Source organism: Corynebacterium sp. c25Ua_89 (assembly GCF_047459735.1).
Lineage (GTDB): Bacteria > Actinomycetota > Actinomycetes > Mycobacteriales > Mycobacteriaceae > Corynebacterium > Corynebacterium simulans.
In genome coordinates, this window is record NZ_JASBOD010000007.1 from 56342 (window position 1) to 170206 (window position 113865).

The 113865-nt window shown below is 59.2% G+C and carries 103 protein-coding genes, 4 tRNA genes and 1 pseudogene (2 of these 108 only partly in view); 65 read left to right on the forward strand and 43 right to left on the reverse strand.

Annotated elements, in window-relative coordinates:
* The 4 genes from crtI to orn form a co-directional block, all read right to left on the reverse strand.
* Positions 1 to 1409: the 5' portion of a phytoene desaturase family protein gene (gene crtI / locus QKB66_RS10555; RefSeq protein WP_414253254.1), read on the reverse strand. Its footprint begins 223 nt before the window's first position; 1409 of the gene's 1632 nt are visible here — the first part of the coding sequence; it begins with the start codon at positions 1407 to 1409; its stop codon lies off the left edge, out of view.
* Positions 1409 to 2305 (reverse strand): phytoene/squalene synthase family protein, encoded by an 897-nt coding sequence (locus tag QKB66_RS10560; RefSeq protein WP_311518570.1) that lies wholly within the window; start codon positions 2303 to 2305, stop codon positions 1409 to 1411. The genes crtI and QKB66_RS10560 overlap by 1 nt, the downstream gene beginning before the upstream one ends.
* A 92-nt stretch (positions 2306 to 2397) precedes the next feature.
* Positions 2398 to 2470: transfer RNA gene (locus QKB66_RS10565), tRNA-His, on the reverse strand.
* 50 nt (positions 2471 to 2520) lie between these two features.
* Entirely contained in the window at positions 2521 to 3153 is a 633-nt protein-coding gene (gene orn, locus QKB66_RS10570; RefSeq protein WP_248092946.1) for an oligoribonuclease, read from the reverse strand.
* A gap of 332 nt (positions 3154 to 3485) precedes the next feature.
* Here orn and QKB66_RS10575 point away from each other — a divergent pair, with 332 nt between their 5' ends.
* The gene (locus QKB66_RS10575) at positions 3486 to 4997 is read left to right on the forward strand and encodes an alanine/glycine:cation symporter family protein (protein ID WP_414253255.1); all 1512 of its coding nucleotides are present in this window, start codon (positions 3486 to 3488) and stop codon (positions 4995 to 4997) included.
* Between the two features lie 40 nt (positions 4998 to 5037).
* Here QKB66_RS10575 and cmrA read toward each other — a convergent pair whose 3' ends face one another.
* Entirely contained in the window at positions 5038 to 5850 is an 813-nt protein-coding gene (gene cmrA / locus QKB66_RS10580) for a mycolate reductase (protein ID WP_414253256.1), read from the reverse strand.
* A gap of 146 nt (positions 5851 to 5996) precedes the next feature.
* On the opposite strand from cmrA, the gene QKB66_RS10585 reads away from it, so the two are divergent.
* Positions 5997 to 6182, forward strand: a complete 186-nt coding sequence (locus tag QKB66_RS10585; protein ID WP_414253257.1) for a PspC domain-containing protein — start codon at positions 5997 to 5999, stop codon at positions 6180 to 6182.
* 3 nt (positions 6183 to 6185) lie between these two features.
* Here the strand turns inward: QKB66_RS10585 and QKB66_RS10590 are convergent, their stop codons facing one another.
* The 3 genes from QKB66_RS10590 to QKB66_RS10600 form a co-directional block, all read right to left on the reverse strand.
* Positions 6186 to 6848: a hypothetical protein gene (locus QKB66_RS10590; protein WP_414253258.1), complete on the reverse strand. Its 663-nt coding sequence runs from the start codon at positions 6846 to 6848 to the stop codon at positions 6186 to 6188.
* Positions 6849 to 6950: 102 nt separating this feature from the next.
* A tRNA-Arg gene (locus tag QKB66_RS10595) sits at positions 6951 to 7024 on the reverse strand.
* 56 nt (positions 7025 to 7080) lie between these two features.
* Positions 7081 to 8046 carry a LysR family transcriptional regulator gene (locus tag QKB66_RS10600; RefSeq protein WP_248092950.1) on the reverse strand — a complete coding sequence of 322 codons (966 nt, stop codon included), beginning with the start codon at positions 8044 to 8046 and terminating at the stop codon, positions 7081 to 7083.
* A 75-nt stretch (positions 8047 to 8121) separates the two neighbouring features.
* Here QKB66_RS10600 and QKB66_RS10605 point away from each other — a divergent pair, with 75 nt between their 5' ends.
* The 6 genes from QKB66_RS10605 to ald all read left to right on the forward strand — a co-directional run bounded on the left by QKB66_RS10605 (position 8122) and on the right by ald (position 15415).
* Positions 8122 to 10242 (forward strand): cytochrome c oxidase assembly protein, encoded by a 2121-nt coding sequence (locus tag QKB66_RS10605; protein ID WP_414253259.1) that lies wholly within the window; start codon positions 8122 to 8124, stop codon positions 10240 to 10242.
* Positions 10243 to 10503: 261 nt separating this feature from the next.
* Positions 10504 to 11103: a single-stranded DNA-binding protein gene (locus QKB66_RS10610; RefSeq protein WP_311518604.1), complete on the forward strand. Its 600-nt coding sequence runs from the start codon at positions 10504 to 10506 to the stop codon at positions 11101 to 11103.
* A gap of 160 nt (positions 11104 to 11263) precedes the next feature.
* A complete protein-coding gene (gene ettA, locus QKB66_RS10615; RefSeq protein WP_061924239.1) occupies positions 11264 to 12934 on the forward strand; it encodes an energy-dependent translational throttle protein EttA in 1671 nt (556 codons plus the stop codon).
* A gap of 29 nt (positions 12935 to 12963) precedes the next feature.
* Complete coding sequence (locus QKB66_RS10620) at positions 12964 to 13392, forward strand: acyl-CoA thioesterase (RefSeq protein WP_061924236.1); 429 nt, start codon at positions 12964 to 12966, stop codon at positions 13390 to 13392.
* A 56-nt stretch (positions 13393 to 13448) separates the two neighbouring features.
* Positions 13449 to 14093, forward strand: a complete 645-nt coding sequence (locus tag QKB66_RS10625) for a hypothetical protein (protein WP_414253260.1) — start codon at positions 13449 to 13451, stop codon at positions 14091 to 14093.
* A 230-nt stretch (positions 14094 to 14323) separates the two neighbouring features.
* Positions 14324 to 15415, forward strand: a complete 1092-nt coding sequence (ald, locus tag QKB66_RS10630; protein ID WP_414253261.1) for an alanine dehydrogenase — start codon at positions 14324 to 14326, stop codon at positions 15413 to 15415.
* A gap of 3 nt (positions 15416 to 15418) precedes the next feature.
* Here ald and QKB66_RS10635 read toward each other — a convergent pair whose 3' ends face one another.
* Positions 15419 to 15814 (reverse strand): globin, encoded by a 396-nt coding sequence (locus QKB66_RS10635; protein WP_062037523.1) that lies wholly within the window; start codon positions 15812 to 15814, stop codon positions 15419 to 15421.
* 3 nt (positions 15815 to 15817) lie between these two features.
* Positions 15818 to 16858, reverse strand: a complete 1041-nt coding sequence (locus QKB66_RS10640; RefSeq protein WP_414253262.1) for a mechanosensitive ion channel family protein — start codon at positions 16856 to 16858, stop codon at positions 15818 to 15820.
* A 237-nt stretch (positions 16859 to 17095) separates the two neighbouring features.
* Between QKB66_RS10640 and QKB66_RS10645 the strand changes: the two genes are divergently transcribed.
* Positions 17096 to 18247: a cystathionine gamma-synthase gene (locus QKB66_RS10645; protein WP_414253263.1), complete on the forward strand. Its 1152-nt coding sequence runs from the start codon at positions 17096 to 17098 to the stop codon at positions 18245 to 18247.
* A 163-nt stretch (positions 18248 to 18410) separates the two neighbouring features.
* Here the strand turns inward: QKB66_RS10645 and QKB66_RS10650 are convergent, their stop codons facing one another.
* Positions 18411 to 20318, reverse strand: coding sequence for an FAD/NAD(P)-binding protein (locus QKB66_RS10650; RefSeq protein WP_414253264.1), 1908 nt, complete (start codon positions 20316 to 20318; stop codon positions 18411 to 18413).
* A 149-nt stretch (positions 20319 to 20467) separates the two neighbouring features.
* Between QKB66_RS10650 and QKB66_RS10655 the strand changes: the two genes are divergently transcribed.
* From QKB66_RS10655 to QKB66_RS10685, 7 genes are all read left to right on the forward strand, one after another.
* A complete protein-coding gene (locus QKB66_RS10655; protein WP_414253265.1) occupies positions 20468 to 22099 on the forward strand; it encodes a TIGR04028 family ABC transporter substrate-binding protein in 1632 nt (543 codons plus the stop codon).
* A complete protein-coding gene (locus QKB66_RS10660; RefSeq protein WP_062043516.1) occupies positions 22100 to 23080 on the forward strand; it encodes an ABC transporter permease in 981 nt (326 codons plus the stop codon).
* The gene (locus tag QKB66_RS10665; RefSeq protein ID WP_062043519.1) at positions 23077 to 23952 is read left to right on the forward strand and encodes an ABC transporter permease; all 876 of its coding nucleotides are present in this window, start codon (positions 23077 to 23079) and stop codon (positions 23950 to 23952) included. The genes QKB66_RS10660 and QKB66_RS10665 overlap by 4 nt, the downstream gene beginning before the upstream one ends.
* 7 nt (positions 23953 to 23959) lie before the next feature.
* A complete protein-coding gene (locus QKB66_RS10670) occupies positions 23960 to 25630 on the forward strand; it encodes a dipeptide ABC transporter ATP-binding protein (RefSeq protein ID WP_414253266.1) in 1671 nt (556 codons plus the stop codon).
* Positions 25631 to 25711: 81 nt separating this feature from the next.
* Positions 25712 to 26938: an alkylhydroperoxidase domain protein gene (locus QKB66_RS10675; protein WP_414253267.1), complete on the forward strand. Its 1227-nt coding sequence runs from the start codon at positions 25712 to 25714 to the stop codon at positions 26936 to 26938.
* Positions 26939 to 26988: 50 nt separating this feature from the next.
* Positions 26989 to 27690 (forward strand): SDR family oxidoreductase, encoded by a 702-nt coding sequence (locus tag QKB66_RS10680; RefSeq protein ID WP_239239640.1) that lies wholly within the window; start codon positions 26989 to 26991, stop codon positions 27688 to 27690.
* Positions 27691 to 27844: 154 nt separating this feature from the next.
* Complete coding sequence (locus QKB66_RS10685; RefSeq protein WP_239239637.1) at positions 27845 to 28603, forward strand: GntR family transcriptional regulator; 759 nt, start codon at positions 27845 to 27847, stop codon at positions 28601 to 28603.
* Between the two features lie 12 nt (positions 28604 to 28615).
* Here QKB66_RS10685 and pepN read toward each other — a convergent pair whose 3' ends face one another.
* Positions 28616 to 31171 (reverse strand): aminopeptidase N, encoded by a 2556-nt coding sequence (gene pepN, locus QKB66_RS10690; RefSeq protein WP_414253268.1) that lies wholly within the window; start codon positions 31169 to 31171, stop codon positions 28616 to 28618.
* Positions 31172 to 31278: 107 nt separating this feature from the next.
* On the opposite strand from pepN, the gene QKB66_RS10695 reads away from it, so the two are divergent.
* Complete coding sequence (locus tag QKB66_RS10695; protein ID WP_414253269.1) at positions 31279 to 31902, forward strand: DsbA family protein; 624 nt, start codon at positions 31279 to 31281, stop codon at positions 31900 to 31902.
* A 20-nt stretch (positions 31903 to 31922) separates the two neighbouring features.
* Here QKB66_RS10695 and QKB66_RS10700 read toward each other — a convergent pair whose 3' ends face one another.
* On the reverse strand, positions 31923 to 32624 hold the full coding sequence (locus tag QKB66_RS10700; RefSeq protein ID WP_414253270.1) for a hypothetical protein: 702 nt from the start codon (positions 32622 to 32624) through the stop codon (positions 31923 to 31925).
* A 125-nt stretch (positions 32625 to 32749) separates the two neighbouring features.
* Here QKB66_RS10700 and QKB66_RS10705 point away from each other — a divergent pair, with 125 nt between their 5' ends.
* Positions 32750 to 33223, forward strand: a complete 474-nt coding sequence (locus QKB66_RS10705; RefSeq protein WP_061924185.1) for a ribose-5-phosphate isomerase — start codon at positions 32750 to 32752, stop codon at positions 33221 to 33223.
* Between the two features lie 158 nt (positions 33224 to 33381).
* Here QKB66_RS10705 and QKB66_RS10710 read toward each other — a convergent pair whose 3' ends face one another.
* Together QKB66_RS10710 and QKB66_RS10715 are read right to left on the reverse strand one after the other, a co-directional pair.
* On the reverse strand, positions 33382 to 34215 hold the full coding sequence (locus tag QKB66_RS10710) for an aldo/keto reductase (protein ID WP_414253271.1): 834 nt from the start codon (positions 34213 to 34215) through the stop codon (positions 33382 to 33384).
* Positions 34216 to 34345: 130 nt separating this feature from the next.
* Entirely contained in the window at positions 34346 to 35143 is a 798-nt protein-coding gene (locus QKB66_RS10715) for a DUF1542 domain-containing protein (RefSeq protein ID WP_414253272.1), read from the reverse strand.
* Positions 35144 to 35293: 150 nt separating this feature from the next.
* Here QKB66_RS10715 and QKB66_RS10720 point away from each other — a divergent pair.
* The 3 genes from QKB66_RS10720 (at position 35294) to tig (ending at position 37453) form a co-directional block, all read left to right on the forward strand.
* A tRNA-Gly gene (locus QKB66_RS10720) sits at positions 35294 to 35368 on the forward strand.
* 567 nt (positions 35369 to 35935) lie between these two features.
* Positions 35936 to 36009, forward strand: a tRNA-Pro gene (locus QKB66_RS10725).
* 85 nt (positions 36010 to 36094) lie between these two features.
* Positions 36095 to 37453, forward strand: coding sequence for a trigger factor (gene tig, locus QKB66_RS10730; protein WP_070455893.1), 1359 nt, complete (start codon positions 36095 to 36097; stop codon positions 37451 to 37453).
* Between the two features lie 106 nt (positions 37454 to 37559).
* Here the strand turns inward: tig and QKB66_RS10735 are convergent, their stop codons facing one another.
* The 6 genes from QKB66_RS10735 to QKB66_RS10760 all read right to left on the reverse strand — a co-directional run bounded on the left by QKB66_RS10735 (position 37560) and on the right by QKB66_RS10760 (position 42992).
* A complete protein-coding gene (locus QKB66_RS10735; RefSeq protein ID WP_061924173.1) occupies positions 37560 to 38135 on the reverse strand; it encodes an NADPH-dependent FMN reductase in 576 nt (191 codons plus the stop codon).
* Positions 38136 to 38165: 30 nt separating this feature from the next.
* Entirely contained in the window at positions 38166 to 38471 is a 306-nt protein-coding gene (locus QKB66_RS10740) for a hypothetical protein (protein ID WP_141761282.1), read from the reverse strand.
* Positions 38422 to 39447, reverse strand: a complete 1026-nt coding sequence (nrdF, locus tag QKB66_RS10745) for a class 1b ribonucleoside-diphosphate reductase subunit beta (RefSeq protein ID WP_082787678.1) — start codon at positions 39445 to 39447, stop codon at positions 38422 to 38424. The genes QKB66_RS10740 and nrdF overlap by 50 nt, the downstream gene beginning before the upstream one ends.
* Before the next feature lie 53 nt (positions 39448 to 39500).
* The gene (gene nrdE, locus QKB66_RS10750) at positions 39501 to 41699 is read right to left on the reverse strand and encodes a class 1b ribonucleoside-diphosphate reductase subunit alpha (protein ID WP_061924170.1); all 2199 of its coding nucleotides are present in this window, start codon (positions 41697 to 41699) and stop codon (positions 39501 to 39503) included.
* Positions 41700 to 41734: 35 nt separating this feature from the next.
* Positions 41735 to 42163 (reverse strand): class Ib ribonucleoside-diphosphate reductase assembly flavoprotein NrdI, encoded by a 429-nt coding sequence (gene nrdI / locus QKB66_RS10755; protein ID WP_239239504.1) that lies wholly within the window; start codon positions 42161 to 42163, stop codon positions 41735 to 41737.
* 148 nt (positions 42164 to 42311) lie between these two features.
* Positions 42312 to 42992 (reverse strand): metal-dependent transcriptional regulator, encoded by a 681-nt coding sequence (locus QKB66_RS10760; RefSeq protein WP_070732394.1) that lies wholly within the window; start codon positions 42990 to 42992, stop codon positions 42312 to 42314.
* Between the two features lie 137 nt (positions 42993 to 43129).
* Here QKB66_RS10760 and QKB66_RS10765 point away from each other — a divergent pair, with 137 nt between their 5' ends.
* Entirely contained in the window at positions 43130 to 43729 is a 600-nt protein-coding gene (locus QKB66_RS10765) for an ATP-dependent Clp protease proteolytic subunit (protein ID WP_070455896.1), read from the forward strand.
* Positions 43730 to 43750: 21 nt separating this feature from the next.
* The gene (locus QKB66_RS10770) at positions 43751 to 44374 is read left to right on the forward strand and encodes an ATP-dependent Clp protease proteolytic subunit (RefSeq protein WP_070455897.1); all 624 of its coding nucleotides are present in this window, start codon (positions 43751 to 43753) and stop codon (positions 44372 to 44374) included.
* A gap of 106 nt (positions 44375 to 44480) precedes the next feature.
* Here QKB66_RS10770 and QKB66_RS10775 read toward each other — a convergent pair whose 3' ends face one another.
* From QKB66_RS10775 to QKB66_RS10785, 3 genes are read right to left on the reverse strand one after another with little or no spacing between them, the layout of a single operon-like run.
* Positions 44481 to 45158 (reverse strand): hypothetical protein, encoded by a 678-nt coding sequence (locus QKB66_RS10775; protein ID WP_284841783.1) that lies wholly within the window; start codon positions 45156 to 45158, stop codon positions 44481 to 44483.
* Between the two features lie 12 nt (positions 45159 to 45170).
* Complete coding sequence (locus QKB66_RS10780; protein WP_414253273.1) at positions 45171 to 45989, reverse strand: ATP-binding cassette domain-containing protein; 819 nt, start codon at positions 45987 to 45989, stop codon at positions 45171 to 45173.
* Positions 45990 to 45991: 2 nt separating this feature from the next.
* Positions 45992 to 46345: a GntR family transcriptional regulator gene (locus tag QKB66_RS10785; RefSeq protein WP_061924149.1), complete on the reverse strand. Its 354-nt coding sequence runs from the start codon at positions 46343 to 46345 to the stop codon at positions 45992 to 45994.
* Between the two features lie 285 nt (positions 46346 to 46630).
* On the opposite strand from QKB66_RS10785, the gene QKB66_RS10790 reads away from it, so the two are divergent.
* Positions 46631 to 48130 carry a peptide MFS transporter gene (locus QKB66_RS10790; protein WP_414253274.1) on the forward strand — a complete coding sequence of 500 codons (1500 nt, stop codon included), beginning with the start codon at positions 46631 to 46633 and terminating at the stop codon, positions 48128 to 48130.
* A 303-nt stretch (positions 48131 to 48433) separates the two neighbouring features.
* Positions 48434 to 49729 carry an ATP-dependent Clp protease ATP-binding subunit ClpX gene (clpX, locus tag QKB66_RS10795; RefSeq protein WP_061924143.1) on the forward strand — a complete coding sequence of 432 codons (1296 nt, stop codon included), beginning with the start codon at positions 48434 to 48436 and terminating at the stop codon, positions 49727 to 49729.
* A gap of 66 nt (positions 49730 to 49795) precedes the next feature.
* Here the strand turns inward: clpX and QKB66_RS10800 are convergent, their stop codons facing one another.
* Positions 49796 to 50566: a TetR/AcrR family transcriptional regulator gene (locus tag QKB66_RS10800; RefSeq protein ID WP_061924139.1), complete on the reverse strand. Its 771-nt coding sequence runs from the start codon at positions 50564 to 50566 to the stop codon at positions 49796 to 49798.
* 272 nt (positions 50567 to 50838) lie between these two features.
* On the opposite strand from QKB66_RS10800, the gene QKB66_RS10805 reads away from it, so the two are divergent.
* Positions 50839 to 51801 (forward strand): malate dehydrogenase, encoded by a 963-nt coding sequence (locus tag QKB66_RS10805; protein WP_061924137.1) that lies wholly within the window; start codon positions 50839 to 50841, stop codon positions 51799 to 51801.
* Here QKB66_RS10805 and panC read toward each other — a convergent pair.
* Both panC and QKB66_RS10815 read right to left on the reverse strand, forming a co-directional pair.
* Entirely contained in the window at positions 51798 to 52631 is an 834-nt protein-coding gene (gene panC, locus QKB66_RS10810; RefSeq protein WP_414253275.1) for a pantoate--beta-alanine ligase, read from the reverse strand. The genes QKB66_RS10805 and panC overlap by 4 nt on opposite strands.
* Before the next feature lie 39 nt (positions 52632 to 52670).
* Positions 52671 to 52838: a hypothetical protein gene (locus QKB66_RS10815; protein ID WP_311518586.1), complete on the reverse strand. Its 168-nt coding sequence runs from the start codon at positions 52836 to 52838 to the stop codon at positions 52671 to 52673.
* Between the two features lie 93 nt (positions 52839 to 52931).
* Between QKB66_RS10815 and QKB66_RS10820 the strand changes: the two genes are divergently transcribed.
* Genes QKB66_RS10820 through ndk form a run of 5 tightly spaced genes read left to right on the forward strand, consistent with a single transcriptional unit; the run spans position 52932 to position 58513 of the window.
* A complete protein-coding gene (locus QKB66_RS10820; RefSeq protein ID WP_414253276.1) occupies positions 52932 to 55712 on the forward strand; it encodes a valine--tRNA ligase in 2781 nt (926 codons plus the stop codon).
* Positions 55712 to 57247 carry a bifunctional tetrahydrofolate synthase/dihydrofolate synthase gene (folC, locus tag QKB66_RS10825; RefSeq protein WP_414253277.1) on the forward strand — a complete coding sequence of 512 codons (1536 nt, stop codon included), beginning with the start codon at positions 55712 to 55714 and terminating at the stop codon, positions 57245 to 57247. Before QKB66_RS10820 ends, folC begins: the two co-directional genes overlap by 1 nt.
* Entirely contained in the window at positions 57244 to 57717 is a 474-nt protein-coding gene (locus QKB66_RS10830; RefSeq protein ID WP_248092973.1) for a DUF4233 domain-containing protein, read from the forward strand. Before folC ends, QKB66_RS10830 begins: the two co-directional genes overlap by 4 nt.
* A 19-nt stretch (positions 57718 to 57736) precedes the next feature.
* Positions 57737 to 58063 (forward strand): hypothetical protein, encoded by a 327-nt coding sequence (locus tag QKB66_RS10835; protein WP_248092974.1) that lies wholly within the window; start codon positions 57737 to 57739, stop codon positions 58061 to 58063.
* 39 nt (positions 58064 to 58102) lie between these two features.
* Positions 58103 to 58513: a nucleoside-diphosphate kinase gene (gene ndk / locus QKB66_RS10840; RefSeq protein ID WP_070455949.1), complete on the forward strand. Its 411-nt coding sequence runs from the start codon at positions 58103 to 58105 to the stop codon at positions 58511 to 58513.
* A 232-nt stretch (positions 58514 to 58745) separates the two neighbouring features.
* On the opposite strand, the gene QKB66_RS10845 is transcribed toward ndk, so the two are convergent.
* A complete protein-coding gene (locus tag QKB66_RS10845) occupies positions 58746 to 59543 on the reverse strand; it encodes a hypothetical protein (protein ID WP_248092975.1) in 798 nt (265 codons plus the stop codon).
* Positions 59544 to 59769: 226 nt separating this feature from the next.
* Here QKB66_RS10845 and QKB66_RS10850 point away from each other — a divergent pair, with 226 nt between their 5' ends.
* From QKB66_RS10850 to QKB66_RS10975, 26 genes are all read left to right on the forward strand, one after another.
* Positions 59770 to 62943, forward strand: a complete 3174-nt coding sequence (locus QKB66_RS10850) for a translation initiation factor IF-2 N-terminal domain-containing protein (RefSeq protein ID WP_414253278.1) — start codon at positions 59770 to 59772, stop codon at positions 62941 to 62943.
* Between the two features lie 225 nt (positions 62944 to 63168).
* Positions 63169 to 63474, forward strand: coding sequence for a 50S ribosomal protein L21 (gene rplU, locus QKB66_RS10855; protein WP_061924117.1), 306 nt, complete (start codon positions 63169 to 63171; stop codon positions 63472 to 63474).
* Positions 63475 to 63516: 42 nt separating this feature from the next.
* Positions 63517 to 63795: a 50S ribosomal protein L27 gene (gene rpmA, locus QKB66_RS10860; protein ID WP_005531747.1), complete on the forward strand. Its 279-nt coding sequence runs from the start codon at positions 63517 to 63519 to the stop codon at positions 63793 to 63795.
* A gap of 376 nt (positions 63796 to 64171) precedes the next feature.
* Entirely contained in the window at positions 64172 to 65686 is a 1515-nt protein-coding gene (locus QKB66_RS10865; protein WP_248092977.1) for a SpaH/EbpB family LPXTG-anchored major pilin, read from the forward strand.
* A 9-nt stretch (positions 65687 to 65695) separates the two neighbouring features.
* Entirely contained in the window at positions 65696 to 66544 is an 849-nt protein-coding gene (locus tag QKB66_RS10870) for a class C sortase (protein ID WP_414253279.1), read from the forward strand.
* Position 66545: 1 nt separating this feature from the next.
* On the forward strand, positions 66546 to 67886 hold the full coding sequence (locus QKB66_RS10875; RefSeq protein ID WP_414253280.1) for an isopeptide-forming domain-containing fimbrial protein: 1341 nt from the start codon (positions 66546 to 66548) through the stop codon (positions 67884 to 67886).
* Between the two features lie 59 nt (positions 67887 to 67945).
* The gene (locus QKB66_RS10880; RefSeq protein WP_414253281.1) at positions 67946 to 73909 is read left to right on the forward strand and encodes a DUF5979 domain-containing protein; all 5964 of its coding nucleotides are present in this window, start codon (positions 67946 to 67948) and stop codon (positions 73907 to 73909) included.
* The gene (locus QKB66_RS10885; protein WP_414253282.1) at positions 73896 to 74807 is read left to right on the forward strand and encodes a class C sortase; all 912 of its coding nucleotides are present in this window, start codon (positions 73896 to 73898) and stop codon (positions 74805 to 74807) included. The genes QKB66_RS10880 and QKB66_RS10885 overlap by 14 nt, the downstream gene beginning before the upstream one ends.
* A 41-nt stretch (positions 74808 to 74848) precedes the next feature.
* Positions 74849 to 76372: a GTPase ObgE gene (gene obgE / locus QKB66_RS10890; protein WP_311518446.1), complete on the forward strand. Its 1524-nt coding sequence runs from the start codon at positions 74849 to 74851 to the stop codon at positions 76370 to 76372.
* Positions 76373 to 76386: 14 nt separating this feature from the next.
* Entirely contained in the window at positions 76387 to 77607 is a 1221-nt protein-coding gene (gene proB / locus QKB66_RS10895) for a glutamate 5-kinase (RefSeq protein ID WP_248092983.1), read from the forward strand.
* 34 nt (positions 77608 to 77641) lie between these two features.
* Positions 77642 to 78547, forward strand: coding sequence for a D-isomer specific 2-hydroxyacid dehydrogenase family protein (locus QKB66_RS10900; RefSeq protein WP_248092984.1), 906 nt, complete (start codon positions 77642 to 77644; stop codon positions 78545 to 78547).
* A gap of 11 nt (positions 78548 to 78558) precedes the next feature.
* Complete coding sequence (locus tag QKB66_RS10905) at positions 78559 to 79065, forward strand: DUF1707 SHOCT-like domain-containing protein (RefSeq protein ID WP_414253283.1); 507 nt, start codon at positions 78559 to 78561, stop codon at positions 79063 to 79065.
* A 247-nt stretch (positions 79066 to 79312) separates the two neighbouring features.
* Positions 79313 to 80524 carry an ABC transporter substrate-binding protein gene (locus QKB66_RS10910; RefSeq protein ID WP_414253284.1) on the forward strand — a complete coding sequence of 404 codons (1212 nt, stop codon included), beginning with the start codon at positions 79313 to 79315 and terminating at the stop codon, positions 80522 to 80524.
* Between the two features lie 3 nt (positions 80525 to 80527).
* Positions 80528 to 81628, forward strand: a complete 1101-nt coding sequence (locus QKB66_RS10915; RefSeq protein ID WP_248092987.1) for a FecCD family ABC transporter permease — start codon at positions 80528 to 80530, stop codon at positions 81626 to 81628.
* On the forward strand, positions 81622 to 82374 hold the full coding sequence (locus tag QKB66_RS10920) for an ABC transporter ATP-binding protein (RefSeq protein WP_414253285.1): 753 nt from the start codon (positions 81622 to 81624) through the stop codon (positions 82372 to 82374). Before QKB66_RS10915 ends, QKB66_RS10920 begins: the two co-directional genes overlap by 7 nt.
* Entirely contained in the window at positions 82352 to 83632 is a 1281-nt protein-coding gene (locus QKB66_RS10925) for a glutamate-5-semialdehyde dehydrogenase (RefSeq protein ID WP_070433011.1), read from the forward strand. The genes QKB66_RS10920 and QKB66_RS10925 overlap by 23 nt, the downstream gene beginning before the upstream one ends.
* A 3-nt stretch (positions 83633 to 83635) precedes the next feature.
* The gene (locus QKB66_RS10930) at positions 83636 to 84598 is read left to right on the forward strand and encodes a hypothetical protein (RefSeq protein WP_311518443.1); all 963 of its coding nucleotides are present in this window, start codon (positions 83636 to 83638) and stop codon (positions 84596 to 84598) included.
* The gene (nadD, locus tag QKB66_RS10935; protein ID WP_070732377.1) at positions 84591 to 85208 is read left to right on the forward strand and encodes a nicotinate-nucleotide adenylyltransferase; all 618 of its coding nucleotides are present in this window, start codon (positions 84591 to 84593) and stop codon (positions 85206 to 85208) included. Before QKB66_RS10930 ends, nadD begins: the two co-directional genes overlap by 8 nt.
* A 108-nt stretch (positions 85209 to 85316) precedes the next feature.
* Complete coding sequence (gene rsfS / locus QKB66_RS10940; protein WP_061924072.1) at positions 85317 to 85787, forward strand: ribosome silencing factor; 471 nt, start codon at positions 85317 to 85319, stop codon at positions 85785 to 85787.
* Positions 85788 to 85790: 3 nt separating this feature from the next.
* Positions 85791 to 86465, forward strand: a complete 675-nt coding sequence (locus QKB66_RS10945; RefSeq protein ID WP_248092990.1) for a histidine phosphatase family protein — start codon at positions 85791 to 85793, stop codon at positions 86463 to 86465.
* On the forward strand, positions 86465 to 87316 hold the full coding sequence (locus tag QKB66_RS10950) for a DegV family protein (protein WP_248092991.1): 852 nt from the start codon (positions 86465 to 86467) through the stop codon (positions 87314 to 87316). The genes QKB66_RS10945 and QKB66_RS10950 overlap by 1 nt, the downstream gene beginning before the upstream one ends.
* Positions 87317 to 87342: 26 nt before the next feature.
* Positions 87343 to 87975, forward strand: coding sequence for a helix-hairpin-helix domain-containing protein (locus tag QKB66_RS10955; RefSeq protein ID WP_414253286.1), 633 nt, complete (start codon positions 87343 to 87345; stop codon positions 87973 to 87975).
* Complete coding sequence (locus QKB66_RS10960) at positions 87972 to 89423, forward strand: ComEC/Rec2 family competence protein (protein ID WP_414253287.1); 1452 nt, start codon at positions 87972 to 87974, stop codon at positions 89421 to 89423. The genes QKB66_RS10955 and QKB66_RS10960 overlap by 4 nt, the downstream gene beginning before the upstream one ends.
* Positions 89424 to 89433: 10 nt before the next feature.
* The gene (gene holA, locus QKB66_RS10965) at positions 89434 to 90381 is read left to right on the forward strand and encodes a DNA polymerase III subunit delta (RefSeq protein ID WP_179294328.1); all 948 of its coding nucleotides are present in this window, start codon (positions 89434 to 89436) and stop codon (positions 90379 to 90381) included.
* A gap of 10 nt (positions 90382 to 90391) precedes the next feature.
* A complete protein-coding gene (locus tag QKB66_RS10970) occupies positions 90392 to 90760 on the forward strand; it encodes an ankyrin repeat domain-containing protein (RefSeq protein ID WP_414253288.1) in 369 nt (122 codons plus the stop codon).
* Entirely contained in the window at positions 90757 to 91395 is a 639-nt protein-coding gene (locus QKB66_RS10975) for a LysE family translocator (RefSeq protein WP_061924054.1), read from the forward strand. Before QKB66_RS10970 ends, QKB66_RS10975 begins: the two co-directional genes overlap by 4 nt.
* Here the strand turns inward: QKB66_RS10975 and QKB66_RS10980 are convergent.
* The 4 genes from QKB66_RS10980 to QKB66_RS10995 all read right to left on the reverse strand — a co-directional run bounded on the left by QKB66_RS10980 (position 91382) and on the right by QKB66_RS10995 (position 94560).
* The gene (locus QKB66_RS10980) at positions 91382 to 92620 is read right to left on the reverse strand and encodes a type II restriction enzyme (protein WP_414253289.1); all 1239 of its coding nucleotides are present in this window, start codon (positions 92618 to 92620) and stop codon (positions 91382 to 91384) included. The genes QKB66_RS10975 and QKB66_RS10980 overlap by 14 nt on opposite strands.
* Positions 92607 to 93449, reverse strand: a complete 843-nt coding sequence (locus QKB66_RS10985) for a DNA adenine methylase (protein ID WP_201040739.1) — start codon at positions 93447 to 93449, stop codon at positions 92607 to 92609. The genes QKB66_RS10980 and QKB66_RS10985 overlap by 14 nt, the downstream gene beginning before the upstream one ends.
* 122 nt (positions 93450 to 93571) lie before the next feature.
* Positions 93572 to 93835 carry a 30S ribosomal protein S20 gene (gene rpsT / locus QKB66_RS10990; protein WP_062037875.1) on the reverse strand — a complete coding sequence of 88 codons (264 nt, stop codon included), beginning with the start codon at positions 93833 to 93835 and terminating at the stop codon, positions 93572 to 93574.
* A 185-nt stretch (positions 93836 to 94020) separates the two neighbouring features.
* On the reverse strand, positions 94021 to 94560 hold the full coding sequence (locus QKB66_RS10995; RefSeq protein WP_062037877.1) for a type II toxin-antitoxin system PemK/MazF family toxin: 540 nt from the start codon (positions 94558 to 94560) through the stop codon (positions 94021 to 94023).
* An 18-nt stretch (positions 94561 to 94578) separates the two neighbouring features.
* On the opposite strand from QKB66_RS10995, the gene lepA reads away from it, so the two are divergent.
* The 3 genes from lepA to QKB66_RS11010 all read left to right on the forward strand — a co-directional run bounded on the left by lepA (position 94579) and on the right by QKB66_RS11010 (position 99101).
* Entirely contained in the window at positions 94579 to 96429 is a 1851-nt protein-coding gene (lepA, locus tag QKB66_RS11000; protein ID WP_414253290.1) for a translation elongation factor 4, read from the forward strand.
* A 156-nt stretch (positions 96430 to 96585) separates the two neighbouring features.
* Positions 96586 to 97701: an HNH endonuclease signature motif containing protein gene (locus QKB66_RS11005; protein WP_311518437.1), complete on the forward strand. Its 1116-nt coding sequence runs from the start codon at positions 96586 to 96588 to the stop codon at positions 97699 to 97701.
* A 53-nt stretch (positions 97702 to 97754) separates the two neighbouring features.
* Positions 97755 to 99101, forward strand: coding sequence for a M20 metallopeptidase family protein (locus tag QKB66_RS11010; RefSeq protein WP_414253291.1), 1347 nt, complete (start codon positions 97755 to 97757; stop codon positions 99099 to 99101).
* A 122-nt stretch (positions 99102 to 99223) separates the two neighbouring features.
* Here the strand turns inward: QKB66_RS11010 and QKB66_RS11015 are convergent.
* A pseudogene (locus QKB66_RS11015) lies at positions 99224 to 99829 on the reverse strand (type II CAAX prenyl endopeptidase Rce1 family protein); the annotation flags it as partial.
* Positions 99830 to 99894: 65 nt separating this feature from the next.
* On the opposite strand from QKB66_RS11015, the gene QKB66_RS11020 reads away from it, so the two are divergent.
* Together QKB66_RS11020 and QKB66_RS11025 are read left to right on the forward strand one after the other, a co-directional pair.
* A complete protein-coding gene (locus QKB66_RS11020) occupies positions 99895 to 100998 on the forward strand; it encodes a sensor histidine kinase (RefSeq protein WP_414253292.1) in 1104 nt (367 codons plus the stop codon).
* A complete protein-coding gene (locus QKB66_RS11025; protein ID WP_083291062.1) occupies positions 100968 to 101600 on the forward strand; it encodes a response regulator in 633 nt (210 codons plus the stop codon). The genes QKB66_RS11020 and QKB66_RS11025 overlap by 31 nt, the downstream gene beginning before the upstream one ends.
* On the opposite strand, the gene QKB66_RS11030 is transcribed toward QKB66_RS11025, so the two are convergent.
* Together QKB66_RS11030 and QKB66_RS11035 are read right to left on the reverse strand one after the other, a co-directional pair.
* Positions 101497 to 102303: a PrsW family glutamic-type intramembrane protease gene (locus tag QKB66_RS11030; RefSeq protein WP_070498077.1), complete on the reverse strand. Its 807-nt coding sequence runs from the start codon at positions 102301 to 102303 to the stop codon at positions 101497 to 101499. The genes QKB66_RS11025 and QKB66_RS11030 overlap by 104 nt on opposite strands.
* Positions 102303 to 102746: a hypothetical protein gene (locus QKB66_RS11035; RefSeq protein ID WP_070498080.1), complete on the reverse strand. Its 444-nt coding sequence runs from the start codon at positions 102744 to 102746 to the stop codon at positions 102303 to 102305. The genes QKB66_RS11030 and QKB66_RS11035 overlap by 1 nt, the downstream gene beginning before the upstream one ends.
* 87 nt (positions 102747 to 102833) lie before the next feature.
* On the opposite strand from QKB66_RS11035, the gene QKB66_RS11040 reads away from it, so the two are divergent.
* The 3 genes from QKB66_RS11040 to QKB66_RS11050 are packed head-to-tail and all read left to right on the forward strand — an operon-like array spanning position 102834 to position 104898.
* Entirely contained in the window at positions 102834 to 104087 is a 1254-nt protein-coding gene (locus tag QKB66_RS11040) for a sensor histidine kinase (RefSeq protein WP_414253293.1), read from the forward strand.
* Entirely contained in the window at positions 104084 to 104710 is a 627-nt protein-coding gene (locus QKB66_RS11045) for a response regulator (RefSeq protein ID WP_061924020.1), read from the forward strand. Before QKB66_RS11040 ends, QKB66_RS11045 begins: the two co-directional genes overlap by 4 nt.
* 53 nt (positions 104711 to 104763) lie before the next feature.
* The gene (locus tag QKB66_RS11050; protein ID WP_256365590.1) at positions 104764 to 104898 is read left to right on the forward strand and encodes a hypothetical protein; all 135 of its coding nucleotides are present in this window, start codon (positions 104764 to 104766) and stop codon (positions 104896 to 104898) included.
* On the opposite strand, the gene QKB66_RS11055 is transcribed toward QKB66_RS11050, so the two are convergent.
* From QKB66_RS11055 to brnQ, 8 genes are all read right to left on the reverse strand, one after another.
* Entirely contained in the window at positions 104872 to 106554 is a 1683-nt protein-coding gene (locus QKB66_RS11055) for an FUSC family protein (RefSeq protein WP_096336925.1), read from the reverse strand. The two genes, QKB66_RS11050 and QKB66_RS11055, sit on opposite strands and share 27 nt — an antisense overlap.
* A gap of 13 nt (positions 106555 to 106567) precedes the next feature.
* Complete coding sequence (locus tag QKB66_RS11060) at positions 106568 to 107980, reverse strand: ATP-binding cassette domain-containing protein (RefSeq protein WP_083286077.1); 1413 nt, start codon at positions 107978 to 107980, stop codon at positions 106568 to 106570.
* Positions 107977 to 108780, reverse strand: coding sequence for an ABC transporter permease (locus QKB66_RS11065; RefSeq protein WP_414253294.1), 804 nt, complete (start codon positions 108778 to 108780; stop codon positions 107977 to 107979). Before QKB66_RS11065 ends, QKB66_RS11060 begins: the two co-directional genes overlap by 4 nt.
* Positions 108777 to 109706 carry an ABC transporter permease gene (locus QKB66_RS11070; RefSeq protein ID WP_414253295.1) on the reverse strand — a complete coding sequence of 310 codons (930 nt, stop codon included), beginning with the start codon at positions 109704 to 109706 and terminating at the stop codon, positions 108777 to 108779. The genes QKB66_RS11065 and QKB66_RS11070 overlap by 4 nt, the downstream gene beginning before the upstream one ends.
* Entirely contained in the window at positions 109703 to 111187 is a 1485-nt protein-coding gene (locus QKB66_RS11075; RefSeq protein WP_414253296.1) for an ABC transporter substrate-binding protein, read from the reverse strand. The genes QKB66_RS11070 and QKB66_RS11075 overlap by 4 nt, the downstream gene beginning before the upstream one ends.
* 54 nt (positions 111188 to 111241) lie before the next feature.
* Complete coding sequence (locus QKB66_RS11080) at positions 111242 to 111994, reverse strand: GntR family transcriptional regulator (protein ID WP_414253297.1); 753 nt, start codon at positions 111992 to 111994, stop codon at positions 111242 to 111244.
* A gap of 130 nt (positions 111995 to 112124) precedes the next feature.
* A complete protein-coding gene (locus QKB66_RS11085; protein ID WP_414253298.1) occupies positions 112125 to 113117 on the reverse strand; it encodes an LLM class flavin-dependent oxidoreductase in 993 nt (330 codons plus the stop codon).
* A 57-nt stretch (positions 113118 to 113174) separates the two neighbouring features.
* On the reverse strand, positions 113175 to 113865 hold the 3' portion of the coding sequence (gene brnQ, locus QKB66_RS11090) for a branched-chain amino acid transport system II carrier protein (protein WP_414253299.1). The gene runs 659 nt beyond the window's last position; the window shows 691 of its 1350 coding nt (coding positions 660-1350); the start codon falls outside the window, past its right edge; it ends in the stop codon at positions 113175 to 113177.

A 113865-nucleotide genomic window follows, 5' to 3' on the forward strand; every position in this document is an offset into this window, starting at 1 on the left:
TGATAGCGTTCTGCAAAATCCGCTGGGCCCAGCGTGCGGCGGATTACGATGCGTTCTTCCAAGTCTGCGATACCGGCCCAATCCCCAATCTGCTTTACGGCAGCGTCAGCAATGGCCTCCACGTGGGCAGAAGGACTATCGCGGTAGGCGTTGCCGTGTCCCAGCGCGGAATCAGCCGGCACCGGAATGAGCACGAAGAGATTCTCGTGGCCTTCCGGCGCCACGTCGGGGTCCGTCGCCGAGGTCTTGGAGATATAGATGGAGTGCGAACAGTCCAGCGGACGGGCTGGCTCAGGGCCGTGATAGACCGCGCGGAAGTCCGGCGCCCAGTCCTTGCTAAACAACAACGTGTGGTGTGAAAGCTCCGGAAGCTTGCCCTTCACTCCGAGCAGCACCAGCACGGTTCCAAGCCCCGCATCGCGCCCAGCAAAGTACTTTTCCGGGTAGGTGCGCAGGCGTTGTGGGAGGAGTGTGTTCTCGGTGTGGTGAAGATCGGCGGCGGAAACCACGGCGTCGGCAAGCAGCTTTTGCGTGCCAGAGGCGTCGGTGATGCGCACGCCCGTCGCGCGCGGGGAGGCGCCCGCTGTGAGGATGCTGGTGACCTCCGCGCCCAAGCGGAACTGCACGCCGGCGAGCTGGGCCTGCTTGGCGATGGCGCGCACCACCGCGTCGAAGCCACCCAGCGGGTAGCGCACGCCCTCGACCAAGTCCGTGTGGCTCATCAGCGAGTACAACGCCGGCGCCGCCGCGGGTTCGCTGGATAAGAACACCGCCGGATAGCTGAGCACCTGGCGCAGCCGGTAATCGCTAAAGGACTGCGCCACATGTTTGTCCAGGGTCCGGACAAGTAGCTGCGCCAGCATACCTAGTCGGGAGCGAACCGCGGGGCTTAAAAGCTCGCGGGGACTGCTGAAAGTGGTGTAGAGGAACTTCGATAGTGCCACGTTGTAGATGTCGCTGGCCTGGGCGAGGTAGGCGCGGATGCGGGCGCCGGCGCCGGGCTCGATGGTTTCAAAGAGTTTGGCGACTTTCTCAACGCCGGTCTCGACGTCGAGGAAATCACCATCGTCGTTGTAGATGCGGTAGGCGGGGCTGAGATCGATAAGCTCGAGCTCTGCCTGCGTGGACGTGCCACAGAGCTCAAAGAAGTGGTCGAATGCCTCTGGCATCAGGTACCAGGATGGGCCCGTATCCCAACGAAAGCCCGCTTCTGTCAGGCTGCCCGCGCGGCCGCCCACTTCTTCTAGTTTGTCCACCACGGTGACCTTCTTGCCGCCGCGTGCGAGCAACGCTGCGGTGGCAAGGCCGGCGACGCCTGCCCCGATGACGATGACGGTCTCGGGCTGCCCGATGGAGCGGGCACCGGTACCGGTGGTGGAGCGGATGGTAGAAAGGCGGGGCAGTTTCATCAGTTGCTCTTTCTTAAAGAATGCAAGGTGGCGCGGCTTAAAAGCGCTAGCTTGCGTGGGGTGCTGACGCGGGTGCGTTGGGAAAAGACGGCGTCGGCAGGCAGTGCTGCAAGGTCGTTGGTCAAGGCCTCAAAAAGGTCTGTGGCGGCGCTGACACCTACACGCGCCGAGAATGGAAGCTTGCCGGTAACGGCGCGGGCAGTGGCGAGATCGCTGCGGATATCAGCGATGAGTAGGTCTTTGTCCTGCGCGCTCAATCCGCCGTGCCCTGCCTGCGGGAAGTAGCTGCGGCCAAGCTGTGCGGTATCCGCGCCGAGGTCGCGTAAAAAGTTGACCTTCTGAAAGGCGGCGCCGAGGCGCCGTGCACCCGTCTCGAGCTGGCTCAGCTCGGGGTCAGAAACTGGATGATCTACCAAGAAAGCAGACAGGCACAAAAGCCCAATGACCTCCGCGGAGCCGTAGATATAGGCCTCGAGATCTTTCTCGTCGGCGTAGTCGCACTGGTGAAGGTCGCGGCGCATCGACGCGAAGAAGGCCCGAATGTGCTCATTCTTGAACCCGCAACGCCTGGCGGAAATGCCATAGGCATGCAGCACAGGATCGGTGTGAAAGCGTTGCGAAGGTGCGCACAGAACCGCCTCTTCGTATGCATTGAGGGTCTGCTCGACTTCTGTTGTGTTAAGGCCCGCGGCGGCTGCGGCGCCGTCGACGATTTCATCCGCTATGCGCACCACGGCATAAAGATTGCGGATATCGGTGCGCGTGCGGGGAGCGAGCAGCTCGGAGGCAAAGGAAAAGCTCGTGGAATAGGCCGCGATGATTTGTGCTGCGGCTCTTTGGGCACTTTGGTCATAGCGTGGCAAAGGCTGAGTGGGGAAGCGAGAAATCCCAAACACAATCGGCCACCTTAATCCACGGGGCTAAAAAATAGCGCGAGAAAAGTATAGGGCCCTAACCTGAAAAAATAACAGGTTAGGGCCCTCATCGGGGTGGCTGACGGGGCTCGAACCCGCGACACCCAGGATCACAACCTGGTGCTCTACCAGCTGAACTACAGCCACCATCGCTGCCTTAAAAGCAGCACGGATAAGATTAACTCACGCCGCGTAAATTACAAAAACGCCTGGTAATCGGCGGTCGTTGTTGCCTTTGCTTCGGCTGCTTCCTCGGAAGAGGGGCCCTCGTCGGTGCGGAAGACGCTGCGGCGGTAGTAGTCCAGCTCGCGGATGGACTCGATGATGTCCTGGAGCGCGCGGTGCGCCATACCCTTGTCTGGCTGGTTGTAATAAGCGCGCGGGAACCAACGGCGGCTGAGCTCCTTGATGGTGGAAACGTCAATCATGCGGTAGTGCAGCGCTTCATCCAAGCGCGGCATGTAGGCGCGGATGAAGGTGCGGTCCGTGGCAATCGAGTTGCCTGCCAGGGGAGCGGGATGCTCGGGGTCGCAGTGCTCAGCGATGAGCGCCAAGACGGCGTCTTCGGCTTCCCGCAGAGTGGTGGTGGATTCGCGGATTTCCTTATCCAGGCCGGAGTTGGCGTGCATGTTGGTGACAAAGTCATCCATCTCAGCGAGCTCCGCTTCCGTGGCATGGACCACTAGGTCGATTCCCTCACCAATGACGTTGAGGTTGCCATCAGTGATGATGGCGGCCACCTCCACGATGACGTGGCGCTTCGGGTCGAGCCCGGTCATCTCCAAGTCAATCCAGACGAGTCGGTCATTCTTCGGGGCGATGTCAGTCATGGGTTTAACCTTAGTCCTCCTAGAGCCGCGCTTGTCGACGCCTCCCTTCCCACTGTCTGACTCAATCCACCGGCGTGGCAGGTGTGGTGGGGGTAGGCAAAGGGTGTGTTTTGGTACAGATAGTTCAGTTTTTCTAAATGGTTTGCGTTAGTGGTATTGACGGTTCTTGAGCTGTGCATTAAATTTCGGTCAACCGACAGGTAATGTGAAGAATTAGATTCTTCCAAAACATTTTCGTGATTATCCTCACAAACTTCGATTGAAGTAGTGCATGATTCTTTATGTCACCTTCTATGTTAGAGCTCACAATTTTAGAAAGTAGGTTCCCTCATATGGCCGGGTTCTTGGATGCTCTCAACTCCCTCATTTGGTCCCCAGCACTCGTGTTCCTGTGCTTGGGCGCCGGTGTCTACTTCACGATCGTGACCAAGGGATTGCAGATTCGCTGTATTCCCGACATGATTGCGCAGCTGAAGAACGGCGAGAAGTCAGACTCCGGTGTTTCTTCTTTCCAGTCCCTGATGATTTCGCTCGCCGGTCGCGTCGGCGTCGGCAACATTGCCGGTGTTGCCACGGCGATCGCCTTCGGTGGCCCAGGTGCTGTCTTCTGGATGTGGGCGGTGTCGCTGTTGGGGTCCGCTACCTCATTCGTGGAATGTACTCTCGCCCAGGTCTACAAGGAAAAGGATCAGGACACCGGCGAGTACCGTGGTGGCCCGGCGTACTACATCGAAAAGGCTTACCGCCACACCTCTGTGGGCCCGTTCATGCTGGTCTACGGCGTCATCTTCGCTGTCTCCATGATTCTGGCTACCAGCTACTTCCTCCCAGGCATCCAGGCCAACGGTGTGGCCGCTGCAGTGGAGAACGCCTGGGGCGTCAACGTCACTTGGTCCGCAGTCATCTTGGCTGGCGTCTTGGCCTTCATCATCATCGGCGGCGTCAAGCGTATCGCTAACTTTACCTCGCTCATCGTTCCATTCATGGCAGGCGCTTATATCATCATCGCGTTGACCATCCTGTTCATGAACTTCGGCGACATCCCACACGTTTTTGGCCTCATCGTCAAGTCTGCATTTGACATGGAAGCAGGATTCGCGGGCATGCTGGGCTCTGCAATCATGTGGGGCGTAAAGCGCGGTATCTACTCTAACGAGGCAGGCCAGGGCACCGGCCCGCAGTCGGCAGCAGCTGCTGAGGTTTCCCACCCAGCAAAGCAGGGCTTCGTCCAAGCATTCGCCGTCTACGTCGATACCCTCTTCGTCTGCTCGGCCACCGCCTTCATCATCATCTCCACTGACATGTACAAGGTCTTCGAAGGCGAGTCCGAGGACGGCGCCGTTCGCTACGCCGGCTCCCTGCCGGATGGCATTGAGGTCGGCCCAGGCTTCGTTCAATCTGGTATGGACTCGATATTCAACGGTGTCGGCGCTTCCTTCGTGGCAATTGCTATCGCGTTCTTCGCCTTCACCACCGTTCTGGCTTACTACTACATGGCAGAGACCAACCTCACCTACTTCAACCGCTGGATCAAGAATGCTGGCGCACGGCGCGCGCTGGTGTGGGTCCTGCGCGTCCTCATCATCATCTCCGTCATCATTGGTGCCACCACCACCCCGGGCTCCGCATGGGCATTGGGCGACATCGGAGTGGGCGCCACCGCATGGCTTAACATCATCGCCGTCCTCTTCCTCCAGGTCCCGGCACTCAAGTGCCTCAAGGACTACAGCGCGCAGAAGAAGGCTGGCAAGGATCCGGTCTTCGACCCTGAAGCTCTGGGCATCAAGAACGCCGACTTCTGGGTAGAGCGCAAGAACGCTCGCTCTTCCTCTGCAGCCGAGTAAGGCACACCAAAAGCAGGCTCGCGGAAAGAGTGGGAGTGCCTTAGGCCATCTTTGAGTAGAAGCTGCCGATGAGCGGTGCGGCAATCGGGGTAGGGATGATTTGGCCAAGCGTATTCATGGCCTTCGACAGCGGGCCCGGCACCACGCGGCGCTGGTTGCGTGCCATAGCCTCTAGGGTCTCTGCGGAGCAGGACTCGTAGGTGGTCCATAGGAAGTCAGGAACTACCTTATCTACGATGGACTGCTCCTCTTCCGGGATGACGGCATCGCGCACCGGGCCGGGGGCTAGCAAGGTGCAGCTGACGCCAGAGCCTTTGAGCTCGTAGTGCAACGCCTCGGTGAAAGCGTTGACGCCTGCCTTTGTAAATACATAGGTGGCGTTGTTCGGAATCGAAACGTTGCCCGCTGCAGAACCAACGTTGCAGATAGCGCCGGAGCGACGCGGCAGCATCTGGTCCAAAGCGGCGCGGGTCAGGCGGTGCACGGCCTTGCCGTTGAGATCGAATTGCTTGTTCTCATAGTCCCAGTCCTGGTCCATGAATTTACCAAAGCTGGCGATGCCCGCGGAGTTGACGGTGATGGAAATCTCTTTGCTGGCCATGAACTCGATGACGCGGTCGACGTCGGCTTCCTTTGCTAAGTCGGCGGCCAGAGCGATCGCATCGATCTCGTGCTTCGTCTTCAGTTCATCTGCGATGCGCTCGAGGACTTCCTGACGGCGCGCCACCAAAATGACGTTATAACCGCGGGCGGCGAGATCGCGCGCCATCGCCTCGCCGATGCCCTGGCTAGCGCCAGTAAGTAGCGCATAGGAATTGCGGGTGGGTGCGGGAAGACCTGCGTTTTTAGCCATTGTGATTGTGTCCTTTCGCCGAAAAGAAGTTTTCAACCAGCGTAGACGAAAGCAAAATATCAGGGTGATTCTCGGGGTTCTACCTGATGCGTGTGGCCTGCTGAGAGGCTTTAATGGAAGGTACACACTAAGAAGAAAGGACAATCGTGAATAACCGTTTGACCCGCTCGAGCACGGATTGCTACATCGGAGGTGTGTGTGGCGGCATTGCTCAGACCTACAACCTGGATCCCACGTTGGTGCGCGTCCTCTTCGTTGTTGCCACTTTGGCAGGCTTTTCCGGTGTGCTGGCTTATCTCATCCTGTGGGTTGTGATGCCGGTAGGTAGCTAAGCCCTACTGCAGTGGCCCAAAGCCCATGAACCTATGCCAGGTTTCCCATTCATCGCGGAGCCTGGCTGCGTGGCGTGCGGGGCTGGCGACGTCGTCGATAAGCACCGCGTCCTGCATGCGCACGCCATTGTCGAAGAACAACGCCGCGTGCCCGGAAGCGCCATAGCGCACGACGGGAACGAGGTTGAGGCCGTCGAAGGAAAGTTGCGCATTCGGGCGTACATCAAGGCCTGCGATGGCGGCAAGCGTCGGCGCCAGGTCCATCGGGGAGACTAGCTCTAGGCACGGCTCCACCAGTTTTTGATCCGTAACACCTGGCCACGACAGCGACATCGGCGAGGGCCCGCCGCTTAAGGAACACACAGCAAGGACGCTGTGCTTGGCGACGGCGCGCAACCGCGCCGGCTCCGCAGGTTCCTCGAGCAGCCGGAACACAGGCTGCTCAGCAGTACCGGGGGCCGAGTCGATGTCCTCGCTGATGAGATAGCCGGCCTCGCGGAAGATATCGGTGATGCGGGTCGTGGCGCCGCGCTGCGGATACTGGCCGGTCAGAACGGAATTGCGCGATTGTGCGTATTCCGGCGAAGGCGCCCATGCGTTGGCAAAACGCATGCCGATGAGCGCTTCTTCTGGGGCAGTGACGAAGGTGGCCAGCGTGATATCCATGCTTGTCATTTTAGGCGCGCTTACTAAGCCAGACCGATAAAACCAAAGAAAAGGCCACCAATCTGTGGAAGAAACTTCCCAGTAAAGTGGCCTTTTCGGCGGTGCCCCCAGCAGGACTCGAACCCGCGACACATGGGGTAGAAACCCACTGCTCTAATCCGCTGAGCTATGGAGGCTTAGGCCTTCATCTTAGATCAGCCAGCCTCGCGTACTAAAAGTAGGGCTTAGCGTCTTAAGCCTTGTCCTCTTCTGCCGAGTGGGCGGACTTGTGAAGAAGGGTTTCTTCGCTCTCGCCGCCTACGGAAAGGATGAGATCTACCAGCTGGTTGGCGGCAGGGGAAAGGTCGCGGTCGCGGCGGTAGATGAGCAGGGACTGCATCGGTGGGATGCCCTCTGCAATCTCGCGGAGGTGAATGCCGCGGTGGTTGAGCGCTTGCGCCGAGCTCGGGACAAGGCACACACCGATGCCGCCGGAAACCAGCGGGAGGCCGGTCTGGAGGGTAGAGATTTCTTGGACGCGGCTAGGGACGGCGTCCGGGTGCTTGGCAAAGACCTGGTCCAGCAGCTCAGGAAGGCCAACGAATTCAGGGTTGCGCGGAGGCAGGATCCACGTTTCTTCCGCGATGTCGTGAAGGGAAACAGGGTTGGGCAGGTGCTGGAGGCGATCCGGTACGGCGACGCGGAATTCCATCTCGCTGGCTACATGGACGTTCAGCTCGTCGTGGTAACGCTGGGCAAATGCGCGTGGGTCAGTCGAAGGCATCAGGCCTAGGTCGATGGAGCCTTCGAGGACGCGGCGCAGGGTTATGGTCGGTTCCGGATCGTCCAAGAAGATGTTGACATCAGGGGCGCGATCCACCATGCGGTGAAGAACCTCTGGCATAAACAGCCAGTTGAACTCCGGCGCAGACGCGATAGAGACGCTGCCGGCGGTGCCGCTGGCGATCTCGGTGATGTGCTGCGCGGCGTCGCTAAGCAGGGTGTTCATCTTCGCGGCGATGGAATAGAGGTAGTCGCCCGCTTCGGTGGTCTTAACACCAGCGCGGCCGCGGGTCAGGAGCTGAACGTCAAGCTCCTTTTCGAGCTTACGGATAGAGAGACTTAGAGAAGGCTGAGTCATGTCTAGAGCTTCAGCCGCATGAGTGAAAGATCCGTAGTCCACTACGGAACGAAAGTAGAGTAGCTGGCGTGAATCCATAACGAATAATTATGCCAGAACTTAAAAGATTATTTGTTTTAGGTAAGAAGACGGTTTGGGCGGTAGACTGCGCCTATGGAAAAACGGGAAGAAACTGCCAGCTCAGCGGCTCGCGCGGCTTCGGCAACGGTTTCGCCGGCGCAGGGCGCTGCGTCCAAGAACACAGTTTTCAAAGGTGGAAAGCGTGGCGCCAAAGGTGCTACAACGGTCAATCTCGCGGCTCTTATCGTTGCCGGGCTGGTTGCTGGCGTTATTTCCCTGTTCTTTCTGGCGGAGTCGCTCGCGGCATTGGGCATTCCCGATCCGGGGCGTTTGACCACATTCGGCCTGCCATTTTTCCGCGGCGTCGCCTGGATTTTAATGGCGCTGTCGGTGGGCTCGTACATGGTTTCAGCCTTTCTCGTTGCGCCGCAAATTCCTGAGAAAGACAATGATCGTCTCATTGAGTCGCGCTTAAGCGTCGATGGACACATTGCCGCCCGCACCGGCGCCCTGGCGGCTTTTGGCGTGGTAGTGGTATCTCTGCTGGAAGTGCCGCTGGTTATGTCCGATCTGACGGGCACGCCTTTCCTTAAAGTCCTCAACCCGCAGCTGATGGGCATGGCGCTGGATAGCATTTCCACCTCCCAGGCCTGGTTGGTCACAGCCGCCCTCGCGGTTGTCGCCGGCGTGCTGGGCCTGGTTTCTAAGAAATGGTCCCTGCAGCCCATTGCGTTTTTCTTCGCGCTCATGCAGATTGTGCCCCTCGGCATGGAAGGTCACTCTGCTTCCGGCGGCGACCATGATTACGGCACGAACTCCCTGCTTTTCCACCTTTTCTTCATGGTGCTTTGGGTGGGCGGATTGCTGGGGCTTATAGCCCATAGTCGCCGTCTGGGCCCAGGCATGCCTACGGCCGTGCGCCGATACTCGGTGGTTGCTTTCATCTCCATCGTGGCTATGGCCGCCTCTGGCGTGATTAATGCGCTCATCCGCGTTGAGCTAGCAGACCTGTTTAGCACCCGCTATGGCCTCATCATCGTCGCCAAGGCGGTACTTACTGTCCTGCTTGCCGTCTTTGGACTAGCGCATCGCCAGATCACCATGCCGCAGCTGGAGCGCCGTCCGCTGCTTTTCCGCCGCGTCGCATTCGTGGAGATCCTCGTTATGGCAGCCACAGTGGGCGTGGCTATTTCCATGGGCCGCACGCCGCCCCCGCCGCCGCGCGATCCGAACCTGAACAACATGCAGGTGCTCTTGGGCTACGAGCTTCTCGACGCCCCGACGGTGACCAATGTCTGGACTATGTACCGCTACGACCTCATGTTTGGCACTTTGGGGCTTGTGCTTGCTGCCGCCTATGGTTACGCGCTGCTGCGCCTGCGCCGCCGCGGCCTTAATTGGTCGCGGGCCCGAACCACCTGGTTTATGCTGGGCGCCTTAGGCCTGACCTTCATCATGAGCTCGGGCATCGGCCTTTATATCCCGGCGCTTTATTCCATGCACATGCTGGGACATATGCTCCTTTCCATGGCGGTTCCGCTCTTCCTCGTGCTCGGCGCACCGCTGACCTTGGTGATGGAGGCCTTTGAGCCCGGCGCGCCGGGGCGTCCCACTGTCCATGACTTGGCGGTGGCGGTAACTAAGTCGAAGCTTTTGAAGTTTCTTACCCATCCGGCGGTCAATCTGATTCAGTTCCTGACCTTTTTGTACGTGCTCTACCTTTATCCGGAGTTGTATCAGTTCGCGGTTTCTGAGCATGCCGGCCACGTAATCATGAACTGGGTCTTCTTGGTCTCGGGCTATATCTATTACTGGGAGGTTATCGGCCCGGATCCGCTGCCGTTCCGCGCGCCGACTAACCTGCGCCTTCTGGTGTTGTTCTTCTCGATGCCGCTGCACCTTTTCGCCGGCGTCTACTTGATGCAGCTGCAGAGCGTTCTCGGCGTGGAGTTTTATGAGTCGCTGGGGCTGCCGTGGCACCCGGACTTGCTGCAGGATCAGCGCGTGGGCGGCGGCATCGCGTGGGGCTTTGGCCAGTTCCCGTTGGTCATCGTCTTTGGCAAACTCTTTTTGGACTGGCTGCGCGATGACCGTGCTACCGCTCGCCGCCACGATGCAAAGGCAGAGGTCGACGGCGATGCGGAGCTGGAGGATTACAACGAAATGTTGCGCCGCATGAGCGAGGGCGACGCCACTGGATTCCGGCAGCAGTAATCGTTGCAGTAGAGCCGGTTATTTTTCTGAGCGAAGTTCTTTTTGTGGATAGATCCCCTGCCGCTTCGGGCAGGAGATTAACTTTTGTTGACGCTTCCAACAAGTTATCCACAGCTAGGAAAATTGGCCCTTGTGACAGTGCTAGGACGCTAGCGATGATTCGAGCAAGGAAGGCATTTACACGACCTCCTTAAAACACCGCGAGGCAGGAAGACCTGCACTCATAAGTTCGCTAGCTCAGCAAAGGATTTTCTAAAGCACATGTCTCAGCTACCAATCACCATCACAGGACACCTCACGCACGAACCCGAGCTCATCAAAGTCAACGCCGACATGTACAAGGCGCGCCTGCGCGTGGCATCCTCCCGCCGCATCCCGGTGGATAATGCGGACAACGGAGTCCGCGAGTGGCGCGATACCGACCTCATCTACATCGACGTGGAGCTGTGGGGTCAGTTCGCGATCAACGTTAAGAAGTCATTGCACCGCGGAATGCCGGTCATCGTGGTCGGCTCGGTCTGCTCCGATTCCTGGCTGGCGCCCGACGGCCAGAATAGGTTCCGCACCTTTATCAAGGCTTTCTATGTCGGCCTAGACCTAAACCGCTACGTTATCTCCTCCCGCAAGCTCGAGCGCGTTTATGAAACCGACGGATTGGAGGCACCTGCTTCGGGCGAGACGATGCCGGAAGTCGATGTGGACAGGACGGAGTCGATGGCCGCAGGTGCCGGCGCCCAAGACCATGACGATAAGCACGACACCGCAGCCGACCGCCGTCAAGCTGCGCATAGTAAGGCGAATGCAGCCGAGGAGACATTCGAGGAGGCCGAGGCGCCCGCCGAACAATCGGTAGGCAGCTAAGCACCGCCTCGTGGGTGCCTGCGACCTGGGCGCCCCGGGGAGGTGCAAAGCGAGGGATTGAAATCACACGCTAATCCCAGCCCGGGGCGCTAGGTACATCCATGTCATGTACTCTTTGTTGTGTTATAAACCATTCCCAAGTTCAAGCAAAGGGTGAAACATGGGCGAATTCATCTACACGATGAAAAACGTGCGTAAGGCAGTCGGTGAGAAGCTCATTCTCGACAACGTAACGATGGCCTTCTACCCAGGCGCCAAGATTGGCGTTGTCGGCCCGAATGGTGCAGGTAAGTCCTCCATTCTGAAGATTATGGCCGGCATTGATCAGCCTTCCAACGGTGAAGCATTCATCGACCCGGGCAAGACTGTGGGCATCCTCCTGCAGGAGCCACCGCTCAACGAGGAAAAGACGGTCCGCGGCAATGTGGAAGAGGGCCTCGGTGACATCTTCGAGAAGAAGCAGCGCTTCGAAGCTATCGCGGAAGAGATGGCTACCAACTACACCGACGAGCTCATGGAAGAAATGGGCAAGCTGCAGGAGGAGCTGGACGCTGCCGACGCCTGGGAGGTCGACTCCAAGATTGAGCAGGCGATGGAAGCTTTGCGCTGCCCGCCTTCTGACGCCCCGGTAAACAACCTTTCTGGTGGTGAGCGCCGCCGCGTTGCTCTGGCGAAGCTGCTGCTTTCAGAGCCTGACCTGTTGCTGCTCGACGAGCCAACCAACCACCTGGACGCCGAGTCCGTGGAGTGGCTGGAAAAGCACCTTGCTGACTACCCGGGTGCCGTCCTAGCCGTTACCCACGACCGTTACTTCCTCGACCACGTCGCGGGTTGGATCTGTGAGGTTGACCGCGGCAAGCTCTACCCATATGAGGGCAACTACTCCACCTACCTGGAGAAGAAGGCCGAGCGTCTCGAGGTTGCTGGCGCCAAGGATAAGAAGCTGCAAAAGCGCCTGAAGGAAGAGCTCGCCTGGGTTCGTTCCGGTGCCAAGGCACGCCAGGCAAAGAACAAGGCTCGTCTCCAGCGCTATGAGGAGATGGCTGCTGAGGCTGAGCAGTACCGCAAGCTCGACTTCGAAGAAATCCAGATTCCTACCCCTCCACGCCTGGGCAACAAGGTCGTTGAGGTCAAGAACCTGGTCAAGGGCTTCGACGGCCGCACCCTGATCAAGGATCTCTCCTTCACTCTGCCGCGTAATGGCATCGTGGGTGTCATCGGTCCGAACGGCGTCGGTAAGTCCACCTTGTTCAAGACCATCGTTGGCCTGGAGCAGCCGGACGAGGGCACCGTCGAGGTTGGCGAGACCGTCAAGCTGTCCTACGTTGACCAGGGCCGCGAGAACATTGACCCAGAGGCAACCGTCTGGGAGGTCGTTTCTGACGGATTGGATTACATCCACGTCGGCCAGAACGAAATGCCTTCTCGTGCATACCTGTCCGCATTCGGCTTCAAGGGCCCGGACCAACAGAAGCCTTCCAAGGTGCTCTCCGGTGGTGAGCGCAACCGCCTGAACCTGGCACTGACCCTGAAAGAGGGCGGTAACCTGATCCTCCTCGACGAGCCAACCAACGACCTGGACGTCGAGACCCTGGGCTCCCTGGAAAACGCTCTAGAGAAGTTCCCGGGCTGTGCAGTGGTCATTTCCCACGACCGCTGGTTCCTGGACCGCACCTGTACCCACATCCTCGCGTGGGAGGGCAACGTTGCAGAAGGCCAGTGGTTCTGGTTCGAGGGCAACTTCGGTGATTATGAGAAGAACAAGATCGAGCGCCTCGGTGAAGACGCTGCTCGCCCGAGCCGTGTTACCCACCGCAAGCTGACCCGATAAGAGTGACCACTAACTAGTAAAAGGAATCAATGTCTTCTGAAAAGGTGCACGCCCATTCTGTAGGGGTACGGTGGTCGGACTTCGACATGTACGGCCACATGATGAACGCCAACTATATCGAGTTGGCGCAGGAGGCCCGCCTGGCATTTGCCATGGACCATTTCTACAAGCAGGGTTTGGAACTCATTGCGTTCGTGCGTCATCTCGACGTCGACTATGTTCGCCCGCTGAAGTGGGATGGAAAGAATTCCACCGTCACTGTAGAGACTGCTGTGGTACGCCTAGGCAATACCTCGTTTACCACCCGGCAGGAAATCAAAGACGGTGCTGGCAACGTAACTTGCGTGGTCACCTGCACCCAGGTGGTCATCGATAAGGTAACGCAGGCGCCGCGTCCCGTCTCCGAGGAAGAAAAGAAAATCATCACGGAGAATGCTTTGGTTAAGCTGGACGCATAGCGCGAGCCAAATCCGGCTCGATGCGTGAGCAGTTTGTCTAGGAGGGTCTGCAGACCATGGTTCATGAATCACTCGAATTATTAAGTGGTGGACCTGGTTTGCGGGCCCTTCTCGCACGTGCGGTGGGGTTGGATGCTTCGGCAGTGGTGCGCTTGCGTCAATTCGACGCCCAGACCGTCGAGGCTTTCGTTACCACTCCGTTCGAGGTCGTCGCCGCCCGCCGCATAGAGGCCGTTGTGTCCCGCGATGGGTCAGTGGTTTCCGCGCAGACCCTGCATGATGCGCTTGTGCTCGCCGGGATTGAGTCTGCGACGCTGGACCTAGGCCCAGCCCGCGATCCTTCTTGGCCCGGTGCGCTGCCGCCAGCCACGGGCTTTCAGCTTATCGACACCCTGCCCGTCGAGGTGGTCCGTGAGCTCTCGAATAAAGGCCAACAGTTAGCGCGCCAGTTCTCTGGCCCAATGGGCCCGCCCGCCAGCTTGTTGAATCAGACCGTGGTCACGGTTAGCGGCGGTGCGGAGCAAGAGGTTGAGATTCCCATGCGGATGATTTTTGCCTGCACGAGCCTAGGCCTAATTCCCGGTTTTGCTGCGCCCATGGATATCCCACGCCACCTGCGTGTCTCCGGCCTCGGTCGGTGGGTACGCGTCGACGCGCCCTTCGGTAGCGTTTATCGCTCGACGCGCTTGTCCCTCTTTTAACTCGCTACAAATGCGCCGCGGGCCCTCCGAAAGCCGTCCAGCCGAGCGGGCCAAAAGAGTGGCTGAGCTCGAAAAATACACGGTTTATTTGCGTCATTCTAAGGATGGTAGCGGTGTGCTATGGCCCCGCGAGCAGTGGTAAAAAATCACACTCGAAACCATTTGTGTTGTGCGTTACTCTTTGAGAAGGAGTGTATCCATCAAGATTATCTTGTTTAAGGAGTTCTAGAATGCGCATTGGCGTCCCTAAAGAAATTATGAACAACGAAAACCGCGTTGCTCTGACCCCACTTGCGGTGCAAACACTCCTAAAAGACGGACACGAGGTGCTGGTGGAAACCGGCGCTGGCGTGGGCGCTTCCTTCCCTGATAGCGATTACGAGGACGCCGGTGCGCGCATCATGCCTACCGCCGCAGAGACTTGGGAGCAGGCGGAGATGGTGGTCAAGGTCAAGGAACCGCAGGCCTCCGAATATGGCTACCTGCGCCCAGACCTCATTGTGTTTACCTACCTGCACCTGGCGGCGGACCGGCCGCTTACCGATGCCCTCGTAGAAGCCAAGGCCACCTCGGTGGCCTACGAGACTGTTACCGACCGCCACGGCACCTTGCCGCTTCTTACCCCGATGTCTCAGGTGGCGGGACGTCTCGCGGTGATGGAGGGCGTGCACCACCTCTTGTCCACGCAAGGCGGCCGCGGCGTGCTGTTGTCGGGCGTTCCGGGCACGCAGGCCGCCCGCGTCGTCGTCATTGGCGGTGGCCAGGTCGGTGCCTCGGCCGTGGCGATGGCCCGTGGCCTACGCGCCGAGGTGACGGTTCTGGACCTGGATCCGCATGTGCTGCAGCGCTTCGACGAGCAGTACCAGGGCACCGTCCGCACGCTCATTTCTGACCCAGCCACCCTGGAGGCGGAGCTCCTAGAAGCCGATCTCGTCATCGGCGCTGTCCTTGTGCCAGGCGCCGCTGCGCCGAAGTTGGTGCGCGAGGAAACAGTCAAGAAGATGAAGCCGGGAGCTGTGCTTGTCGACGTCGCGATTGACCAAGGCGGCTGCTTCGAGAACTCGCGCAAGACTTCGCACGATGAGCCGACCTTCAAGGTTCACGACACTTTGTTCTACTGCGTGGCCAACATACCGGGCGCGGTGGCCAACACCTCTGCGCGGGCGCTGAACTCGGCAACGCTGCCGTACATTCGCGCAGTCGCAGCGCAGGGTGTCGATGGTGCCATCGAGCGCTTCCCAGGCTTGTCTGGCGGTGTGATGACCCGCGACGGCAAGCTCATTTCTGAGCCGGTGCGCCGGGCCTTTAATTGGGAGGATTAAACCCTAGCGATTGATGAGCATTTGCGCCACGCGCTGCATGTGATCCCAAATCATGTGGCGATAGGCCGGCGGAATCGTCTGCTCATCGATCTCTGCCAGGGAATTGCCCATGAGCTCTAACCAGCGGTCGTGGGCCTGCTGGTCCACGGGGTACGGGGCGTGGCGCATGCGCAGGCGCGGATGCCCGCGGTTTTCGCTGAAAAGCTGCGGGCCGCCCCAGTACTGAACCAAGAACCATTTGAGGCGCTCCTCAGCGCCCTCCCAATCGGCATCGGGGTACATCGGGCCGATGACGTCGTCGTTGCGGACTTGGGCATAGAAACCGTGGACCAACTTTTCGAAGGTCTCCATGCCGCCGATTGCCTCATAAACGCTGGCTGGCTGCTTTTCAGACGGCATGATTTAAGCCTCGTTTCCTGGGTTCGAAGTGTTGAGGCTTTCTACCTGTGCGTCTGGAGCCTCGTCCATGTCAAAGAAGGTCACGCCCTGTGGGTACGGGGTATCGATGTCGTTGGCATGCATCGCGTTGAGAATCTTCGACTGCAGTTTGCGCTGCACGCCCCACTGCTTACCCGGCAAGGTTTTGACCACGACGCGGAAGGACATATGGTCGACCTCGAGGCTGGAAATTCCGTTGACGTCGGGCTTGTCTAGGAGGTCGTCGCGGATGGCGTCGTCAAGCGCGGCTTCTTCAACCGTCTTGGAGATGACGTCGAAGGCTTTATCCGGGTCGTTGGAAAGCGCGATCGGAACTTGCACGCGGGCCACGGAGTAGTGATCGGAGTGGTTAGCCACCTGCAGGATCTCGCCATTGCGGACGTACCACAGGGCGCCGTCGATATCGCGCACGGTAGTGATGCGCAGGGAAATCGACTCAACGTCGCCGAAGACACCGTTGCCCAAATCGATGGTGTCGCCGATGCCGTACTGATCCTCCAACAACATGAAGATGCCGGAGAGGAAGTCCTTGACCAGTGACTGAGCGCCGAAACCAAGGGCAACACCGACTACACCTGCGGAAGCTACAAGTGGGGCGACGTTGACGCCGACCTCGTCCAGGATCGCGAGTACGGCCCAGACCCAGATGAAAATGCCCGCGGCGGAACGGCCCACGCTAGCCAAAGTCTGCAGGCGGGAAACGCGGCGCGCCTCGTGGGATTTGGACAGTGCGGTTTCCTGTTTTGCAGCTTTGCGGCGCGGGCGAACTTGGGACTTCAGGCGGCCGTTTTTGATGCTGTTATCTGCCAGCTTCGTGATGAGGCGACGTAACAACCAGTGGCCGACGATCGCGATGAGAAGGATGATAGCCACGTGGATGGGCTTATCCACGAGCCATGCTTGAGTGGTTTCGTTCTCCCAGAAGCCGGTGAGGTTATCTACTGCCTCTTGTGGGGTGGTCTCGCCTTGGGCGAGCGTCATATGCGGTGCGAAATTAGGACTCATAGTGCTTTCTATTTGGGGAAAGTGTGCGAGGGGCGTGCGGTGACGGGGCCAGCAACGATGGGCTAGCCAAATCTGCTACGCGCAACCACACCATGGTACGTAAAGGGCAATCGTTGGGCATGGCCCGAGGGCTTGGCGTTGCCTAAAGTTCCAGTTCAGCGTCGTGTTAAGTGCTGCAATGAATTTAAAGAAGCAATCCGCGGGCAAAGTGGACAGCTTTGTCTACAATTTTCAGACATGACTGTTAAGCGTGCTTCTGGATTCCACTCTCGCTCCATCCATGCTGGCTACCAGCCCGATAGTCACATGGGCAGCATCAACGTACCGATTTATGCCTCGACCACCTTTCAACAAGATGGTCTGGCGCAGTTGCGCGGCGGCTATGAATACGGGCGCGTGGCTAACCCCACGGTGCGCTCGCTCGAGCTAACGCTTGCCGCATTAGAGAACGCGCAATATGCGCGGGCTTTTTCATCTGGCATGGCGGCCATCGATACGCTGTTGCGCATTATCTTGCGCCCGGGTGACCACGCCATCTTGGGTAATGATGCCTATGGTGGAATGTATCGCCTGCTCAACAACGACTATGGCCAGTGGGGGATTGAGCTTGACATCGTTGACACAAGCGACGTCGCGGCGGTTGCTGGGGCCATCCGTGAAAGCACCAAGCTGATTTGGCTGGAAACGCCAACAAACCCGGCGCTGAATATCACTGATATCGCCGCAGTTGCCGCGCGCAAGGGTAGCGCCCAAGTGGTCGTGGACAATACCTTTGCCACTCCATACCTGCAGAATCCGCTTGAACTGGGCGCGGACCACGTGGTGCATTCCACCACCAAGTACTTGGGCGGCCATTCCGATGTGTTGGGTGGCGCGGTGGTGACAAATTCCGCTGAGATGGACGAGCGCTTGTTGTACTTCCAAGGCAATGTCGGTGCGGTGTCTTCGCCCTTTGATGCATATCTCACCGCCCGCGGCATTAAGACGCTGGGGCTGCGGATGGATAGGCACTGTGAAAATGCGCAGGCAGTAGCTGAATACTTGGAATCGCGGCCCGAAGTAAAGCAGGTGCTGTATCCGGGGCTACCGACGCATCCGGGACATGAATTGGCTGCACGGCAAATGCGCGGCTTCGGCGGCATGATGTCGGTGCGCTTCAATAACGAGGAGCATGCAAAGCAGATTTGCGTGAACACGAAGCTGGTCTCACTCGCGGAGTCGCTGGGCGGCGTGGAATCGTTGATTGAGCATCCGCAGAATATGACCCATGTTTCGGCCGCGGGCTCTGAGTTGGTTCCGCCGGCGGACTTGGTGCGTGTCTCGGTCGGCATCGAGGATATCGCCGACCTTATTGCGGACTTCGAGCAGGCTTTGGATGCCTTGGATTAGAAAAGCGGCGGCCTTCCTCGAACAGATACCCAGGGCTGGGCACCCAGACCTCCTAGATAGCCTCGTTGGATTATTCATCAGCCGCGAAGTCGAACAGGAGGTCTTGGTTTCCAGCCCTGGGGATTTGAGTAAATGGTGAGGATAGACAGGGCGCAGGGGCGCGCTAGCGAAGTACCGCCAACAGCGAGCCGGCGGTGCGGTCGGTCTCCTGCAGCATCAGCGGGTCGGTGCCAGGCATCGGGGAGATGGTGGTATCCGGCCATTGCGAGTAGGTAGGGATGCCGATGACGTGCAGGCGCGGGTCGACGCTGCCGTCGGGGCGAACCACCTTGCGCTCCCACGTGGTCTCTGGGGAGCCGGTGGGGTTGCCATGGTCCAGGAAAGGGCGAACGCGGTCCTTAAGCGATACCGCTAGCGGGTCGGATGGGCGACGCACGTCGGGAGAGTGCATCCACGCATCAATCAGCCATGGGCTCGAAGCAGAGCGAGGGCCGGAAGTCAGCGTGAATTCGTCGTCCCAGTTCAGTGCGGGGCGGCCGCCCAAGAAGGAGACCACGCCAGCATCCACGAGAGCGAGCAGCTGGCGGACGCGGAACAGGGGTGGGCCGGAGCCGACCATCTGGCCAAAGGCCATGAACTCTTTGTAATTGCTGGTGCGTGACTCCCAGTCCAGGCGGCCTTCAGAGCCTGCGATGGCAGAGGGCTTGCGGGCGGAGGAAACCGCCCACAGCGCAGACTTCAGCGGGGAATCCTGAGCGGCATCGGCGGCGATGATATCGCCCGCCAAGCTGTCCGCGATATACGCGGTGAGCTCTTCTGCGGTGGAACCCGTGAAAGCATCCAACGGATTGACCCAGTGGGAGAGATCGAGCGGCTCGGCAGAAACATCTTTGAGTGCCGCATTGAGCTCCTGGGAGATGCCGACGATGTTTTGGGTATTGAGTTTCGCCGCATCGATGCGCGCGATGATCTCTTCCAGTGGAACCTGCAGTGCCGCAGAGCTAACGCGGGCCTGTGTCTCGTAGTACTCGGCATAAGCATCGCGAGCGATGTGGGGGAGTAAGTCGCGGCCGAAATCGAACTCGCCGCCTTCTACCTTCGCGAGTTGTTCGCGGAAGCGCATAAGTTTCGCGCGTGGTGGAAGTGAGTGATAGTCAGACTTGGGAATATAGGGGTAGCCGCGGCCCGAGGAGGCGATGAGGTGCGGCTCGTTGCCGGAAGGCTTGTAACGCAGACCGGAGCGAGTGGACGCGTCTTCGTGGAAGACACCGCCGCGGTCGATGGTCAGCAGCGCCATGATGTCGAAGAAGCCCATGCCCAGGCCGCGCACCAAGACGTCTTGGCCGGCAGGGATTTCGGCAATGTCCTGTTCCACCGGGTTATTAGGGCGTACCCAGTGGAGCGAGTCGGAGGCGGCGGTGGCCTCAGCAAGGTGCTGCTCAGAGTCGTTAAGGCCCGGCACCTGCCAGCCATAAGCCAGCACGGTGGAATCGGCGGTGACGCTAGAACCGTCGGCAAGCTCGATGACGTCTTGCGTGCCTTCTTCGCGCACAGCAACCGCGCGGGAGGGGTGATTTGAGACGGTGACAGTATCTGGCAACTGCGCCAATGCCACCTCAAAAGCCCAGCGCAGATAAGCGCCATAGAGCGCGCGGGAAGGGTTGGACTCGGGGCGGCTGGACTCAATTTCGGCGCGAAAGGACTCGTCGATGGTGACGGGGTGGGCGTCGAAAAGCGCCTGCTTTTCTGGAGAGATGCCCTCGCGCTCGCCGCGCAGTAGCTGAATCCACTCGTACTGAATGGGGCCCTCGAGAACCGGGGCGCTCATGGTGGAGCCGGGCTCGGTGAACAGTGTGACCGCACCGGCGAGGGTGTTCATGCACAGCGTCTGGGTTTGTTCGGTGTCCCAGATGCGGCCGGCGCCGAACTGGGCGTCGTCGATGAGATGCAGCGTGAGGGCGGGAGAGTCGCTGCGGGTATTGAGGTGCGCGGCCAACCGCTCTATCACGGAGATGCCGCGAGGCCCCATGCCAACGATGGCGATGGAGGGGGTTGAATCTGGCGAAATCATTTAATTCATCCTTTGAGGCGAGCTTGTGGGCTCGCCGTTTTGAGAATTTTTCTAGACCGGACTGTCTATGTAATTAATACTAACATGTCTATGTTGTGTTAATTTGCATGGCTAATAGCAACCTCTTTAAAACTCGAAGGCTTTAGAAAGTGAAACTGATTCGCACCATCGCCAGTGTGGTGGGTGCCGCGGCCCTTCTTACAGGATGCGCGACATCGACTGGCGCGGGTTCTGGAGATGAAGACAACGTCCTGACCTATCTCGAACCGCAGTTCTTCCGCACGCTGTATCCGCCAGCGGCCGGCTTTTATCCCAACGGTGGCGTGGTCAATCAGCTCACCGACCGTCTGCTGTACCAGGACCCGGAGACCCTTGAACTTTCTCCATGGATCGCCACGGAGATGCCGAAGGTCAACGAGGACGCCACCGAGTACACATTTAACATCCGCACGGATGTGACTTACTCCGACGGCAGCCCGCTGACCGCAGAAAACGTGGTGCGTAACTTCGATCTTTATGGCTTGGGTGATACCGAGCGCACCCTGACGGCCTCGGAGCAGATTGCCAATTATGAGCGCGGCGAAGTAGTCGACGAAGACACTGTGAAGTTCTACTTCTCCGAGCCTTCGCCGGGCTTTTTGCAGGCTACTTCCTCCTATAATGCAGGCCTGCTCGCGGATAGCTCTCTGCGGCTGGACAACGAAGGCTTTGGCCCCGGTAATGCAAAGAAGTTCGTGGGTTCCGGGCCATTCGTGGTCGACGAGGAGAAGATCGGCACGGACCTCGTGCTTAAGACCCGCGAGGACTATGACTGGGCGCCACCGGCCGTAGAGCACCAGGGCCGCGCCGACATCGACGGCGTGCATTACATCCTGGCAGCCGAGGAATCCGTGCGCACGGGCGCCATCATCTCCGGTCAGGCAGACATCGCCCGCCAGATCTCTGCCCCGCAGGAGTCGCTGCTGGAAGACAAGGGTGTAGACATCTTCTCCCGCGGCACCAATGCGATTAACAACCAGCTGGGATTCCGCTTCAATCACCCGTTCCTGCGCGATAAGCGCGTGCGCGAGGCCATCATTCACGGCATCGACCGCGAGGAAATTATCCGCGTGCTCTTCTCCGAGTCCTACCCGCTGGCCAAGTCTTCCGTGGCCGAGACCGGCTTGGGTTTCAAGGATCAGTCGACGGCCTATACCTTCGACCCGGAGGAATCGAAGCGTCTGCTTGACGAAGCCGGCTGGAAGCCCGGCCCCGATGGCATCCGCGTCAAGGACGGCAAGCGCCTGGTGCTGCGCTCGAATACCGCGCTGCCGCAGCCGCGTTCCAAGGAAGTCATGACGATGGTCCAAGATCAGCTGGGCAAACTGGGCATCGCCATCGAGATTAATCCGGGCGACCAGGCAACTCAGAACGCAGATGCGAAGTCCATCGATAAAGTGCAGCTCTACCACATCATGGTCGGCCGCGCGGATTATGACGTTATTGCCTCCATGTACTCGGTGAACAACCGCGACGCCCTGCTCAACCAGGACGAAGAAGGCAATCCTCTCGACGCGAAGCTGGAAGAGCTGCTGGATAAGGTGACCTCCAGCCCCAAGTCTGAAGACCGCAAGAAGGCCGTCGAAGAGGTGCAGGATTACCTCACCGAACAGGCCTACGTCATTCCTTTTTTCGAGGAGCCGCAGGTCTTCGCGGTATCGCCGCAGGTTTCCGGTTTCCACACCGAGTCGGTGGCCCGCCCGTGGTTCTACGAGGTCAGCTTGAATCAGGAGGAGAAGTAAATGACTGCTCGACAATTAGCTGCCCGCATCGGGCAGGCACTCGTGGTGCTGCTCGTGACTTACACGGTGGCCTTCTTCCTGCTTTCCGCGCTGCCTTCCGACGCCGTGATGTCGCGCTTTGGCGACCCAGCACTGGGCCTTTCGGAGGCGGAGATTGTCGCCATCCGGGAGGAAATGGGCGTCGATAAGCCGCTGCTCGTGCAGTTCTTTACCGGGCTTGCAGGCTTTTTCACCGGCCATTTCGGTAACTCTACGCAGACGGGCGCGGCGGTATCGACGCTGATTGCCGACGCCCTCCCGCACACCCTTATTCTCGCCGCGTGCGCGATTGGCCTGGCCATCGTCGTGGCGCTCATCGTGGCCTTCCTGGCTACCTTGCCGGGCCTCGGCGCGATTGCTACCTTCTTCCGCGGGCTGCCATCTTTCATGGTCTCCCTGCCCGGTTTCTGGATTGGCATCCTGCTCATCCAGGTCTTTTCCTTCCAGCTGGGCTGGGTGCGCATCATCGAGCCTTCCAGGGTAGAGGGCCTTATCCTGCCGACCCTGACGCTGTCGGTGCCGATGGCCGCACCACTTATTCAGGTGCTGATTCGCTCCATCGACGAGACGCAGTCGATGCCCTTCGTGCAGGCGGTGCGCGCTCGTGGTGCTACAGAATCTTGGATCTTCTGGCGCAACATTCTGCGCAACTCCCTGCTGCCGGCATTGACCATGGCGGGCCTGCTCTTCGGTGAGCTGGTCGGCGGTGCCGTGGTGACGGAGACCGTCTTCGGACGCAACGGCCTGGGCTATATGACTGCCCAGGCGGTCTCGAACCGCGATACGCCGGTGCTGCTGGCCGTGGTTCTGATCGCGGCTACCGCTTACGTCATCATCAACCTCGTGGTGGATCTGCTCTACCCAGTCCTGGACGTGCGCCTGCGCCGTCCTACCACCGCTACTGCAGGAGCGACCGAATCCGCGAAGGGAGCCCGCGCATGAGCGTTCCAACCTCGAATAACACAAACGCGCAACCCACGCAGCTGCGCCGCAACCGCCACCACGTTTCGCGCGCACAGCGCAACCCGTGGACCAGCCCAGCCTCCATCCTCGCGCTGGTGATCCTCGCGGTGGCCTTCCTGGCGGCTTTGGTGCCGGGCCTTTTCACCAACTCGGATCCTTATGCCGGCACCGACGTCGCTCTTTTGCACCCCAGCTCTGAGCACTGGTTCGGCACCGACGCGGTAGGCCGCGACCTGTATGCCCGCGTGGTCTATGGTGCGCGTCAGTCACTCATTGGCGCGCTCATCGCCGTGGCAGTGGGCCTTATGGTGGGCACGCTGCTGGGCCTTCTGGCCGGCTCGCTGCGCGGCTGGGTGGATGCGGTCATCATGCGCGTGGTGGACGTGTTGCTTTCCATCCCGGGCATCCTGCTTTCCCTGTCCATCATCATCGTGCTGGGCTTTGGTTCCCTGCAGGCCGCCGTCGCGGTGGGTGCGACCTCTATTGCCACCTTCGCCCGTCTGGCTCGCTCGCAGGTGATGTCCGTGGCCGGCTCCGACTACATTGAGGCCGCCTACGGCGCCGGCGCGACCCCCATGCAGGTCATGGCGCGCCACATCCTGCCGAACTCCCTGACCCCGGTCATCGCCCTGGCTACTTTGCAGTTTGGTTCTGCAATCTTGCAGCTTTCCATCCTCGGCTTTTTGGGCTACGGCGCTCCGGCCCCGACCCCGGAGTGGGGCCTCATCATCGCCGAAGGCCGCGATTTCATGGCCACCGCTTGGTGGCTCATCATCCTGCCGGGCCTGGCCATCGTGGCCGTAGTGGTCTCTGCCAACCGTCTATCCCAGAACTTCCGAGCGGAGGCTTAGAAAAACAATGACAGTTAAAGACAAGGCTGCACAGAATAATCCTTTGCTTACCATCCGTGACTTGAACGTCTCCTACACCACGGCCGCGGGCGAAGTCCCAGCCGTGCAGGGCGTTAGCCTGGAAGTCCACCCAGGGGAGATCACCGCCATCGTGGGTGAGTCCGGCTCCGGCAAGTCCACCTCTGCCATGGCCGCCATCGGCCTACTCGCGCCCAACGCGCAGGTCGACGCCGGAACGATCGCCTTCAAGGGCACCAACGTCACCGATTACACCAATGCGCAGTGGCGCAAGCTGCGCGGGCGCGCAATCGGGCTCATCCCGCAGGATCCCAACAACTCGCTGAATCCGCTCAAGACCATTGGTGCATCCATCGAGGAAGGCATGGCCATCCACGGCATCGGCAGCGCCGCCAGCCGCAAGCAGCGCGCGATTAAGCTGCTGGAGAAAGTGGGCATCGACGAACCTGCGCGCCGCTATGGCCAGTACCCGCACGAGCTCTCCGGCGGCATGAAGCAGCGCGTGCTCATCGCGGCAGCGGTGGCGCTGGAGCCAGAACTCATCATTGCCGACGAGCCGACTTCGGCACTCGACGTTACAGTGCAGAAGGTCATCTTGGACCTGCTTGATGAAATGCGCCAGGAGACCGGCGTGGGCATCTTGTTCATCACCCACGATCTCGCCGTGGCAGGTGACCGTGCGAACCGCATCGTCGTCATGGAAAAGGGCCAAGTTCGCGAGTCCGGGCAGGCCGCGCGCGTGCTCACCGACCCGCAGCATGCCTACTCACGCCGCCTGCTTGCCGACGCCCCGTCGCTTTCTGTAGCCGAGGCCCCGCACTCTTCGCGCGTGGCGCGGCCTGCCAGCAAGGAACCTGTTGCTGAAACCGTGCTCAAGGTCCGCGGCCTCACCCAGCACTACGGCGACTTCGTGGCTTTGGATGGCGTGAGTTTCGACGTGGCGAAAGGAACCACCCACGCGCTGGTGGGCGAGTCTGGCTCCGGAAAAACCACCACGGGACGCTCCATTTCTTTGTTCAATTCGCCGACTTCGGGCTCTATCGAACTGCTGGATGCAGCTGGTAGTACCACCGAGCTGACCAAGCTGAAGGTCAAGGCCCTGCGCGAGGCGCGTAAGTCCGTCCAGCTCGTCTACCAGAACCCGTATTCCTCCCTGGACCCACGCCAGAGCATCGGTGACGCCATCGCTGAGCCGCTGCGCAACCTCGCGGGCGCTAGCAAGTCCAAGGCTAAGGCCCGCGCGCAGGAGTTCCTGGAGCTCGTCGCGCTCGACCCACAGCACTATGACCGCCGCCCGCGCGAGCTTTCCGGCGGCCAGCGCCAGCGCGTGGCCATTGCCCGCGCCATGATCGTGGAACCGGAGTTGGTGGTGCTTGACGAGGCAGTCTCCGCCCTCGACGTGACCGTCCAGGCGCAGATCCTGCGCCTGCTGGCGGAGCTGCAAAATGAACTGCAGTTGAGCTACGTCTTCATCTCCCACGACCTCGCCGTGGTCAACCAGATCTCTGATACGGTCTCGGTGCTCTCCCAAGGCAAGCAGGTAGAGTCGGGCCGGACCGCCGAGGTATTTGCGAACCCGCGCTCCGAGTTCACGCGCACGCTAATCGACGCCATCCCCGGCCAGCGTTATCGCGCCGGGGATTTGAACCTAGGGCTGTAAGCACCGCCGCTCATACGCGGCGGGTAAAGGCCTTAAAAACCTTAAGAGCCTAAAAACCTTAAAACAAGGAAAGGAAGTTTCATGGCAGACATCATCAACCAACTAGCCGGGGCAAGCCCGGAGCTAGTGCAGCTGCGCGCACGCCGGCCCGATGCTTTGGCGAATGCACAGCTTTCATTCCAGGCCCTGCTGGAGCCAGAGGAGCCCGGCACCTTTAGCTATGCGCAGCGCTATGCCGTGGCGGCTTTCTTGAGCGGCATTTACCAGGCCAAAAGCGCCGGCGAGTTCTACGGGGACCTGCTGGCTGATGAGGCCACGGAGACACTGCAGGGCGCCGTCCAGGCCGCCATTGAGCACGGCACTACTTCTGGTCCTTATGCCGCACCGGCCGATATTTCGGGCGAGGGCGCGGGCTTTATCACCTTCGGTGAGATTGTCGGCCTAGACGAGCGCTTGGCCGCGGCCTTCGATTTTGCACATCTTTTGGCATTCCACCCTAAGGATGCTTCCGCGGAGGCCATCGGCCACCTGCAGGCTGCCGGTTGGTCTGAGGATGACATCGTGAGCCTGTCCCAGCTCATCGCATTCCTTTCCTTCCAGCTGCGCGTCATCCACGGGCTGAAGGTCTTGGGCGGCGATGAATCCACCGCCCCCGAGACCACCCGTATTGAGGGCGCTTCCGACCCAGGCTGGCAGCTGCACGAGCACACGCTTAGCCCAGAGACCCACGCTCCGCAGGGCTTTGTTGCCCACTCGCTGGGCTGGAAGCCGTGGTTTACATCGTTGGCCAAGGAGGACTTCACCCAAGAGCAGATCGATGCACTCATTCGCCCGGAGCGCATCGACTCCGAGTACTTCCGCCTGTTGGCCCGCGATGCTGCGGCGCTGAAGGCCCGTACGCTCACGGACTTGGATATCTTCTACAACACCGACGGCGGCTTGGGCCGTGCCGAGCGCGAGCTGGCCGCCACCGTGGTTTCCCGATTCAACGGCTGCGAGTTCTGCGCCTCGGTGCACCAGCAGCGTTCTAAGGATGAGGGCGGCGATGCCGCGGCCATCGATAGGCTGCTTTTCGAAGGCCTCGACGCCGATTTGGGAAGCGATGCATGGGGCGTGATTCGCGACGCCGCGCGTGAGCTGACGCGTTCGCCCTTTAGCTTCAACTCCGGATGCGTGGCCAAGCTGCGCAGCGTGGGCTTCGATGACCTGGCAATCATCGACCTCATCAACTCCGCGTCCTTCTTCAACTGGGCCAACCGCCTCATGCTTACCCTCGGCGCGCCGGATGTGCCGAAGCGCTATCGCTAGAATCGGGAAACCTAAATAAGCGCAAACATAGTTAGGAAGGCGAGTAAATCATGGCAAATACCAAGATCGCAGTAGTAACCGGCGCTACCGGCGGCATGGGCCGCGAGATAATCGAGGACCTCGCGCGCGACCATCACGTCTATGCGTTGGGCCGCCGCGCCGAGGAGCTGCCGGAAGCCGCGAATATCACCCCGGTAGCGCTCGACTTGCTGGAGCTTCTTGACCCCGAAACCGCGCTGCCAGAGCCGCTGCAGGCCCTCGACCGCGTCGACGTTCTGGTACACGCGGCAGCTCGCGCCGATAAGCACTCCATCGAGTCCGCACGCCCGCAGGACTGGCAGGCACAGATGGACTTAAACGTCCACGTTCCCGCTGAACTAAGCCGCCGCCTGCTGCCGCAGTTGCGCGCGGCTGATGGGGAAGGCCTCGTGGTCTTCATTAACTCTGGTGCCGGTATCCACAGCTACGGCGACAATGTCATCTATGCCGCGACCAAGCATGCGCTTTACGCGCTTGCCGACGGCCTGCGCCTTTCCGAGCTCGGTATCCGCGTTTCCACCGTGGCTCCAGGCCCTACCGATACCCCAATGCTGCAGGGACTGCAGGACTACGACCCAGCGCACGTCATCGCGCCCGTCGAGGTGGCCAATGCCATCCGCGCTGCGGTGGATGCAGGCTCTACCACCCAGCTCACCGAGATCCGCGTGCGCCCGCGCGTGGAGCTTGCGCAACGCAAGAACCTTAAAAAATAGTTGCAAGAACTAGCTAGAAAACTGGTTTAAAACCGAAGCAAATTTGTAGTTAACGCTCGGGCGGGGGATGTGCGCCACGGTGGTGCCTTTCCTCGCCCTAATTCACATCTGCTCGAGATGCGAAAGCTCGGCTGCGCTGTAGACTTCTGAAATTGTGACTACTTCAAGCCGCCGCCGCCCTGCCTATTTGGTGATCGCGGATTCGCTGCGCTGCAAGATCGAAACCCAGCAACTCAAGCCAGGCGAGCGTTTCCCCACTGAACGCGAACTGGTCCAGGAATACAACGTTGCCCGCATGACCGTGCGCCACGCGTTGGATATCTTGCAGATCGAGGGCTTAATTGATCGCAAACGCGGCCGCACCGGTGGCACCTTTGTACGCGCCGTCCCGCCCACGCTTAGCTTGACTAGTCATGAAGGAATTTTGCTGCAGCTGCGGGATCGTGGATTCCTAACGCGCGTTGAAGTAGTAGCGCTGCACAAGGCAGAAGTGCTCTCCCATATGGCCGCGCCCCTCGGGGTAGAGGAGGGCACGCTCGTGTGGGAACTTAAGGGGGTGCACTACGTTGACAATGTCCCGATTAGCGTCTCGAAGTACACCATCCCTGTGCAGTTGGTTCCGGACCTTGATGAGCGTGATCTCCGCCAGCCTTTGCTGGAGACCTTAGAAAGCTGTGGTCTAAAAATGGCGCACAAGCGCGATCGCATCGTCGCCGCTACCGCCCGAGCAGAGGAGCAAAAACTGCTCGGCGTGGGCCGGTCGCACCCATTGCTGCGCTTTAGCCGCGTCATCAAGCAGTCCGATGGCGCCGTTATAGCGATAAGCGAGGAATCTTTGCGCTCCGATATCGCCAACGTGGAGGTCATCGTCGGCGAGGACCCATCACCCGGACAGGTCCCTCACCTCGACTAATTAGCGTGCCTCTTATGCTTCTTGCGCATCTACCGCACGATTGCGCAGCGCACGAGCCATACGGTCGCGCTGCTCGGTAACCGCACGGCGCAGGCCGCCGGCTAGGTCGCGCTGCAGGAAGGCATCAGCCTCATCCAGGCTCTGCTGCGAGATAGCCCAGGATGGGAACAGACCAGTCACGGAGGTCAGTCCGATCTCGGTGGACTGGGAAGCCCAAATCTTTTCTGCCACATCGAAGAACTCGGAAGTCGGCAACAGCTCTTCAGCGCCCGGGTAGGTAAGGCCCTCTAGCTTCGAAGTCAGCTCGCGGTTGGTCAGCTTGCCCTCGACAATCTCTTCCCACACCGCGCGCTTGTTCTCCGCGGTGTTGACCGCGGCGCGCGCACGCACTGCGGCTTGGTGGCCGGTCGCGGAGTTATCGCGCGCCAGCTGCGCATCGATGGCAGCCGGGACATCGTCAAGCGCGCCGTCGGCAGCCAGCGCTGCGATTGCGTACCAACGCAGGCCCTCGTCATCGGAGGAATCCAGAACATCTTGCAGGAAGGCGCGGGTGCCTTCGGTCAGGCGAATCTTGGCCAGCGCCTGCGCGAAGACGATGGAACGCTCTGGATCTTCGTCCTGCGTGCCGGCGAGCAAGGCGTCGGCAAGCAGCGTCGACTCCTTGGCCCACGCTGGGTCCGCGTAGTTGGATTGCGCCGAAGCCGCCTGCTGCACAATGCGCTCGAGTACCGCCAGCTCGGTCTCTGCCGCCGCGCCACGCGCTACGAGCGCCACGAAGTCGCGGGCGCGCATGGTGCCGCCGCGGGTCATCTCCCATGCTGCGGACCAGCACAGAGTACGCGCCATTGGGTCGGCGAACTTGTCGATGTTTTCGACCATGAATTCCAGCGACTTGGAATCCAGCTCGATGAGCGCGTAAGTCAGATCATCGTCGTTTGGCAGCAGGAAGTCGATGTCTTGTTCCTTGCGGCCTACAAGCTGCGGAATATCGGTGTACTCGCCGTCGATATCCATCTCGATGCGATCGGTGCGAACGGCCTCGCCATCTACCAAGTTGTAGATGCCCACGCCTGCGCGGTGGGTGCGCAGCGTCTCGCCACGCTGGACCAGCTGTGCGGTGGTGATGACCCCGGCGTCGTCAGTGTCTAGCTCAATTGCAAACGTGTTGATGCCGGTGGTCTTGAGCCACTGCTGCGCCCAGAAGCTTAAGTTGCGGCCACTGGACTCGGCGAGTGAGGCGAGTAGATCGTCGAAGGTGGCATTGGAGAAAGCATGCGCCTTGAAATGGCGGCGCACGCCGGCAAAGAAGTTTTCGCGGCCCACATAGGCCTGTAGCTGCTTGAGCACGGAAGCGCCCTTAGCGTAGGTGATGCCGTCGAAGTTTTGCTCCACGGTCTCGATGTCGGAGGCATCGGTGGAAATCGGGTGCGTGGTGGGCAGCTGATCCTGCTGATAAGCCCAGGATTTCTCCACGTTGGCGAAGGTGACCCATGCGGTGTCGTACTGGGTTTCCTCAGCCTGGGAGATGGCGGCGGACCAGGTGGCGAAGGACTCGTTGAGCCACAGGTCATCCCACCATTCCATGGTGACCAAGTCACCAAACCACATGTGCGCCAGCTCGTGGAGGATGGTGTCAGCGCGGCGCTCGTACTTGTAGTGGGTGGCCTTGGAGCTAAAGACGTACTCGTCGCGGATGGTCACGCAGCCGGCGTTCTCCATGGCGCCGGCGTTGAACTCCGGCACGAAGATCTGGTCATACTTGCCAAAGGGATAAGCAAAGCCGAAGTTACGGTGGTAAAAGTCGAAGCCCTGCTTGGTTTCGGTAAGGATGCGCTCTGCGTCAAGGTGCTCTGCTAGGGAGGTGCGGCAATAGACCCCCAGCGGGACGGAAACCTTCTCAGCGGCATTGCCTTCTGGGTGCTCAGTCAGTTCGCCGTTCCAGGTATCGGTGACCTCGAAGTAGGGGCCGGCGCACAGGGCAACCAGGTAGGTAGAAAGTGGGTAATCAATCTCCGTGGACCAAGTCTGGGCACCAGCCTTGCCCTCGATTGGCGCGACGGTGGTGGGGCCATTGGTGATGATTGTCCAGTCTGCCGGGGCGTCGAAAGCCAGCGAATAAGTGGCCTTCATGTTTGGCTGGTCGAAGCAAGCGAAGACGCGCTTGGCATCGGCAGTTTCAAACTGGGTGTAGAGGTAAACCTTGCCGTCTGCTGGATCGACGAAGCGGTGCAGGCCCTCACCGGTGTGGGAATAAGGAATCTTGGCTACAACCTTGAGCTCATAATCTGCTACCTGCAGCCCGGACAGCGGGATTCCGTACTCGGCCTCATAAGCCTTGGTGGGCAGGGGAGCGCCGTTCAAGCGAACCTCTAGCAGTTCCTCGCCGCGCAGATCGATGAACGTGGAGCCAGCCTGCTTGGCGCGAAAGGTTACGGTAGTCGTGGAGATGAAATGCGTTTCGGAATTAACCTTGGAACCAACAAGGTCTAGGTGGACGTCGTAGTGGGAAACGTCGATCATCTGTGAGCGGCGCGTGGCCTCTTCGCGAGTGAGATTAATCGAGGTCATAGGCTAATTACTCCTCCTTGTAACAATTGAGTTTCTGCATCCACCCTAGTCGTGCCCGTAGGGTGGGAAGGGCCAGTTAGCAATGAATTTGTATAAAAGGAGTCCACATGGCTGAGTCTGTGAAGTTTTGGTTCGATTGCAGCTGCCCGTTTGCTTGGGCCACCTCCCGTTGGCTCAAGGAAGTAGAAAAGGTCCGCGATATCGAGGTCACCTTCGTGCCGATGTCGCTTTCCGTGCTTAACGACGGCCGCGATTTGGACCCGGATTACATGGAAATGATGAAGGCAAACTGGGGCCCGGCCCGCGTCGCCACGAAGATCGCCGTCGCGGCCCCTGAAAAGGTCGATGCTTATTACACTGCGATGGGCAATCTCATCCACGGCCAGGAGCAGGGCGGCAAGAAGGGCTTCGGTGCTTATGATGAAATCATTGCGCAGGCGCTGGAAGAGGTCGGCTTGCCGGCAGATTACGCCGAGGTGGCAAACACAGAGGACGTTGACGATAAGCTGCGCGAGTTCCACAATGCCGCCATCAACGAGGTCGGCGATGAAGTAGGAACTCCAGTGGTCAAGCTCGGCGATACCGCATTCTTTGGCCCGGTAATTACCCGCGTGCCAGAAGGTGAGGAAGCCGGCGAAATCTTTGATGCTTCCGTCCGCCTTGCGCAGTACCCATACTTTTTTGAACTAAAGCGCACCCGCACCGAAATGCCGCAGGTGAGCCAGAAGTAACTTGGGTTAGCACCCCGAGCTTAATGCTTGACGCGGGTGTTTGCCCATGCCGCGAAAGCAAATACTGCTGAAAATGCCGTGACGAACGGGATGAAAAAGCTCAGCAGGGCCAAAGCTCCGGCGCCAATCAGCAGGCGCCGGGGCTTTTTGTCTTGGGTGGAAAGCGCGATGGCCCAGGTAACCACGGTGAGAATGACTGGTGCGGCGCGCAGGATGATGACCGTTGCCAAGGAGGCCATATCAGGCGACATGGTCGGTTCTGCATTTTGTTCTTGGAACAGGAAGGTCCACAGCACCTCGACCAAGACCAACACCATGAAGGCAACTCCGACGGCGAAATATCGCTTCCCGCCGCGGGATGTGGAGCCGAACTTGAGGCTATCCGAGGAGAGGAAAAGAATCGTGAGCAGCGTTGAAATTGGTGCGATAAGGCCCGCGATATTGATGTTAGGAAGCGACATCTGTGCGCTGTATTCCTCCCAGTAGCACCACACCCAGGTGGCCCAGGAGGCCGCGCCGAGGAGTGCGCAAAGGCCTACTCGCAGGTCTCGTGTTGGCCGGAAATAATAGAAAAGGCCCAGGATGATGTGCGCGAGCGTGACGCAAGCAGTGCTGACGACGGGTCCGACGAAAGGCGGCAGGAAGAGCGGAAAGATTGGCAGCAACAGCAGGCTGGCCACAAAGAGGCCGAGGCACAGCCGTGCACCAAAACGTTCGTCCATTTCCAGTCTCCTTTCTAAGACGTTGCGAGCCATGCTGTGAGGGATTCAGCGTTAATGCAGGGGATGAATACGGGGAACGCCGATCATAGCAACGCCAGATTGGGCAAAGCTGTAGGATTTGGGGCATGCGCGTTTATTTAGGAGCAGACCACGCAGGGTTCGAGATGAAGAACGTCATCGTTGAACACCTGAAGAAGCAGGGCCACGACGTCATCGATTGTGGCGCACACGTTTACGACGCTGAGGATGATTACCCAGCTTTTTGCATTGAGGCGGCACTGCGTACCGTTAACGATCCCGGTTCCTTGGGTATCGTGCTCGGTGGTTCCGGCAACGGTGAGCAGATTGCAGCCAACAAGGTAAAGGGCGCGCGTTGCGCACTGGCCTGGTCCCCAGAAACCGCCCGCTTGGCTCGCGAGCACAACAACGCTCAGCTGATCGGCATCGGCGGCCGCATGCACTCTGAAGAAGAAGCGCTGGCCATCGTGGATGCCTTCCTCGAGCAGGAGTGGTCCGCAGCTGATCGCCACCAGCGCCGCATCGACATCCTGGCTGAGTACGAGCGCACTGAGATTCCGCCGGAGCTGCCTGAGGCTTAGTTCCTTCAAGGTTCCTTTAAGGTGCCTTCAAATACTAAAACTGCTAAAAGCGCCTTCACTTCTTTTCGCCCACCCGCTGGATGTGGGGCCAACGAGAAATGAAGGCGCTTTTTAGATGCCTAGCTAAGCAGACTCGCGCTGTCTAGTTCTCGCGCTGCTTAGCTAGCGTTGAACTCGTTTGGGTGCGGGCCGCCGCGGCCTTCCTCACCAAGATCCAGATCCGTGATGGCAGCCATCTCATCCTCGGTTAGCTCAAAGCCAAAGACGTCGAAGTTTTCCGCAATACGCTCTGGGTTCGCGGACTTCGGGAACAAGATGACGTCATTTTGCAGGTGCCAGCGGATGATGACCTGCGCAGGGGAGACCCCATATTTCTTGGCAGGCTCGGTAACCTCATCAATCTCGAAAAGGTCTGTCTGGCCTTGGCCGAGTGGGCCCCACGCCTCAATCTTGACGCCGTGTGCACGGAAAGCGTCCAATTCGCGCCAGCGCTGTAGGTACGGGTGCAGCTCAACCTGGTTGACCACCGGGGTAACAGAGGTGTGGGTTTCCAGCTGCTCTAAGTGCTCGAGCTCGAAGTTGGAAACGCCAATGGATTTGACCTTGCCGGACTTTTGCAGCTCAATCATCTGCTTCCACGCCTCTACGTAGTTGCCGTTTTCTGGGCATGGCCAGTGGATGAGATAAAGGTCGACGTAGGCGAGGCCTAGCTTCTTCAGAGACTCATCGAGGGCCTCTGCGGCGTTGGTCTGGCTGTCATTCCACAGCTTGGTGGTAATAAATAGCTCCTCGCGCGGAATATCGGAGTTAGCGATGGCGCGGCCTACGCCCTCCTCGTTGCCATAAACGGCAGCGGTATCGATGTGGCGATAGCCCACGCGCAGGGCTTCAGCGACGAGCTCTTCGGTCTTTTCTGGATCGACCTTGAAGACGCCGAAGCCAAGCTGTGGGATTTCGTTACCGTCGTGGAGTTTCATCATTGGTGCAGACATGGCTCCCAGACTACGTTGCGAGTGAACAACTTAGAAGAAGCCAAGCTCAGCGGCGCAAAATAGGAACGAAAATTTACGTATTAATTGTGTTGCTAGCGCTGTCGAAGCTGGACGCTGGGTGGGGCAAGGCCTAGAAATCGAAATCGAAGTCAAAGAGACCGTCGTCGCCATCGCCGCCGTCGAAGAGGCCGTCGAAGAATCCGCCGCCATCTTCGCCGTCACCGCCCGTGTCTCCGGCGATGTCACCACCGCCTAACTCACCACCGCCATGGTCGCCGCCCCAGTCGCCGCTTTCAGCAGCTGCTGCCGAGTAGCCGATGCCGGACATGCCGCTGAACATGGCGTTGAACATCATGGAGTAACCCATCATCCATACGCCGGTGCTCAGTGCGTCGGCCCACCATGGGCGGGAGTACCAACCCGCTGGAACCGGGCGGCCTGCAACCACGCCGCCGGGGTAGTAGTTCGGCGTCTCGCTGGATGCATATGGTGAAGCAGTAATCGTCTGGCCGTCTGCCTCAACTGTGCGCTTTTCAGTGACCTTGCCAGCCTGGCGCTGGCCCTCCAACGGTGGGAGCTCTGGACCTGCATCCATGCCCATGATTTCGCGCGCTGCGTTGACATAGTGCATGCCCTCTAGCGCGGATTCGCGCGCCAGATTCGCCTGCTTGACGGTGTTGGCGCGGGAAATCGCGGCATTGGCTGCGGTGAAACGCTCGGAAGCATCTGCCATGGCTTGTGTGGAAGCAGCGTCGGTGCCGGAAACCTGCATGACCTGACCACCCAGGCGCTCAGTCCAGCGGCGGGCATCTGCCAATGCGTCCTCGAAGCGCTGCGCTTCAAGCTCTTCGCGCCTTTTCTTCTGTCCGCGCGAAGCAAAGTAGGCGGCGCCGCCGCCGACGGCAATAAGCAGGATAATTGGTGTCAAGAAAACTCACTTCCAAATCTTGATGGGCAACACACGTTGAACGCCTTCCAAGCCTAGTTAGTTCCCCACGTTGACGGGCCCGGTTTTATTTTCTGCCGGCAAGTGCGCTAAAGTGGTTCGCACGTCAAACATCGCTAGATGTCGGACTGTGGGAATGTCGTATAGTGGCTAATACCTCAGCCTTCCAAGCTGAAGACGCGGGTTCGATTCCCGTCATTCCCTCCAATTTTTAAATCTCGAGTCAATGTTTCAAGGTTTCATGCAAATGTTGGCTCGAGATTTGTCGTTTTCCACCTTGCGGCCAAATCCAGGGAAAAGCCCATAAAGCGTGCTTGTTTGGCCGAAACCCCAAATGGTGAGGTGACAAACCTAAATGGTGAGGTCTAAAAGGTGAGGCCAGTAGACTCCAGTCACAGCCGTTATCACCAGGCGCAGAATTGACGGCGTGACCTCACCATCTAGGAATGGGCAACCTCACCATCTGGTTTAGGGGCAAGGCCCACGTCCCACAGTGCGATGTTGTGGGGCTTCGCTGAACGGGCTGCGGAGACGTTGCCGATGCAGTGGAATGGCGCCGCAAAACAAGCGCTAAAACTCGCGCTTTAAGGCGTTACTTTGCATAATTGACCGTTGTGACAGGGAGGAAATTAATAGCTTTTAACCTGCGGAAATGCTCTTAAGTGGGGGTCGGTGTTAGGTCATTTGGAGATATGCCGCTACACTATTTCGAGTATGCAACGCACCCACGGCGAAAAGCATGACATGTTTTAGAAGATCGTGGAGGCCTACATACGGGGCGTGGCGCAGTTTGGTAGCGCACCTGCTTTGGGAGCAGGGGGTCGCAGGTTCAAATCCTGTCGCCCCGACGTATGGGGGTCTGGGAATACCCTTAAAAGTATTTCCAGACCCCTTATTTACATTCTGAACCAATTTATGCCAGGAGAGTTTCTCGTGAAGACCACCGTAGACAAGCTGAGCGATACCCGCGTCAAGCTCACCGTCAACGTTCCGTTTGCTGAGCTGGACAAGGAAATCGATCAGGCCTATGCGGCGATCGCACAACAGGTTTCTATCCCAGGTTTCCGTAAGGGTAAGGCTCCGCGCCAGCTTATCGACGCCCGCTTTGGTCGCGGCCCGATTCTCGAGCAGGTTGTCAACGACATGCTGCCGACCCGTTACGAGCAGGCAGTTCAGGAAAACGAGCTGAAGGTTATCGGCCAGCCAGAGGTTGACATCGCGAAGATCGAGGACAACGACTTCGTCGAGTTCACCGCTGAGGTTGACATCCGCCCGGAGATCGAGGTTCCGGACTTCTCCAAGCTGTCTGTTACCGTTCCGGCTCTGGAGGCTAAGGAAGAGGACGTCGACAAGGCTCTCGAGGACCTGGCAGCACGCTTTGGTGAGCTCAAGGACACCAAGCGCAAGATGAAGACCGGCGACTTCGCCATCATCGACATCGTTACCGAGATCGACGGCGAGAAGCTGGAAGAGGCATCCTACGAAGGCATGTCCTACCAGATTGGTGATGACGACCTCATCAAGGGCCTTGACACCGCACTGCGCGGCATGAAGACCGACGAGGACAACGAGTTCACCTCCACCATCCAGTCCGGTGACCACGCTGGTGAGGAAGCAACCATCAAGGTTCACGTTCAGCAGACCAAGGAGCGCAAGCTTCCGGAACTGGACGATGAGTTCGCACAGATGGCTTCCGAGTTCGACACCATGGACGAGCTGCGCGAGTCCACCAAGACCCGTGTTGAGGAGTCCAAGAAGGCTGAGCAGGCTGCGAACATCCGCGACGAGGTTCTGAAGGCTGCTCTCGACGGCGTTAAGTTCGAGCTGCCGACTTCCGTCGTTGACGAGCAGGTTCATGCACAGCTGCACCAGATCCTGGGCCAGCTGGCTCACGACGAGAAGGCATTCGCACAGCTGCTTGAGGCGCAGGGCACCACCCGCGAGGAGTTCGATAAGGAAGCTCGCGAGTCCGCTGAAGAGTCTGTCCGTACCCAGCTGTTCCTGGATGCCGTTGCTGAGGAAGAGCAGCCTGAGGTCTCCCAGCAGGAGCTGACCGACCACATCCTGTTCACCGCTCAGTCCTACGGCATGGACCCGAACCAGTTCATTCAGCAGCTGCAGTCCAATGGCCAGATTGCAAACCTCTTCTCTGATGTTCGCCGTGGCAAGGCTCTCGCAGCCGCTATCTGCCGCGTTGACGTCAAGGACGAGGACGGCAACAAGGTTGACGTCGACCAGTACTTCGGCGAGGTCGAAGAAGAGGGCGCTGAAGATGCTACCGAGGAGAAGTAGGTTTCTTTCGTAGCGAGCGGTTTCTAGCGCACTAGCAAACCCCGGATTCATGAATGAGTCCGGGGTTTGCGTGATCGTGAACGCCCTCTAGAGATGTGCGTGGGTCCTAGCTGGTTAAGGCATTGTCCACCAGAGCCAGGAAGCGCATGACGTAGTCCTTTACAAATTCTGCGGTGTGTTCATTAAGGCGGCCCGAGTCTTCGAAAAGGGTGGGTGATTGGCCGAGGAATACCTCGGGCTGCCCAGGAAAAGGCATATCAAAGTAAGACAGGGCCAATCGGAGGTTCTTTTGTGAGCTATACCCACCCATGCGCCCTACAGAGTGGCTGATGATTCCTGCGGGAAGGTTCTTCCAAGCCACATCTGAGTTGGGTTTAGAACCGATGTCCACCGCGTTTTTGAGGCATGCGGGGATTGTGCGGTTGTTTTCGGGCGTAATGAAAAGGACTCCGCTAGAGTTCTTGATGGTGTCGCGGAAGGTGGTGTACTCGGCCGGAGTTGGCTTGTCCGTGACCGCGGGATCATCGTAGTCGAAGTCATAAAGGGGCAAGTTGCGGATTTCGAGGATGTTTGCCTCGTAGTCTTTCGGGATCATTGTGAGTACTTCGTGCGCAATCTTGCGCGCAATTGATCCGCGACGCAGGCTACCTACGATAACGGTGATGCGTGGGGTGGAAGTCATGCTGAACCTTCTTTCTTCATTGGGGCTGGATTAAGGGAGAAAAGGCTTGCAACCGAAAGCTGGGGGCGGGCCGGCACTGTGGGCGGCAGCGAGAAATCCCTCTATTTTGTCATCTTCTTCATTGCGGAAATACAGTTCAATGAGGCCCAAAAGCCCTCCCAGGACGGCCTCGCGTGCGGCCGAGGTTTGTAGCAGCCGCAATGCCGCAGGTTGGTTTCCTTCACGAATAGCCTCAAACAATGCAATGGTTTCAAGCCAGCTTCCTTGGTCTGGTCGTGGGAAGGGTTTAGAAATCCCAGTCATCATCACTCGTTTCTTCAGCGGTACCAATGACATAGGAGGAGCCTGAACCAGAGAAGAAGTCATGGTTCTCGTCTGCTCCAGGAGCTAGGGCGGCGAGAATTTCTGGGTTAACTTCCGTTTCCTCAGGTGGGAAGTAATCTGGGTAGCCCAAGTTCATCAGGGCCTTATTTGCGTTATAGCGAACGAAGACGGCCACATCGTCCATGAGTCCTAATGGTTCATATAGTTCGCCGGAGTATTCCAGCTCTAGGGAATAGAGCTCCTCGAGCAAAGAGATGGTGAAATTCTTCATCTCTTTTTGCCTTTGAGGAGAAGAAGATTCTAGGCCACGCTGGTATTTATATCCCGAGTAGTAGCCGTGTACTGCCTTGTCACGCAGAATGAGGCGAATCATGTCTGCCGTATTGGTCAGGGTGGCGTGGACAGAAAAGTGTAAGGGGAGATAGAAACCCGCGTATAGAAGGAGCGAAGAAAGAAGCGTCGATGATACCTTGCGCTTGAGCGGATCCGGCCCGAAATAGTGCGTGAGGACTTTCTTGGCACGTGCTTGGAGAAGGTCATTATTCACCGCCCAGCGGTAGGCTTCGTCGATTTCCTTTGTGCTGCTTAGCGTAGAAAACACTGAAGAATAAGAACGGGCGTGAACTGATTGCATGAAGGCAATGTTGGTGTAAACGGCCTGCTCATGCTCGGTGCGGGCGTCTTGAATTTGGCAGATTTCTCCCACGGTAGCCTGCACGGTATCTAAAGTGGTCAGACCTGTGAACACCCGCATGGTGAGGTTACGCTCTGAGGGCGTCATCTTCTGCCAGGCTGAGAGATCATTAGAAAGCGGCACTTTCTCCGGCAGCCAGAAATTGGCGGTGAGCCGGTTCCATACTTCAAGATCCTTTTCGTCACTCACACGGTTCCAATTGATGGGGCGGATGCGGGCTGAGGGATCATGTCGGAAGCTCGGAGGCGTAACAGAGATGCTAGTTAACGCAGCAGCGTTCGATGCTGAAGTCATTACTTTTTCCTTTCGGGTGAATTGGTGGTGCAAAAGATGGGAGGGCAGCGCTCCTATAAAGCGCAGGAGACGCAGCCTTCGACCTCAGTGCCTTGGAGCGCGGATTGGCGTAAACGGATGTAGTACAAGGTCTTGATGCCGGCCTTCCAGGCATAGATTTGCGCCCTGTTGATATCCCTAGTGGTGCTGTCGGCAGTAAAGAACAAGGTCAGAGAAAGGCCTTGGTCCACGTGCTGCGTGGCCATGGCGTAGGTATCAATGATTTTCTCGTATCCCACGGTGAAAGAGTCCTCGAAATACTCCACATTGTCGTTGGTCATTTCCGGTGCGGGGAAGTACACGCGCCCCAAGCGGCCTTCCTTGCGAATTTCGATCTTGGAGGCAATCGGGTGGATGGATGCAGTCGAATCATTGATGTAGGCAATTGATCCAGTGGGTGGAACTGCCTGTAGATAGGCGTTATATATTCCGTCTCGGGCCACCTGATTCTTTAATTTCAGCCAGTCCTCGCGTGTAGGAATCCGCACGCCTGCTTCATGGAAAAGCTGCTCTACTCGCTTGGTGGCAGGTACCCATTCCTGTTTGAGATACTTGTCGAAGAATGCGCCGGAGGCATAAGCAGAGTCTTCAAAACCCTGGAATCGCTGACCTTTCTCTACCGCTAACGCATGGGATGTGCGCAGCGCATGATAGGTCACAGTCAGGAAATAGAAGTTGGTAAAGTCCAAAGCCTCGGCGCAGCCATAGGGAATCCGTTTGGAAGCAAGGAAACCATGGAGATTCATCTGCCCCAAACCAATCGCGTGCATGGATTTATTGCCTTTAGCAATGGAAGGAACTGCTTCGATATCGGTAAGATCTGAGACTTGGGTGAGCGCGCGCACTGCGGTTTCTACAGTTGCTCCAAAATCCGGTGATGCAAAGGCCTTAGCGATGTTGAGCGAACCCAGATTGCATGAAATGTCTTGGCCGATGGTGGTGTAGTTGCCAGATGGGCCAAGAGTGGATGGCGTGTTGACTTGAAGGATCTCGCTACACAGGTTGGACATATTGATACGTCCTTTGAGGGGATTAGAGCGATTGACCGTATCTTCGAAGAGGATATAGGGGTATCCAGATTCAAATTGAAGCTCAGCAAGCGTAGTGAAAAACTCCCTGGCCTTGATGGTGGTGTGCGAAATTCGCGGATTGGTCACCAGCTCGTCGTAATGCTCGGTGATAGACATGTCGGACATGGGCACGCCGTATTCGCGAGCAATGTCATATGGACTAAACAGATGCATGTCCTTGTTCTCTTTGGCCAGGCGAAACGTTATATCCGGAATAACGACACCCAGTGAAAGGGTCTTGATGCGAACTTTTTCATCTGCATTTTCCCGTTTGGTATCGAGGAAGCGAAGAATATCTGGGTGATGCGCATGCAGGTAGACAGCCCCAGCGCCCTGGCGGGCTCCCAGTTGGTTGGCATAGCTGAAACTATCCTCCAGAATCTTCATAACTGGGACTACGCCGGATGCTTGGTTCTCAATCTTTTTGATCGGGGCTCCGGATTCGCGCAGATTGCTTAGCAATAGGGCCACGCCACCGCCGCGTTTTGATAGTTGTAGCGCGGAGTTCACACTGCGGCCAATGCTTTCCAAGTTGTCTTCTATTCGCAGGAGGAAGCAAGACACCATTTCACCGCGCTGAGCCTTGCCTGCGTTGAGAAAAGTAGGGGTGGCGGGCTGGAATCGTCCGGACATGATGTCGTCCACCAGTTTCTCTGCAAGAACTTTGTCGCCTTGTGCCAGGTAAAGAGCTGTGGTGGTGACGCGTTCTTCGTAGCCTTCAAGGAGTGTTGAGCCGTCAAAGGTTTTTAGCGCGTAGGAAGTAAAGAACTTAAATGCGCCGAGGAATGTGCGGAACCGATGCTGGGCGCGATGTGCTCTGTCATATATGGCGCACAGGAACTCGTCCTCGTAAAGTTCGAGGAAACCCCGCTCGTAGTATTCATTATCTACTAACCATTCCAGGCGTTCCGTGGTGGAGCTAAATGTGCGCATGCGGGGAGCAACATGGTGGGCTAAATAATCCTGTGCTGCCTCAATATCTTTGTCGAACTGAATTCTCCCGGAAGAATCGAATAAGTTCAGCTGTGCGTTGAGCGCATGGTAACTTTTGCGCTTACCAACGCCGCCTTCGTCGTTAGCACCGGTGGTGATGCGATGGGCTGCGTCAACAGGCTGCGTGGGTGTGGTCTGCGGAGGGGTCATTGTGTATTCCAATCTGTGTGGTCCGGACGTGTTCTTCATTTTTTGACGTGTTCTTGCTGTTCCCAAAACTTGTGAAGACCTTGTTTTACGATGTCAATATCTTTTTGGGTGCCGAGTAGCTCGAAGTGATACAGCTCAGGCACGTGGCACTTGGCGGAAATGATTTGGCCGGCTACGCAGTAGGCGTTTCCGAAATTGGTGTTTCCTGAGGAAATGACGCCGCGGATAAAGGATCGATTGATTGGGTCGTTAAGGAAAGTGATGACCTGTTTAGGAACCGCGCGTTTGAGAGAGCCGCCTCCGTAGGTAGGGACGACGAGTACATACGGGTGTGAAACCTGGATCATTCCGTTTTTCTTGGGCCGTAGTGGAATTCGCACTGCGGGTCTGCCTAGGCGTTCAACAAATCTTTTTGTGTTTTCAGAAACGCTCGAAAAGTACACCAAATCTGGTGAGTCTGACATAGCAATCCTGCTCATCCTGGCCTGAGCCATTCGTGGGATATGTGATATACGAAAGCGTAACTACGTGTGAGCGTAGTTGCAAACTACGTTGCAACGTATATTTTAAAAGGGCAGGTAATGTTAGGTTTAGGTGGAGGGGGGATGGCTTTTATGGGGTATGAGGAGCTACAAAAACTGCGTCGGTAGCTGGGCGTCCGAGCAGTACCCACGGAGCGCTACCAAATACTCGCACTTCGAGTGATTCTGAAAAGGGGGCTCCTTCGCGCGTGTCTAGAACGGCACCCGTGACGATGCCGTGTTCTTTCAGGAAAGCTAGTAGTTGTGGGTCGGAATCGGAGATTCGTTCAACGATCACCTGAGTTTGTGCTCCGCTGTCAGAGAGCCGGTGTGCACGAGGAATCGTGATGTTCCCATCAACTGTGGGAATAGGATCGCCGTGTGGATCCCTACTGGGAAAATTGAGGAACTTGTCCACGCGCTCTATCAGCATGTCCGACACTGCGTGTTCGAGGTTTTCTGCTTCGTCATGGACTTCGTCCCATGTATAGTCCAATGCCTGTACCAAGAAAGATTCAAGCAATCGGTGACGGCGCACCATGTCCAATGCATACTGTCTACCCCGATCGGTGAGCTCCACTGCTCCGTAAGGTGTGTGTGATACCAACCCTTGCTTGGTCATTTTGCGCACTGCATCGGAGACTGAGGAGAGTTTGAGCCCTAAATGTGCTGAAATAAGCGTGGCGGTTACGGGCTCAGATGACCATTCCTTTAGCCCCCAGATGGCTTTCAAATAATTCTGTGTGCTAGTGGAAAGCTCGGAAACAGACATGGGGAAATCTTAACCCAGCACCTTAGTGTGTGCTGACGTAGCGCTCCCAACGCTCATAGCGAACAGAGGCCAAATTTGAGAAGAATGTCGGTAAGGTGGGGCCAGTTAAAAATTCTTCAATTGAAGGAGCATCATTAATGTCTGAGAAGATTTCAATGAACTCATCCACTACTGGTATGAGCCTGGGTGATAGCGTCTATGAGCGCCTCTTGCGCGAGCGCATTATCTTCCTGGGAACCCAGGTGGATGATGAGATTGCGAACAAGCTGTGCGCCCAGATTCTCCTGCTGTCCGCAGAGGATCCCACGCGCGATATTTCGCTTTATATCAATTCGCCGGGTGGCTCCGTTACCGCGGGCATGGCCATCTACGACACGATGAAGTACTCGCCGTGCGATATTGCTACCTATGGCATGGGTCTGGCAGCTTCCATGGGCCAGTTCTTGCTCTCCGGCGGCACCAAGGGCAAGCGCTACGCTCTGCCACACGCTCGCATCATGATGCACCAGCCTTCCGCTGGCGTGGGTGGCACCGCTGCTGACATCGCCATCCAGGCTGAGCAGTTTGCTCAGACCAAACGCGAAATGGCGCAGCTGATCGCTGAGCACACCGGCCAGAGCTTTGAGCAAATCACTAAGGATTCTGACCGTGACCGTTGGTTCACCGCACAGCAGGCCAAGGAATACGGCATCGTTGACCACGTCATCGAGTCCGTAAACGGCCCGATCAATAACTAGGGAATAAGGAGAATTATCACTATGTCTAACCTTCAAATGCCTAATTCCCGCTACGTTCTGCCGGAGTTTGTCGAGCAGAACGCACAAGGCTCTAAGACCACCAACCCGTACTCCAAGCTCTTCGAAGAGCGCATCATCTTCCTAGGAACCCAGGTTGATGACACCTCGGCGAATGACATCATGGCGCAGCTGCTGGTCCTCGAGTCCCAGGATCCAGATCGCGACATCACCATGTACATCAACTCCCCGGGTGGCTCCTTTACCGCGCTGATGGCCATCTACGACACCATGCGCTACGTCCGCCCAGACGTGCAGACCGTCTGCCTGGGTCAGGCTGCATCTGCTGCAGCCGTCCTGCTGGCTGCCGGTGCACCGGGCAAGCGTGCGGCACTGCCGAACTCCCGCGTGCTGATTCACCAGCCACGCACCCAGGGCACCCAGGGCCAGGTTTCTGACCTAGAGATCGAGGCTAACGAGATCGAGCGCATGCGCCGCCTCATGGAGAACACCTTGGCTGAGCACACCGGCCGTACTGCGGAGCAGGTTCGCATCGATACCGATCGTGACAAGATCCTGACCGCCCAGGAAGCCGTTGAGTACGGCATCATCGATACCGTCTTTGATTACCGCAAGCTCAACGCCTAAAACGCAGTCGTTAAGCTAAAGCCCTTGCACCGTATTTGTGGTGCAAGGGCTTTGGTTTTAGTTCTTTAGGGTTTCTATAGGGCTTGGTGCGTCACCCAAACCTGTTCTACGGATGGATGTGCCTAGGCAGCCGCCACATCAGCACAACGCTGGAGATGATAGCGATACCGCTGAAAATGAATAGGCCTGGATATGGCGCCTCGATTGGGATACTGAAGGTGTATGCGGCCCAGTTTATCGCGATTGCTAGGAAATAGACTAGGAGAATGCCTCCAGCGGCTGCGATGGTTCGCGTAGCGATACTTCTATTGTCAAGCGCTTTGAAGAGCATCCCTATCGCCGTGCCAGCATAGCCTGCAACGAGGTAAGTGGTCAGGAATGCCAGGACAGAAAGCAAATGAGCTAACCAAGTTGGAAGGGTGCCGGTATCGCCGTTGACAGCAACCTCAAAAGAGCTATTAACATCAACGCCTGCGGATACCGCGATGTAATGTGCTGCGGCGGCGAAAAGTCCAAAAAGAACGGAGCCCACGATGGCAAACCCGTGAGCTGCGATCTGCCACCGCTTCTGCGGCATATCGAGGCTGCGCAAAACCTTGAACTGCGAGGTTGCGCTTGCGCAAAGTATCGCCCAAAAGATAGCCGAGAAGATGATCCAGAAAGTGGGATTAACGCTAACTTGGCTGGAGTCATGCGGAACTAGGTAAACGCCCACGGCGAGCACAATGATGAGGGGTGCAAATACTGCGATTGTCTTTCGGTGTGCCGAAACGAGTGCGGTCATGGTGTTGCTCCTTTAAAGCTGTGCGGATACAAGTGAGTCGATGAGTTGGACGTCGTCTGGGAAATCGGTGTCTATGCCGTGGAGAGGAGTATTCAGCGGCTCCGCTAGTTGGACACGTACGCGAGAGGTTCGCCCGAGCTTTTGCTGGCTGACGACGCTCCCCGTGAGTGCGGCAACTGCGTCATCAACGGCACTGCTCTCGCCCGTGAACAGTGGATATAATTCCCGCTGTTCGTCGAGCAGAAGTGGACCAATCGCGCGGCCTTTCTGCACGACGATGAGCCCCTCAGCGAGGCCAGCGAGATCCTCGGCGCGATGTGAGGATAGAAGTAACGTCCAATCGTCGTTGTGGGATGCGTGTTCGATGATGACTTGGCGCAGTACCTCACGCGTCGGTACGTCTAGCCCAGTGAAAGGCTCATCCATCAGTGTGACAGGCGTGCGTGCAGCAAGAACGGTGATGTTGGCAATCAATTGGCGCTTGCCGGTGGAAAGCCTCGAGCAGACCTCTGAGGGGTGAAGCTCAAAGCGGGCTAGGAGACGGTTCGCATAGGCGATGTCGAGTTCACCTCGCGCTTTCTGGGCGATGTGAAGGTGATCTTTTACTGTGTGCCCCGCCAGCAAAATGTCAGCGCCGGTGCGTGCAAGGGCAGTTGGGGCAGTCTCGATAGAGCCGGATGTCATTGGAAGGTGACCCGCAATCGCTCTCATAAGCGTCGTCTTGCCCGCACCGTTGGTACCGATAATGCCGTAGATTCCGGGCTTCAATCGGATCGAGTGAGCGTGGAGAAAGTCCTTTACTCGGAGGTCTTTTGCCTCGATAGTGTGCATGGTTATTCTCCTTCGCTTTTGATGAGTTCGATGAGCTCAGCCGTTGTGATTCCGAGGGCTCGTGCTTCGGCTAGAAGCGGTGCGACGAAATCCTCGTGTAATGCGGCACGACGCTTTTCTGCAATGCGGGTGCGCGCTTCGGGAGTGACGAACATTCCAAGTCCGCGACGCTTTTCGAGCAGGCCTTCGTCGAAGAGCGCGGTTAAGGCCTTGGACGCTGTCGTGGGGTTGACTGAGTGGAATGCGGAAAGCTCGTTTGTGCTGGGGGCGCGGTCGCCGGGGGCGAGCTGGCTGGACATGATCATGTCGCGGATGCCGCTGGCGAGTTGTTGGTAGAGGGGGAGGGGATTGCCCATGAGACCTCTTTTCGGATGCGTGACTGATAACAAAGCGGTTTGTGGGTTTGTGGGTTTACCACCCATGTGGGTAACCCTAAATGAGCTTTGATGTATCGTCAAGGGCAAGCGGCAGAAGTGGAGGTTGATGCTCCGACCCTTGGTCGATTCGGCTGCAAATATAGGTGTGAAAGTTTTCGCAGTGCGGGGCCGTGACGTGGAATTTTCTGCAGCTGCGTGCCTTGACAATTATTTCGGGCAACCAACCGATTTGTTGTTACCGAGAATTAGTGGTCAACTATTTATATGTCAGATCACAATACGCAGCTGTCTGGCGCGACAGCACACAAAACGGAGTCTGAAGAAAGACTGTTCTTCGGGCATCCGTGGGGCCTAGCCAACCTATTTGGCATCGAGATGTGGGAGCGTTTCAGCTTCTACGGCATGCAGTCGATCGTCTTGCTCTATATGTACTACTCCGTTACCGATGGCGGACTGGGCATGGACAAGACCGCTGCAACGTCGGTGGTTGGTGCCTACGGCGGTCTGGTCTATATGGCCTGCCTTCTGGCCTCTTTGGTTGCAGACCGAATTTTGGGCCCGGAGCGCACCCTGTTCTACTCCGCGAACCTGGTGATGCTCGGCCATATCGCTCTGGCGTTTATTCCGGACGTTATTGGTCTGGCGATTGGTTTGGTTCTCATCGCCATCGGCTCTGGCGGCGTGAAGACCACCGCCCAGGTGGTGCTTGGCTCGCTATATAGCCGTGATGACACCCGCCGTGACGGTGGTTTCTCCATCTTCTACATGGGTGTCAACATCGGCGCTCTATTCGGCCCGTTGATCACAACGATCATATGGGGCTGGAAGGGATTCCACTGGGGCTTTGGCCTCGCGGCAATCGGCATGTTCGCGGGCCTGATTCAGTACACCCTGATGCGCAAGTCCACCATCAAGGATGCAGGCCACGAGGTCCCGAACCCTGCTAGCAGCAAGCAGATGCTGCTCGGCCTAGCTGCCGTCCTTGGCATCGTGGCAATTGCGGTAATTTCCATCGCAACCGGCGTTATCAAGGTCGATTGGCTATCCAACATCGTCACCGTCGTTGCGCTGTTGGCGGCAATCGTATTGTGGTGCCAGATGTACTTCTCCGAGCTGGTTGATGCGGAAGAAAAGAAGCGTCTGCTGGGATTTATCCCACTGTTTGTCTCTGGTGTTTTGTTCTTCGGTATCTTCCAGCAGCAGTTCACCGTCATGACCATCTACGCGGACGTGCGCTTGAACCGTAACTTCTTCGGCATCGAGATTCCGCCGTCACTGGTGCAGTCCTTCAACCCGATCTTCATCGTGATCTTCTCTGCGATTTTCGCAACGATGTGGACCAAGCTCGGTAACCGTCAGTGGTCCACGCCGGTGAAGTTCGGCGCCGCGAACATCATCATCGGTATTTCTTTGTTCTTCTTCCTGCCGTACTCCGGTACCGGTGCAAATTCCACGCCGATGTTTGCCATCATTGGCATCCTCTTCCTGTTCACCATGGGCGAGCTTTTGCTGTCCCCGGTTGGTAACGCGCTTGCTACGAAGGTCGCGCCACGTGCCTTCCCCTCCCGCATGATGGCGGTGTGGATGATGGCCGTTGCCATGGGTACCTCCCTGGCTGGCTCCCTGGCTGGTTTCTACAACCCGGAGGACGCTGGCGCGGAGAATACCTTCTTTATCTCCCTGGGCATCGCTTCCATCGTTCTGGGTCTGCTAGTCCTGGCAGTCAGCCGCTGGGTGGTTAAGAACTTCGCCACCTTCCGCTAAAAGGAGCCGATGCTTTCCGACGCCGTTGGTCTTAAGACCCGCGGCGTCGTCGCCGCTTTCTTGGTCTCTGCGTCGCCTGCTGAAAGTCGGCGCATAATGTGGGTGAACTGCGAAAAGGGAAGTCTCAAGGAGGGGTTGAGGCTGCGCCACGCGGAGGAATGAATGAGGGCGGTGTCGCGTTGATTTACTAAGGTGGAGGTATCTGTGGGACGCGCCCCTTTTTAAGGGCGCCGGATGCAAAGGATTGGCATCCTAGAATCTTCCCACCACAATCAATAATCAAAAGCGAGTGGAAAGACCTTAATGGCACGTATGCAAGAAAGCGCTGACCTGCTCAAGTGCTCCTTTTGTGGCAAGAGCCAGAAACAGGTGAAAAAGCTCATCGCCGGCGGCGGTGTCTACATCTGTGATGAGTGCATCGAGCTGTGTAATGAGATCATCGAAGAAGAACTCGGCGCAGCCGCCGCGGCTGACAATGCCGAGAAGGAAGTAAAGCTTCCGCGCCCTTCGGAGATTTCCTCCTTCCTTGATAAGTACGTCATCGGCCAGGACCAGGCCAAGCGCGTGCTTTCGGTGGCGGTTTATAACCACTACAAGCGCATCAAGGCAGAAGAAGCAGCGGGCCTGGAAAGCCGCCGCAAGAAAGTCGAGGATGAGGACGTCGAGATCGCTAAGTCCAACATCCTGCTGCTCGGTCCTACCGGTTCCGGCAAGACCTACCTTGCGCAGACGCTGGCTCGCATGCTGGATGTTCCTTTTGCTATCGCCGACGCCACCAGCCTTACCGAGGCCGGCTATGTGGGCGAGGACGTAGAAAACATCCTGCTCAAGCTCCTGCAGGCCGCAGACTTTGACGTAGAGCGCGCGCAGCGCGGCATCATCTACGTCGATGAGGTGGACAAGATTTCCCGCAAGTCTGAAAACCCATCCATTACTCGTGACGTTTCCGGTGAGGGCGTGCAGCAAGCCCTGCTGAAGATCTTGGAGGGCACCGTAGCCGCCATCCCGCCGCAGGGTGGCCGTAAGCACCCCAACCAAGAGTTCATCCAGCTCGATACCTCGAACATCCTGTTCATCGTTGCTGGCGCCTTTGCTGGCCTCGATAAAGTCATCGCAGAGCGCGTGGGCAAGAAGGGCGTGGGCTTTGGCGCGAAGCTCGAGACTGCCAGCGAGCGCGAGAAGCTCGACCTCTTCTCTGAGGTACGCCCTGAGGATCTCGTAAAGTTCGGACTTATCCCGGAGTTCATCGGCCGCTTGCCGGTTGTGGCCACCGTGGACAACCTCGATCGTGAGTCCTTGGTCAAGGTCTTGGTGGAGCCGAAGAACTCGCTCATCAAGCAATATCAGCGCCTCTTCGAGATGGATGGCGCGGAACTGGTCTTCGCAGACGAGGCCTTGGGCTCCATTGCCGAGCTCGCGCTTGAGCGCAAGACCGGCGCTCGTGGCTTGCGCGCCATCATGGAGGAGCTGCTCGTTCCCATCATGTATGACCTGCCAGACCGCGAGGACATCACGGCCGTGCACATTACCGAGGCCTGCGTTAAGGGCGAGGGCGAGCCGGAGTTTGTCTACTCTGACGCTGAAAAGGAATCTGCCTAGCTAGCGCGTTTCCCTCTAGCCCACATGTAAAAAGAGCCGCCTTCTAAAAGGCGGCTCTTTTAGGCTTTATTCGTAAATATCCGATGCGGCCTGCTCTTCGTCGCTGGAGTAGATATCCTGCGGGCTAGCGTCGTTGTCTTCGTCGGCGGCGCTGGTGGTGAGGTAGGAGCTGTGCCCGGAATCCGGGATGTTGGTGGTAAGGAATGCCAGGACTGCGTCGACAGTCATGCGGTGCATGCCGTCGGTGTTTTCGGGGCTGCGCATGTCGATGTCCAACAAATTCTGCATCATCGAGCGATTGGTCACGCGGTACATCGTGAGGGAGGCAATGAGGGTGAAGATATCGTTGGCCGAAATGCCCGGGCGGAAGGCGCCGGAGTCCTGGCCCAGCATCAGAAGTTTGTCCAAGTGAAGGAAAACTTCGGAGACGTCGATTAGCGCGTGGCCGCCATCAAGCGCGCCGGTGGAGGATTCCATCGTCATCATGCGGATGGCCTCTGGGTGCTCAACGTGCTGCTTGAAAAGCCAGTCTACGAGCGTGCGTACGCCTTCCACTGGGACTGCAGAGTCCAGCTCAAGGCTGCCTGCCGGTGGGTTGAGGAGGCGTGCCGCAACCGTGAGGGCCTGCTGGTACAGGCCCTTTTTGTCACCAAAGTGGTAATGGATCATGCGCTTGGACATGCCGGCGAGGCGGGAAATGTTGTCCAACTTGGTGTCAGCGAATCCCAACTCGGAGAACTGCTCGATGGCGACGTCGATTACTTTGTCGACGGAGCCCGTAAGCTCGGCGGTGCCGACGGAATCGGGCGAAGCCGAATCAGTGGCGTCCATGGTCATTGTTTCCGTCCTTGTAAGTCCTGTGCGAGATGAATCTGTTCCTTTAAGACTCTTTCTTTCTCCTTCCTATAGTGCCCAAAAACCAACTTTTCCGAGTTTCAAGTGAAAATAAAGTCATGAACTGCGGGACATTTGGGGGTAATTTTCGCAATTTTGTTATCTCGATTGACTCCAAAAGAGGGGGAATAACCTGCTGCATAAGTTCTGCGCGCAAGGCTAAGGTGGGCTTTAAGAACACGTTTGTTTCACCACATCCCGCAGGAGGATTGCACATGACTGAGTCAGCATTGAAGCCCGTCAAAGTAACCGTTACTGGGGCAGCCGGTAACATCGCTTATTCGCTGCTGTGGCGCATCGCTGCTGGCGACGTCTACGGAAAAGACACCCCGGTAGAGCTCGCGCTGCTCGAAATCCCTGACGCTGTAGGCGCCGCAGAAGGCGTGGCCATGGAGTTGGCTGACTCCGCTTTCCCGCTGCTGCGCGGCATCACCGTCACCGATGACCCAGCAGTGGCCTTCAAGGACACCAAGGCCGCCTTCCTCGTGGGCGCGCGCCCGCGCTCCAAGGGCATGGAGCGTGCGGACCTCCTCGAGGCCAATGGCGCCATCTTCACCGTCCAGGGCAAGGCCATCAACGATCACGCCGCGCGCGACGTCCGCGTGCTCGTTGTCGGTAACCCGGCCAACACCAATGCCTACATCGCCGCCCAGAGCGCACCAGACCTGGACGCCAGCCAGTTCAACGCACTCATGCGTCTAGACCACAACCGCACGCTCAGCCAGCTTTCGCTCAAGACCGGCACGCCAACCGCAGAGTTCACCAAGGTGGCCGTCTGGGGCAACCACTCCGCCACCCAGTTCCCAGACCTTAGCTACTCCAACGCGGAGGTAGATGAGAAGTGGTACACCGAGGAGATGATTCCGAAGGTGGCCAAGCGCGGCGCGGAAATCATCGAGGTCCGCGGTCATTCCTCCGCTGCTTCTGCTGCCTCTGCTGCAGTCGATCACATGCACGACTGGATCCACGGCACCGAGGATTGGCGCACCGCCGCGGTGGTTTCCGATGGCTCCTATGGCGTGGACGAGGGCCTTATCTTTGGTTTCCCCACCGTGGCCAAGAACGGCACCTGGGAAATCGTGCAGGGCCTAGAGCTTGGTGAGTTCCAGACCGAACGCATCCAGGCCAACGTGGAGGAGCTGCGCGCTGAGCGCGAAGCCGTCCAGCACCTGCTTTAATCGAGCAGCAGGTTATCGATAAGCCGCACCGGACCCACGAATGCGGCAACCAACGCTAGGGCAGGGCGCGCTGCAGCAGCCACCGGCTCTAGCGTTTTCGGATCCACCACCGTCAGGTAGTCCAGCTTCACGCCCTCGCTGGCATCCAGCGCCGCGGCGGCCTGCGTTACGTCGGCGAAGGCGCCGTCGCGAAGCGCAAACAGCGTGCGCGATAGCGCCAGAGCCTGGTCACGCTCCTTCGTGCTGAGCCTTTGATTGCGGCTCGATTCCGCCAGACCATCTGCCGCGCGGACGATGGGTGCCGCCACAATCTCCACCGGCAGGTCGAGATCTGCCACCATGCGCCGAATCACCGCCACCTGCTGGGCATCCTTTTGCCCGAAGTAGGCGCGGGTGGGCTGCACGATAGTAAAGAGCTTGGTCACCACCGTGGCCACACCATCGAAGTGGCCTGGGCGGGAAGCCCCCTCGAGCACCTCACCCATGCGCCCAGTGCGCACCCACACTAACGGGGTACCAGACGGATACATCTGTTCCACGCGCGGCGCGAAAACCGCATCCACGCCAATTAATTCCAAGAACTTCGCGTCACCTTCCAGATCCCGCGGGTAGTTCCGGTAGTCATCGCACTCGCCCAAATCACTAAACTGCAGCGGATTTACAAACACCGAGACCACGACCACGTCGTTGTCTTGGCGTGCGCGCTTAACCAGCGCGCCGTGCCCGGCATGCAGAGCACCCATGGTCGGCACCAATCCCACGCTCCGCCCGGCAGCGGCCTGCTCCGCGCGGAAAGCACGCAGCTGCGAAATAGTTTCAAAAACCTGCATTACTCAAACCTCAAAGACTAGTCGCTGAAGGATTCCGCCTCATTCGGGAACGCGCGCGAGTGAACGTCGGCGGCGTAGGAACGCGCGGCTTCGGCAAGCAAACGCCCCGCCGCCCTCAATCTTGACCGCCTGCGCGCCCTTAGCCTTCGCCTTGGCAAAGAAACGAGTACGCAGGCGCGCCGGGGAAGTTCCAGGATGCGAAGACATGACAGACAATGTATCCAGCCGCCGGCGCCCGCGGTGCCGATTTCGCCCAATGGGGGTGAAAAGCCAGTTGACCGACAGGGTAGACTTGTCCGGGTGACTGAGCAGAACAACGCTGTAGATAAAGAGCAACTAGTAGGCACTAACCGTGCTGACGCGCTTCCGAAGTCCTGGGAGCCGCAGACGGTAGAAAAGGACCTCTACGAGTCCTGGGTGGAAGCCGGCTACTTCACTCCGGATGCCACCAGCGAGGCAGAGCCTTATTCCATCGTGCTGCCGCCACCCAACGTGACCGGCCAGCTGCACATGGGCCACGCCCTAGACCACACACTTATCGACTCCATCATTCGCCGCAAGCGCATGCAGGGTTATGCCACCCTGTGGCTGCCGGGCGCCGACCATGCGGGTATCGCCACCCAGACCAAGGTCGAGTCCAAGCTGAAGGAGACCGAGGGCAAAAAGCGCTGGGATTATGAGCGCGAGGAGTTCATCTCCAAGGTCTGGGAGTGGAAGGAAGAATACGGCGGCACCATCCAGAACCAGATGCGTGCCATTGGTGACTCCGTGGACTGGTCCCGCGAGCGCTTCACCCTGGACGAGGGCCTGTCCCGCGCGGTCCAGACCATCTTTAAGCAGCTTTTCGACGCCGGCATGATCTACCAGGCCCACCGCCTGGTCAACTGGTCCCCAGTTCTGGAGACCGCGGTCTCTGACATCGAGGTTGTTTACAAGGACGTCGAGGGCGAGCTCGTGTCCATCCGCTACGGATCGCTAAACGACGACGAGCCGCATCTCATCGTGGCCACCACCCGCGTGGAGACCATGCTTGGCGACGTCGCGATTGCCGTCCACCCCGATGACGAGCGCTACAAGGACCTGGTGGGACAGGAGTTTGCCCACCCATTCCGCGATGATCTCAAGCTCAAGGTCATCGCTGATGATTACGTGGACATGGAATTCGGCACCGGCGCCGTGAAGATCACCCCGGCCCACGACCCAAACGACTACCAGATGGGCCTGCGCCACAACCTGGACATGCCCACCATCATGGACTCCACAGGCCACATCGCGAACACCGGCACCAAGTTCGATGGCCTGACTCGCGAGGAAGCACGCGTGGAGATCCGAGAAGCGCTGCGCGAACAGGGTCGCATCGTCAAGGAGATCCGCCCTTACGTCCACTCCGTTGGTCACTCCGAGCGCTCCGGCGAGCCGGTCGAGCCGCGCCTTTCCCTACAGTGGTTCGTGGCGGTAGAAAAGCTGGCCAAGTACTCCGGCGACGCCGTGCGCGAGGGCGATACCAAGATTCACCCGACCTCCCTCGAGCCGCGTTACTTCGAGTGGGTCGATGACATGCACGACTGGTGCATCTCCCGCCAGCTGTGGTGGGGTCACCGAATCCCGATCTGGTACGGCCCGGAGACCACCGACGCCGAGGGCAACACCACCCGCGATATCGTCTGCGTTGGCCCTGACGAGGAGCCGCCGGCAGGCTACGAGCAGGATCCAGACGTTCTGGATACCTGGTTCTCGTCTGCGTTGTGGCCGTTTTCTACGCTGGGCTGGCCAGAAAAGACTCCGGACCTGGAAAAGTTCTACCCAACCAACGTGCTGGTCACTGCCTACGACATCCTGTTCTTCTGGGTCGCCCGCATGATGATGTTCGGCACCTTCGCTGGCGTCCAGACCCCAGAGCTGCTCAACGCCGGTTCTTCCGCGGAGCGCGATGGCCGCCCGCAGATTCCTTTCCACGACATTTACCTGCATGGCTTGGTTCGCGATGAGCAGGGCCGCAAGATGTCGAAGTCCCTGGGCAACGGCATCGACCCGATGGACTGGGTCCGCGACTACGGCGCGGATGCCCTGCGCTTTACCCTGGCGCGTGGCGCAAACCCGGGCGTCGATCTGCCGCTGGGCTCCGACGCTGCTGCGGCTTCCCGTAACTTCGCCACTAAGCTTTTCAACGCCACCAAGTTCGCGCTCATGAACGGCGCTGGCGTGGCGGAGCTGCCGGCACGCGAGGAGCTAACCGACGCCGACCGTTGGATCCTGGACCGCGCCGAAGAGGTCCGCGTCAAGTTCGACGCTTACCTGGATGACTACCAGTTCTCCAAGGCCAACGAGCTGCTCTACCACTACATCTGGGATGAGCTGTGTGACTGGTACCTGGAGATTGCCAAGTCCCAGATTCCGCGCGACGTCGATTCGGCAGATACGTCAGACGCGGAGCGGCTGACCGGACGCAACACTCAGATCGTCCTGGGCCGCGTCCTCGACGTCGTCCTGCGCCTTTTGCACCCAACCATGCCTTTTGTCACCGAGGTCCTGTGGAAGGCACTAACGGGCGGCGAGTCAATCGTGATTGCCCCGTGGCCAACCGCGGCCGATACTAACGGCGGCGTGGCCACCGACGAGGTTGCCGCTCGCCGTATCGCGGATGCCGACAAGCTCATCACCGAGCTGCGCCGCTTCCGCTCTGACCAGGGCGTTAAGCCTTCGCAGAAGGTCCCAGGCCGCCTGGACTTCGCCTCGGTGGACCTTGCAGGTCAGGAGAACCTGGTGCGCAACCTGGCTAATACCACCGTGCCGGAAGAGGGCTTTACCGCCTCTGCTTCCATCGAGGTACGCCTTTCCCAGGGCACCGTCGAGGTCGCCCTCGATACCTCCGGCGCAGTCGACGTCGAGGCCGAGCGCAAGCGCCTGGAAAAGGATCTGGCCAAGGCTAACAAGGAGCTCGATCAGACCGGAAAGAAGCTGGCTAATGAGTCCTTCCTAGCCAAGGCTCCGGACGAGGTCGTGGAGAAGATCCGCACCCGCCAGCAGGTGGCACAGGAAGAAGTCGACCGCATCACTGCACGCTTGGAGGCACTTAAGTAGTGAGCAAGCGAGAAGATCGCGAGGAATACGAACTCGTCGACGCCCTGCAAGAGGGTACTGAGGGCGGCCCCGTGGAGATCACGGAGTCCGGCCTGCAGCTCAACCTCGGCATGGGCGCGGAAGACGAGTACGAGGAAGCCGCTCCCATCGAGGTCAGCCCGGAGGAACTGGAAGCGCTAGCGCTTGTCGACGCCGAGCTCAACGCCCGCGCGCCCGAAACCCAGATCGCTCCGAGCCTGGAGCGCATCCAAGCGTTGATGGATTTGCTGGGTAACCCGGAGAAGTCCTTCCAGGTCATCCACGTCGCGGGCACGAATGGCAAGTCTTCGACTTCCCGCATGATCGACTCCTTGCTGCGCGCCTTCCACCGCCGCGTCGGATTGGTGACGAGCCCGCACCTGCAGCTGGTCACCGAGCGCATCGGCATCGATGGCCGCCCGATTCACCCGCGTGACTTCGTGCGCATTTGGGGCGAAATCAAGCCTTATGTCGAGATGGTCGACGCGCGCTCGGACATTCCGATGTCCAAGTTCGAGGTGCTGGTGGCCATCTCTTATGCGGCCTTCGCCGACGCGCCAGTCGACGTCGCCGTGGTCGAGGTCGGCCTCGGCGGCACCTGGGATGCCACCAACGTGGTCAACGCCGAGGTCTCCGTCATCATGCCGGTGGGCCTCGACCACACCGACTACCTGGGCGATACCCTCGCCGAGATCGCGGGGGAGAAGGCCGGCATCATCAAGGCGCGCGAGCACGACGATGATGACGTCCTCGCCCCGCGCGAGAACATCGCCATTATCGCGGAGCAGGAGCCGGAGGCGATGTCCGTCATCCTGCAGCGCACCGTCGAGGTTGGCGCGGGTGTGGCGCGCTCCGGCAGCGAGTTCGCGGTGCTGGAGTCCCGCATCGCGGTCGGCGGCCAGCAGCTGAACATTCAGGGCTTGGGCGGCCTATACGAAGACGTCTTCCTGCCGCTGCACGGCGAGCACCAAGCTAAAAACGCCGGCGTGGCGCTGGCTGCGGTCGAGGCCTTCTTCGGGGCGTCGGCAGGCAAGCCGCTCGATGCGGCCACCGTGCGCAACGGCTTTGCGCAGGCTATCTCTCCCGGCCGTCTGGAACGCGTGCGCACCAGCCCCACGACCTTCGTCGATGCCTGCCATAACCCGCACGGCGCGAAGGCCCTAGGCGCGGCCCTTGACCGCGACTTCGACTTCGCTCGCCTCGTTGGCGTCATCAGCATCTTCGAAGACAAAGATGCCCTTGGCATATTGGAGGCCCTCGAGCCTTATCTCACTGAGGTCGTCATCACGCAAAACTCTTCTCCGCGCGCCCGCGACGCCTACGAGCTGGCAGAGCTCGCCCGCGACATCTTCGGCGAAGAGCGCGTGTATGTGGCCCTGGATCTACCCGGCGCTTATGCCCAAGCAGTCGAGCTGGCTGAGGATGCGGAAGTTCAGTCTGGCTCGGGTATCGTCATCACGGGTTCCGTCGTCACTGCCGGCGACGCCCGCGCGATGTTTGGAAAGGATCCCGCATGAGTCAGTCCCGCCGCACCAACCGCAACGAGGTGCCGGAATCTGAAATCAGTCCGCTCGGTCTCGGCAAGGCACCGGTCAAAGACCCGCTCAAGCAGTTTGGCGGGATGGTGGTGGCCAGCTCTCTGACCATGGAGCTGCTCACCCTCGTGCTGGCGCTGCCACTTTTGTACAAGCTTTACGACGGCACGCTGTGGACCCCGTTTAACTACTCCGTAGTGATTGGCATGGCTGTGCTGCTGCTCGTTAGCTTTGCGTTCATGAACAAGCCGTGGATTGTCAACGCCATGATTGCGCTGCACGTGCTCGCTATCATCTTGGGCTTTATGATCCACTGGTCCATCGCGGCCATCTTCATCATCTTTGGCCTGCTGTGGCTTATGGCTTCTTACATGCGCGGCATCATCGTCGAGCGCATGAAGCGCGGATACCTCACCACCCAGCACCTAAACGCCTCGCAGCCGCGCCAATAGCCACGTAGACTTTGCAGGCATGCGCTATCTCTACTTTTTCCTCGCGGCACTGGGCTGCATTGCGGCCTTGCTGCTGCGCGCAATGACCGGGCAGCCTTGGATGCCGCTGGTTGCGCTGCTTGCTGCCGCCGCGTTCCTGGCGCTCGGCCTGTGGCAATCGGCGCGCCCCGCCACGCCCGTTAGCGAAACAGATCTTTCAGAAGATCAGCGAGCCGAACTTAACCGACTGCTGGAAAACGGCCAGTTCGGCACCGCCGTAAAACAGGTGCAGCTGTGGTTTAAGGGGACCGATTACAACCACGCGGAGAAAATCGTGCGCGGGCTAAACCAAACATCTCACCCCTAGCGCGAGACGCGGCGGAATAGCTTTAGTACTATGGCAGCCATGACTGAACGTACACTCATTCTCATCAAGCCAGACGGCGTTAAGAACGGCCACGTCGGTGAAATCATCACCCGCATTGAGCGCAAGGGCCTGAAGCTGGTTGCTATGGATCTGCGCGTTGCAGACGAGGCTACCGCTAAGAAGCACTACGCAGAGCACGAGGACAAGCCATTCTTCGGTGACCTCGTTGAGTTCATTACCTCCGCACCGCTGGTTGCTGGCGTTGTTGAAGGCGAGCGCGCTATCGAGGCATGGCGCCAGCTGGCTGGCGGCACCGACCCAGTTTCCAAGGCCACCCCGGGCACCATCCGCGGCGACTTCGCTCTGACCGTCGGCGAGAACATTGTTCACGGCTCTGACTCCCCAGAGTCCGCTGAGCGCGAGATCTCCATCTGGTTCCCGAACCTGTAAAAGCATCTAGCTTTTTAGCCCGCATTCGCTTGGTGAGTGCGGGCTTTCTTCGTGCTTGGCGCCCCTTCTCCTTCGCTGGCGCCGTGTCTGCACCGCGTTGGCGCCGTATCTGCACTGCGCTGGCGCCGTATCTGCACCGCGCCTGCGCAATTTGCCAAATATGCCGCCAAAACCACCCCGTTTTAGCGCACTATTTGGCAAAATGTGCGGCCCAAGCCCCAGCAGCCCTCAGCTAACGCCTCCGCGCCTCATGCATGCTCCGAACACCCAACTCGGTCAGCGTGACATCCCAGGTGCGAGTGTTATCGGAATGGCGCACACCGCGCAGCTTCACTACGCCGGTCTTTTCCAGCTCCAGCACGCGTTTTTCGAGGCCTTCCTCCTGCCCGGTGATGTAACCCAACTGCTTGACGCTCACGATATTGCCTTCCACAGCACCGGCTGCCACCAGCGCTGAGACAATATCGGCGTAGTCGGTTACAGCCTGCAAGGTCGTCTCGGTGATTCCCTCGATCGAAGAATGCTCCAGCGTCTTGCGGATGCGCCGCCGCCCCGTACGGTACGGGCCCGTAAATGAGGCCCAACCGCCAAGCGTGAACGCCGGCACCATGTAGATAGCCTTGCAGACAGTTAGCACGATAGGTGAGATAGTGGCATCTGGGACGAGGCCGACGTCATCGGCCAGCCACAGAATTGGCGCACCCACCACCGGCAGGAAGGGGCCGATATAGGCCAAGGAGGAGTAGTCGCCCGACTTATGCTCCTCGCGCACGGCCTGAATCATCTTAGGCTTTTTGCGCAGAATGTTGATGCCCGCCAGCACACTAAGCACGATGCAAATGCCCACCAACACGTACTGGCCTGAATAGTGCCCCAAGTCCGGATTGGATAAAGCAAAAGCGAGGGAAAGCGGAATCGAGCCGATAAAAATATCGCGCATCGAAATCTCGTTACGGGCCCGAGCCTGCGCCACCGTGCGCGGTGCGTGCTCAGGAATTGCGAGTTCTTTTTTCTCCTCAGGCGCTTCCATGTCCGACATCTTGCCACAGGTGGCTTATATCTCGTGGGGCTTGGTTTGGCTAAAGCACAGCTTGCCGACGTCCTGTGCCACAATGGGAAGCAGAAAATTTCATACCGCACCATACATTCCGGCCCCCTCGTGTGGCTGCAGAAAGCCTGTGTCAGTCAAAAGGTGCTGATTATGTTGCCTGCGCCCGGGGATTGTGCCGCTGATTTTGTCAGGAGAAGGTCACCAGATGGCGACTAAGAAGACTACGAAGACTACAAAGAATACGAAAACTGAAAACTCATATGCTGCTGCAGCAGCTTTCGCCGCAAAGATTGACCGCGAAGCTTTTGCAGAAAAGACCCGCCTTTATACAGTGGCAAAGCAGCTGGGGCTTAGCTCCAAAGAGCTCGTTGCTGAATACGCCGAGCTGGGCCTGAAAAAGGCCGCGCAATCCTCCCTCACGCGGGAAGAGGTAGGCCAAGTCCTCGATGCCGTCATCGCCAAGGCGGGCGATGGCGAGGCCCAAGAGAACAAGCAAGAAAACAGGAAGGCAACAAAAAAGAAGGCTGCCGCCGAGCCTGCTGAGGTCAAAGACGAGCAGGACGATGCCAAGCTGCGCTACCGCGTGCGCAAGAACGTCGCCAACGAGATTTCCCAGATCGAGGAAAAGATCGAGGCCGAGCTCGCCGAAACCGCTGAGACCGTCGAAGACACCGCGCAGCCAGAAGAAGCTGAGCATACGGACACGGGCACCGTCGACGTCGAGAAGCTGCATGAGGCGCTAGTAGAAGCCGGCGATGAATTCGACGAAGACGAGTATGCGCCCGTCATTACACCGATGCCGCAGGACGAGCCAGAGGTCTACGACTTCGCTCCTATCTTCATGGCGCCGAAGCTGGAAAAGCCGCAGCCGCGTGAGACGGAGGAGACCTCCGAGGAAGCTCGCAGCGGTGGTCGCCGACGCGGTAGCCGTGGTACGTCCCGTGGCCGTGGGGCACAGGGGCATGAGCACGAGACCGAGACTATCGAGGAGCCCAAAGCAATCAAGGGTTCCACTCGCATCGAAGCGCAGCGCCGTCGTCGCGCCGAGTTGCGTGAGAAGGGCCGAGAGCGTCAGCACATCGTCTCCCAGGCGGAGTTCTTGGCGCGTCGGGAATCCGTCGAGCGCACCATGGTCGTGCGCGACAAGGAGCGCGCCGATGGTGCTGGCATCATCACGCAGGTTGGCGTCCTCGAAGACGATCTCCTTGTAGAGCACTTCGTCACCACTGAGGCCCAGGCCTCGCTCATCGGCAATATCTACTTGGGTCGTGTGCAAAACGTCCTGCCTTCGATGGAGGCTGCCTTCATCGACATCGGGCAGGGCCGCAACGGCGTGCTTTATGCCGGTGAAGTGGATTGGCGTTCTGCTGGCCTGGGCGGCCGCGGACGCAAGATCGAAAATGCGCTCAAGTCCGGTGATCAGGTCCTGGTCCAGGTTGCTAAGGACCCAATCGGTCACAAGGGCGCGCGTCTGACCACCCAGATTTCCCTGGCCGGCCGTTACCTGGTCTATGTCCCAGGTGGCCGCAGCGCGGGTATTTCCCGCAAGCTGCCAGTTCCGGAGCGCAAGCGCTTGAAATCCATTTTGGAGCGCGTTGTGCCTGGCGACGGCGGCGCAATCATCCGCACCGCAGCCGAGAACGTCTCCGAAGAGGCCATTTCCACCGACGTCAACCGCCTCCATGACCTGTGGGAGGACATTACTCGCCGCGCTGAGCACGAGAAGTCCACCAAGGGTGCCAAGCCGGTGACCATGTATGAAGAGCCGGATCTTTTGGTTAAGGTCGTCCGAGACCTTTTCAACGAGGACTTCACCAAGCTCATCGTTGACGGCAAGCGTTCCTTCAACACCGTCAGCGCCTATGTTGAGTCCATGGCGCCCGATCTCGCAGACCGCGTGGAGAAGTACGACGCACGCAGCAACGGCGGGGAAGACGCCTTTGTTACCTACCGCATCGATGAGCAGCTGCATAAGGCGCTCAGCCGTAAGGTATGGCTGCCTTCCGGCGGCACCTTGGTCATTGACCGCACTGAGGCCATGACCGTGATTGACGTCAACACCGGCAAGTTCACCGGTTCCGGCGGCAACCTGGAGGAGACGGTCACCCGTAACAATCTTGAGGCTGCCGAGGAAATCGTGCGCCAGATGCGTCTGCGTGATTTGGGCGGCATGATTGTCGTGGACTTCATCGACATGGTTCTGCCGGAGAACCAGGAGCTGGTTCTGCGCCGCCTCAAGGAGGCCTTGGGTCGTGACCGCACGCGCCACCAGGTCTCTGAGGTCACTTCGCTGGGTCTGGTGCAGATGACCCGTAAGCGCCTGGGCACCGGCTTGGTGGAGACCTTCTCCACCGAGTGCGAGACCTGCCATGGCCGCGGCATCATCATCCACGAGTACCCAGTGGAAGAAGAGCAGGATACTCACGGAGGCCACGAGCACAAGGGGCGCCGCCAGCGTCGCGAACGCCGTCACCCAGAACATGATCCGCAGCAGCATCCGGCTGCCGTTGCCATGCACCGCCACGAGGATGAACAGGACCAAGAGCAACAGGGGGAAAAGAAGACCTCCATCGAGGAACTCGTAGCTGGCATTGTCGTGGGCGAGGAAGAGCAGGACGAGCAGAAGGGCAATAAGAAGCGCCGCAACCGTCGTAGTCGCCGCGTCCAGCGTGAGGAAAGGAAGCCTCAGGACGCTGGTACTTCTGCTGAAGACATCGCAAGCATCGGTTACGCTGCTGCCGATAACGCCGCAGAGCTTGACGACGTCGCGGAGTTCAGCTCGTACGTTGCCGACGAAGAAGAGCAGCCACGCGATGATAAGCGCAAGAGCGGACGCGGCCGTCGTCGTAGCGTGCGTTCGAATGCTCCGAAGCAGCAGGAAAGCGATAAGCAGCAGACCTACGAGGAAGCCGTCGCAGAGTTCGAAGCTTCGCCGCGTCGTAAGCGTCGCACTCGTGGCAACTCGCGTTCCGACCACCGCCCGCAGCCGCAGGACTTTCTGGCTCCGGCTGAAAAGGAAGCGCCCACCGAGGAAACGGTGGAGCGCAAGCCGAAGGCTGAGCTAAAGCGAGTGCGTGGTCGTCGCCGCGTTGTTCGCCAGAGTGCTGCAAAACCAAAGAATGACCCCGTGGTAGAGCCCGAGGCAGAGGAAGCAGCAGAGCCTGCAGCTACCGAAACCAAGGTCATTCGCCGTGGCCGCAAGCGAGCGGTCCGCAAGACGGTGGCTCGTAAGTCCGCGCAGTCAGCAGCAGAAAAAACCCAGGAAAATCCACCTAAGAACAGGGAAAATCGCCAGGCTGAGCAGGAAAAGGGGCGTGCATCTGGCAAGAGTGGCAGTGGGCGCGGACGGCGTCGCGTAGCACGGCGCAGCGCAAAGTAGGCCTTCGCCACGCGGGAGAGAAAATACGCAGTTTGTATTTTCTACCCGTGACGGGGTAGTCTTTGACAGTCGCTGTTTAGACCACGAATGCGCTGCATCGGCCGAGTCGTTGTTTTGCGCGGGCGCCACACATAGCGCCAGGGATAAACGCAATAAGTAATTGTCCATTCAGAAGTGGCTCACCCTGCCGCTTCTGAGCCGAGTTTAGATAAGGGGTAACCCTCTATGTACGCGATCGTCAAGACCGGCGGAAAGCAGTACAAGGTTGCTGAAGGTGACCTCGTCAAGGTCGAGAAGATCGAGGGTGAGCCGGGTACGTCCGTAGCTCTCACCCCGGTTCTGCTCGTCGATGGCGCAACCGTTAAGGCTAAGGCTGCTGACCTAGAGAAGGTCTCCGTCTCTGCTGAGATCGTCGAGCAGGGCAAGGGCCCGAAGATCGACATCTTGAAGTACAAGAACAAGACTGGCTACAAGAAGCGTCAGGGCCACCGTCAGCCGCTGACCGTTCTGAAGGTAACCGGTATCAAGTAAGCCTTAACCGGCTCGAGAAATCCCTGAAGGAGGGAAAACCACATGGCACACAAGAAGGGTGCTTCCAGCTCCAGCAACGGTCGCGACTCTGAGTCCAAGCGTCTCGGCGTCAAGCGCTTCGGTGGTCAGCAGGTTAAGGCCGGCGAGATCATCGTGCGTCAGCGCGGCACCAAGTTCCACCCAGGTGAGAACGTTGGTCGCGGTGGCGACGATACCCTGTTCGCACTCGAGGCAGGCGCTGTTGAGTTCGCTATCAAGCGCAACCGCCGCATCGTGAACATCGTTCCGGCTGAGCAGGCTGCAGTTGAGGCTTCTGCCTAATTCATACCGTAAAAGGTCTGATTCCGATTTTTCGGAGTCAGACCTTTTTACGTTTTTGTATTTGCGCCTTCCTTTTCAGGAAAATTGTCCGGCTTTACAGAAAGATATTAACCAAATAAAAAAAGATCCGATGTATTAATTCTTCTCTTATGTTCACCGTGTGGGTGGGAAAAGCACAAAACGGGGGCAAGAGAGCCGAGTTTCACGGCGTTATGTGTGACGATTGTGTGGTTTTGTGACCGAATAGCGTGGGTAAAGATGATTTCATGGGTTGTGGGGCTGCTGACGATTTATTAGGCTTGAGCTGCTAAATGTTCAGCGGGCGCCGATATTAACGCCCTCGATGCCCCAGTTTGATGGGGGAATAGGATTCCCTATGTCCAAGTTCTCTATGCGCTTGGCAGCGATTATTGCTGCAAGCACCGTTTCCGTCGCGGGCGCTGGATTTGCCGCTCCCGCACTTGCACAGACCACCTCCGAGGCCGGCGCTGAGGCGACCCCGGGGGCTGCGGCCAATGCCGACCTCGTTGATGCAAACCACGAAATCGAGCTCATCATCAACAAGCGTCTGGGTGACCCTGGCGCAACCGATACCACCGCCCTCGGCGGCATCACTTTCCGTGTGGAAAAGGTCAACAACGTAGACCTGACCACCCAAGAAGGTTGGGCAGCCGCTGCTAATCTCACCGCTGCAACTGCCACCGATGTCACTGAAGTAGGCACTATTGAGACCAACGAGCAGGGCACCGCTTCAATGACCACCGCTAATACTCCGGAATTCACGGTTGGCCTCTACAAGATCACGGAGGTGCAGAGCGGTAACTACACCGCTGCAGCTCCGTTCCTGGTAGCGCTGCCGCACTCGGAGGATGGTAAGTGGTCTTATACCCAGACGGTGAGCCCGAAGAACCAGCAGGTTAACCCTTCCAAGCAGGTCGATGACACCAACGCCACCATCGGTTCTGATCTGCGCTACACCATCAATGCCCCGGTTCCGGCTGGTGAGTTGACCCGTTTCAACATCGTCGACCCGTTGAATCCAAACCTCTCACTCAAGGCTGACGGCATCACCGTCGAGGCACAGGGCGCTGAAGCTCTAACTTTGACGAAGGGCACTGATTACACTGTCGATACCGCTAACAACACCCTGCGTATCGAATTTACCCAGGACGGCCGCACCAAGCTGCAGAATGCTCGTAAGTCCGACCCAACCCTGAAGGTTGTGGCCGGCTTTGATGCCACCATCGTTTCCATTCCGTCTGATACTGGCCAGATCACCAACAAGGCAACCATCGAGCTGCCGAACAACGCCACCGTTGATACCAACGGCGATGATCCGACCACTCCGGATGTCACCGAAGATAACCCCACCTCGACCACCTTCGGTAACCTGACCATCACCAAGACCTCCACCAACGGCGATGACCCGCTAGCAGGTGCGGAGTTCGAGCTGTACCAGTGCAAGGTCTCCGACCAGGACTCCACTAAGTACGAGCTGCTGGGTGATGCATTGACCGTTGCTACCACCCAGACCGGTAGCCCTTCCACCAAGCTCATCACCTCCGGCGGTGACAACCGTTCCTCCACGGCACAGGGCTACGGCGTTCCGATCAGCTCCTTCGCTGCAAACACCGGCACCACCAACAATGACTACTGCGTGCTGGAAACCAAGGCGCCGGAAGGCTACGTCCGCAACCCAGAGCCGCAGCACGTGACCATCGACGTCAACGCACGCACCCTGGCAGTCAGCGTTGAGAACCAGAAGAACAACATCATCAACCAGCTGCCGGCAACCGGTGCATGGGGTATCGTTCTGGTCTTCCTCGTCGGCCTGCTTCTGCTGGCTCGCGGCTTGTACACCTCTTACAAGGACAACCGCGCCCAGGCCTAAGGAGGCCATGTGAAGGGAAAGCGCAGGCGTAATCCACGCGGGGTTATCTACCTCGTCTTGGCGATGCTCGTGTTTCTCAGCCCCGTGGTGTTGACCCACTACAAAAATGTGGAGCAGCACCGCATCGCGGAGAACTATTCGCGCGGCGTCGACAAGCTGCCCGAGCGAGAGCGCGAGGAAGCTTTCGCCGAGGCGCAGGCTTATAACGCCCAGCTGCCAGAGGTGGGCGCTCCCGACCCATGGGTCAATGGAGTTGATACCTCCTCGCCGGATTACCAGCGCTACCTTGACACGCTGCACCAGATTGGTGCAATGGCGCGTGTTCGCGTTCCATCGGTGGGCATAGACTTACCCGTCTATCACGGCACATCGACTGGTGTTCTCGCGCATGGAGTGGGGCATCTGTACGGCACGGCGCTTCCCGTTGGCGGGGAAGGAAACCACGCGGTTCTTACCGGTCACACCGGCCTTGCCACCCTGACTATGTTTGACAACCTCACTCATATCAAGGTGGGGGATGTCTTCACGGTTGAGGTTATGGGCAAGACCATGGCTTATAAGGTGGACCAGATTGAGACGGTTCTTCCCGATCAAGTGGAGGCCTTACGTGCCGACGAAGGCCGCGACTTATTGACCTTGGTGACGTGTACTCCGTACGGCATCAACAGCCATCGCTTGCTGGTCCGCGGCGAGCGCACCGAGCTACCTGCTGAGCTTGACCAGAGCTATCACTCGCCGTGGCAGCCATGGATGATCGCAGCCATTTTCATTGCGACATTGGTACTGCTCTACCTGCTGTGGTGGTTCCTGGCAGGGCGTAAGCGAAAGAAAAAAGAAGAAGAATTAGAGGAATCCTAACGTGACTACCAGAGGGCGATGTGAGGCATTGATGCGCTTGGCCGTTGGCCTGTTCTTTGCGTGCGCCTTGATCGTCGCTGTCTCGCCGGCGCCAGCGCATTCGGCAAGCACTGGTAGTTTGTCTGTTCACAAGAGTGCTGACCCAGAAGGCATCAACTCCAACGTTGGTGCTGTCTTCGTCGTCCGTCAGCTTCTTGGGCTGCCCTTGGCAAGCCCAGAAGAACTCGGGCAGATGGTTCAGGATAATCCTGCCTTGTTGACTTCGAAGCCTGGCATGGAGCTCGGGCCTGAGATTGTTGCAACTACTGATGAGACCGGTACTGCAAAGTTTACAGGCCTGTCAGAAGGCGTGTACCAAGTAACTGAGCGGCCCCGACGCACCGACAATTCCTACGAGGATGTGGCAAGCCCTTTCCTCGTCCCCGTAAAGAATGACGTGCAGGCTGAAATCAGTGCCAAAGCGCAGCCGGTGATTGTCGATAAAACAGTGGACGCTCGATCAGTCGAGGTTGGAGCTGTGTTGGACTATCGCATCAGGACGTCGCTGCCGCCTTGCGACGCCCAAGGAAAGCTCCACCAGTTTGTCGTGCTCGATGAGCTGGATCCGCGTCTTGCGTTTCGGCGTCTAAAGTCCATTACCGTGAGCAACCTCAATGGCTCGCGAACTTTGGAGGACGGGCGTGATTTTCGCACAACCCTTGACGGTAACTCAGTTGAGATCGTGATGGAACAGTCTGGTCTAGACATTCTGGCGAAGGCACGGCTCGGCAATCCGGAGACCCGTGTGGAAATTCACTTGGAAGCAGAAGTGCGCTCTTCTGCAACTGTTGGCGATGTCATCACCAACATTGCGCGCTTTAGCCCCGACGGCTACTGCCTACCAAACCTAAGTCCCAGTGTTTCGACCTTGGCGTATTCCGATGCTAACGGCCGTCAAGTAACTGAGCGCGTTGTTCTTGCTGCGGCTGAACAGTGCCGTGGCGATCAGCCTGCCACTATCCAGTCCACTCCAGCGAAAGTCGTCGTTGTAGGCAAAAATCATCCGATCGATGACAACGATGACGATCGTGATGGAAAAACCCAGCCGGGTTCCGAGACTCATGGGCATCCCGATTCTCCGAGCAGCGGGGTAGTCGACGATGCTGGCAATGACAGCAAGGGTAACGGCGTCGGCGAGCAAGCAAAGCGTATTGCCGGCAAGATTGCCGACAACCTCGCAAGCACCGGCGCCAGCGTGATCGGCATCGTGCTCGCTGCGATTACCGCATTGGTGCTGGGCTTTATTCTCGTTCGCAGGCGCGACGAGGATGACGATGACAATGAAGGAGATGGTCGCGTATGAGGGTACGCCCGGCCAACCTATTTCATTCCTCACACACAATCTTTTCCGCAGGAGCATTTATGACGGTTAACACCAAGACTCGGCGCCTTTTCGCCGCATTATTGGTGGCGTTCGTGACGCTAATGCTAGTCGTCGCGCCCTCTTCGCCGCTGAATAACTTGGTGACGCCCGAAGCCGAGGCACAGACCAGCAAGGGCTGGGCCACGAACGAGGCGACGTACAAGCAGTGCGGTTTCCGCAGTGGCACCGGTGAGGCCGCCAACTATGCGGACCAGCTGTGCTGGATCGACATGTCGGATCTCAATAACTCGGTCACCACCTACCCGAAGCCCGTGAAGAAGGATCTCGGCCGCTACGAGCTGACTTTCGACGTCATGTACGAGACAAAAGACGAACGCGGCTACGACCTAAACACTGATCCTTCCAAGCTGCGGACGTATTCCGGTCCGGTGGGTGACGGCGTCTTTGGCCGCAATGTAAACGACACCGACTACTTTGTCCCGCGTTCTGGTCAGGAGGCCATCCAGCCGAGCGTGGTGTGGGGTATAGGCACCGGAATTACGGCCGCATCGCAGCAGGCCACCCTGCGCTTTCGCAACATCAAGGTCAAGGATAAGTTCACCGGCCAATACGTGAGCAATTACCGCACCTCAATTGTTGATGCACAGGACACTCGTGGTTGGTCATTATTTACGGAAAACTTGACCATCGATGCCCCCGAGACGGGGCAGACCATTTTTCCGTACAAGCGTTTCACTCCGGGCGGTTATCGCTCCGCGTGCGATGCCAATAACAATTCCAGCAACGTCTTCGGCCCCGGCATCGAGGATTACTACAATCGCGGCGATAACACGCCGAAAGACTTCGTGTGCAAGGAATTCTCCATCAACACCGGCAAGGCCGGCTCCTACATTGTGGGCGGCGATGGCCTGACGAGCCTCGACGTCGGCTTCTTTACTCGCAACAACTTCCAAGGCGTTGCACTAGCCCTCAACATGGGCCGCATGACCGGTGACGTCGTCCAGCCGGATACCATGATGGAAAAGACCATCACGGGTCAAGAGACCAAGTTCGATTTCTCCATGGCCACCCGCTATGGCAGCACCGACACCAAGGTTCCGTGGCAAGGCGCGAACACCTACACCCAGGCGCTGCGCCGCATGTCCCCCGATGTGAACGGCAACGTTGCCGCCGATTCCATGGTGTTCAAGTCTGCTGCCACCGGCACGGAAAAGAGCAAGGCGCTGGCCCGCTATACGCCGACGTGGCGTTGCACCTTCGGTACCACGGATTACACCATCAAAGAAGGCTCCGTGCCCTCGGGATTCCAGCTCAACAACGATGCCGCGGCAGGTACCTCCGAGGTGGTCTATCAAAACAAGTACTCGGTTCCCATGTCCTGTACTGTCACGTGGACGCCAAAGTACCAATTCTCCGCGCTGACCCTACGCAAGACGGTCACCGGTACCGCGGCCGGCTTCGACGAGGTGCAGTCGCGCAAGTTCAACTTGGGCTACCGCTGCGCCGCCCCGACCGGCTACTCCGATGCTTACCCCACGATGAAGCTGGAGGATTCCCGTGATCTCGCCGCTGGTGATGATTACACCGTTGAAGGTCTGCCAGCCGGCGCGACTTGTACCTTGACGGAGAAGTTTGCTGATGGTGCTCCGCCTGCCCGTCCAGGTAAGGAACTGACCCTGACCTGGAAGGGCAACGGCACCTCCCAGAACACCGACGCCGTGCCCGTTGGTACTGTCACCCTGAAATCCGGTGTCAACGCCGCCGATCACTCGAACGACATCGAGGCAAACAACAACTATGACTACCGTCCCGGCACCGTCAACATCTCAAAGACCATCACCGGCGAACCCGTCAACGAGCTCGGCAGCCCGCGCGATTATTCTTTCTCGCTACGTTGTTTGACCACCAATTACAGTCAGCAATCCACGATCCAGGCCACGGGCACTGGGGATGAAATCGCCGGCGATACGAGCTTTAACAATGTCCCAGTCGAGCGCGATTGCGTGCTCAAGCCACTGTCTGGCCTTTCCGATTCCGAGGCCGAGCGCATTAGCTTCGACGGCCGCGATGTCTGGGTTGATGGCCAGCAAATTCAAGCCAACTCCGATGGCACCTACACCATCCGCCTGAAGGATTATCCGCAAGGTGGAACCCCGACTGTGTCCGATATTCGTATCGAGGCGCACTACTCTTACAAGACCCGCGACGTCCGCGTGATCAAGCAGTTGCGTGGACCAGGCAGCAGCTTGTTGGACGCGGGTACCACCTTCCCGGTGCACTATCGCTGCACCGACCCAAACGATGCCGCCTACAACCTCGAAGGCGACATGAACATCACCACTGACACCGCCAATCCGGTCAAGATCGAGGGCGTGCGCGTCGGTGCAGACTGCTACGTCTACGAATCCGGTAGCCCCTCGCAGCAGAACGTCACGCTTGACCGCACCACGGTCTCCGCGTCCGATTCTTCTGACGTGGTGACCACCCTCAACAATGAGGAAGCAAAGACCACCCCGGTTTTGACCGTGAACAAATCCACGGATACCAACCAGAACCGCGTTTCTGTGTCGAACCACTACCTCAATAAAACGGGCACGGTCGATTTGACCAAGCTCGTTAACAATTCCGTCAACGGCGCTAACCTGCCTGCTGACTACGAGCTTTCCTTCCGCTGTGGTACCCGCACGGTAGAGACGACGAGCGATAACTATGTTCCTGTCGACCTCACTGGTACTGTCCGTTTAGCCGATGGGCAGACCGAACGTCTCGTCGCCGAGGTCTCCGATCCCACGATTGCGGGGCTGGTTAATGACCGCGACGGTGCGATGGGCGTGCCCTATGGCAATGAATGTACGTTCTCTGAAACCACTCCTTCGACTGGCAACGGCGTTCTGTGGTCAACCGATGCCAAGGAGCAGACTTTTACAGTCGATTCTGACTCTGAGTCCGTTAGCCTGACCAATACCTTCGAACCCGCCGGTAAGGGCATCACCATTACCCAGTCTGAGGCAGGCGTCGACGAGTTCTTCCGCGACGTCGACTACGAATTGACCTGTACCGCCGACGACGGCAGCCCCTTGGACCTAGGCCAGTACGCCACTATCACCCTGGGGCCCGATAACCCGAAGGAGACCGTGCCAGCCACCGTCGTGACGTCGGGAAGCACGTGCCAATTGGTCGAATCCGACAGCAACCGTGAAGACGGCAAACGCAATGGCTACGCCATCGACCGTGATTCCAACATTTCAGTCGATGGCGAGTCTCAGACCTTCAACGACGAAGCTCGCATCGATTCTGGTGAGTTCATCGTCGGCGATTCCACCATTGCACAGGTAACCCACACCTACGACTACCAAGATGTCACCGTGGCTGTGACCAAGCAGGTCGACTTTGCCAATGAGGCTTACTTCTCCAAGGCCCGCAAGGACGTCAAGTACAACCGTCAATTCGACTTCACGATGAAGTGCACGCCACCCGGTGGCGGCAGCGTCATCACTGTCTCCGGTAAGGTCAGCTCCCCGCAATCTGATGATGCGGCTAGCCAGTCCTTGAGCTTTGATAACATTCCGGACGGTTCCGAGTGCGTTGCGGCAGAAGGTGAGACCACTGCTGCCGAGGGCATCACTTTCACCCAGGAAGTAAAAGTCGGGGACGCTACAGGCGATCGCTCCCTGAACTTCGACGTCAGAGGCAACCAAGACGTGAAGTTGGTCAATACCTATACCCGTCAGCTGGCAGAGGTGAACCTGGACAAGGTTGCTAACACGCCAGTCGACGTCCAGGCAGCTTATGGCTCAAACTGGAAAGACCAGTTCTATACCCACAACTTTGCATTGGTCTGCCGTGACCCAGAAGGGCCTATCGATGGTTCGGGCAAGCTGGGAATCTTCCCGGTCAACAGCACCATTCAGGGACCTGGCTCTACCAGTTTTGCTGATATCCCGGTCGGCGCGGAATGCGAACTGACCGGTGACAAGTTTGGTCAGCTCAACTTGACCCAGACCGCGCCGGACGGCATGGAACTGGAAACGCACATGCGTCCAAGCAAGGTGCAGTGGCGTCTGCAGCGCGACGAGGGCATGACCTACACGGATACCGATCTCGCAGATGGTGAGACCACCTCGCAGAAGTTCATGATTGAGGACGACATCTCCGATGGAGGCCTGGGCAACAAGGTCGAACTGGTCAACTTCTATGAATTCGTGAAGTCGCCCATCAAGATGAGTAAGAAGATCGTCGCCAATGCGGACGACCTTCAGGTGCTGCGCGAGGCCAACCCAGAGTTCCGCTTCGACTACCAGTGCCAGGGCGTGGGCTATTCCATCTCTAACGTGGGGCTGCCTACCAGTTTGAATGCGGGCGATACCACTGCCTTCCCGGATGGCACGTTGACCTTCACCTCGGACGAGGTTGAGGTTCCTTCCGGTGCTTGGTGTACCTTCACGGAGCTCGCTCCTTCTGCCACACCAGAAGCTTTGGAGTGGAAGCAGGACCCACGTGAGGTCGACAAGCGCGTCGGTGAAGAGGGCCAACCGGCGGTTTCCTATGACTTCACCAACACCTACACGCGCCGCACCGTCCCCGTGTCCTTCGCGGCGCTGCAGGATGGCTACCTCGGTGGTCTGAGCAACAATAGCTATGACTATAAGGTCAGCTGTACTGCTCCGGGCTTTGATAGCCAAACGTTGAGCTTCGACGTCAAAAGAGCTAACTCGAGTGCGACGGTGGCTGACGCCAGTGCACCTTCGGGTGGCAAGGTTGTAAACCTGCCGGTGGGCTATGACTGCACCTTGGATGCAAGTGGTTCCTCGGCCCTACGCGAGCGCGTGCAGTTAGAAGTGACCGCGGGCACGCGTTCTCCGTACATGACTTTCGCGACGTGGACGAAGGAGGGCGCCGCAGCCGATAACCCGGATGTAAAGCCTGCAGATATTCCACTCGACAAAGTCACCAGTGACTTGAAGAAATACACCTACGATTTTAGGCTGGATAGCGCGCTGCGCTCTGAGACGGGTGCTCCGGTGTTGACCATCGCCGGTGAGGCGATGCATCCGCGCGATAGCGTTGAGGTCACCTTCACTAAGCAATCTGTTGGCGCGGCAGGAGAGGGGCGGACCTTCGAGTTCTCCTCGAGCTGTGGTGAGACATTCACTTTGAAGTCTGGCCAGTCGCATACGTTGAGTGACATCGAAGTTGATCAGAACTGCACCATCGGCGAGGTCATGAATCAAGATTCTGCGTCTCCGGTTGTCTCTGTGGGTGAGACCGGACCGCGCCTGGGTAATGTGAAGGCGAATAACTCCATCGATCCGACTACCCACACGGTGACTACTGGCGAGTGGTCCTTCGATATCCTGCCGGTAGCGAAGGCCAGCGATATGTCCACTTCGGGCAGCAAGTGGGAACTGACCGGTATCAATACCTTCCCTGGGGTCAACATCACCAAGAAGATTGATGGCGCACCTATCAGTGCGGTCAGCGGAACGGTGGCCGATACCGCGGTGCTTCCCGACGACGCCACGACCATGCGCTTCAATTACACCTTGGAGAACAACGGAGCGATGCCGCTGACTGACCTTAAGCTCACCGAGGCGGAGTTGGCTGGCCGCACTGTGGTGGCCGCTGATGGATCCGAGTACGTGGTTCCGGAAGGCGGCGCGATTCCTACTGAGGTTTGTGCCCCAGGCGATCTCGCCGTAGGGGCATCCACCACCTGCAGCTTCGACGTGAAGATCACGGAGTCGACGAAGGATAACTTCTACTACCGCGGCAAGGTTACTGTGACGGCGCTGGGCAATAACATCCTCGTCTCCGACGACGATAGCTACGGTGCTCTGCGTCTGAAGGAAGGCCTCGGCTTCCTGCTGCCGGATACCGGCCGTCAGACCCTGGTGTGGGCGCTGCTGATCGGCCTCATTCTGCTGGCAATTGGTATGGCTTTGTACCTGCGTAATCGCAACGGCGAAGAAACCGACGGCGAAGAAACCGATGGCGAAGACTAAGCCGAAGAAGAACCAGTCACGCAAGAAGAAAAGCTCGCTGTGGCTGGTTATCCTCGGTATCTTGGTGCTGCTGTATCCGATTGTTGCCACGCAGTACAACGATTGGCAGTTGCAGCGCCAGGCTGAGGATTATCGGCGTGCTATCGAACGCATCGACCCGCCCGCCCAGCGAGAGGCCTACGTGCAGCAGGCACATGAGTACAACGATTGGTTGGCGGAGCAAGGCCATCATGCTTTCCCACCGAATCCTTCTTCACCGGGTTTTGAGCGCTACATGAAAACGCTCAATGCCCCAGAGGCTGGGGGCGCGATTGCGCGACTTCGCATTCCTGCAATCAACGTCGATCTTCCCGTGCGGCATACGACGGCCCCTGCTGTGCTTTACGACGGCGCGGGACACATGTTTGGTTCCTCACTGCCGGTGGGAGGTAAGGGAACCAATGCCGTTATTTCTGCACACACCGGCATGGTGGACGCGTCGATGTTTGATAACTTGCCGCGACTCAAGGACGGCGAAATCGTCACCATCGAGGTGATGGGCGAGTTGCTGCATTACAAGGTCGTGGGCCGCGAGGTGGTCAAACCTGATAAGTACGATGCGGTGACTTATGAGCCTGACAAGGATCAGATCACGCTGATCACCTGCACCCCGTACGGCATCAACACGGATCGCCTGCTCGTGCATGCAGAACGCGTGTACATGGAGGCAAATGATGAGGAGACAGGTTGGCGCCCGAAGTTGTCGTGGTGGATGATTGCCGCGCTTAGCATCATCGCCATCTCTTTGCTCATCATCATCTATCTGGAATGGCGTCGCCGCCGACGTAAGCAAGCCCGTGAGGAACGTCAGGCTAGGAAGCGGGCGGCCGCCGATGGTAGTATGAGCAGCTCAGATTAAGAAAAACAGCTACTTAGCGTTAGTGCGAGGAAACCAACTTCATGGCACGTTTTATTGACCGCGTCGTTCTTCACCTGCAGGCCGGCGACGGAGGCCACGGATGCTCTTCGGTGCACCGTGAAAAATTTAAGCCGTTGGGTGGTCCAGACGGAGGCAATGGCGGCCACGGAGGAGACATCCTGCTGGAGGTTTCCACGCAGGTTCACACCCTGATGGACTTCCACTACCGTCCGCACCTGAAGTCCGGCCGCGGAAACAACGGTGCTGGTGACTGGCGCAATGGTGCTCGCGGCGAGGATCTCATCCTCGAGGTCCCGGCCGGCACCGTGGTCTACTCCGAGGACGGTGAGATGCTGGCGGACCTCACGGTTCCCGGCACCCGTTTTGTAGCCGCTGAAGGCGGCTTTGGCGGCCTCGGTAATGCTGCGCTAGCTTCTGCTGCCCGCAAGGCACCAGGCTTTGCGTTGCAAGGCGAGCCGGGCGAGGCCCGCGATCTGGTGTTGGAGCTTAAATCCATGGCAGATGTCGGCCTCGTCGGTTTCCCATCGGCCGGCAAGTCTTCCCTAATTTCCGTGCTTTCTGCGGCCAAGCCAAAGATTGGTGATTATCCGTTTACCACCCTGCAGCCGAACCTCGGCGTGGTGGACATGGGCTTTGAGTCCTTCACCATGGCCGATGTTCCGGGCCTTATCCCGGGCGCCGCTGATGGCAAGGGCTTGGGCCTAGACTTCCTGCGCCACATCGAGCGCACCGCGGTGCTGGCTCACGTCGTTGACGTTGCATCCTTGGAGCCGGGCCGCGACCCGCTTTCCGATATTGAGGCGCTCGAGGAGGAACTGGCAAAGTACCAAGAACTGCTGGACCAGGACACCGGCTTGGGTGATCTGCGGCAGCGCCCACGCATCATTATCTTGAACAAGGCGGATATCCGGGAGGCGGAAGAACTGGCCGAGTTCGTCAAACCCGAGCTGGAGGAGAAGTACGGTTGGCCCGTCTTCATCATTTCTGCGGTGGCACGCAAGGGCCTCGATCCGCTCAAGTACAAGCTGCTTGAGATGGTCAAGGAGCACCGTCGCGCACAGCCGAAGGTCAAGGCGGATAAGAACCACACCATCATCCGCCCACGTGGCGAGCGTAAGTCGGGCTCCCACGCTGACTTCACCGTGCGCCCTGATCCCGAGCTTGCCGGCGCCTTCGTGGTGGAGGGCGACAAGATCGAGCGCTGGATTGTGCAAACCGACTTCGAAAATGATGAAGCCATCGGCTACCTCGCTGACCGCTTGGCCAAGGCCGGTGTGGAAGATGAGCTGTTCAAGCAGGGCGCTGTTGAGGGCTGCCCGGTGACCATCGGCGGCATCACCTTCGAATGGGAGCCGATGACTGGCGGCCGTGCCACGGATGCCGGCCGCGGCTTCGACGGTCGCCTCGGCGGCACCGAGCGTGTTTCTGCCGCTGAGCGTAAGCGTGCTTCGCAGGCTCGCCGCGGCCTCATCGACGAGTATGACTTTGGCGATGACGAGAAGGTCACCCGCGAGCAGGCGAACCGGGACCGCTGGCAGGGCTAGTACAATGGGCGGCCATGTCTTCGCAACAAGATTTTCCGCTAACCCAAAAACCTTATTCCGGGCCCACGGTTGACACCCCCTTTCCGGAACCGTTGCATGAAAACCCCACGGCGTCCGGCTTTGATTCACCGCTGCGCCAGCGCATCGCGCACGCCAAGCGCGTAGTCATCAAGATTGGTTCCTCGTCGCTGACGGATGAGGACTTCTTGGTCTCCCAGGAGCGCATCGACCACATTGTGGACGCGGTGCACGCCCGCATGGGCATCTCCGATGTCATCCTGGTCTCCTCCGGTGCGGTGGCCGCCGGCATGGGCCCGCTGGGGCTTAATCGCCGGCCGACTGATCTGGCCACCAAGCAGGCCGCGGCGTCTGTGGGCCAGGTGCATCTGGCGTACGAGTGGGGCCGGTCTTTCGCCCGCTATGACCGCACGGTGGGCCAGGTGCTGCTCACCGCCTCGGATACGGGGCACCGGGACCGCGCCCGCAACGCGCAGCGCACCATCGATCGGCTGCGCCAGCTGCGCACCATTCCCATTGTCAATGAGAATGACACGGTGGCGACCTCGGAGATGCACTTCGGGGACAATGACCGGCTCTCCGCCTTGGTGGCCAATCTGATGGGCGCGGACGCGCTGTTCCTGTTCTCTGATGTCGATGGCCTCTATGACAAGAACCCGGCGGAGCCGGACGCCCGCTTCATCGATGAGGTGCGCACGGGCAAAGACCTGAAAGGGGTCGAGGCCGGTGAGTCCGGCAACGTCGGCACCGGTGGTATGGCCACGAAGGTCTCGGCCGCGCGCCTGGCCACCCGCGGCGGAATCCCGGTGCTGCTGACGTCGACGGATAACATTGGCCCTGCTCTTGCCGATGCCTCCGTGGGCACCGTCTTCCACACCCGCGAAGAGCGCAAGCTGTCTGCCTGGAAGTTCTGGGCGCTCTACTGCGCCGATACCGGTGGGGCGGTGCGCCTGGACGCTGGCGCCATGCAGGCGGTCACCAAGGGCGGCAATTCGCTCCTGGCGGTTGGCATCACTGAGGTCATCGGTGAATTCTCCCGCGGGGAAATCATCGACATCATGGGCCCGGAAGGTGAGGTCATCGGCCGCGGCGAAGTACGTTTTGATTCCGCGGAGCTGCGGGGCATCCTGGGCAAGCAGATGGAGGAGCTGCCGGAATACCAGCGCCGCAGCGTTGTCCACGCCGACTACCTATCGAACTACGCCTCCCGAATCTAGACACTAGAAGCCAGAGAAACCCCAGGAGAAGACCATGAAATACGCCATGTTCCCGGAACAATGGGAAGAATCCGTCGAGACCTTGCGGGGAGCTGGCCATGAGCTCGCGGAGCTTTCCGATGCCGATTTCCTCATCTACAACGGCGACGGCTCGGACTTCCCGTTGCCACTGCCGGAGAGCATCAAGTTCGTGCAGATTTCGTCTGCAGGCGTAGACCATCTGCTCGACGTCATGAAGGAGACCGACGTTATCTGGTCCAACGCCGCTGGAGTATTCGATAACACCGTGGCGGAATCCACCATCGCGCTGCTGCTCGCGCAGCTGCATGCCCATCGCTATGTCAACGACACCTTCTCCAACTACGAGGAAGTGCAGGATCACAAGTCCTACCTGCACGAGGACAAGACTGTGGCGATCATCGGCGCCGGCGGCATCGGCAAGCGGCTCATTACGATGTTCTCTGGTTTTGGCCCGCGCATCATCGCCGTAAACCGGTCCGGCAACGCGGTTCCAGGCGCGGATGAGACCTATCCCATCTCCGAGGTGGACAAGGTCTGGCCTGAGGCCGACTACTTTGTGCTCATCGCGCCGCTTACCCCGCAGACCCACCACATGGTCGACAAAGACGTGTTTGCCCAGATGCCGAATCACGCGGTGGTGGTCAACGTGGGCCGTGGCCCACTCATCAGCACCGAGGATCTTTTGGCAGCGCTGGACTCTGGCGAGATTGCCGGCGCAGCGCTCGACGTCACTGAACCGGAGCCGCTCCCGGATGATCACCCGCTGTGGAAGGACCCGCGGGTGGTCATTACACCGCACATTGCCAATACCCTTAACTCGACGCGCCGCCACTTGGGAGCACACACCGCAAAGGTGGCTGCGGCCTTTGAGGCTGGCGAGGAAATTCCTACCCGTGTGGATCCGAACGCTGGATATTAAAGTGTAAAGGCATGGACAAAGACATTCGCGTGGGAGACGCCGAACGCCACAATGCGCTAGACCTCCTCAGCACCCACTTCGCTAACGGTCTCATCGACATCAACGAGTTCGAAGACCGCACAGGAAAGGCGGCTGTTGCGCGTACCCGCGGCGAGATCGCTTCCCTCTTTGAGGACCTTCCTGACAATCCAATTGCAGAGGCCGTCTCGTTCAAGGAATCGGAAGCGCAGGCCGAACTCGACCGGCTGCAGCGCCGCGGAGGGTTAGTCCACCGAATCGATGCTGTCATTTGGTCAGTGACGATGATCCTCTTCTTCCTGGGGCTTTTCGTCTTCGATTGGGACTATTTCTGGCTTGTCTTCCCGATTGCAGGTTTCGCCTCGTGGGGTGTCAGGGAGGCGGTCAAGCTCTCCGACGACGACGAAAAACTCTATGAGGAATTGAAAAAGAAGGATGAAAAGGACTGGGCCGAGCGCCTACGTCTGGCAGCCGAGCGCCGCAAGGAGCTGGGGCAGTAGTCCGCGGGGGCCGCGGGGGGAGTGGCTGCGCGCTTGAGTTATAGCCACGCGTGACATCCAGCACGGATAACCATGCTGTTGGGGGTGAGTTTCTTTAAGAGGATGTTATTCAGCTTTAAAGTGACCTAAATAAAACCCGGGGGGGATCACTTTCGCGGGCACGTTTCGGATTGTAAGCTCATCCTAGTTCAATTTAGTCAAGCCTAAGTTAACTTGGCTATTGTTCGTGAGCAAAGGACTTTCTTTCATGACCCATTTCAACGTGCCCAAGTACTCCGTCCGCATTGCGGCAGCCACCCTGGCCATGCTCGCATCCGCGACTGCGTTGAGCGCGTGCAGCAGCAACGAAGACACCTCCGCGTCCACCGGCTCTACCGGCGCCGCGGGGGACACTGCTGTGACCATCACTGACGTCGCCGGCCGCGAGGTCACCTTCGACAAGCAGCCTGAGCGTATCCTTCTGGGCGAGGGCCGCGGGCTCTTCGCCACCTCGATTCTCAACCGCGAGGATCCGCTCGAGCACGTCGTGGCTCTGGGCAAGGACCTGCATGAGGCGGCTCCGAGCTTCGAGTCCAAGTTCGCCGAAACCAATGCGGCGTACAAGGATCTGCCGACCATCGGCAACATCGCCAAGGGCGACGTCACCGTGGAAAACCTGCTCGCGCAAAAGCCGGACGTCGTGGTCATGACGCTGGACCACAAGGAGGGTGCGGAAAAGACCGGCTTTCTGGACAAGATGGACCAGGCCGGCCTGAAGTATGTCTTCACCGATTTCCGCCAGAAGCCGCTGGAAAACACCCCGAAGTCCATGGAGGTCTTCGGCCAGCTCTTCGGTCACGAGGACAAGGCCGCAGAGTTCAACAAGTTCTATACCGGCAAGGTTGATGACATTAAGTCCCGCGCGGAAAAGGCAGGCAACAAGCCGCGCACCCTGGTCTGGAGCGCGGCGGGCCTGAAGGATTGCTGCTCCACGGTCAAGGACTCTAACCTAGGTGACCTGGTTAATGCCGCCGGCGGCGAGAACTTGGGCGATAGCCTGCTGGACACCGAGTCTGGAGACCTTACCGCAGAAAAGGTGCTCGCTGAGCAGCCGGAGCACATCATCGCCACCGGCGGCGCATGGGCCAAGAACCCGGAAAAGCCGGAGGTCCTGCCGCACGTGGAGATGGGTTACGCGGCCAAGGAAGAAAAGGCGCAGGAGACCCTCGAAGGCCTGCTGAAGACCCCGGGCTTCGAGCAGCTTGAGGCCCCAAAGGAAGGCAACTTCCACGCTGTCTACCACCAGTTCTACGATTCGCCTTTTAACATCTTCGCCTTGGAGCAGTTTGCCGTGTGGATGCACCCAGAAACCTTCAAGGACTTAGACCCAGAAAAGGACTTCGCCGAATTCCACAACAAGTGGCTGCCCATCGACTACAGCGGCGTTTTCTTCACTACCAAGAACACACACAAGCACTAGAAAATGGCACTTTTGACCTCTTCTGAGAGTTTGCAGACTGACCAGAAAACCGAAACCAAAACCGACACCCACCAGGTAATCGCCGAGTACCGCAGCAATAACTTCCGCAAGGTACTCATCATTGGCGCGCTGGTGCTGGCTGCCTTCGTAGCCTTCGTCATCGCCACGGTGGTCGGCCCGATTCACCTTTCCCCGATGGAGATGTTGCGTGGCATTTTCTCACCGGGCCAGGTGGATGAGACCACCCGCACGGTCCTGTGGAACCTGCGCCTGCCGGCGTCGGTTATGGCCGTGCTCATCGGCGCCGCACTGGCGCTATCCGGCGCGCATATGCAGACCATTCTGGATAACCCTTTGGCCGAGCCTTTCACCTTGGGTATTTCCGCCGCCGCGGCTTTTGGCGGCGCTGCCTCCATCGTGCTGGGCTGGACCGTGCTGGGAAATCCGCAGTTCAATCTCGCGGCCGTCGCTTGGCTGTCGGCTCTTGTGGCCGTGGCCATCGTCGCGGGTGCGGCGGTGTGGCGCGGCGCTAGTGCGGAGTCAATGATTCTGCTGGGTATCGCCCTCGTTTTCTTGTTCCAGGCACTGCTTTCGCTGATGCAATACAGCGCCTCGACTGAAGCCCTGCAGCAGATCGTCTTTTGGACCATGGGCTCCCTGCAGCGTGCGAATTGGATGTCCAACCTGATCATCGCAGTCACCTTGCTGGTTGCCATTCCTTTCACCATGCTCAACGCGTGGAAGCTCACGGCGCTGCGCCTTGGCGACGAGCGTGCGGCGGCCCTTGGCATCAACGTGCAAAAACTGCGCGTTCTAACCCTCGTGGTGGCTTCCTTGCTGGCCGCTAGCGCCGTGGCCTTCGCCGGAATCATCGGTTTCATCGGTTTGGTTGGCCCACACGTGGCCCGCTTATTGGTGGGCGAGGATCAGCGTTTCTTTGCGCCGGCCTCCATGGCGGCGGGCGCGATGCTGCTGGCGGGTGCCCATGCGGTATCCATCACCATCATCCCCGGCGTTGCCGTGCCCATCGGCATCATCACGGCGCTCGTTGGTGTTCCTTTCTTCGTGCTGCTTATCTTCACCAAGAGGAGGACAAAGTGCTGAAAGTAGAACAGGCATGCGTGAACTTTGGTAAACGGGAGGTGCTCAAAGGAGTTGACTTGCCCGAGCCTGAACCCTGCACCATCGTCGGACTTATCGGCCCCAACGCGGCGGGCAAGTCCACCTTGGTCAAGGCCATCGCCGGCATTCAGAAGCTGACTTCGGGCATCTGCGATACTGGTGGCGCCAACGTGGGCTACGTGCCGCAGGATCTTCTGACCAGCGCCTCGCTGACCGCCTTTGAATCGGTGGTCATCTCCGCTAAGCGCGGCTCCGTTAACGCCTTGGAATCGGCAGTGCAGGCACTCGAAAAGCTCGGCATCGTTCACCTCGCACACCGCTACGTTCACCAGCTTTCCGGCGGACAGCGCCAGCTCGTGGCCGTGGCGCAGATGCTGGCCCGCGAGCCAGACCTGATGCTCCTGGATGAGCCAACCTCCGCGCTCGACCTGCGCCACCAGGTGCATCTGCTGGATACCTTGCGCAAGGAGGTCTCCCGCGGGGCAGTGGCGTTGGTGGCTATCCACGATCTCAACCTGGCCGCGCGTTATTGCGACGAGCTGGTGGTTCTCCACGGCGGCCGCGTGCATGCCCACGGCACCCCGGCAGAGGTGCTGAACACCGAGCTGCTGGGTGAGGTCTATGGCATCCATGCCCGCGTCATCGATGATGAAGGCGTGCCCATGGTCTGTCCTGTCGAGGCTAGCTTCGGTAAGCTTGAGCCTTATGAGCCAACTCACTCGAGATGAAGAACGAGACCAAGTACTAAAGCTGGCGCGTCAGGCGAAGAAAGTTGCGCCGCAGTTCGCGCAGCTTTCCACCCCACGCAAGAACGAGATTCTTCTGCGCGCTGCTGAAAACCTGGTGGCCCGCACCCCTGAGATCCTCGAGGCCAATGAGCGCGACGTCGCCGCTGGCCGCGCGGCCGGGATGAATGATTCTTTAATCGACAGGCTCTCGCTCGACGCCGCGCGCGTCGAAGGTATCGCCGGCGGCCTGCGCCAGGTCGCCGCCCTGCAGGACCCAGTAGGGGAGGTACTGCGGGGCCACACCATGGACAACGGCATCCAGATGAAGCAGGTGCGCGTGCCGCTCGGCGTCATGGGCATGGTTTATGAGGCCCGTCCGAATGTCACGGTGGATGCCTTCGGCCTTGCGCTCAAGTCCGGCAACGTGCCGCTTTTGCGCGGTTCTAAGTCCGCACGCAACTCCAACGAGCAGCTCGTGGAGATCCTCCAGGACACCCTGGCGCACTTCGACCTTCCGCGCGAGGGCGTGCAGCTCCTGCCGTGCGAGAGCCACGATTCGGTGCAGGATCTCATCACGGCGCGCGGGCTTGTCGACGTCGTGATTCCCCGCGGTTCTGCTCGCCTCATCAATGCGGTGGTGGAGGGCGCTACCGTCCCCGCCATTGAGACCGGCACCGGCAACTGCCACTTCTACATCGATGCCAGCGCCGACCTCGACAAGGCCATCGCCATGGTTATAAACGGCAAGACCCGCCGCCCTTCGGTTTGTAACTCCACCGAGTGCGTGCTGCTGGACGCCGCGCTTGCCGACGCCGCGAAACTCCGCGTCATCACCTCCCTTCAGGAGGCGGGCGTGGTCATCCATGGCGAGGTCGCTGAGCTCGAGCAATTCGGCGTGGCCAATGCCGTGGAAGCAACCGACGAGGAATGGCGCGAGGAGTTCCTGAGCAACGACATCTGCGCCAAGGTAGTTGACGGCGTCGCTGGCGCCATCGCGCATATCGCCGAGTACACCACCGGCCACACTGAGGGCATCGCCGCTCAGGACGCCGATGTTCTGCTTAAGTTCGCCAACGAGGTCGATGCCGCCGCCGTCATGCTCAATGCCTCCACCGCCTTTACCGACGGCGAGGTTTATGGCATGGGCGCGGAGATCGGTATCTCTACCCAGAAGCTGCATGCCCGCGGCCCGATGGCTTTGCCGGAGCTGACCTCCACAAAGTGGATCCTGCAGGGCAGCGGTCAAACTCGACCTTAAAACATGCATCTATCTTTTTCTCGTTTCCTCTCTTCCCGAGGCCTGCCTTCCCAATCGCTGTCCTTCTTGGCTGCCTCCACAGTTGCTCTGGGCAGCGCCTTCGCAGTTGCCCCACATGCAGCAGCTGAGGAGAGCGCCTGCCCCGACGTCGTGGTGCTCGCCGCACGAGGCTCTGACCAGGACAAGGACCACGGCGAGTACTTCGGCCCGCAGCAATACTCGGAGCACTCCGCGCCCTCAAACGGCTACGAGGGCCCGAACCTCGCAGGCCTTTTCCACTTAGTAGAAAAGCGTCATCCGGGAACCATGGACCGCGTCTTCGTGCTGGCCATGGATGACAAGGCCTATCCGGCAGAAATGGACCTGCCGGCGCTGGCAGAAGACGGCGAGAACCTCAACCCGATTCAGACCGTGCAGCGCCTAGCGCTCATCGTGGGGCAGCACCCGCTCTACGAGCTCATTCCTTCTGTCTTGTTCGGCTTTATCAACAGCGTGCAAACCGGCATGGCCAATGCGCCCAAGGTGGTCCAAGACTACGAGGCGAGCACCGGCTGCGCACCGAAGTACATAACGGCTGGGTACTCGCAGGGCGCCATCATCACCACGAGTGCGGAAAAGTCCCTCCCGCGGCTGCATGCAGCCATTACGTTGGGAAACCCACTTTCCCTGCCGGGCGATCCCAACGTCATCGGCAGCCCAGCCCGCGGTGGCGGACTACTGGAATTGGCCCCAGCGCACATGCGTCCAGAAAGCGCGGTGTTGCCCGAGGGCCAGCGCTTGAACTACTGCCTGCGGGACGATTTCGCCTGCGACCTCTCGGTGGCGTCGGTAAGCGCGGCTCTATCCACCAAGGCCTCGCGGCATGCTTCCTATTTCACCCAGGCGCCCACGCCCGCCGATGAAAAAGTAGCCGATACCTTTGCAAGCTGGGTAGAAAGCGCACGTATAATCTCCACTCATGACTAGTCCACAGCGCATCGGAATCATGGGCGGCACCTTCGACCCCATCCACAACGGCCACCTCGTGGCGGCCAGTGAGGTGGCCTACCGCTTCCAGCTGGACCAAGTGGTCTTCGTACCCACCGGCCAGCCGTGGCAGAAGGCGGGGCGGGACGTCACCGCAGCTGAGCATCGCTACCTGATGACGATGGTGGCAACCGCCTCGAATCCGCGCTTTACTGTCTCCCGCGTCGACATCGACCGCGAGGGCCCCACCTACACCATCGATACCCTGCGTGACCTGCGCGAGCTTTTCCCCGATGCCGAGCTCTACTTCATTACCGGCGCCGATTCCCTGGCTTCGATCATGAGCTGGCGCGATTGGGAGGTCATGCTAGAGATGGCCAACTTCGTCGGCGTCACCCGCCCCGGCTACGAACTCAGCAAGGATATGCTGCCGCTGGGATCCCAAACCGGGATCGAACTCATCGAAATTCCCGCCATGGCCATTTCTTCCACCGATTGCCGCAAGCGCGCCGGGGAAGGCGAGCCGGTGTGGTACCTCGTGCCGGATGGGGTTGTGCAATACATCGCTAAGAACAATCTTTATGGGCCGAATCCTGATAAGCCTTTATAGAATTTGGGAAAAGAATTCACGGAAATAGCCAAACGCACCTCTTACGTGCGAAACTGGCAGAACTAAAAAGTATTCGAAGATATTTGGAAGATATTTGAAGGAAAGCACATGTCCGTTACTGATGTAGCCCGCAAGATGGCTGAAACCGCGGCGCACGCTGCTGACGAGAAGCTGGCCACGAACATCGTGGCTATCGACGTCTCTGACGTGCTTGCTATCACCGAGATCTTCGTGCTGGCATCCGCCGAGACCGAGCGCCAAGTGGCCTCCATCGTGGAGGAAATTGAAGACGAGCTGACCAAGCTTGGCCACGAGCCAAAGCGCCGCGAAGGCAACCGCGAAAACCGCTGGGTACTGCTGGATTACGGTCACATCGTCATCCACGTCCAGCGCAACGATCAGCGCGAGTTCTATGGCCTCGACCGCCTCTACCACGATTGCCCGATCCTGGAGATCGAGGGCATCGAGACCCCGGAGCGTCCGGGCGAGTGGTCCGACGAGGTTAACCTGCGCGAAGTTGAGTCCATCGACGAGATCCCACTGGCTCAGCCGGAGCCGGAAGAGGACGAGGAGTACTAAACCTTGTCGCGCCGCCTGCTTCTGATCCGCCACGGTCAGACCACTTATAACGCCACTGGCCGCATGCAGGGCCACCTGGACACGGAGCTGTCCGAGCTGGGGCTTGCACAGGCCAAGCAGGCAGCAGATCTGCTTGCGGAGCAAGGGATTTCCGCGATCGTGTGCTCGGATCTTTCCCGTGCCCGCGCCACCGCCGGCGTCATTGGTGAACGTTTGGGCCTGGAGCCTGTTGTCGACGCCCGCCTGCGCGAGACGCACTTGGGCAAGTGGCAGGGGATGTCCTCGGCGGAAGTAGATCGCGATTATCCCGGCGCCCGCGCCATCTGGCGTCACGATCCCACCTGGGCGCCGCCGGAGGGCGAGTCGCGGGTGGACGTCGCCAAGCGTGCGCGTCCCGTCATCGACGAGCTGATGCGTGATCCGGAACCGTGGGCCGAGGGCACCGTGTTGGTGGTGGGGCACGGCGGTGCGATTGCAGCGCTGACCTGCCACCTTTTGGGCCTGCGCCACGAGCAGTACTCCATCCTTTCGGGACTGAAGAACACCCACTGGTCCCAGCTGACCGCCCGCCCGGACTTTGATCCAGCGAATCCGCAGGCCTCCCTCGAGTTCACTGCGGGAAACGTGGAGGGCGCCAAGTGGTACTTCGACGGCTGGAACATGGGGGCAGGTAACTAGTGGCCGTTCGCATCGTCACTGATTCCGCCGCAGGGCTGCCGCCAGACATCGTGAAAAACCTGCAGATTCGAGTAATCGATTTGCACGTCATGGACGCAGCCGGCGAGCAATCTACCTCGGGTCTTACTGCGCTGGAGCTCGCGGCCGCTTACGGTCGCGAAATGGAACGCTCTACCGACGACGGCATTGTGGCCATCCATCTGTCCAAGGAACTTTCTTCCACCTGGTCTGCCGCGGTGACGGCTTCCGGCGTGTTTCCCGATACCGTCAAGGTGGTCGAGTCCGGCTCGGCGGGCATGGTGATTGGTGCCGCGGCGATGTCTGCGGCGACCTTGGCGCGCGATGGCGCCTCGCTTGAGGAGTGCTACGAGGCGGCGCTGGATACGATCAAGCGCGGCCGCACCTGGGTTTACCTCAACTCCACGGAGGAACTGCGCCGCTCCGGCCGCCTTTCTACCACCACGGCGATGCTCTCGACCGCGCTCCTAGCCACCAAGCCCATAATGTCCATCGTGGGCGGCAAGCTGGAGCTCGTAGGCAAGACCCGCACCCAGACCAAGGCTTTTACCAAGCTGGTCGATCTCATCGCCTCCCGCGCCGACGGCGAGCCCGTTTTCGTGGCATTGCAGCACAACGACGCCGAGGAGGCCGCCGAGCGCCTGCTCGAACTGCTCGAGATAGCCCTGCCGAAGGGCTCCTCCTTCATGGTCGAAGAACTCACCGAAGTCCTCGCCGTGCATGCCGGCCCAGGCGCCATCGGAGTTTCGGTGGTCTTTAGCAAGGAACCTCCTGAATCGTTGACACGTACAACAAGTTATCCACAGGTTTTTAAATTGCCTCTAGCGCATTAACTGCGCCGCCTTTTAGCGTCGAGGGCATGCCGCATATTAGCGATCGCCTTCGGGAACTAACCCGCCCCACCGGGGAAGAGGACCTGCTCAACGTCACCTATCCGCGCCCGCGCGTGCGCATTCCGCCGTGGCTTGCCTGCGCCATCGCGGTGTTGGTTGCTGCGGGCGTCTTGGCGTGGCTGGGTATTACGAGCCGGAACGATCCTTATGCGGTTTCCGCCTCCGAGGCTACGAGCAGCGCCGCTACACCGAGCTCCCTGGTGGTCTCCGTGGTGGGAGAGGTCGAAAACCCCGGCCTTGTCACGGTGGCGCCGGACGCCCGCATTGCCGACGCCCTCGACCACGCCCACCCGCGCCCCGGCGTGGACCTCCTCAACCTCAACCTGGCCAAACGGCTTAACGACGGCGAGCAAATCGTCGTCGGCCTGCCCGCACCCGCCCCAGCCCCGGGCGAGCCGCAGGAAGGCAGTCTGCTCAGCCTGAACTCCGCCACCAAGGAGCAGCTGATGGAGCTGAAAGGGGTAGGGGAGGTCACGGCGGTGTCCATTTTGAGCTTCCGTGAGGAATCTGGCGGTTTTACTTCCGTAGAGCAGCTGATGGAGATAAGCGGCATTGGGCCTGCAAAGTTCGAGGCGCTCAAAGACCAGGTGCAACTATGAGGCAGCTGCGCCTGCTGCCGGCCGCGTGTGCGGTGTGGCTGGCCACCCTGTTGAGTTTTCACGGCGCGTGGTGTTTTCTAGTTCCCCTCTTTTGCCTCGGCCTGTGGTTCTGGCAGTGCGGCCAGGCGGTGCTCACCACGGGCCTTAGCGCCTTGGCCATCGCCGTGACTAAGGTGCGCATTTCCCGCGCGGGACCGCTTGGCGACGTCCTGACCGGCACCGTCATCACCGAGCCCACCGAGGCGCGCTTTGGCTGGCTGCTGCGCCTGCGCGTGCCCGGCTATCCCTTTCAGGTACCTGTGTTTAGCGACGAACCCGCTCCAGCCGGGGCCCAAGTGACCGTGGACCATGGCACCATCACTTCGCTTACCCCGCCGGATTCTTTGGCCGCGCACGTGGCAGAGAACTTCCGCGATTTGGTCAGCATAAGCGTTGGCCCTTCCTCACAAGGCCTGCTGCCGGGCATGGTGCTGGGGGATACCACCTTGCAGACGGCGGCAGAAAAGCAGCTTTATATCGACACCGGGTTGTCACATTTGAGCGCGGTATCCGGTTCGAACGTGGCCATCGTGTGCAGCGCTGCCGCCTTGTTGGTGAAGGGGCCACGGCTGCGGGTCGCGGCGTCGCTAAGCGCATTGTGCATCTTCGTGGCTTTGGTGGGGTTTGAGCCTTCCGTTCAGCGCGCGGCCGTGATGGGCCTGGTGGGACTGCTCGCGGTTTTAAACTCCGCGCGCATGGAGCCGATGCATGGGCTCAGCCTGGCTATCATCGTGCTGCTTTTCATCGACAGCGAGTTGGCCAAGAACTTCGGGTTTGCGCTGTCGGTGGCGGCGACCGCCGGAATCGTGGCGCTCTCGCCGCTGCTTTATCGTCACCTGGCGGTGATTGGATGGCCGGATATCTTCGTCCGCGCGCTCGCCGTGGCAATTGCGGCCGACCTCGTGACGATGCCGATCATCGCTCTGATGTCCGGCAAGGTATCGGTGGTCTCGGTACTTGCAAACGTGCTGGTTGCTCCCGCGACTGCTCCCGTGACCATCCTGGGATTGCTGGCAGCCCTCTTCGCGCAGCTGGGCCCGCTTTCCGTGTTGGGCGCCGGGGTACTGCGCTTAGCCGAGCCTTTTACCTGGTGGATCAACACCATCGCCCGCGGCTGCGCGGCCTTGCCGGTCAGCACCGTTGACGCTAGCCCTTTCCTGGTGTTGCTGGGCTACGGCTGGATAGTGGCGGGCATCCTCTACAAACGCCCGTTGCTCACACTTGCCTGCGTGGTTGCATTCCTGTGGCCGAGGCACATTGATACCCCGCAGGAACCGATACATGTGGTGGCCACCGAGGAAGACATCGAGCCCATTCCACCGGGCACACGCAGCATCATTGTTACGCAAGATTCGCCTCCCGATTACCCCACGCGCACAGCAGATGGAATCGCAGTTTTCTACCGCTAGAATTGCTCCTATGAATCAGGTCCATCTCATCCTCGGCGACGACGAATTCCTCACCGAACGTGCCCGCCTTTCCATCCAGAAGGCGGCCGGGGAGGGAGTCGAGGTGGTCCGCCTCAAGGCTTCTGAGGTCTCGGAGGGGGAAATCGCCATGGCGACCAGCCCCTCCCTGTTTGGCGATAACCGCGTCATCGTCATCAGCGACGTCGAAAAGGTGGGCAAGGAACTCACCCAAATCCTCCTTAAGGCCGTCGCCGATCCAGGCCCCGGCATGACCTTGGTGCTCATCTACAGCGTGACGGCCAAAACTCTCAAAGGCAAGAAGAGGCCACCAGAGCTCGTTGCCAAGCTGCGCAAAGTAGGCGAGGTGCACGAGGTGTTCTCGCTCTATCCCAACGAGCTGGGCACCTGGGCCACCCGCGAGTTCGCCTCGCACGGGGTGCGGCCAACCCCCGACGTCGTCCAGGCCGTGCTCGATGGCGTGGGCTCCGATCTGCGCGAGCTGGCCTCGGCGATTTCCCAGCTGGTCTTCGATACCAACGGCAACGTCACCCGCGAGGCCGTGCACAACTACTACGTCGGCGTGGCTGAGGTGGCGAATTGGGACATCGCCGACGCCGCCGTAGCCGGGCGCGTGGAAGCCGCCGTCTCTACGTGCCGGCGCGCTCTCCAATTAGGTGCCTCGCCCGTTGCCATCTCGGCGGCGCTGGCGAATAAGGTAGGCGCAATCGCCAGGCTCTATTCCGCCCGCGGCGACCAGTACTCTTTGGCCAAGGCAACCGGCCTTGCTCCTTACGTGGTGAAGCTGACTCACCCGGTGGCGCGCCGCTGGTCGGAGGATTCCGTGAACAAGGCAGTGGTGCTCATGGCCGAGCTCGATGCCGCAGTCAAAGGCCAAGGCGGCGACGAAGAGTTTGCGGTAGAGGCCGCTGTGCGTAGAGTAGCCGAGCTTGCGCGATAAACTATTTCGCATGGGAGACATCCAAGAATTTGCCACGAAGCTTTTTGATTTCGCACGCAATGGCGACGTCACGTTGCTGGAGTACATCGCCCAAGGCGTGAACCCGAACATGGTCAACCAGGACGGCCATTCCTTCGTCATGCTGGCGGCATACAACGGCCATGCGGAGCTCGTGACCAAGTTAGCTGCCGCAGGCGGGGACGTGAACCTGCTCAATGACCGCAATCAATCCCCGCTGGCAGGAGCAATTTTTAAGAAAGAGGATGCGGTGATCGAAGCCCTCCTAGCAGCCGGTGCCGATCCGCAGGCCGGCCAGCCTAATGCCTTGGATTCTGCCCGTATGTTCGGCCGCGAAGATTTGATCGAGCGCCTTTCATGAGCTGGTCCGCGTTTGCGTTCCTCATCGCCATGAACATGGTGGGCGCTCTCGCGCCGGGACCAGACATCGTACTGGTGACCCGTTACGCCACCCGCTCGCGCAAGCATGCGGTTGCGGCCGTCACGGGCACTCAGGTTGGCGTGCTTTTCTGGTGCACGCTCACGGTGTTCGGCGCGGCGGCGTTGCTGACCGCATTCCCGGGGCTGCTCCGCTTCATTCAGGGCATCGGCGGCTGCTTCCTCATCTGGATGGGCCTGCAGAATGTTCGCACGGGCCTGGCGCAGCGCAAACAGCCGGCGTTGAACCTAGATGAGGCAGTATCGCGGTTGGGTAGTGTCAAGCAAGTCTTCCGCACAGGGCTTTTCACCAACCTTTCGAACCCGAAGATCGTGCTCTACTTGGCGGCGATGATCGCGCCTTTGCTGCCGCCGCACCCGCCGCTGTGGCTGGCCGCGGGGCTCGTGCTGAGCATGGGCATTTCCAGCTACTTGGTCTTCGTGACCGTTGCAACGGTGATTTCCACCAACGCTATCCGACGCCGCCTTCTTGCCGCCGGACCCATCATCGACATCGCTTCGGGTTGTTTCTTCGCCGTGGCCGGTGTGGGCCTAATTATTGCCGCTATAACAGGCTAAGTTGCTGCGGCGCGAAAAGCTCTGCCACCCACTGCGACCACGCCACCACGGTTTGGGCGCGGCGGGGAAGCGTAGAACCAGAGATATTCAGGTCGGCCGCCTCCATGATGGCCACGGCTTCTTCCTTGCTCAGCATGCGCTGCTTCTCGGCCACGGCGGCCACCATCTCGTGGAAGACAGGCCGGCTAGCTAGCGCCTCGATGAGCTGTAGGTTGCGCCCGTCGCGTGTATCGGCCAGCTCGATTCCCACGACCAGCTCATCCTCGATGCGCATTAGGCCCAAGTAACGGCCGGCATTCAAGTAATAGTCAGCCTGACGGTGGCTAAACCCAAAGCGCTCGGGAATCTCCGCCTTGGGCAGTGGCAGCATTTCCCAGAGGCTGACCACGCGCGCAAAGGAATCGGCCTGGGGAAAAGGAATCTCCGCCTCGCGTGGGCTGCTACGCCGTAGGACCGCCTTGACGGATTCGGTGTTGAGCTCGGATTCGCCGAGCATATAACGTGCGGCGGCCTCGAGCTGGATGCTGCGGAAATCCTCCGCATCGCTGAAACGATAGCGATACAGGTGGAAGATGCCGTTGGAATAGACCAGGTATACCGGCACAACTTCCTTTCCCAGCTGTTGGCTAAAGCGCCGGAAAGGCAGATAAAGCTGGCGAATGTTGAAATCGGGCGAGATGTGATTCTTGCACTCGATGAGCACCAGGCACTCGGGCGCCTCAAACCCGCCGTCTATTTCCATCTGCGCACGGTCCACCACGAGCTCCTCGCCGCGCAGGCGCATGCTGACGGTGCCGGTGGACATGCGCCCGGCCACGGTGGCATGCAGCTTATCGACGCCCAGGAAATCCTGCAGCACTCCCGCAATCACCGCGGCATTGAGCACGAGGGTCTCGGAGCTTAAGTTGTCGAAGTCAAGCGATTCAACCCCTTGCGGAACGGGCAGCGTCTTAAGCGGCGTCACGGTCTCCGGAAAAGGCTCGTAGACGTCGAAGTTGCCCACGACGTATCCATCGCGCCGGATGGGGAAGATGCTTAAGTTGTGCTCCTGGAAAATCTCCGGGCGGGAAGCAGAAAAGTCATGTTTGGCCAGAAGGCGCGGCTCTCGGCCACCCTTTTCTTTGAGCTGTTTGGCGCTAAATTCCACGAAGCCTTCGCGTTCGATGCGTGCCAAGGTCTCGGCGTCGAGGATGCGCTGCCATGCGACGTCGTTAAGCCGTGCCATAGTTACGCACCAATACTTCGTCGACTTTGCCGCGCTTGGATGCCACGGAATTGATGGCGCGGGTGGCCCCTACGATGTCTATCTCGTAGGCGGAGTAGATCTCTTGGATGAAATCCGTGGCGGAGTTCGATAGCAGGAACTTCACGCCGGCTGCGTCGAGTTTGTCGCAGACTTCCTTAAGGCGGAGCTGATCCTCGCGGCCGAAGCCGCCGGACTGATACCCGGTGAAGTTGCTTGTGGGATTGACTGGGTCATAGGGAGGATCGAGGTAGACAAAGTCCCCCTCTTTGGCGTCTTGCAAGATGGCGGCATAGTCACCGGTGTGGAAGGAAACCTCGTTGTCATTGAGGTACCCCGATACCCCGCGCAGGGTCTCTTCGTCACAGATGGCGGGGTTGGCGTAGCGGCCGAAGGGGGAGTTGAACTGCCCGGCATTATTGACGCGGTAGAGGCCGTTGTAGCAGGTCTTGTTCAGGTAGATGGTGCGCGCGGCGCGCTCGGTGCGCGTCATGTGTGCGAAGGAGGAATCGCGGTCTTTGCCGCGCATCTCGTAGAAGAAGTCTTCCTCGTTGGGATAGGTGCTTAGCAATGAGATGAGTCCGTCAACATCGTCGCGCACGGTCTCGTAGACGTTGATGAGCTCAGAGTTTAGATCGTTGACCGTGGCCTTTTCCGGGGTCAAAGAAAACAACACCGCGCCGCCGCCCAAGAAGGGCTCGTAGTAATGGTTAAACTCCGGCAGGGCAGCGTGGATTGCGGGCAGGAGTTGGCGCTTTCCGCCGACCCACTTGAGGAGCGGCTTGATGGTGTGCTGCTTGGCAAGACTCATAGCTCAAAATCCTAGCGTGCCCGCCGGACACGTTCGAAAATCAGTGCGGATCTTTCGGAGTGGAGATAAAAAATGCCCTCCCTCTTGCGAGGAAAGGCATTAAAAGTCAGGCTTTAAAAAGCTTAGGCCATCTTGTTGAAGGCGTTAGCCATACCGGACTTCTTGTTGGCAGCCGTGTTGCGGTGGAAGACACCCTTGGACACGGACTTGTCCAGTGCGCGGGAAGCGACGCGGAGCTGCTTCTCTGCACCTTCCTTGTCGCCTGCAGTGACAAGCTCGCGGAACTTGCGGATTTCGGTGCGGACTGCGGAACGAACAGCCTTGTTGCGCTGACGTGCCTTCTCGTTGGTGAGAATGCGCTTCTTCTTGGACTTGATGTTTGCCATTTGAATTACCTCTTGGAATCGAAAGTGATTGAACTGCAACCAACCTGCCGGACATGTCCTGCATCTGAATTAATGCGCGGCGTTGATGTTCGATGAGCGGACCCAAGGTCCTGACCGCCCCGACCAACGCGCCCGGAAAGTAAGTAACCTATAAAAAGCTAGCAGGAGCTGGGATAAAACCCAAATCACGCCCAGTGATAGCGGGAACGCAAACGGTTGGCGATGCGTTCAAAGCGGCGCTCCGGGAAAAGCGTGCCTTGGCGGCGGCATTCTTCCTCAGAGATTTCGAGGATGCGATCTAGGCGTACCCAGCACTGCCTGCCGCTTTCGTCCCACTCGCCAGTGCCTATGTCGAGCCATTCTTCCTCGTGTGCGTGGTTGGGGTTAGGGGAGATCAAAAGCCCCAAAACAGTGGTGCGTGTGCGGGAGATGATGAGCACGGCGCGTTCGTGCGGCGGTGATTGCTTGCCGTCGGAAGGCGCCCAGACCCACACCACCTCGCCGGAATCGGCCTGGCCATCCATGTCGGGGGAGAAGCAAACGGTGCGCGGATGCGAGGAGGTGGTTTCGATGCGAATCTTTGCTGCTTTGCGGGGTTCACGGTGCTCAGCAGCATTATTCATGCCTAGCCTGTTGGATATGTGAGCAAGGCCGACGTCGACTGGCTCGCGTTCTGCGATGCCAAGCGCCTGCCTTAAGCGGGTAAGTGGGTTGCCGCTAGTCATGTCGACTATTGTAGACGCATGTCTAAAAACTTTGCGGCCACTACGTTTACGGATCTTTCCCAGATTCGAAACTTCTGCATTATCGCCCACATCGACCATGGCAAGTCGACGCTGGCTGACCGCATCCTGCAGTTCTCGCAGGTCGTTGACGCGCGCGACATGCGCGATCAGTACCTCGACAACATGGATATCGAGCGCGAGCGCGGCATTACCATTAAGGCGCAGAACGTGCGTCTGCCCTGGGTTCCGCGCACCGGTGAGCATGCGGGCGAGGAGTTCGTCATGCAGATGATTGATACGCCGGGTCACGTGGACTTTACTTACGAGGTCTCCCGCGCGCTCGAGGCATGTGAGGGCGCTATTTTGCTTGTCGACGCCGCCCAAGGCATCGAGGCGCAAACCCTCGCCAACCTTTATCTGGCGATGGAAAATGATCTGGAGATCATCCCGGTCCTCAACAAGATTGACCTCCCCGCTGCGGATCCGGAGAAGTACGCCCTCGAGATCGCCAACATCGTCGGCTGTGAGCCGGAGGACGTCCTGCGCGTGTCCGGCAAGACGGGCGAGGGCGTCGAGGAGCTGCTCGATAAGCTCGTGGATTTGGTGCCGCCGCCAAGTACGGACGCGCCTGCCGACGCCCCCGCGCGCGCCATGATTTTCGACTCCGTCTACGACACCTACCGCGGCGTCGTCACGTATATCCGCATGATGGACGGCAAGCTGACCCCGCGTCAGAAGGTCACCATGATGTCCACGGGTGCTAATCACGAGCTGCTGGAGGTGGGCATCGTCTCGCCGACCATGCGCAAGTGCGAGGGCTTGGGCCCGGGCGAGGTTGGTTACCTGATTACGGGCGTGAAGAATGTGCGTGAGACCAAGGTCGGTGACACCGTTACCTGGGCAACCAACGGCGCTGAAGAGCCGCTGAAGGGCTATGCGGACCCGAACCCGATGGTCTATTCGGGCCTTTTCCCAATCTCCCAGGCGGACTTCCCAGACCTACGCGATGCGCTGGAAAAGCTGCAGCTAAACGACGCCTCCTTGACCTTCGAGCCAGAGACCTCCGTTGCTCTGGGCTTTGGCTTCCGCTGCGGCTTCTTGGGCCTTTTGCACATGGAAATTACGCGCGACCGCTTGGAGCGCGAGTTTGGCTTGGACCTGATTTCCACCGCGCCTTCTGTTACCTACCGCGTGGTTGCAGAAGACGGCGCTGAGTCCCTCGTGCACAACCCTTCGGATTGGCCGAGCGGCAAGTTGCGCGAGGTCTACGAGCCAATCGTGAAGATGACCATCATCGTGCCGGAGCAGTTCGTAGGCCCAACCATGGAGCTGTGCCAGTCCAAACGCGGCCAGATGGGCGGCATGGATTACCTCTCTGAAGACCGAGTAGAGCTGCGCTACACCATGCCTTTGGGCGAGATTATCTTCGACTTCTTCGACATGCTGAAGTCTCGCACCAAGGGTTATGCTTCGCTGAACTATGAAGAAGCGGGGGAACAGCTGTCTGATCTGGTCAAGGTGGATATCCTGCTCAACGGTGATCCGGTCGACGCCTTCTCTGCCATCGTTCACCGCGATTCGGCGCAGTGGTACGGCAACAAGATGACGAAGAAGCTTAAAGAGCTCATTCCGCGCCAGCAGTTCGAGGTCCCGGTCCAGGCCGCCATTGGTTCCAAGATCATTGCGCGTGAGAATATCCGCGCTATGCGCAAGGACGTCCTGGCGAAGTGCTACGGCGGCGATATCTCTCGTAAGCGTAAGCTGCTGGAGAAGCAGAAGGCTGGTAAGAAGCGCATGAAGTCCATCGGTTCGGTATCTGTTCCGCAGGAAGCGTTCGTGGCAGCGCTTTCTACCGACGGCGAGGGTTAATACTGCGCTTATCGACGTCCCCGGGGAGCAGCCGGGGGCTAATTTTTCGAACACTCTTGCGGATGTCCGGGGCGTTTTGTATCTTGGGTTTGTACAGCTTGGAGGGGAAGCTGACCGGCATCGCCGGATAACAGAAAATAAACCTAGGAGACTTCGATGGACGGACCCTACTTCGCTCCACTGAATCCAAAGAACCAGGCCGGGCGGGCTTTTACGGAAAGCAATCGCCTCAACTGGCTCGCACTGCAATCGATCATTCCACAACCCGGTGACGACGCTGACCTAGCCTTCAACGACGTCTCACGCAACCTCGGCATCACTTCCTATAAAGCCGAACATCTTTACTACGGCATCCGCAAACTTTCTTTTCTACCGAAACTTACTCGTCTCAATAAGCTCGATTGGTTCCTTGATTTTGACCGAATCCTCGCCGTCGGCAGGGCTCTACAAGGCGTCGAGGAGCGCGTCCTGCCCCATGTCGATGACGCCTTGGAGGAATTGTTTACGCCCAGCCGTGCCAACCAGCGCCTGCCGGAGGCTTCGCGCATCCGCAGCGTAATTTCTGATGTCCTCTCTTTGCACAATTGTTTGAAGGACGAAGACGAAGAAGAACGTGACCGCTATCAACTCGAGCGTCACGCAGGCCGCGGGGAGTTTAAAGCCAACCTTGACGCCGTGACCGCCGAAAAAATCGACCGCGTCGTCCGCAAACGCGCCGAGGACGAAGGAATTTCCTTCGCTCGCGCACTTGCTTCCTGCGTGCTCGAGCCAGTTGAGCAAAAGGTCGTGATTAACCTTTTCCAGCAGGCAGAAACCACCCTCGCGTTTGCTCCGGGCTATGGCTACGTTATCCCGCCTGCAGATGCCTCCTATCGCAACATCGCGCCAGCACAGACCGAGACTTATCGTCCCACCGCCGGCATTCGCGCCTTCGTGGAGGCCCGCGATGGAACCTGCCGCGGCCCGGGATGCAGCAAGCCAGCCCACCGCAACCAGCTCGATCACCGCGTTCCCTATGGCGAAAATGGCCCAACTTCCACCGATAACTTGGTCAGCCTCTGCCAGCACTGTCACAACATCAAGACTGATGGCCGGGCTTTCTACATCATGGACCCAATTACCGGGGAGATTTATTGGCTCTTCGAAGACGGCCGCTGGGAATCCAATTCTCCAGAGGGCGTGCTCGTGCCAGACACCGCGAACTGGCGCCAAACCGTTGCCCAAAGGATGGAAGCCTGGGAAGCGAGAGGAGGGGTACTCTCCTTTGCTTGATACGGGGTAGGTCCCATGTAGGCTCGATGGTCAAACCCGGGAAGGATTGATTCATGGAACCCATCAAGAAGAAGGCACCTCGCCACGGCCAGCAGCTTCCACCGCTGCCAGTTACCGCTGCCAAAATTGGTGAACGCATTGCCAGTGAGGTGTTCTTGGAGGAAGGCCAAAAGCTCTTACCGCAGCTGCAGGAATTCCGGCGGGATATGCACCAGAACCCAGAAATCGGGCTCGAGCTTCCGCGGACGCAAAAGAAGGTCCTCGAGGCGCTCAAAGGCCTGCCGTTGGAGATTCAGGTCGGCCAGGATTTAAGCTCCGTGGTCGCGGTCCTTCGCGGCGGCAAGCGCGGCCCACGGCCGGTTTCGGTGCTGCTGCGCGCAGACATGGACGCCTTGCCGGTCCGTGAGCAGACGGGCGATCCTTTCGCTTCCACCAACGGCTTGATGCACGCGTGCGGCCACGACCTTCACACCGCGGGGCTCATCGGAGCGGTGAAGTTGCTGTGCGCGCAGAAGGAGCACTTGCTTGGCGACGTAACATTCATGTTCCAGCCCGGCGAAGAAGGCCCGGGTGGTGCGCTCCCGATGATCGAAGAGGGCGTCCTCGATGCGGCGGGGCGCCGTCCGATTGCCGCTTATGGCTTACATGTCGGTCCGCAGGATCGTGGCACTTTCCACCATATTTCCGGGCCCATGATGGCATCATCGTCGAATCTGAAGATCACTGTCTATGGCAAGGGCGGCCACGGTTCGCGGCCGCATGACGCCATCGATCCCGTCGCAGCGCTGGGGGAGATTCAGATGGCCTTGCAGGTTGCACTGACTCGCCGCTTCGACGCTAACGAGCCGATCGTCATCACGGTGACTAATCTGCGCGCTGGCGACGGCGCCATCAACGTCATTCCTGATCACGCCATGCTCGGCGCCACAGTGCGCGTGCTGCGCGATGAAAAGATTGAGCAAGTGCGCCAGATGGTTGTGGAAGTGGCCAGTTCTGTCGCGGCGTCGCATAGATGCACCGCAAAGGTAGATTTCGAGGTTCTGTATTCCGCAACCAAAACCAACCCGCGCGAGAATCAATTCGCCGCGACGCTATGGGGTGGCATGTTCGGAGCAGAAAATGTCATTCCGATGGAAACGCCGATGATGGCTTCGGAGGACTTCGGTGGCGTACTAGCGCAGGTACCCGGCACCTTCATGTGGTTCGGCACTGTCAATCCGGATACCCCGGAGCACCTGCGCGAGTGGAATCATTCGCCGCTGGCGAGGTTCGATGATTCGGTGCTCGGTGACCAAGCCGCAGCACTCGCCGCCGTAGCCTTTGAGCGCTTGGCTGCCGAAGACGCGCATCCTTCGCCGGCAACAAGAGTGATGCGCTCTGCGGTAGAGGGCGTTGAGTAGTACAAGATTGCAGAGATAACAATGCAGGTCAATGTGCTGAGCAGGGTTTGGCCCCACCCCACATTCTCAGCGTTAACGTCCACATAGCCCAAGATGCCAGCAGTAAAGTAGACGAAGTTATTGCACGCATGAATCACGCATCCGTACTCGATCCCGTTCGTCTTCACTGTGAGCACGTTTAGGCAGACGGCGAAGACAAAGATGTCAACAAGCCCGATCCAGTTATAAGTATGGCCTGCCACAAATAACGGAATCGAGGGCAAATAGGCCAACCACGGCGAGCGCAGCCACCGGCCGAATACCTGGGGAAGCAGACTGTGAAAGATAACTTCCTCCGTCACTGACTGCAGCGGCACCAAGATGACCGCCAGCCCCAGCATCAATAGAGCGTTTGGAGCAGGGGAGAATCCATTTCGGAGAATCGGAAGAAAGCTCAACAGCGTAACGGGCAACGCCACGAGAAGGGCGCGCCGGGCATAATTCCACCGAAATCGACCAGCGCCTGACCACACCGTGCCGGGCCGGCGTCGGCAAAAGGCGCCTGGGAGGAACACAATGATGGAGAGCATCATGATGCTAAATGGCAGCGGCGCGTTCATGTCGTCGAGATTTGAGTCTGGCGCGAAAATTGCGTAACCGATCATGAGCGCGACGAAGAGCACGGCGCTCAGCACCGCCCAAAAGAAGAAGTAAAGGATCGGGCGTTTTAAGCAGCGATGAAAAGTCATGATTAAACAGTCGCTGGTAATTAATCATCCCTAAGAATGAGTTTGCGGCCTTTAAGGTATGAATCATGACTAGGAACCGTTGGCAGGTAGCTTTCATCGTCGTGCTCTGCGTCCTAGGCGGGTGCTGCTTTGGGCTGATCGGTATCGGCATGGACTTAGAAGACATGGGGTTGCCCAACATCGATCCGCAAAACGATCGAGCCTATGCCGGCTTCGTTTGCTTGAGTTTCATCGCCGGGGTGGTTTCGTGGGGTTTGCTGCCATGGGCCATTTCTCATGATCCGCGGGAGCTAGAGCAATCTGATTTCCCAGGAACGCGGAAGACCTTCGTCTGCGGGGTTGTCGTGATTGCTTGCGGCTTTTCTTATTTTGCCGTGCTATCTCAGCTGGTGGCCATGGTGTCCATGACATCGCGGAGGTCCGTGAAGTGGTCGGTGGCGGCAGTAGTGGCGTCGCTTAGCTATCTCGCTGTCTATCCTCTCAACTCTGCGAGTGAGTTCGAAGGCTGGTTGGAATTTGGCATCGTTCCAGTACTCGTAATCGTGCTTCTGATTGGCATGCAGCGCGGCAAGAACCGCGAGAAGCAACAGAATCTACAGCGCGAAATTCGGGAAGAGATAGCGCGTGACATGCACGATTCACTGTCGCATCGGTTGTCGCTGATTGCCGTGCATGCAGGGGCATTGTCTTTTCAGAATGAGCAGGTTCCCAAGGAGTATTCCGCGGCGGCGGAGACGATTCGCCAAGAAGCGAATGCTGCAGTGCAGGATCTGCGCGCTGTGCTTTATGCTCTGCGGCAGGAGGCAACAGAAGATCCACGAGCAAGCATCGAAACGCTCATTCGAGATGACAACGTTAAGCTGCGCTATTCCACTGATCCAGGCATAGTAGAAAGGCTCGATACCTTAGGCCAGCACACGTTGTATCGAGCGGTCCAGGAGGCAGCCACCAATGCTCGCAAGTACGCGCGGGGAAAGCCGGTGCTTTTCGACGTCGCCAAGCGCGGCCCCAATCTCGTGCTCACCGTATCCAACCCGCATACGGGTCCAGTGGGGCGTGGCTTTGGGCTGCGGGGTCTGGCTGAGCGCGCGGAACTTATCGGAGGAGAATTTCGGATGCTGGAGGGAGATGAATTCGGATGGGAATTGCAGCTGCCGACGAAGCGCTAAAGGTGGTGCTGGTCGATGACGAGGCGCTATTGCGCAGTGGCCTGCGGCTCATGCTGGCCAATGCCGGTATCGAGGTGGTGGGGGAGGCCTCTAATGGCAAGGATGCGATAGCAGTGGTGTTGGACGCGCTTCCCGACGTCGTGCTCATGGACATTCGCATGCCCGTCATGGATGGTATCGAGGCGCTGGGGAAGTTGCCGGCGTCGATTCCTGTGGTGATGTTAACCGCTTTCGATACCGACGAATTTATTGTCGATGCGCTCCAAGCCGGTGCCGTTGGATTCCTATTGAAATCGACGCCACCGGAAGCACTTGTTGCTTCCATTCGCGCGGCTGCGGCAGGCCAACCGATGCTCAGCCGCGAGGTACTTGAACGCCTGCTCTCCCCGCGGCCAAAGCGGAAGAACAGGCGGCTGGCGCACCTTAGCGACCGCGAGATGGAGATTGCGGAGCTGGTGGCAGATGGGTTAAGCAATCAACAGATTGCAGAGCAGCTTTTTATTTCGCTACCGACAGTAAAGACTCACGTGCAGAAGATTTTGAAGAAACTCGGCGGGACGAGCCGCGTTCACGTCGCGATTGCCGTATTTGGCGGACGATAAACCAGAGCGCTGCGATCCAGATTGCCCCCACTACCACTAAAGTTGCAATGGGCAGCCAGAGGCTCTCCGGGAAGGTGGCATCCAGCGAGGGAAAGAGGTTCGTGAAGAAGTGAACCGTGACGCCGCCCATCCAACCGGCGAGTGCGCGGCCACGGGCCAAGCCATATGCCGCGATGCCGGTAAAGAGGGAGTGTGCGAAGGTGCAACTCATAAACCTCATGAGCACCCCAGTAGTGGCGCCCATGAGATCTGAGTCGAGGTCTTTCAGCGTTAGGTGTGCGATGAAGGTGCAATCCTCCACGATCGCAAAGCCCATGCCTACGGCGATACCGACGTAGACGAAGTCGCGAGTGCGTTGGGGCTTAATGAAGTAAGTACAGATGAGCAGAACACCAATGAACTTCAGAGTCTCTTCAGTAATTGGCGCGAAGCCAGCGGCATCTAGCCACTGCAATTGCAGTTTTTCCAAGATGGTGGTGAAGTGCGAGTTGAAGAAGACAGCCGGGCCGGTGCACGCCGCGCCCCAGAGCATGCCTAGGGCCGTGCCGCGGTGGCCTCGGAACGCGAGCCAGGAGGCACAAGTCCAGATCGCCACATGGATGAGTGCAGCGATGAGGCTGGCGGTGACGTAAGACTGGTTAAACTCGAAGTGCACGGAGTAGGCGAGACCCGCGGTAGCGAGCACATAAAATAGGTATTTCATTATTTGACCTCCATTTTGTCTGCATATCGGGCGGCGTCAGGCCCCTCGAGATGGAAGAACAGCTTCTTATCGTCGGAGTCGTACAGGATAGTTACCTTGTCGCCTTCGTCGAGGCGATAGAGATTTTTCTGAGGCTGACGTACCGGGGCATCCGAGAGGAAAGGGGTATCGAGAATATAGCGGTGCTTTCGTAGTAACGCAGTCTCAGGTTTCCCGAAGGTCTGGCCGGGGTCAGCGCCGATGGTGGTATCCCCGCATTCCCATCGGGGGGAGTCGTTAAGATATGTCGGGCTTTGCGCGCATTCCAGATCGGTGATGGCGACATCGTGGAAGGCGACGGCGCTTGTCGGGGTAGTGGGCTCAGGCAGCAGTGCGCTTGCCGCCGGCACTGCCACGAAATACGCAGTAGCTGCGGCTAGGGCTGTTAATACTTTCTTGTCCATGTCTTCGACGCTACGGAGAATGGCTATGCGTTAAATCCGCCCCAGGGTGGATTTGTGGCTCTAGGCCTCCTACTACTGTGGGTGGAGATGAGTACGGCACAGTCGAAGATTAAGAACTGGATTGAAAAGCAGCGGCATGCCACCTACCTCAACACGTTAAACGGGGTAACGCGGTGGCGGCGTGCCGCCATCGTCGCCGTGTGTGTGTTGGCTGATATAGCCACGATGGTGGCGATGCTCCTGCGCTTCGACGAGCGCTCTGGCAATTCGTGGGATGATCGCATCCTTACTGAGGCCGTTATTGGGACGTCGGTGAGCATCCTCACCTGGGTCTTGCTGGCCTTTGCGCTGCGGCACGTGCCGCGGGAGTTTAGCATTTACGAACGCTATCCTGGTCCGGTCTCCGCGCTGGTCAGCGCGGTGATCATTTGCGCTTCGGCGGGACTGCATCAGTTATCACTGACAGTCTTCGTTGCCTATGTTTCTTTGGTCTCGCGTGGAAGCAAGCGCTGGACATTGGTAGCAACGGCGGTGCTCACCTTAAGTTATGGCGTCAAGGTTTATAAGCCGGACTCTTTCGAAACCGTGCCTATGGCGTTGTTCGGGTATGCCTTAGTCTGGGCCGTGTTGGTTCTATCAGGGCTGTTGATAGGCGTCGCGCGCCATAGTCGCCGGCAACGTCAGGCCACGCTGGTGGCGCGCGCGGAGCTGAATAAACAGACCCTGGAAGCAGAAAACGAAAAAGTTCGCCAGGATGAGCGCAACCGCATCGCCCGCGATATGCACGATTCGCTCTCACATCGGCTAAGCCTTATCTCTGTATATGCCGGTGGACTGGCGTACCGGAAGGATTTGCCGCCGGAGCAGGTGGCGGAATCCGCTACGACTATCCAAAAAGAGGCCGAGCAGGCAGTGACCGATCTGCGGCAGGTCATTCGCTCTTTGCGTATCGATGATCGAATTGACCCGCGCACCAGCATCGACGATCACGTAGTGCGGGCGCGCGCCGCCGGTGCCAAGGTCACGCTTGAGTACCGCGATGATTGCTTAGATAAGATTTCGACTATGGGTGTACATACGTTGAGTCGCGCCGTGCAAGAAGGCCTGACGAATGCGCGCAAGCATGCGCCGGGGCAAAAGATTGCGATCGAGGTAGCCCAAGATGGTGCTTTGGCTCGGGTGACGATGCGCAACCGGAAGGTAGAAGGGGCGTCGGCAAGCGGCGGCGAGCATGGGCTTATCGGAATGCGCGAACGCGCACGCTTGGTGGGCGGGCGCCTAGACGTAGAAGATGGCGAAGAGTTTAGCTGGAGCCTGTATTTGCCAATGGAGGAACGATGATTTCTGCAGTGCTTGTCGACGACGAGGAGCTGCTGCGCCGCGGCATCCGTCTGATTCTAGAGGGCGCAGGCGACATCGAAGTGGTGGGCGAGGCCAGCAATGGGCGCGATGGCGTGCAGCTGATTACGCAACAACGCCCGGATATTGTGCTGATGGATATCCGTATGCCGGTCATGGACGGGATTGAGGCGGTGGCGCAGCTGAAGACGGCAGTGCCCGACATTCCTGTGGTGATGCTGACGGCCTTCGACACCGACGAATTCATCGTCGATTCCTTGCACGCGGGAGCGATGGGGTTTCTGCTGAAGGCCACGGGGCCTGAGGCATTAGTCGCCTCAGTGCGGGCGGCCGCGCAGGGCCAGCAGCTGCTTAGCCCAAAAGCGCTGCAGAACCTGCTGGCGATTCCGCATGCCCAGCCGCAAGAGCCGCTCGTCCTGGCGGATTTGAGTGCGCGCGAAAACGAGGTGGCGCAGCTGGTTGCGAAGGGACTGGACAATAATGAAATCGCGGAGCAGCTTTATGTCTCTGTGGCCACGGTCAAGACGCACATCAAGCACATCTTGGAAAAGATTGGCGGCACGAACCGCGTGCATATCGCGATTGCGGTGCTGGAGCAGCGCTAGCTTATCCGCTAGTATCAGGGAATCAGAGTTTCTAATGGATTGGATTGCCACGAATGCAACTGCCAAATTTTGATGATTCTTCGTACGACGTCGCAGATGCCGAGTTGCTATCGGCTTTTGAGGTCTTTGAGCGCATCGAAGAGCATGTGCTCGATAAATCTCTACTTTTCGAAGTCTATTCGAGCTAGGGATACCAGCGCGTTGATGTCACCCGGAACCTCGTCTGGGTGAATTGAGCAATAGTCCAAGATGAAATAGCCCGCATGCTGCAGGGCAAGGTGGCGCTGCCAGAACTCACCCACGTGTTGCGGGTGGTTGACTGCAATGGACTGGATAGAGCGGCGCTCAGAAAGCAGCTCGTACTGCAGGTCGCGGCGAGCGGCTAGGGACTCGTCGGGGGTCGAGAAAAGTAGTGCGCCCAGCAGGCTGGTGATTGCTTCCTGGCAGCGGACCTGCAGACGGTAGTGGTTGGTCAGCTGGGCACGCGGCTTCCATAACCAGAGCACCAGCAAGGAAAAGACCACCGACAGCGCGATCTCACTGATGCGGGAGAAGGCCGTGAACGCCAAGTGATCGGCCGTATGGCCCATGAGCAGCGCCAGGGGCGTGGAGAAGATGACGCAGATGGCGTAGTTCTTGACCACGAAGATCTCCGCGCAGAATTGGCAGGCAGCGAGCGCGAGCAGCAGCGTCCAGCTTTCTAATCCGAAGGACGCAATGAGGTAGAACACGCACACACCGAGCAGCGAGCCCACCATTCGCTGCAATCCGCGGATGGTACCGGGCACATGGTCCGGGCCCCACTGCAGAAGAAGCAGCACGGAAACTGCGCCCCAGTCCGGGCGATCTAGGCCCAGCGCAAGGCCCACGAGCGTGGTGGCGATGGCCGCAAGCAGAATCTTTTCTACCGTCACCACCGCATGCGAGTTGCCCACCGACGCGCGGTAGATGCGGTAGCGCATCGTCGGCTTGGTGTGTGGGATGGCGGTGCGGTTTGGGTCGACCAAGGTTGGGGAGTCAGAAAGCTCATCCGAGTTGGCAGAGAGATCCAGCGACTGGTTGTGCTGCACGATGCGGTTCTGCGCGGCAAGGGCACGCTCCACGAGGTGGCCTTGTGATGTTTGGATGACGCGGCCGCCGCGGACGATACCGGCGTCGGAAAGCGCTTGCCACGTATTTGCCAGCGCCGTCTGCGCCTGATGGTGGCGTGCCAAGACGTCGGTTGTGGAGTTCTCAAAGGCGGCAGTGGCCTTCTCTAAGGTCGCGACAGTGCGGGTCTCCGGACCGTGCGGGGAGTGGAAGCGAGGCAGCATCCCCAGGCAGTATGCAGCGATGACACCCGCAATGGACCACGCAGCGACCTCAAAGGGGGTGATGTCGGTGCGCGCGAGCATGGTGGAGCCGCCGCCGACCATCACCACGAAGAAGGAACCCGGCGGCGGCAGGCGTAGCGCATTCTGCAGGAAGGCGCCGAGCGCGCCAATGGAAATAGCAAAGGCCGCAGACAGCAAAAGCCACCAGTGTCCGTGGCCCGGGGCGAAAACGAGCTCACCCACCAACGAACCAACGGTAGCGGCCAAGGTAAGGAGCACACCCGCAGTGAGAATCACCCAACGGCGGGTGCGATAGGGGTGCCCCTCGCCGTAAATGACGGACATCGCGCCCGCGGTGACCAACAGCACGGCGTCGGGGTGGCCGGTGAGGATGGCGAGCGCGCCGGGAATGGCGATGGCGAGAGCAGCACGCATCGCGCCCGGCCAGCGAGTCACCGAAGAGTTGTAGGCGGTGAAAAGCTGTAGCGGGCGCGGGCGTTGCGGTAGGGGATGCTCAATCAATTCGCTCATATCGCGGCATACGTTACCCCTGCGCAGCCTCTAGAAGCGACTTGGTATACGGGTGCTGTGGGGCGGACCATACTCCGCGTTCGACCAGCTCACCATTGTGGATGACAGTCAGGCTGGAACACACTTGCTTGACCACACCCAGATCGTGCGAGATGAACACCAGCGTCAGGCCGTAGCTTTCAACGAGCTTTTCAAGCAGCTCGAGGACCTGGGCGCGCACGGAGACGTCGAGGGCGGAGACCGCTTCGTCGGCGAGGAGGATGTCCGGGTTGCCGATGACCGCGCGGGCAATCGAGATGCGCTGGCGCTGGCCGCCGGAGAACTCGTGGGGGAAGCGGTCCAAGGCATCCTCGTCGATGCCGACCTCCGCCAAGATTTTCGCAATCTCGGCACGCGTGACCTGTGTGGGCGAGCCCTCAGCCACGATCTTCCAGATCGGCATGCGCGGATTGAGGGAACCTTGCGGGTCCTGGAATACCATCTGCACGCGGCCTTCCACCTTCACGGACCCGGAGGTTGGCTGCTCAAGGCCGGTGATGAGCTTGAGCAACGTCGTCTTACCGGAGCCGGAACTGCCGACGACGCCGATGCGCTCGCCCTTGCGTACTTCGAGGGAGACGTCGGAAAGCGCAGTAGTGGAGCCGTAAGCCTTGGTGATGTGGTCGAGGGAAATGACAACCTCGCCAAGCTTCGGCTCAGCGGCAGCCGGCTTGGACTGGGAGGCCGCGATGAGGTGCTTGGTGTACGGGTGCTGGGGGGTGTCCAGCGCCGCGCCGGATTCCACGATCTGGCCGTCCTGCATGACCAACGTCTCAGGGCACATGCGGCGGATGACGCGTAGGTCATGGCTGATGAACAGCAGCGCGGTGTTGTGGCGCTGGGTCAGTTCCATGATGAGGTCCAGGATGCCGTCTTGCGTGGTGGCATCGAGGGCCGTGGTGGGCTCGTCGCAGATGAGCAGCTTGGGGTTGCGGGCCATGGCCATGGCAATCATTACGCGCTGGCGCTGGCCGCCAGACAGCTCGTGTGGGAAGCGCGAGGCAAGGGCCGGATCGAGGCCCACCTCGTTGAGCGCCTCAGCAGACGCGCCGGCGTAGCGCAGCTGCTTGCCCACGCTCATCAGCGGATCAAGCGCGCTCATCGGCTCCTGGAAGACCATCGCCATGTCGGCGCCGCGCAGCTTGCGCACCTGGCGGTCGCGCAGGCCCACGAGCTCGCGTCCGCCAAGCTCGATGGAACCCTCAGCGTGGAGGTTCTTTGGCAGTAAGCCCATGATGGACAGCGCGGTCAGGGACTTGCCGGAGCCGGACTCACCGATGATGCCCAGGCGTTGGCCGGGCTCAATGCTAAAGCTGAGCGGGCCAACGATGGTCTCCTTGCCGGTGCGGATACGCAGGTCTTGTACGGAAAGCATGGGGCGGTTCATCGCTGGCCTCCTTTCAGGCGGGGATCGAGGATGTCGCGCAGGGCGTCGCCAAGCAGGTTAAAGCCCAGCACCGTGGCGGCGATGGCAAGGCCCGGCCAGAAGGCCTGCATGGGATGGCTGGCCAGCAGGGACTGGGAATCTTGCAGCATGCGGCCCCAAGACGCGGTGGGTGGGGTGGTGCCGAGGCCCAGGTAGGAAAGGCCGGCCTCGGCGAGGATCGCGAGTGCGAAGTAGACGGAGGACTGCACGATGATAAGCGGGGCGATGTTAGGCAGGATATGGCGCACCGCGATAGTGGGCGCTGGAACCTTGGACACGCGCGCCGAGGCGATGAAGTCCTGCGTGACCACCTGCAGGGTGCCAGAGCGCGCCACGCGGGCGAAGGAAGGGATTCCCGCGATGCCGATGGCGATCATGGCCGAAATCGTCGACGGACCCCATACCGCGCCGGCGATGATGGCCAGTAGCAAGGCAGGGAAAGCCAGCAGCAGATCGGAGCCGCGCATGATGAGGGAGTCGAGGATGCTATTGCGGCGCATGCCCGCCACCACACCGAGCGGAACGCCGATGAGCGCGGCAATGCCGACGGCGATGACGCCCACGAAGAGCGTGATGCGTGCGCCGACCATCAGGCGTGAGGCGATGTCGCGACCAAAGCGATCAGTGCCGAGGAGATGCTCAGCGGAGCTGCCCGCCAGCAAATCGGGCGAGGCGATGTTCGGCGCATAAGGCGTCCAGAAAAGGGAGACCGCCGCGAGGAGGGCGGTGATACCGACGAGAACGAAACCCAATTTCTTCATCGCTTCTCCTTCAATCGCGGATCGATTACGCGGTAGGCCAAGTCGGTGGCCAAGTTGATTGCCAACGTGAAAAAGACCAACAGCATAACCAGGGTCTGCACGGTGGTGAGATCGCGGTTGGACACGGCGTCGAGAAGCATGCTGCCCAGGCCAGGAATGACGAAGACGGACTCGATGACCACCGCGCCCACAATCAGCGTGGTCAGCTGCAGGCCCGTGACCGTGAGCACCGGCAGGGCCGCATTGCGCAGGCCGTGGCGGCGCAGCGCCTCCGCGTGGGATAGACCCAGCGCGCGGGCGGTGCGGATGTAATCCTGGTCCATCACATCCACGATGGAGGAGCGCACGTAGCGGGTGAGCATCGCACCCTGCACCAAGGCCAGGGAGATCACTGGCATGATGAGGCGGGCGATAAAGCCACCGAAGTCCTGGTCCGGCGGAATCCAGCCATTGGCCGGCAGCCAACCCAGCCGCACCGCGAAGAAGGCCACCATGATGAAGCCCACGAGGAAGCTTGGGATCGCGATGCCAATCTGGGTCAGTGCCGAGACGAACGTGTTGCCCGTGCGCGCCAGCCACATGCCAATCGGCACGGCGCCGGCGAGGGCCAAGAGGATCGCCAGCCCCACCAAGATCAGCGAGACCTGCGCGCGGTCAACCACCAGCGGAGTGATGTCCTGTTGGGAGGCCAGGGAGGTGCCGAAGTTGCCGCTGAGCAGGCCGCCGACCCAATCGAAGTACTGCGTCAAAAGCGGGCGGTCGAGGCCCAAGGCGGTGGTCAGCTCGGCGACGGCGTCGTCAGTGGCGTTAACGCCCAGTGCCACGCGCGCCGGGTTGCCCGGGACTGCGCGCATGAGCAGGAAGATGGCGATGGAGGCGGCGAACAAGGTCACCACGAACTTGGCGAGAGCCTTGAGATAGGTCACGGTGCCTCCTTGAGATCTGCCAGCTCGATGGCGTCGGTTACCTGGTTCGGGTTCAGGCCCTCGATGCCATCGCGGTAGAGGACGATGTTGGGCATGTTCATCAGCGTCAGCGCACCGGCATCGGCCATGATTTGGTCCACGGCCTTTTCCATGCCCGCGGCGTATTTGCTCTCCGGGGCGGAATCCGCAGCGGAAAGCAGGTCGCGGGTCTTCTGCGAGTCATAGCCCAGGTAATAGTCCGGGTTGCCGAAGAGCGTCGGAATATCGCGCGGCTCCACGTGGGAGACCAGGGACATTTGGTAATCCTTCGCGCCCATGACTTGGCCCAGCCAGACTGCGGGGAACTCGGCGGATTCGAGAGTGACGTCGAAGCCGACCTCAGTTAGCTGCGAGTATAAAAGCTCAGAGACGCGCTGGGCATAGGGCAGGGTCGGCGCGGTAATCGTGATGTGCGCGCCCTCGGCGCCGGCTTCTTGCAAAAGCTCCTTCGCGCGCTGCGGGGAGTAAGGGTAATAGTCCTTCTCGTTGAACCATGGGTCGGTAGGAGGTACGGGCGCGCCGCCGGTGTCCTTGGCCAGGCCGTCCCACAGAATCTGATTCGCGGCCTTGCGGTCGACGGCATAGGCCACTGCGCGGCGCACGCGTGGGTCGTCGAAAGGCGCGGCGTTGTTGTTCATGGAAAGCAGTACCTCGCCGTTGGTGGTGCCTACGGCGGTGCGGATTCCCTCGCCCAAGTTATCGAGCAGCTCTGGGTTCTGCATCGCCCAAACCACGTCGACGCCGCCGGACTTTAGGGAATTGACCGAAGAGATTGCATCGGGGAAATACTGGATGGTCACCTGCTCTTTTGGCACCTTGCCCCAGTAATTCTGGTGCGGGCGCAGGGAGATGTATTCACCGGGCGCAAATCCGGCAAGCTCAAAGGGGCCCGTACCCACGGGCTGGGTGGCCAAATCCATGGCGTTTGGCGTCATCATCGCACCGATTGCCGTGCCCATGGACCACAGCCAGCTATTCGAGTGCTTCTTCAGCTTTACCTGCAGCGTGTATTTGTCCAGCGCCTTGGCGCTTTCTACTACCTCCATCTGCTTGGAGATGCCGTTGGTCCACTTTTCCTTCACGTTGTTGATGGAATAAGCAGCGGTCTCGGCTGTGAATTCGTCGCCGTTGCTAAATTGCACACCACGGCGCAGGTGGAAGGTATAGGTGGTGTCTTTTGCATCCCAGCTTTCGGCGAGGCCTGGCACAATCTCGTCGCCCTCGATGCGTACGAGGGTTTCGTAGACGTTGCTCATGAGTGCGGCGGGGATGGCAGCTCCACCGACGTTGGTGAAATCGAGAGAGGTAGCAGCGCCGGTTGCGGCAATGGTCAGCGAATCACTGGTGGTGGGTTTGACCACCGTGTGTCCGGCTGAGCACGCGCTTAGCGACGCCCCGAGAACCAGCGCGCTCGCTGCACGCGCTAGGTGTACTTTCTTCATGTAAGCAGGTTAAGCGTTTCGGCTCGGTTAAGCGAATGTCCCTCGGGGGGAGGGTTAGTCAGTAAGGATGACCTCAAGTGGGGAAGTAGTGCCGCGGACGTTGGTAATGCCGACCTTCATGCGATCCGCGCGCAGGAGATTGGTGGTGTACTCCACGGGGCGGCCAGCGTGATCGGAAAGCTCAATGTGGATGCGCCACAGCGGAGTGCCAGGCTCGCAGCTAAGGGCTGCTGCGTCCTCTTCGGAGGCGCAGGTAAGAGTCAGCTCGCGGTGCGCGTTATCGAATTTGACGCCTTGGGCCATCAGATGATTGTGGATGGAGCCGGAATCGGCATCGAAGTCCAAAATGTGCTTGCCCACGTGCAGCGGGAAATACATACGCTCGATGGCAACCGGCTCGCCGTCGATGCTGCGGATGCGGTGTACAAACACCACCTGTTCGTCCTCGCTGATGCGCAGGTAACTTGCCGCCTCCTTGGGCGCAGGGCGGCGGGCAGTCCACAGGGTCTTTTGCCCAACGTTGTATCCGCGGCCGCTCAGCCAGTTGGTGATGGAGCAGATGGCGTCGAAGTTCTCCCTGGTGAAGCTGCCTAACACCACGGAGCGACGTCCGCGGCCAGAGCTTACTAAGCCTTCGGCGCGCAGGCTCGCAATGGCCTGGCGCACTGGGCCGCGGGAGGAGTTGAACTTCTCGCACAGTTCCGCCTCGCTGGGAAGAAAGTCACCCGCCTTGATGCTCTCGTCCTTAATGAGGCCGCGTAGATAGTCCGCGATCTTCTTGTGCTGCTGCACCCCGCGTGCTGGCATGCCTCCTCCTTATGTAGCGAAAATAGTGGAAGCCAAATAGTGGAAATACTAATCAAGTTCAATCGAGCGTCTTAATCGCTCGAGCCTAGAATATGCACAAGTTTTTGGGGGGTGTTTGGCGGGGGTATTTCTAGCCGAGTTCCCATGCATCCGCGAGCAGGTTCATGTTCTGCAGGAGGTTGTCATGACCGGTGGATTGAAGCGAGATCATCAGCTCGTCAGCTTGGGCTAGCTCCTGGAAGTCTGTGAGGTAGTCGCGTACGTGGTCGGTGGTGCCCACGGCGCTGTATTTCATCATGCCGAGAATCTGGGCTCCCTGGTGGGAGTTCTTGATCTGCTCGACTTGCTGATCCGTTAGATACTTGCCGCGGCCAGCGAAGGCCTTGACGCGGTTGAAGCACACCTTTTCATACTCGGCGTCGGCATCCTCTTTGGTATCGGCGGCGGTGACATTGACGCCTGCGATGACATAGGGCTCGCTGAGCGCCTCGGAGGGCTGGAAGTTATTGCGGTAATAGGCCGTGGCCTGGCGCAGGTGCGTGGGCGCGAAGTGGGAGGCGAAGGCATAGGGCAGGCCGTGCTTGGCGGCCAGCGACGCGCCGAACATGGAAGAGCCCAAGATGTACAGCGGCACGTGGGTGTTTACGCCGGGGATGGCCTGCACGCCGGGGACCAAGGACTTGCCGGAGAAGTAGCCCTGCAGCTCCTTAACGTCCTCGGGGAAGCGCTCTGCTGCGTGGGCGTCGCGGCGCAGTGCGCGGCCCAGGGTGTGCATGTCTGTGCCGGGCGCGCGGCCCAGGCCGAGATCGATGCGGTTGGGGTAGAGCTCGGCCAAGGTGCCGAATTGCTCGGCCACTACGTAGGGGGCGTGGTTGGGCAGCATCACGCCGCCAGCGCCAAGACGGATGGTGTTGGTCTTGGCGCCGATGTGGGAGATGAGCACTGCGGGCGACGAGGAAGTGATCGTCGGCATGTTGTGGTGCTCGGTGTACCAGATGCGGGAGTAGCCGGCCTTCTCTGCAACTTGTGCAAGCTCGACGGAGCGGGCCATCGATTCTGCGGCGGTCTCGCCTTCGTAGATGGTGCAGAAGTCAAGAAGGGAAAGCTTTGCGCGGTTGGTCACTAATATTCCTTAAGTCGCAGGTTGGAAAGTGCTCTTATTTCCAACGCTACGCCCGGACTATTTATTTCGCTGTGCGAAGTCGATGCCCATGCCGATGAGGGCTGCAATCGCGGTCGGCGCGAACCAGCCCAGGCCCACGGCCTGGCCCGGTGAGATGTCCAGCAGCGGCTGGATGCCTGCGAGCCAGCCCTGGCCCGCCAGGACGGACAGTGCAGACCAGATGACCGAGGTCCACAGCGCGAGCAGGAAGGCCCAGCGGAAGCGCACGGCATTCTTGACCACTGGCTGCAGCAGCGTCAGTGCAATCAGGGTGATGGCTGGCGGGTACAGGAAGGTGATGAATGGAACTGCGATGGCCAGGACGGTCTCCAAGCCCTGGAAAGCAAAGGCGATGGACAGCAGGGTAAAGAGCACGGCCCAGAAATGGTAGGTGGTCTTTGGAACCAGCTGCACGAAGAACTCAGAGGTGGCGACGATAAGGCCGACCGCGGTGGTCATGCACGCCAGGATGACGATGGCGGAGAAGACTGCCTGGCCGACGCCGCCCATGGTGGAATTCGCGGCGTCGGCAAGCAGGGTGGCGCCGGATTCATAGCTCTGACCGTTCGGGATGGTCTGGCCGATCCAGCCCAGGCCGAGGTAGATGGCTGCCAGCAGACCGCCGGCGATAACGGCGGCGGTGATGGTGCCGGAAACCACCGGCTTGCCCTCCTTGAAGCCCTTGGACTTCAGGGAGGTGACGATGACG

What these genes read in the sequence shown, in the direction of transcription:
- orn (WP_248092946.1), bottom strand. Translation starts at nt 3,153, where the DNA reads ATGACTGACATCGCCCCGAAGAATGACCGACTCGTCTGGATTGACTTG.
- QKB66_RS10575 (WP_414253255.1), top strand. Translation starts at nt 3,486, where the DNA reads ATGGCCGGGTTCTTGGATGCTCTCAACTCCCTCATTTGGTCCCCAGCA.
- cmrA (WP_414253256.1), bottom strand. Translation starts at nt 5,850, where the DNA reads ATGGCTAAAAACGCAGGTCTTCCCGCACCCACCCGCAATTCCTATGCG.
- QKB66_RS10590 (WP_414253258.1), bottom strand. Translation starts at nt 6,848, where the DNA reads ATGGATATCACGCTGGCCACCTTCGTCACTGCCCCAGAAGAAGCGCTC.
- QKB66_RS10600 (WP_248092950.1), bottom strand. Translation starts at nt 8,046, where the DNA reads ATGGATTCACGCCAGCTACTCTACTTTCGTTCCGTAGTGGACTACGGA.
- QKB66_RS10605 (WP_414253259.1), top strand. Translation starts at nt 8,122, where the DNA reads ATGGAAAAACGGGAAGAAACTGCCAGCTCAGCGGCTCGCGCGGCTTCG.
- QKB66_RS10610 (WP_311518604.1), top strand. Translation starts at nt 10,504, where the DNA reads ATGTCTCAGCTACCAATCACCATCACAGGACACCTCACGCACGAACCC.
- ettA (WP_061924239.1), top strand. Translation starts at nt 11,264, where the DNA reads ATGGGCGAATTCATCTACACGATGAAAAACGTGCGTAAGGCAGTCGGT.
- QKB66_RS10620 (WP_061924236.1), top strand. Translation starts at nt 12,964, where the DNA reads ATGTCTTCTGAAAAGGTGCACGCCCATTCTGTAGGGGTACGGTGGTCG.
- QKB66_RS10625 (WP_414253260.1), top strand. Translation starts at nt 13,449, where the DNA reads ATGGTTCATGAATCACTCGAATTATTAAGTGGTGGACCTGGTTTGCGG.
- ald (WP_414253261.1), top strand. Translation starts at nt 14,324, where the DNA reads ATGCGCATTGGCGTCCCTAAAGAAATTATGAACAACGAAAACCGCGTT.
- QKB66_RS10635 (WP_062037523.1), bottom strand. Translation starts at nt 15,814, where the DNA reads ATGCCGTCTGAAAAGCAGCCAGCCAGCGTTTATGAGGCAATCGGCGGC.
- QKB66_RS10640 (WP_414253262.1), bottom strand. Translation starts at nt 16,858, where the DNA reads ATGAGTCCTAATTTCGCACCGCATATGACGCTCGCCCAAGGCGAGACC.
- QKB66_RS10645 (WP_414253263.1), top strand. Translation starts at nt 17,096, where the DNA reads ATGACTGTTAAGCGTGCTTCTGGATTCCACTCTCGCTCCATCCATGCT.
- QKB66_RS10650 (WP_414253264.1), bottom strand. Translation starts at nt 20,318, where the DNA reads ATGATTTCGCCAGATTCAACCCCCTCCATCGCCATCGTTGGCATGGGG.
- QKB66_RS10660 (WP_062043516.1), top strand. Translation starts at nt 22,100, where the DNA reads ATGACTGCTCGACAATTAGCTGCCCGCATCGGGCAGGCACTCGTGGTG.
- QKB66_RS10665 (WP_062043519.1), top strand. Translation starts at nt 23,077, where the DNA reads ATGAGCGTTCCAACCTCGAATAACACAAACGCGCAACCCACGCAGCTG.
- QKB66_RS10670 (WP_414253266.1), top strand. Translation starts at nt 23,960, where the DNA reads ATGACAGTTAAAGACAAGGCTGCACAGAATAATCCTTTGCTTACCATC.
- QKB66_RS10675 (WP_414253267.1), top strand. Translation starts at nt 25,712, where the DNA reads ATGGCAGACATCATCAACCAACTAGCCGGGGCAAGCCCGGAGCTAGTG.
- QKB66_RS10680 (WP_239239640.1), top strand. Translation starts at nt 26,989, where the DNA reads ATGGCAAATACCAAGATCGCAGTAGTAACCGGCGCTACCGGCGGCATG.
- pepN (WP_414253268.1), bottom strand. Translation starts at nt 31,171, where the DNA reads ATGACCTCGATTAATCTCACTCGCGAAGAGGCCACGCGCCGCTCACAG.
- QKB66_RS10695 (WP_414253269.1), top strand. Translation starts at nt 31,279, where the DNA reads ATGGCTGAGTCTGTGAAGTTTTGGTTCGATTGCAGCTGCCCGTTTGCT.
- QKB66_RS10700 (WP_414253270.1), bottom strand. Translation starts at nt 32,624, where the DNA reads ATGGACGAACGTTTTGGTGCACGGCTGTGCCTCGGCCTCTTTGTGGCC.
- QKB66_RS10705 (WP_061924185.1), top strand. Translation starts at nt 32,750, where the DNA reads ATGCGCGTTTATTTAGGAGCAGACCACGCAGGGTTCGAGATGAAGAAC.
- QKB66_RS10710 (WP_414253271.1), bottom strand. Translation starts at nt 34,215, where the DNA reads ATGTCTGCACCAATGATGAAACTCCACGACGGTAACGAAATCCCACAG.
- QKB66_RS10735 (WP_061924173.1), bottom strand. Translation starts at nt 38,135, where the DNA reads ATGACTTCCACCCCACGCATCACCGTTATCGTAGGTAGCCTGCGTCGC.
- QKB66_RS10740 (WP_141761282.1), bottom strand. Translation starts at nt 38,471, where the DNA reads ATGTCATTGGTACCGCTGAAGAAACGAGTGATGATGACTGGGATTTCT.
- nrdF (WP_082787678.1), bottom strand. Translation starts at nt 39,447, where the DNA reads ATGACTTCAGCATCGAACGCTGCTGCGTTAACTAGCATCTCTGTTACG.
- nrdE (WP_061924170.1), bottom strand. Translation starts at nt 41,699, where the DNA reads ATGACCCCTCCGCAGACCACACCCACGCAGCCTGTTGACGCAGCCCAT.
- nrdI (WP_239239504.1), bottom strand. Translation starts at nt 42,163, where the DNA reads ATGTCAGACTCACCAGATTTGGTGTACTTTTCGAGCGTTTCTGAAAAC.
- QKB66_RS10760 (WP_070732394.1), bottom strand. Translation starts at nt 42,992, where the DNA reads ATGTCTGTTTCCGAGCTTTCCACTAGCACACAGAATTATTTGAAAGCC.
- QKB66_RS10765 (WP_070455896.1), top strand. Translation starts at nt 43,130, where the DNA reads ATGTCTGAGAAGATTTCAATGAACTCATCCACTACTGGTATGAGCCTG.
- QKB66_RS10770 (WP_070455897.1), top strand. Translation starts at nt 43,751, where the DNA reads ATGTCTAACCTTCAAATGCCTAATTCCCGCTACGTTCTGCCGGAGTTT.
- QKB66_RS10775 (WP_284841783.1), bottom strand. Translation starts at nt 45,158, where the DNA reads ATGACCGCACTCGTTTCGGCACACCGAAAGACAATCGCAGTATTTGCA.
- QKB66_RS10780 (WP_414253273.1), bottom strand. Translation starts at nt 45,989, where the DNA reads ATGCACACTATCGAGGCAAAAGACCTCCGAGTAAAGGACTTTCTCCAC.
- QKB66_RS10785 (WP_061924149.1), bottom strand. Translation starts at nt 46,345, where the DNA reads ATGGGCAATCCCCTCCCCCTCTACCAACAACTCGCCAGCGGCATCCGC.
- QKB66_RS10790 (WP_414253274.1), top strand. Translation starts at nt 46,631, where the DNA reads ATGTCAGATCACAATACGCAGCTGTCTGGCGCGACAGCACACAAAACG.
- clpX (WP_061924143.1), top strand. Translation starts at nt 48,434, where the DNA reads ATGGCACGTATGCAAGAAAGCGCTGACCTGCTCAAGTGCTCCTTTTGT.
- QKB66_RS10800 (WP_061924139.1), bottom strand. Translation starts at nt 50,566, where the DNA reads ATGACCATGGACGCCACTGATTCGGCTTCGCCCGATTCCGTCGGCACC.
- QKB66_RS10805 (WP_061924137.1), top strand. Translation starts at nt 50,839, where the DNA reads ATGACTGAGTCAGCATTGAAGCCCGTCAAAGTAACCGTTACTGGGGCA.
- panC (WP_414253275.1), bottom strand. Translation starts at nt 52,631, where the DNA reads ATGCAGGTTTTTGAAACTATTTCGCAGCTGCGTGCTTTCCGCGCGGAG.
- QKB66_RS10815 (WP_311518586.1), bottom strand. Translation starts at nt 52,838, where the DNA reads ATGTCTTCGCATCCTGGAACTTCCCCGGCGCGCCTGCGTACTCGTTTC.
- QKB66_RS10830 (WP_248092973.1), top strand. Translation starts at nt 57,244, where the DNA reads ATGAGTCAGTCCCGCCGCACCAACCGCAACGAGGTGCCGGAATCTGAA.
- QKB66_RS10835 (WP_248092974.1), top strand. Translation starts at nt 57,737, where the DNA reads ATGCGCTATCTCTACTTTTTCCTCGCGGCACTGGGCTGCATTGCGGCC.
- ndk (WP_070455949.1), top strand. Translation starts at nt 58,103, where the DNA reads ATGACTGAACGTACACTCATTCTCATCAAGCCAGACGGCGTTAAGAAC.
- QKB66_RS10845 (WP_248092975.1), bottom strand. Translation starts at nt 59,543, where the DNA reads ATGGAAGCGCCTGAGGAGAAAAAAGAACTCGCAATTCCTGAGCACGCA.
- QKB66_RS10850 (WP_414253278.1), top strand. Translation starts at nt 59,770, where the DNA reads ATGGCGACTAAGAAGACTACGAAGACTACAAAGAATACGAAAACTGAA.
- rplU (WP_061924117.1), top strand. Translation starts at nt 63,169, where the DNA reads ATGTACGCGATCGTCAAGACCGGCGGAAAGCAGTACAAGGTTGCTGAA.
- rpmA (WP_005531747.1), top strand. Translation starts at nt 63,517, where the DNA reads ATGGCACACAAGAAGGGTGCTTCCAGCTCCAGCAACGGTCGCGACTCT.
- QKB66_RS10865 (WP_248092977.1), top strand. Translation starts at nt 64,172, where the DNA reads ATGTCCAAGTTCTCTATGCGCTTGGCAGCGATTATTGCTGCAAGCACC.
- QKB66_RS10880 (WP_414253281.1), top strand. Translation starts at nt 67,946, where the DNA reads ATGACGGTTAACACCAAGACTCGGCGCCTTTTCGCCGCATTATTGGTG.
- QKB66_RS10885 (WP_414253282.1), top strand. Translation starts at nt 73,896, where the DNA reads ATGGCGAAGACTAAGCCGAAGAAGAACCAGTCACGCAAGAAGAAAAGC.
- obgE (WP_311518446.1), top strand. Translation starts at nt 74,849, where the DNA reads ATGGCACGTTTTATTGACCGCGTCGTTCTTCACCTGCAGGCCGGCGAC.
- proB (WP_248092983.1), top strand. Translation starts at nt 76,387, where the DNA reads ATGTCTTCGCAACAAGATTTTCCGCTAACCCAAAAACCTTATTCCGGG.
- QKB66_RS10900 (WP_248092984.1), top strand. Translation starts at nt 77,642, where the DNA reads ATGAAATACGCCATGTTCCCGGAACAATGGGAAGAATCCGTCGAGACC.
- QKB66_RS10905 (WP_414253283.1), top strand. Translation starts at nt 78,559, where the DNA reads ATGGACAAAGACATTCGCGTGGGAGACGCCGAACGCCACAATGCGCTA.
- QKB66_RS10910 (WP_414253284.1), top strand. Translation starts at nt 79,313, where the DNA reads ATGACCCATTTCAACGTGCCCAAGTACTCCGTCCGCATTGCGGCAGCC.
- QKB66_RS10915 (WP_248092987.1), top strand. Translation starts at nt 80,528, where the DNA reads ATGGCACTTTTGACCTCTTCTGAGAGTTTGCAGACTGACCAGAAAACC.
- QKB66_RS10925 (WP_070433011.1), top strand. Translation starts at nt 82,352, where the DNA reads ATGAGCCAACTCACTCGAGATGAAGAACGAGACCAAGTACTAAAGCTG.
- QKB66_RS10930 (WP_311518443.1), top strand. Translation starts at nt 83,636, where the DNA reads ATGCATCTATCTTTTTCTCGTTTCCTCTCTTCCCGAGGCCTGCCTTCC.
- nadD (WP_070732377.1), top strand. Translation starts at nt 84,591, where the DNA reads ATGACTAGTCCACAGCGCATCGGAATCATGGGCGGCACCTTCGACCCC.
- rsfS (WP_061924072.1), top strand. Translation starts at nt 85,317, where the DNA reads ATGTCCGTTACTGATGTAGCCCGCAAGATGGCTGAAACCGCGGCGCAC.
- QKB66_RS10955 (WP_414253286.1), top strand. Translation starts at nt 87,343, where the DNA reads ATGCCGCATATTAGCGATCGCCTTCGGGAACTAACCCGCCCCACCGGG.
- QKB66_RS10960 (WP_414253287.1), top strand. Translation starts at nt 87,972, where the DNA reads ATGAGGCAGCTGCGCCTGCTGCCGGCCGCGTGTGCGGTGTGGCTGGCC.
- holA (WP_179294328.1), top strand. Translation starts at nt 89,434, where the DNA reads ATGAATCAGGTCCATCTCATCCTCGGCGACGACGAATTCCTCACCGAA.
- QKB66_RS10970 (WP_414253288.1), top strand. Translation starts at nt 90,392, where the DNA reads ATGGGAGACATCCAAGAATTTGCCACGAAGCTTTTTGATTTCGCACGC.
- QKB66_RS10975 (WP_061924054.1), top strand. Translation starts at nt 90,757, where the DNA reads ATGAGCTGGTCCGCGTTTGCGTTCCTCATCGCCATGAACATGGTGGGC.
- QKB66_RS10980 (WP_414253289.1), bottom strand. Translation starts at nt 92,620, where the DNA reads ATGGCACGGCTTAACGACGTCGCATGGCAGCGCATCCTCGACGCCGAG.
- QKB66_RS10985 (WP_201040739.1), bottom strand. Translation starts at nt 93,449, where the DNA reads ATGAGTCTTGCCAAGCAGCACACCATCAAGCCGCTCCTCAAGTGGGTC.
- rpsT (WP_062037875.1), bottom strand. Translation starts at nt 93,835, where the DNA reads ATGGCAAACATCAAGTCCAAGAAGAAGCGCATTCTCACCAACGAGAAG.
- QKB66_RS10995 (WP_062037877.1), bottom strand. Translation starts at nt 94,560, where the DNA reads ATGACTAGCGGCAACCCACTTACCCGCTTAAGGCAGGCGCTTGGCATC.
- lepA (WP_414253290.1), top strand. Translation starts at nt 94,579, where the DNA reads ATGTCTAAAAACTTTGCGGCCACTACGTTTACGGATCTTTCCCAGATT.
- QKB66_RS11005 (WP_311518437.1), top strand. Translation starts at nt 96,586, where the DNA reads ATGGACGGACCCTACTTCGCTCCACTGAATCCAAAGAACCAGGCCGGG.
- QKB66_RS11010 (WP_414253291.1), top strand. Translation starts at nt 97,755, where the DNA reads ATGGAACCCATCAAGAAGAAGGCACCTCGCCACGGCCAGCAGCTTCCA.
- QKB66_RS11020 (WP_414253292.1), top strand. Translation starts at nt 99,895, where the DNA reads ATGACTAGGAACCGTTGGCAGGTAGCTTTCATCGTCGTGCTCTGCGTC.
- QKB66_RS11025 (WP_083291062.1), top strand. Translation starts at nt 100,968, where the DNA reads ATGGGAATTGCAGCTGCCGACGAAGCGCTAAAGGTGGTGCTGGTCGAT.
- QKB66_RS11030 (WP_070498077.1), bottom strand. Translation starts at nt 102,303, where the DNA reads ATGAAATACCTATTTTATGTGCTCGCTACCGCGGGTCTCGCCTACTCC.
- QKB66_RS11035 (WP_070498080.1), bottom strand. Translation starts at nt 102,746, where the DNA reads ATGGACAAGAAAGTATTAACAGCCCTAGCCGCAGCTACTGCGTATTTC.
- QKB66_RS11040 (WP_414253293.1), top strand. Translation starts at nt 102,834, where the DNA reads ATGAGTACGGCACAGTCGAAGATTAAGAACTGGATTGAAAAGCAGCGG.
- QKB66_RS11045 (WP_061924020.1), top strand. Translation starts at nt 104,084, where the DNA reads ATGATTTCTGCAGTGCTTGTCGACGACGAGGAGCTGCTGCGCCGCGGC.
- QKB66_RS11050 (WP_256365590.1), top strand. Translation starts at nt 104,764, where the DNA reads ATGCAACTGCCAAATTTTGATGATTCTTCGTACGACGTCGCAGATGCC.
- QKB66_RS11055 (WP_096336925.1), bottom strand. Translation starts at nt 106,554, where the DNA reads ATGAGCGAATTGATTGAGCATCCCCTACCGCAACGCCCGCGCCCGCTA.
- QKB66_RS11060 (WP_083286077.1), bottom strand. Translation starts at nt 107,980, where the DNA reads ATGAACCGCCCCATGCTTTCCGTACAAGACCTGCGTATCCGCACCGGC.
- QKB66_RS11065 (WP_414253294.1), bottom strand. Translation starts at nt 108,780, where the DNA reads ATGAAGAAATTGGGTTTCGTTCTCGTCGGTATCACCGCCCTCCTCGCG.
- QKB66_RS11075 (WP_414253296.1), bottom strand. Translation starts at nt 111,187, where the DNA reads ATGAAGAAAGTACACCTAGCGCGTGCAGCGAGCGCGCTGGTTCTCGGG.
- QKB66_RS11080 (WP_414253297.1), bottom strand. Translation starts at nt 111,994, where the DNA reads ATGCCAGCACGCGGGGTGCAGCAGCACAAGAAGATCGCGGACTATCTA.